This window comes from Halochromatium glycolicum (assembly GCF_016584085.1).
Taxonomy (GTDB): Bacteria; Pseudomonadota; Gammaproteobacteria; order Chromatiales; family Chromatiaceae; genus Lamprobacter; species Lamprobacter glycolicus.
The window spans coordinates 112,775-197,990 of sequence record NZ_NRSJ01000004.1; the positions used below are offsets into that span (position 1 = coordinate 112,775).

An 85,216-nucleotide genomic window follows, 5' to 3' on the forward strand; every position below is an offset into this window, starting at 1 on the left:
CCGATGTTGACGATGCGCCCGAAGCCGCGCTCGCGCATCCCCTCGATCACAGTGCGGGCGCAGTTGAAGCAGGAGCCGAGGTTGGTGTCGATGACCTGCTGCCATTGATCTGGTCGCATCTTATGCAGGGTGCCGTCGCGGGTGATGCCGGCGTTATTGACGAGGATATCGACTGGTCCGACATCCTGTTCAATGCGTGCGATGCCGTCGGTGACCGCATCGAAGTCGGCAACGTCGAACTTGTAGGCCGGTATGCCAGTGCGAGCGCTGAACGCGGTCGCGGCCTGATCATTGCCAGCGTAGTTTGCGGCAACTTGGTAGCCCGCCGCCTTGAGGGCGACGCAGATCGCCTCCCCGATGCCGCGTGTACCGCCGGTGACCAATGCTGTTCGTGCCATCTGTTTTTCTCCCTTGGTGGGATCGGGCTGACTGCAGCGGCAGCGCTGCCCGATTGGAGCCGAGGCCGGTAATCGAGACGTTCCAGGGCATGGTACCGCACCAAGCGGGCAGTTGGGCGACGACGCCGCGGCGGTGGGCAGCTAGAATGGGGCGAGAACATAACGACAGGCCTGGAGGAGTGGCTGCTTTGAGAGACCGTGCATTTGCGATCGTCGTGACGCTCGTCGTCTGGAGTTTGGCCGGGGCGCTGTTCGGCGGCCTGTTCATCGCGCTCTATGAGGTGTTGGTGCTGCTCGGCTTGAGTGGTTGGCAGCCACTCTTGGCCGGGGCTGTCGCTGCCGCGATGACGACTGCGGCGTTCTACAGTGCGATGCCGCTCGCATTGGTGGGGGCAATGGCGGGGGTGCTGGCTTCGATTGGGTATTTGGTCACTGCCGGCAATGATATCGACCTGGCGACGATCACGCTGGTTGCGGCCGGTATCGGCATTGCGGCCGGTGCCTTCTTCGCCTGGATCGGCCGCAAGAACGCGCGGCCATTGGCCGAGACGCTGACCGGCATGCTCGCGGGGCTGGGTGCCGGGATCGTGCTGCTGGTAGTGATGGCGCTCACATCGGTGCCGATCGGCCCGTTTGTGATGGCGGCCGGCGTCGTCGCGCTGGTCGGAACCCTGTTCCAGTTCAATGAGCATTGGATCGTGCAGGCCTGTCATGGCTGGCTGCCGGACAGCATTGCGGCCCCGTTGGTAGCAGGTCTGATCGCCGCGGTGATCGGTGCTGCGGTCTGGCTGATGGCTGGGATGACGACGCCGATGGTCTTCAGCAGCGAACGCTCCGCGATCGATCAAGTCCTCGGCGAGGTTCCCAATGGTGCCCTGGGCGGGATGCTCGGCGGTGCCGTTACCGGGCTGATTCTGGAATTATTGGGCTTTAGGCTGGAAGAGCATGACTTCGTCTGAGCCTTCCGTCAGGCCCGAATCCGGCCGATCGGCAGCGGCCGGATGGGTGAGAGTAGCGATGCCGATTCGAAAGCGAAGCAATGCAAGAGACCGATCTTAAACCGGCGAACAAGGAAGCGGTCGAGCGGGCGATCGAGATCGCGATCCGAGTTGGACTGATCGCGGCGATGATCCTGTTGTGCGTCTGGGTCATGCGCCCGTTCCTGGTCCCGATCCTCTGGGGCATCATCATCGCGGTCGCAGCCTGGCCTGGTTATAGCCTGCTGCTCGGCCTGTTGAAGGGGCGCCGACTCCTGACCTCATCATTGTTCACGCTGCTGGCGCTGATCCTGCTGATCTTGCCGGTGCTGATGCTGAGCGGTACGGTGGTCGAGGGTGTGAGCTCGATCCATGATGCCGTCCATCAGGGCGAGCTCAATGTGCCCCCGGCGCCTGACCTCAGTGCAATCCCGGTCGTGGGCCCAGAGGTCGAGACGTTCTGGAGCACGGCCTCCGAGAATCTCGAGGAAGCGCTGGAATCGATCCGGCCGCAGCTACAGATGATCGGTACGCGTCTGTTGAGCTTTGCGGCGAACGCCGGTGCCGGCATCCTGCATCTGCTGATCGCGATCGTGATCGCTGCGATCCTGTTGGCCAAGAGCGAGGGTGCCGATCGGGTCGCCTCGGCATTGGCTCAACGCCTCGCCGGCGATCAGGGGAGACGCTTCGCTGTCCTCGCCGAGTCGGTCGTGCGCAGCGTCTCACGCGGCATTCTCGGTATCGCGTTGATCCAGGCGTTGCTCGGCGGGCTCGGAATGCTGGTGGCGGGCGTGCCGGCGGCCGGGCTCTGGGCCATACTGATCATGATCCTCGCGACGATCCAGATCGGCGCCTTCCCTGTGCTGCTGGTTGCGGCGGGCTACCTGTTCTATACCGGTGATCTGACCACGGCGATCCTGTTCGCGATCTGGTCGGCAATCGTGGCCTCGCTCGATAATGTCCTGAAGCCACTACTGCTTGGCCGCGGTGTCCCGGTGCCAATGGCGGTGATCTTTATCGGTGCCATCGGCGGGCTGCTGAATGCCGGCATCATCGGCCTGTTCATCGGGCCGGTGATCCTTGCGCTTGGCTATGAGCTGTTTCTGGCTTGGCTGCATGCACCGCGCGTTGCGACCGCTGTCGATGAGCAGCGGCCGGTGGCGGAGTCGTCGTCGCAGTCATAAGGGCATCAACTGGACCCCCGTCGGTCGGTGCGAGCCGCTGCGGCCGGCACATCGCTCATCGGCAATGCACGAGGTATCGCCGATGAGCGCTTGGCGGCAGTTGGCGTTTCGGTCTAGACCAGCACGCCGGGTGAGAAGCTGTAGCTGTCGATGATGTTGACGTAGTTGGCGCGCTCGAATTCGGCCGGCTCCGGCACGGCGAGCGCGCTGACGCGCCCGCGCATATCGGCGATCGATTCGAAGCTCTGCTCCTCCATCCATTGGGTGATGCCGTCGAGGATACGGGTGACCTGCGGCGCCCCGTTCTTGAGCAGCGTACTGCACAGATGCACGGCGTCGGTCCCGGCGAGCAGCAGCTTGATCGCGTCCTCGGCGGTGTGGATGCCGCCGGTGGCGCCGAGCGAGAGGCCGTCGATGCGGCCGTAGAGGATCGCGATCCAGCGCATCGCCAGCAGCGCCTCGGCCGAGGTCGACGGATGCAGACTGGGCTGCAGACGCAGGCTGTCGATGTTGATGTCGGGCTGATAGAAGCGGTTGAACAGCGAGACGCCGTCGGCGCCGGCGCCAGCCATGCGGCGCACCATATTGCCGACCGAGCTGAAGCTCGGCGAGAGCTTCATGTTGATCGGGATGCTGATCTGTCCTTTCAGCATCCGAAGCACCTCGAGATAACGCTCCTCGACCTGGTTGCCGTCTTGGTCGATGTCGGCGGCGATATAGTAGACGTTGAGCTCCAGCGCATCGGCACCGGCCTGCTCGAGCTCCTTGGCATGCTCGATCCAGCCGCCTGGGGTGACGCCGTTGAGGCTGGCGATGATCGGGATGTCGAGCGCCTCCTTGAGCTGGCGCAGGTTCTCGAGGTAGTTGTCGAGGCCGGTGCTGAAGTCGTTCCAATCAGGAATGATGCTCTCGCCGATCTCGGCGAAGCCGGTATCCTGCTGATGCAGGAAGCGGTTCATCGTCTCGGTCTCGTTGGTGACCGCCTCTTCGAACAGCGAATACATGATCAGCGCCGAGGCACCGTGATCCTCGAGCTCCTTCGCCTGCGAGACGCTCTTCGACAGCGGCGAGGCCGATGGGACGATCGGGTTCTTCAGATCAAAGCCCAGGTACTTGGTGGTAAGGTCCATCGTTGACTCCGGAAGCGTTAGTGCCGGGCGCAGATCGGGTCGGCAGGGGCCGCCCAAGGTCCGGCACGGGGACGTGCGGTGCCGGACCCCCTGTTGCGGGGTCCGGTCGACGATGCGGCGCTAGCCTTCGGGCTTCTCGGCCGGCTTTTCCGCCTTCTGCCAGGCCAGATGCGCGAGCTGCTCGTAGAGCGAGAACTTGCTCTCGACATGCTTCTGCGCGAGCTTCAGGAAACGCTCGGCCGCATCCGGATGGGTGCGGTTGAGCACGCTGAAGCGCGTCTCGCTGGCGAGGTAGTCGCGGTATGGCACGCTCGGCGGCTTGCAGTCGATGTGCAGCGGGTTCTCGCCGTTCTCGATCTTGCGCGGATCATAGCGGAACAGCGGCCAGTGGCCGGAGTTGACCGCCATGTCCTGCTGGCGCAGGTTGTTCGACATGTCGACACCGTGCGCGATGCAGGGCGAGTAGCAGATCAGCACCGACGGACCGGGGTAGGACTCGGCCTCGAGGAAGGCGCGAATGGTCTGCACGTCCTTGGCGCCGAAGGCGATCTGGGCGACATAGACGTTCTCGTAGGCCATCGCCATCATCGCCAGGTCCTTCTTGAAGGTCGGCTTGCCGCCGGCGGCAAACTTGGCGACCGCCCCCATCGGCGTCGCCTTCGAGGTCTGCCCGCCGGTGTTGGAGTAGACCTCGGTGTCGAGCACCAGCAGGTTGACGTCGCGCCCGGTCGAGAGGACGTGGTCGACGCCGCCGTAGCCGATGTCGTAGGCCCAGCCGTCACCGCCGACGATCCAGACGCTGCGCTTGACCAGGTTCTCGCAGATGCTGAGCAGGATCTTGGCCTGCGAGCTGTCCATCCCGCGGAGCTTGTCCTGCAACGCGGCGACCCGCTGGCGTTGCTCGAAGATGCCGGCCTCGGTGCTCTGATCGGCGTTGAGCAGCCCGTCCGCCAGGTCGGTGCCGATCTTGTCGGCCAGCAGCGCGACGTACTCGCGTGCCTGCTCGGTCTGCTTATCGACCGCCATGCGCAATCCCAGGCCGAACTCGGCCGTGTCCTCGAACAGCGAGTTGTTCCAGGTCGGGCCGCGTCCCTCAGGGTCGGTAGTGTAGGGTGTGGTCGGCAGGTTGCCGCCGTAGATCGACGAGCAGCCGGTGGCGTTGCCCATCAGCATGCGGTCGCCGAACAGCTGGGTGGCGAGCTTGATGTAGGGCGTCTCACCGCAGCCGACGCAGGCACCGGAGAACTCGAACAGCGGCTGCAACATCATCGCGTGCTTGATCTTGCTGGCGTCGAGCTTGGTGCGGTCGTATTCCGGCAGCGATAGGAAGAAGTCCCAGCGCGGCACCTCGATGTCGTGGCGCTCCTCGGCCGGGCGCATGTTCAGGGCCTTGCGACTCGGGTCCTTGCGGTCGCGGATCGGGCAGACCTCGACACAGAGGCCACAGCCGGTGCAGTCGTCAGGTGCGACCTGATAGCTGACGCGGTAGCCTTCGGGGAAGTCCTTGCCCTTGAGCTTAGCGCTCTGGAAGCCTTCCGGGGCCTGCGCGAGCGCCTCCTCAGGGAAGACCTTGGCACGGATCGCCGCGTGCGGACAGACCATCGGGCACTTGCCGCACTGGGTGCAGAGGTCCTCTTCCCACTCCGGCAGCTCGAGCGCGATGTTGCGCTTCTCATAACGGGTGGTGCCGGTGGGCCAGGTGCCATCGGCGGGCATCAGGCTGACCGGCAGGCTGTTGCCACGACCCTCGATCAGCGTTGCGGTGACGCGCTTGACGAAGTCAGGCGCATCATCCGGCACCACCGCCGGACGCTCGAAGCTACTGCTGACGGCGCCTGGGACCTGGACCTCATGCAGGCCTTCGAGCGTGGCATCGATCGCGGCGTAGTTGCGATCGAGCAGGCGCTGGCCCTTCTTGCCATAGGTCTTCTTGACTGCATCTTTGATCTTCGCGATTGCTTCATCCCGCGGCAGGATGCCGGAGATCGCGAAGAAGCAGGTCTGCATGATGGTGTTGATGCGCCGGCCCATCCCGGTCTTCTCGGCGATGTCATAGGCATCGACGACGAAGAATTTGAGCCCCTTGTCGATGATCTGCTGCTGCATCGACTTCGGCAGGTCATCCCAGACCTTGTCCGGCGGCGTCGGCGAGTTGAGCAGGAAGGTGCCGCCGGCCTTGGCCTTAGCGAGCATCTCGTAACGGGTCAGGAAGGTCGGCTGATGGCAGGCGACGAAGCTGGCCTCATTGTCGCCGATCAGATAGGTGCTCTTGATTGGCTTGGGTCCGAAGCGCAGGTGCGAGACGGTGACCGCGCCGGCCTTCTTCGAGTCGTACTCGAAATAGCCCTGACCGAAGTTCGGTGTCTCCTCGGAGATGATCTTGATCGAGTTCTTGTTCGCCGAGACGGTGCCATCGGAACCGAGGCCGTAGAACACGCACTCGGTGACGCCGTCGCCGCCGGCGCTGAACGCCGGGTCCCATTCGAGGCTCGAATGGCTGACATCGTCGATGATACCGACCGTGAACTTGTTCTTCGGCTTGTCCTTGCTGAGCTCGTCGAAGACCGCCTTGGCCATCGCCGGCGTGAACTCCTTCGACGACAGCCCATAGCGGCCGCCGACGACACGCGGCATCGTTGCCATATTGCCCTCGGCAACGGCCTCGGCCAGCGCGGTGACCACGTCCAGGTAGAGCGGCTCGCCATTGGCGCCGGGCTCCTTGCAACGATCGAGCACGCCGACGGTCTTGACCGTGACCGGCAGCGCCTCGAGCAGATGGGCGGTGCTGAAGGGGCGGAATAGCCGGACCTTGATCAGGCCGACCTTCGCGCCTTCGGCGACCAGCGCCTCGACCGCCTCTTCGGCGGCGCCAATGCTCGAGCCCATCAGCAGGATCACCTGCTCGGCGTCCTCGGCGCCGACATACTCGAACAGCTTGTACTGGCGCCCGGTCAGCTCGGCGAGCTGGTCCATCCGCTTCTGGACGATCTCTGGCACCGCGGCATAGTACGGGTTGACCGTCTCGCGGCCCTGGAAGTAGACGTCCGGGTTCTGGCTGGTGCCGCGGATGATCGGATGGTCCGGGTTCATCGCCCGCTCGCGATGCGCCTTGACCAGGTCTTCGTCGATCATCGTGCGGATCTGCTCGTGCGAGAGCTTCCCGATCTTGTTGACCTCGTGCGAGCTGCGGAAGCCGTCGAAGAAGTGCAGGAAGGGCACCCGCGATTCCAGCGTCGAGGCCTGCGCGATCAACGCGAAGTCCATGACCTCCTGCACCGAGCCGGAGCAGAACATCGCGTAGCCGGTCGCGCGGCAGGCCATCACGTCGGAGTGATCACCGAAGATCGACAGGCCCTGGGCCGCCAACGAGCGCGCCGATACATGGAACACCGCCGGGGTCAGCTCGCCGGCGATCTTGTACATGTTCGGGATCATCAGCAGCAGACCCTGCGAGGCGGTGAAGGTGGTCGACAAGGACCCCGCCTGGAGCGCGCCATGGATGGTTCCGGCGGCGCCGGCCTCACTCTGCATCTCGATGACACTGGGGATCGTGCCCCACAGATTCTTGACCCCCAGCGAGGACCATTCATCGGCCCATTCGCCCATGTTGGAAGAGGGCGTGATGGGGTAGATGGCGATGACCTCGTTGGTCAAATGTGCGACATACGCGGCGGCTTCGTTGCCGTCGACGGTGACCATGTGCTGTTGCGACATCGTGTTACCAGGTTGGCTGGGTGATGGGCGATCCGGCCGAAGCGAGCGAGCGGGAGCCCGCAAGACGACCACAGGGAAGTGGGTCTTGACGGGCCGGATACTGGAGTTCGTCAGGACTATAACGAGATTCTGCCAGCCGTCGGCTGATCTGGGTCCAAGAACGTCGAAAATTTGGGGCCGAGGATGATCCGGGTCAGGAAAATGGCCCGGTCTGGTGGCGTATCGCTGTGGACAAGTTCCGACCCCTTCGGTATGACTCAAATCTCATTATTGACCAATACCTTGCCAATGCGGGCATCGCGGCGCCGAGCCATGCGTCGGCAACGAGGCAGCTATAATCAGCCGATGTCCAACACGCTGACACCGGCCCATGCGATCGCGATGCGGCAGATGACCGATGCCGATCTGGCTGCGGTGCTGAGCGCCGAACGTGCGTCCCATCTGGCCCCTTGGAGCGAGGCCATCTTTCGGGACTGCCTGCGGGCGGGTTATTGCTGCCTCGTGGCCGAGCGGGCCGGCGAGGCGATCGGACATGCAGTGATGTCGGTCGCGGCCGGCGAGTGCCACGTGCTGAACCTCTGCGTCGTGCCGCAGGCACAGGGCCGCGGGCTCGGACGCCGCCTGTTGCGGCGATTGCTTGCGCTGGCTCGACGGCGCGATGTCGACACCGCCTTCCTCGAGGTCCGTGCCTCGAATCGACGGGCGATTGCGCTTTACCGCAGCGAGGGCTTCGATGAGATCGGGCTGCGCAAGGACTACTATCCAGGGGTGGATCGGAAGGACGGGGGCCGAGAGGATGCGCTGATGATGGCGCGGGCGTTGTGATACCAGCATTCAGGTGCGCGCTTCACCTTCATCCGACTCAGGGATCGCTGGGCACTGAGCGTCTCGCTGCGTCGAGCGCGATCGGGTGGCTCAGAGGATCGCTTAGCCGTTCGCTGGCGGCTCAGCCGCCTCGAGCAACCGGACGGCCCGCTCGTATTCTTCGGGGTTCAGGTACTGGATGACGACGCCGCCATCCGGGTCGCGCGCGATGTCCAAGCCTTGCTCGGGATAGAGCCAGTGCACGACACCGGTCTCTTCAGGGAACTTGCGCGCCGGCTCGCCGAAGCGGCCGACGATATCCTCGGGACGCAGGCTCTTCCAGGGCAGATAGGTCAGGGAGCGGATCGGCATCCCGGCGAGCACGGCGGCGTCCTCGGGATCGAGCTTGACCTTGCGGCTGCCGCTGGCGAGCTTGCTCGCGCGCAGGCCCCGATCGTACATCTCGGCGAGCCTTGCCTGCGGAACCGCGAGTGTGGCCACCCAATCGGCCTTCAGGTTGCTCAGCAGGACGTTGTCGAAATAGGCCTCGACCGCGAAGGCATCATCGGCACCGTCATCATGGGTCTCGGCGAACAGGCTGAGCTTGCCTTCATCGCCGAGCAGGGCGCGGAGGTCGCTCAATGAGCTCTCACCGATTGTCAATCCGAAGACCTGGACCTGGCCTTCGGCGCTGCGCGAGACATCCCAGGGATAGAGTCGGATGCCGGCGCGCTCATCAGGGAAGGCGGTCAGCAGCAACCAGATGCCGATGAAGGCGAGCAGCGCTCCGGTGAGTACCGACAGCAGGATCTTGCGGTCCATCACTTCATCAGTTAATGAGTGCGGCGACGACCCGTCGGCCCTCGCCGGCGAGGATGTTGTAGGTGCGGCAGGCTGCGCCCGTGTCCATGATCTCGATACCGATCCCGCGCTCGAGCAGCACCGCATAGACGGCTGGGTCGGGGAAGCGCTGGCGTGCTCCGGTGCCCAGCACCACGATCTGCGGTGCGAGCTCGGCGATGGCCTCAAGATGCGCCGGCGCCAGCTCATCGAGATCCGCCGGACCCCAGTCCGCCATGATGCGACCTGCGGTGACGGCGACCGTGCCGTTGTAGTGTTGGCCCTCGATGCGCACGCGTCCTGGCTCATAGGCCTCGATCAACGGGCCGGCATCGGTTTCGAACTCGGAGACTTTCATCCTGCCGACAGTAACCGAGACGGCCATGCGCAACAACCCGTTGCCATGGCGGGGCTTAACCGAGCACTGGGGTGCTCGGCCCGACCGCCGGGGCGGCGGGGCGCAGCTCGTCGCCGCTATCGAAGGTCTCGTGCATGAACTCGAGCGCCCGCTCCTTGGTGCGGATGAAGTGGTTCTCGTTCAACAGATGGAACATCCTGCCCCGGCGCAGGGTGTCGTAGACCTGCGCCTTCAGGCTGGTGAAGTAGATCTCGACCCCGTTATCGCGGAAGGTTGCGATCACGTCGCGCAGCCGCTCTTCGCCGGTGACGTCGACATCATTGATGCCGCTGCCATCGACGAGCACGGCGCGGGCCTGCGGGTTCTTGGCGCGCGCCTCGAGCAGCACGTCCTCGAAGCGCGAGGCGTTGACGAAATTGAGCGAGCCGTCGAAGCGCACGATGATGTAGTTCTGCCCGATGGGCTCGACGTCGTTCATGCTGACCCCGGCGAGCCGGCCCTCGGCATCCATGCCCAGGATATCGGTGCGCGGCTTCATCGTGCGCACCAGGAACAGGATGATCGCGAGGCCGGCCCCAAGCAGGATGCCATTGGCGAGCTGTGGGGCCATTGCCAAGGTCGCGAAGAAGGTGATCACGCCGACCACCGCCTCCTGCCGCTCGATCTGCCAGGCCCGCAGCAGCGAGCGCACATTGATCAGCCCGAACACCGCCATCATCACGATCACCGCCAGCACCGCCTGCGGCAGGTGGTAGAGCAATGGGGTCAGGAACAGCAGCACGATCATCACCGCGATCGCGCTGAAGATCGCGAACAGGCCGGTCTTGGCGCCGTTCTTCGCGGCCACCGCCGAGCGCGAGAACGAGCCGCTGACGGTATAGGAGCTGAAGAAGCTGCCAACGATATTGGCCAGTCCCTGACCAACCAGCTCCTTGCTGGTGTCGACCCGCTCGCGCGTCTGCGCGGCGATCGCCTTCGAGATCGAGGTCGCCTCCATGAAACCGATCAGTGCCATCACCAGTGCCGAGGGCAGCAGCGTCCAGAAGAAGTCCATGCGCAGCTCGGGGGCCTTGAAGCTCGGTAGGCCCGCCGGGATGCTGCCAACGACGGCGCCGCCGCCCATCATCTTGACCTGATCACCATCGACGCCGGCGACCCGCCATGTGCGGCCGTCGGCCTCAAGGCCCGCCGGCACGGTGCCGTGGCGATAGAACAGATCCCGGCCGTCATCACCGATCACATGCTCGAAACGGAGGCCGTGCAGGGCCACCTGCCGTTCGTTGTTGGCGAGCTTGCGCTGGGACAGCTCGCGATTGAGCACCCGCAGGTCGGCCTCGAGCAATGCCAGGTCGGCGAAGCTTGAGTCGTTCTTCTCTGCGGCCAGGGTCCGAATGTCCTGATTGATCCGGGCTGTGGTCACTCCGAGCGAATCGATCGCGCGCTGGGTCGAGGCATAGCCTGTGGCAAGCTCGCGGGCCTCGGCGTCCTGAATCGCCGCGAGCGGGACCTCCTGGTTGCGCTCGAAGCCGATGGCCCAACTGACCACCGTCGTCAGTAACACGGCGAGGAGCACGCCCGGAATCTTGGGGATGACCCGCCGCGCGCCGATGATGATCGCGAAGGTCGCGATCGCGAACAGCAGGGTCGGCAGGTGGGTCTCAGGCAGCTGTTCGACGACGGTCCAGAGGTCGAGCACGAAATTGTCGGTGCGCGGAAAGGGGACGTTCAGGATCTTGCTCAGCTGCGAGAGGCCGATGATCAGCGCCGCGGCGTTGGTGAAGCCGACGATGACCGGGCTCGAGAGGAAGTTGACCAGGATGCCCATCCTGAGCAGGCCGAGCAGCAGGCGCAGCACGCCGACCATCAGCGCCAGCATCACCGAGAGGGCGATAAAGTCCTCACTGCCGAGTGCGGCCAACGGCAAGACTGCGGCCGCCGACATCAGCGACAGCATCGCGACCGGTCCGGTATGGAGCTGCGGCAGCGAGCCCCAGAGCGATGCGACGATCACCGGCATGAACGAGGCATAGAGCCCGTAGACGACCGGCAGGCCGGCCAACTGCGCATAGGCCATGCTCTGCGGCACCAGGACCAGCGCGACGGTGATGCCGGCGATCAGGTCGCTGCGCAGGGTTGCGCCCGACATCGGGAACCAGCGGAGGAACGGCAAGAGCGTGGTCAGCGGATTCGAGCGCATGATGGACCCTCGGTGGCACGGAGCTCGGCGCAGAATTCCAACATTTTAGCCAAGTGAATCGGACGGCCGCATCGATGTTTCTACGCTTTCGCATTGACGAAAGTTTATGAACGAGCGAATGAGCAAAAAAAAGCCGCTCGCGCAACAGCGGAGCGGCCCATTCGAAAGGAGGAGTGGATGGTTCCAGTACTTAGCTTACCGATCCGACTCCCGCCAGGCGTTGATAAACCACAATGCGCATCACTGCGAGAGGCCGAGCTCGTTCCAGAGCTTCAGCGTGGGGCCGGACTGGTTCATCGTGTAGAAGTGCAGCCCCGGGGCGCCGTCTTCCAACAACTGCTGGCAGAGCTCGAGCACGACGTCATGGCCGAAGGCCTTGAGTGAGTCCTTGTCGTCGCCGAAGGCCTCGAGCCGCTTCCTGATCCAGCGCGGGATCTCGGCGCCACAGGCGTCGGAGAAGCGGGCGAGCTGGTTGTAGTTCGTGATCGGCATGACGCCTGGGATGATCGGCACATCGATCTGCATGCGCTCGCATTCGTCGACGAAGTACCGATAGGCCTCGGCACTGTAGAAGTACTGGGTGATGGCGGTGTCGGCGCCGGCCTCGACCTTGCGCTTGAAGTTCTCCAGATCGGCCTGTGCGGAGGGCGCCTGCGGATGGAACTCAGGGTAGGCGGCAACCTCGATCGTGAAGCGGTCGCCGTACTCCTCGCGCAGGAAGGCGACGAGCTCGTTGGCGTAGCGGAAGGTGCCGATGCCAGTGCGGCCCATGCCGGAGGGCATGTCACCGCGCAGCGCGACCAGGCGCGTGATCCCTTGCTCGATATAATGGCCGACGATGTCGCGCATCTCGGCCTTCTCGGTGCCGATGCAGGCGAGGTGAGGGGCGGTCTCGATGCCTTGCTCGCGCAGCCAGCCGACGGTGGCGAAGGTGCGCTCGCGGGTCGAGCCACCGGCGCCGTAGGTGCAGGAGAAATAGCGCGGTCCGACGCTGTTGAGCCGTTCGACAGCGAGCTTGAGCTTGTCCATGCCCTCGGCGGTCTTGGGCGGAAAAAGCTCGAAGCTCAACACCCGTTCATTCTGAGATTGATGGGTCATCTCGATCACCGTGGTTGGGCGGGCACGGGGCGCGCCACGCGGCACCGGCAATGGCCGGCGCGGCGGCGCGCCTCCGTGCGCGCGTGGGTGAGAGCCGGGTGGCGCTTAGTAGCGATAGTGATCGGACTTGTACGGCCCCTCGACCGTGACACCGATGTAGGCGGCCTGTTCCGGCGAGAGCGGGGTCAGCTTGGCGCCGACCTTCGCCAGATGCAGCCGCGCCACCTCTTCGTCGAGATGCTTGGGCAGGATATGCACCCCGAGCGGGTACTCCTCCGGCTTGTTGAACATCTCCATCTGGGCGACGACCTGGTTGGTGAACGAGTTCGACATCACGAAGCTCGGGTGACCGGTCGCGCAGCCGAGGTTCACCAGCCGGCCGCGGGCCAGCAGGGTGATGCGATGGCCGTCCGGGAAGATGATCTGATCGACCTGCGGCTTGATCTCGATCCACTCGTACTTGTTCAGCGAGCTCACCTGGATCTCGTTGTCGAAGTGGCCGATGTTGCAGACGATGGCCTGGTTCTTCATCCGCGCCATGTGGTCATGGGTGATGACGTCCTTGTTGCCGGTGGCGGTGACGAAGATGTCGACCTGATCGATGACATCGTCGAGCTGGACCACGCGGTAGCCTTCCATCGCCGCCTGCAGGGCGCAGATCGGGTCGATCTCGGTAACCCAGACGTTGGCGCCGAGGCCCCGCAGCGATTCGGCCGAGCCCTTGCCGACGTCGCCATAGCCGCAGACGACCGCGACCTTGCCGGCGATCATCACGTCGGTGGCGCGCTTGATCGCGTCGACCAGCGACTCGCGGCAGCCGTAGAGGTTGTCGAACTTGGACTTGGTGACCGAGTCGTTGACGTTCATCGCCGGGAACAGCAGGGTGCCCTTCTTGAACATCTCGTAGAGCCGATGCACGCCGGTGGTGGTCTCCTCGGTGACCGCCTTGATGTCCTGGGCGATCTTGTGCCAATGCTCACGGTCCTTCTCGAAGGTGCGCCCGAGCACGCCGAGTACGGCGGTGAATTCCTCGTCGTCGTCGGCGGTCGGCTTCGGCACCGCGCCAGCCTTCTCGAACTCGACGCCCTTATGCACCAGCAGGGTGGCGTCGCCGCCGTCGTCGAGGATCATGTTCGGACCCTTGCCGTCGGGCCAGTTCAGCACCTGCTCGGTGCACCACCAGTACTCTTCCAGGGTCTCGCCCTTCCAGGCGTAGACCGGGATGCCGCGCGCGGCGATCGCGGCGGCGGCATGATCCTGGGTCGAGAAGATGTTGCACGAGGCCCAGCGGATCTCGGCGCCGAGCTCGACCAGGGTCTCGATCAGGACCGCGGTCTGGATGGTCATGTGGAGGCTGCCGGTGATGCGCGCGCCCTTGAGCGGCTTTGATGAGCCGTACTTCTCGCGCAGGGCCATCAGGCCGGGCATCTCGGTCTCGGCGATATCGAGCTCTTTGCGGCCAAAATCGGCCAGGGAGATGTCGGCAACCTTATAGTCGTTGAACTCACTCATGGTATTCAGCTCCTGAGTATCGTGAGTGAGCGCCGTTGATCGGAGGCATCCCCTTCGCGAGCCTGGCAGGACGGGGTTCGCCCTGTTGCAGCGCTCCTCGCGCGGGATGGGGGAGCGTCTTTAGATGCCGGCGGCGTCTTTCAGCTGCGCGGCCTTGTCGGTGCGCTCCCAGGTCAGGCCGGGCAGCTCGCGGCCGAAGTGGCCGTAGGCGGCGGTCTGGCGGTAGATCGGACGCACCAGGTTGAGCATCTTGATCAGCGCGTAGGGGCGCAGGTCGAAGTGGTCGCGCACCAGGCTGGCGATGCGGTCCTCGTCGATCTTGGCGGTGCCGAAGGTCTCGATCGAGATCGAGGTCGGCTCGGCGACGCCGATGGCGTAGGAGATCTGCACCTCGCAGCGATCGGCGAGACCGGCGGCGACGATGTTCTTGGCGACGTAGCGGCCGGCGTAGGCGGCCGAGCGGTCGACCTTGGACGGGTCCTTACCGGAGAAGGCGCCGCCACCGTGACGGGCCATGCCGCCGTAGGTGTCGACGATGATCTTGCGTCCGGTCAGGCCGCAGTCGCCGACCGGGCCGCCGATCACGAAGCTGCCGGTCGGGTTGATGTGGAACTTGGTGTCCTTGTGGATCCACTCGGCCGGCAGCACCGGCTTGATGATGTGCTCCATCACCGCTTCCTGCAGCTGCTTGTGGTCGATGTCCGGATCGTGCTGGGTCGACAGAACAACGGCATCGACCGCGGTGGCGAAGCCGTTCTCGTAGCGCATCGTGACCTGGCTCTTGGCGTCCGGGCGCAGCCACTCGAGCACCTTCTCCTTGCGCATCTCGGACTGGCGCTCGACCAGGCGATGGGCGTAGGTGATCGGCGCCGGCATCAGTACGTCGGTCTCGTTGGTCGCGTAGCCGAACATCAGGCCCTGGTCGCCGGCGCCCTGCTCCTCGGGGCTGCTGCGGTCGACGCCCTGGGCGATGTCGGTCGACTGCTTGCCGACCAGCGACATGACCGCGCAGGTGTTGCCGTCGAAGCCGACATCGGAGCTGTCGTAGCCGATGTCGTTGACCACGCCGCGCACCAGACTGTCGAAATCGACCCAGTGATCGGTCGTGATCTCGCCGGAGACGATGACCGCGCCGGTCTTGACCATGGTCTCGCAGGCGACGCGCGCATGCTCCGGGTTGTTGTCGTGGGCCAGGATGTCGTCGAGGACGGCATCGGAGATCTGGTCGGCGACCTTGTCGGGATGGCCTTCGGAGACCGACTCCGAAGTGAAGATGAAGTCTTTGGACATGGTTATGAGGTCTCTCGTTGAGTCCGCGGCGAGCAGCAGCGAACGCCGCACTCAGCGGGCGCGGACGGTTAATCTGGATGACGAGAACAACCCAGTCTAAACGATTGCTCCGGCCGTTTACAGGGTCGGGCAGGCCATTGGGGGCCCTATCAGGGCTTTGCCTGCACCCATAAAAATTAACCAAAACAAAATCTTAAAGGAAATAATAACGGGCACGAAAAGTTTTGTGAAGCCGGCTGAATGGGGCGGTTTCTCAGCGCTGCTCGACCCCGGGCGCCCCGCTTGGGTTACCATGACGCCGATCTTAAACCCAAGTGCTTAGGAGGGTCTTTACGTCATGGTTTCATTGGAAACGCCGGTCTGCGATTTTGGCCTGAAGGCGCCGGATTTTTCGCTTCCTGGTGTCGATGGGCGGACCTGGAGCCGGGATGATTGCGCCGGCCCGAATGGGCTGCTGGTGATGTTCATTTGCAATCATTGCCCGTACGTCAAGGCCGTCCGTGAGCGCATCGTGCGTGATGCCCGTGAGCTGATGAGACTGGGTGTCGGCAGTGTTGCGATCATGTCGAACGACCCAGCCGACTACCCGGAGGATTCATTCGAGAACATGAAGGCCGTCGCGCTCGAGCACGATTTTCCATTCCCCTATCTGATGGACGAGACGCAGGCTGTCGCCAAGGCATTCGGTGCGATCTGCACGCCGGACTTCTTCGGTTACAACCAGGCGCTCGAATTGCAATATCGCGGCCGGCTCGATGAGAGCCGCAAGGAGACGGCGCCACCCGAGGTGCGACGCGATCTGTTCGAGGCGATGAAGCAGGTCGCGGAAACGGGCCAAGGCCCGCAGCACCAGATCCCAAGCATCGGTTGCTCGATCAAATGGCGGGAGGCATAGACGGCCCGCGCCAGCTCAGGGCTGTGGCGGTTGGCCAGTCTAGCGCGGCTGGGCAAGGTGCTGGGAGGGCTGGCGAAGCGGGCGGCACACGCAGGACTTGCGGAAATCAGTTAAGTAATTCTTAATATTGGGATCTGATAACAGGTCGCCGTCATGATCGCGGGCGCTTTCTTGGCTTCGACTCCGGATTTCGGCGAGAATATCGGGCTTTGTGCTCGCCGCTGATACGCAAAGCCTTGGCAAAGCAGGACCTTGTTTCAATCGTCGGCTCTCGCGCTCGGGGCCTGTCGCCCCTCGACGGCGACCCTCCAGGGCGCCGTCGCGCAGACGCGTCTGCCGCCGTGGCCTCTCCGGCCGAGGCGCGCTGGCAGCCGACCACGAACAGATTCCGTCATCCGACAATTCAACTCAGGAGGGGCAGATGTCCTCACGCAGAGAACTCGCCAACGCGATCCGTGCGCTCAGCATGGACGCGGTCCAGAAGGCCAAGTCCGGGCACCCGGGCGCACCGATGGGCATGGCCGATATCGCCGAGGTGCTGTGGAACGACTACATGCAGCACAATCCGCAGAATCCGGAGTGGCCAGACCGAGACCGCTTCGTCCTCTCCAACGGTCATGGCTCGATGCTGCTCTATTCGCTCCTGCATCTCACTGGCTATGATCTGAGCATCGAGGACATCAAACAGTTCCGTCAGCTGCACTCGAAGACGCCTGGTCACCCCGAGTACGGCTACGCCCCGGGCATCGAGACTACGACCGGTCCGCTCGGGCAGGGTATCAGCAACGGCGTCGGCATGGCGCTGGCCGAGAAGACGCTCGCGGCGCAGTTCAACAAGCCCGGCCACGAGATCGTCGACCACTATACCTATGTCTTCCTCGGCGACGGCTGCCTGATGGAAGGTATCTCGCACGAGGCCTGCTCATTGGCCGGCGCGCTCGGGCTCGGCAAGCTGATCGCGTTCTATGACGATAACAACATCTCGATCGACGGCGAGGTGCGCGGCCACGGTGATGTCCCGGCCTGGTTCCTCGACGACACCCCGAAGCGCTTCGAGTCCTATCACTGGCACGTGATCCCGAAGGTCGACGGCCATGACCCCGAGGCGGTCAAGGCAGCGATCGAAGAGGCCCGTGCCGTCACCGACAAGCCGACGCTGATCTGTTGCCAGACCATCATCGGCTTCGGCTCACCGAACAAGCAGGGCAAGGAGGAGTGCCACGGCGCCCCGCTCGGCGACGACGAGATCGCACTGACCCGCGAGGCGCTGGGCTGGACCCACCCGGCATTCGAGGTGCCCGATGTGATCTACGCGGGCTGGGACGCGAAGGAGCGGGGTGCCGCCGCCGAGTCAGCCTGGGGCGAGCGATTCGCCGCCTACAAGGCCGCGTTCCCGGCCGAGGCCGCCGAATTCGAGCGCCGCATGGCTGGCGGGCTGCCCGAGGACTTCGACGCCAAGGCCTGGGAGTTCATCAAATCGGTCGATGAGAAGGGCGAGAAGGTCGCGACCCGCAAGGCCTCGCAACAGGCCCTGAACGGTTTCGGCCCGATGCTGCCGGAGCTGCTCGGCGGCTCGGCCGACCTCGCCGGCTCGAACCTGACCCTCTGGTCCGGCGCCAAGGGGATCGGTCCGAACGATGCCAGCGGGAACTACATCTACTACGGCGTGCGCGAGTTCGGCATGTCGGCAGTCATGAACGGGCTGACGCTGCACGGCGGCTTCAAGCCCTATGGCGCGACCTTCCTGATGTTTATGGAGTACGCCCGCAACGCGGTGCGCATGGCCTCGCTGATGAAGATCAACCCGATCTTCGTCTACACCCACGATTCGATCGGCCTCGGCGAGGACGGCCCGACCCACCAGCCGGTGGAGCAGGTCTCGATCCTGCGCCTGACCCCGCGCATGTCGACCTGGCGTCCCTGCGACTCGGTCGAGAGCGCGGTGGCCTGGAAGCTCGCGCTCGAGCGCACTAGCGGGCCGACCGCGCTCGTGTTCTCGCGCCAGGGTGCGCCGCACATGAGCCGAACCGATGAGCAGATGCGCGCGATCGAGAAGGGCGCCTATGTGCTGCGTGACTGCGACGGGACCCCGGAGGCGATCATCATCGGCACCGGCACTGAGGTCGAGCTCGCGGTCCAGGCCGCCGAGCAGCTCAGCGCCGAGGGACGCAAGGTGCGCGTCGTCTCGATGCCGTCGATGGACACCTTCGACGCCCAGGACGAGGCCTATAGGGAATCGGTGCTGCCAGACGCGGTCAAGGCCCGGGTCGCGGTCGAGGCCGGCGTCTCGAACCTGTGGCCGAAGTATATCGGCATGCACGGCAAGGTCGTCGGGGTCGATCGTTTCGGCGAGTCGGCGCCCGCGGCGGCCGTCTACAAGGAGTTCGGCATCACCGCCGATGCCGTCACCGAGGCCGTCAAGGGCCTGCTCTAGGCTGCCTTGACGCTGCTTTGACGCTGTTTTGACGCTGTTTTGACGCTGGGCCGCGCGTTGCGAGAGCCGGTTTCCTGATCCGCAACGCGCGCCATCACCCCCTTTCCATCGCTCGTTAACGAGGAGTAACCCATGACCCTGAAAGTTGGCATCAACGGCTTCGGCCGCATCGGCCGCATGACCTTCCGCGCGATCGCCAAGGACTTCCCGGAGATGCAGGTCGTCGGCATCAACGACCTGCTCGACCCTGAGTACCTCGCGTACATGCTCAAGTACGACTCGGTGCACGGCAACTTCGCCGGCGATGTGTCGATTGACGGCAACACCATGATCGTCGATGGCAATAAGATTCGGCTGACCGCCGAGAAGGACCCCTCCAAGCTGGCCTGGGGCGACATCGGCGCCGACCTGGTGCTCGAGTGCACCGGCTTCTTCCTGACCACCGAGAGCTGCCAGGCGCACATCGACGCCGGCGCCAAGAAGGTCGTGCAGAGCGCGCCGTCGAAGGACAGCACGCCGATGTTCGTCTACGGCGTTAACCACAACACCTATGACGGCCAGGCCATCATCTCGGCCGCCAGCTGCACCACCAACTGCCTGGCGCCGGTGACCAAGGTCCTGAACGACAACTGGGGCGTCAAGCGCGGCCTGATGACCACGGTCCATGCTGCGACCGCGACCCAGAAGACCGTTGACGGCCCGTCGATGAAGGACTGGCGCGGCGGCCGCGGCATCCTCGAGAACATCATCCCGTCCTCGACCGGCGCCGCCAAGGCCGTCGGCAAGGTGCTGCCCGAGCTCAACGGCAAGCTGACCGGCATGGCCTTCCGTGTGCCGACCTCGGACGTCTCGGTGGTCGATCTGACCTGCGAGCTCGAGAAGGACACCGACTACCAGGCGATCTGCGCGGCGATGAAGAGCGCCTCGGAGTCCGGTGATCTGGCCGGCGTGCTCGCCTACACCGACGAGAAGGTGGTCTCGACCGACTTCCGCGGTTGCGGTACACCGTCGATCTTCGATGCCGGCGCCGGCATCATGCTCGACAGCACCTTCGTCAAGGTCGTTGCTTGGTACGACAACGAGTACGGCTACACCTGCAACTTCCTGCGTATGGCGCAGCACGTCGCGAAATAGGCCGGTTGGCTGGGGCGCGCCCGCGTGCCCTAGCTGGCGTGCCCCAGCCGCGGTCAGCCTATTCCATGTTCCAATCCGTCACGCGATGGCACGGTTTTGAATCATGAACTGGCAAGAGGTGTGTGAGCACCCGAGCTTGCAAGACTTGCCCTTCAAGATCGAGACGAACGAAAAGGGCGAGATCGTCATGAATGCGGTCAAGGTGATCCATTCGCTCTACCAGGGCGAGATCGAGTACCGATTGCGTTCGCTCCTCAAGGATGGAAAGACCTTGCCCGAATGCGCGATCAAGACTCGCAAAGGGACGCGGGTGGCTGATGTCGCTTGGGCGACCCTCGATCGCGTCAAGGCGATAAGGGATGAGGTTGAATGCTCGATCGCGCCGGAGATCTGCATCGAAGTGCGCTCGGCCAGCAATACCGATGACGAGCTAGAAGAGAAGCGCACCCTCTATTTCGAAAGTGGCGCCTGTGAGGTCTGGTTGTGCCTAGACGGTGCAATGCGCTTTTTCGATGCACGCGGCAGGTTGGAGCACTCTGCATTAGCGCCGGACTTTCCAGCCTTCATCGCGCTCGATACATGAGAGGGTCGAACGAGGCTTCAGGCAAGGCCCACCTTGGTCCTGAGTCCTTTTTTTGATCATCACAATCACCCAATGAGGAACCCCCCATGTCCTTCACCAAGCTCACCGATCTCGATCTCGCCGGCAAACGTGTCCTGATCCGCTCCGATCTGAACGTTCCGGTCAAGGGCGGCAAGGTCACCTCGGATGCCCGGATCAAGGCGTCCATGGCCACCTTCGAGCACTGCCTGAAGGCCGGCGCCAAGGTGATGGTGATGTCGCATCTCGGCCGTCCCGAGGAGGGGGTCTATTCGGAAGAGGACTCGCTGGCCCCGGTCGCCGCCGACCTCGGCGCCAAGATGGGTCGCGAGGTCCGACTGGTGAAGGACTATCTGGAGACCGCCCCTGAGGTGGCCGATGGCGAGCTGGTGCTGCTCGAGAACGTCCGCTTCAACAAGGGCGAGAAGAAGGACAACGAGGACCTGGCCAAGCAATATGCCGCGCTCTGCGACATCTATGTGATGGACGCCTTCGGCACCGCCCACCGCGCCCAGGCCTCGACCCACGGCGCTGGCAAGTTTGCGCCGACCGCCTGTGCCGGGCTGCTGCTCGCCGAGGAGTTGGATGCACTAAAGAAGGCGCTGGCCGAGCCCAAACGGCCGATGGTCGCGATCGTCGGCGGCTCCAAGGTCTCGACCAAGCTGACCGTGCTCGAGGCGCTCTCGACCAAGGTCGACCAACTCGTCGTCGGCGGCGGCATCGCCAACACCTTCATCAAGGCCGCCGGCCACAACGTCGGCAAGTCGCTCTGCGAGGACGACCTGGTCGCGACCGCGAAGGGGCTGATGGACAAGGCCGAGGCCGCCGGCGCGACCATCCCGATCGCGACCGATGTGGTCGTCGGCAAGCAGTTCGACGAGAACGAGCCGGCCGTGCAGAAGAAGGTCGACGAGGTCGCCGATGACGACATGATCTTCGACATCGGCCCCGAGAGCGCCAATGCGCTGGCCGAGATCATCAAGAAGGCCGGCACCGTGGTCTGGAACGGCCCGGTCGGCGTGTTCGAGTTCGACCAGTTCGGCGAGGGCACCAAGACCGTCTCGATGGCGATCGCCGAGACCGATGCCTTCACGCTCGCCGGCGGCGGCGACACCATCGCGGCGATCCAGAAGTACGACATCTACGACCGGGTCTCCTACATCTCGACCGCGGGCGGGGCCTTCCTCGAGTACCTCGAGGGCAAGACCTTGCCCGCCGTCGCGATGCTCGAGGCCCGCGCGCAGGCCTGAGCCACACCCCCTTGGCGAGCGTGCGGGCGCGATCCTGTGCGCATCGCCAGCCCGGGCCATCTTCCCTCAACCTCTACTCTCCAAAGCCGTCATGCCGAGACGTACCAAGATCGTCGCCACCTTCGGGCCCGCCACCGATGGCCCCGGTGTGCTGGAGGCCATGATGGATGCCGGGCTCAATGTGGTCCGGCTCAATATGTCCCACGACTCGCACGAGCGCCAGCGCGAGCGGGTTCGGCAGGTACGCGAGATGGCCAAGGCCAAGGGGCACCCCCTCGGCGTGCTGATCGATCTGCAGGGGCCGAAGATCCGGATCGGCCGCTTCAGCGAGGGCGCGGTGGAGCTTGCCGAAGGGGTGTCCTTTGCGATCGACGCCGATTGCCCGATGGATGCCGGCGACAGCACCCGGGTCGGCACGACGCTGCCCAGCATGGTCGAAGATGTCGCGCCGGGCGACATCCTGCTGCTCGACGATGGCGCGATCGAGCTGCGCGTCGAATCGGTGACGGGGCCTCGCATCGACTGCACCGTGCTGCTCGGCGGGCGCCTGTCGAACAGCAAGGGCATCAACAAGAAGGGCGGCGGCCTCTCGGCGCCGGCGCTGACCGATAAGGACAAGGCCGACATCGCCTTCGCGGCCGAGGTCGAGGCCGATTATGTCGCGGTCTCGTTCGTCTGCAATGGCAACGATGTCCGGCTCGCGCGGGAGCTGCTCGAAGCCGCCGGCGGCACGGGCGGCATCGTCGCCAAGATCGAGCGGGCCGAGGCACTGCGGGCGCTCGAGGACATCATCGACGCCTCGGACGCGGTGATGGTCGCGCGCGGGGACCTCGGCGTCGAGATCGGTGACGCCGAGCTGCCGGCGGTCCAGAAGCGCCTGATCAGCCTGGCGCGCGAGCGCAACTGCGTCGTGATCACCGCGACCCAGATGATGCAGTCGATGATCGAGAACCCGATCCCGACCCGGGCCGAGGTCTTCGATGTCGCCAACGCGGTGCTCGACGGCACCGATGCGGTGATGCTCTCGGCCGAGACCTCGGTCGGCAAGAATCCGCCCAAGGTGGTCGAGTCGATGTCGCGCATCTGTGCCGAGGCCGAGAAGGAGCGGCTGGTGCAGCGCTCCGGGCATCGCATCGACGCCGTCTTCGGCCGCGTCGATGAGGCCATCGCGATGGCGACCATGTACACCGCCAATCACCTGGGCGTGAAGGCGATCGCGGCGCTGACCGAGTCCGGCTCCACGGTCAAGTGGATGTCGCGGATCAGCTCCGGCATCCCGATCTACGCGATGACCCGACAGGTTCCAACCCGTCGAAAAGTAACCCTTTTCCGCGGTGTCTATCCAGTAAGATTCGATGTCGCGAGCACCAATATCCACGAGGTCAACAAGGAGGTCATCGAGGAGCTGCTGCGCCATGGCACGGTCCAGGAAGGCGATCTGGTGCTGATCACCAAGGGCGATCGCAGCGGGGTCGAAGGACAGACCAACATCATGAAAATCATGCGCGTCGGTGAGCATCGGCTACTGACCGGCGATTGATCGAACAGCCCACGAGCTCGGAACGTCCCGTTTAACCCTTCAACGACAGAGGAGAACCGCAATGGCTCTTATTTCGCTTCGCCAATTGCTGGATCACGCCGCTGAGCATCAGTACGGCGTCCCAGCCTTCAACGTCAACAATCTCGAGCAGATGCGCGCCATCATGGAGGCCGCTGACGAGACCGACTCACCGGTGATCTGCCAGGCCTCGGCCGGTGCCCGTAAGTACGCCGGCGCGCCCTTCCTGCGCCATCTGATCCTGGCCGCGATCGAGGAATGGCCGCATATCCCGGTCGTGATGCATCAGGACCACGGCGCCTCGCCAGCGGTCTGCCAACGCTCGATCCAACTCGGCTTCAGCTCGGTGATGATGGACGGCTCGCTCGGCGAGGACATGAAGACGCCGATGGACTACGAGTACAACGCCAACGTGACCCGCCAGGTCGTCGACATGGCCCACGCCTGCGGCGTCTCGGTCGAGGGCGAGCTGGGCTGCCTCGGCTCGCTCGAGTCCGGTATGGCCGGCGAGGAAGACGGCTCGGGCGCCGAGGGCAAGCTATCGCACGATCAGCTGCTGACCGATCCGGAAGAGGCCGCCAAGTTCGTCAAGGATACCCAGGTCGACGCGCTGGCGATCGCGATCGGCACCAGCCACGGCGCCTACAAGTTCACCCGGCCACCGACGGGCGACATCCTCGCGATCCAGCGCATCCGCGAGATCCACGCCCGCATCCCGGATACCCACCTGGTGATGCATGGCTCCTCGTCGGTGCCGCAGGAGTGGCTGAAGATCATCGACGAGTTCGGCGGCGATATGGGCGAGACCTATGGTGTCCCGGTCGAGGAGATCGCCGAGGGCATCAAGAACGGTGTCCGCAAGGTCAACATCGATACCGACCTGCGCATGGCCTCCACCGGCGCCATCCGCAAGCATCTGGCCGAGAACCCGAAGAACTTCGACCCCCGCAAGTACCTGCAGGCCTCGACCAAGGCGATGAAGGAGATCTGCAAGGCCCGCTACGAGGCCTTCGGCACCGCCGGCAATGCGAGCAAGATCAAGGTCCTGTCGCTCGAGGCGATGACCGATCGCTATGCCAAGGGCGAGCTCGACCCGAAGGTCAACTGAGCCCGCGTTGGGCCATCGCCAGTCGCTGTGGTGACCCGCAGCGACAGAGCTGAAGAGGGGCGCTCAGGCGCCCCTCTTTTTCTGTCCTCAATCGAACGCCCGCAACCGAACGCCCACACGGGCACCCGCAACCGAACCCCTGCAACCGAACCCCGCAATCGGGCACCCTCAATCGACCATGAGGAAACGCTCGAGGGTTTGAGGCTCCGAGAGGTCGCCGTAGAGGACCTCGGCGCCCTCGCCATCGCTGATCCGCAGCAGCGCCGGCGTCGCGAAGATGCCGTAGGCAAAGGTCTGGGCCGGGTCCTGAACCAGGTCGATCTCTTGAGTCATCTCCGGGTCCTGTCCGAACCGGCGCAATGCCTCGGCGAGGTTGGCCCGCGCCCGGCGTGAGCGCGGTGCATCGCCGGTCGTGAACAGGATCAGTTGCGGCCGCTTCCCGCTCTCGACGCTGGCAGCCTCGATCGCGCTCGGGGTCGTCATCGGTGATTGCCCTCGCTCCGCTCGCGCACGCCCTGCGCAGGCGTGTCCTCGCTCATGGGGGCAGCCGCCTGGCGTCGCCGGACCACGTCTCGCTGCTGCTGCTCGGAGAGCGTCTCGCGCGCCCGCTGTTCTTCCTGCTGCGCCTGCAGCTCGATGCGCAGCCGCGCTGCCTCGGCCTCGGCCGTCTCGATGCGCCGTTCCAGATCCTGCCGGCGTTGAGTGTCTTCGAGCGCCCTCAAGCGCCGATTCAGGGCCTCTTCGCTCTCCTTCTGCAGCCGTGCAGTGCCCATCAGCACCTCGGTGCCATACTCGTAGACATCGGCCAGATCCAGGCCGCCGTCGGCCAGGATCAGTTCCCGGACCTGATTCGAGTGCGCCGTTCCGCGTGATTTGACGACCGAGAGCGAGCGGTTGCGCTCGCCGCCGACGACATTGAAGCCCAGCGTCAGCCAGGTGTCGGCCAGCGTCGAGACATGGCTGAGGGTCGCCTCGCTGCCCGGGTCGTCATCGCTGTTGAGCGATGTCAGCACCGTTGTGATGCCGCTTGCCCGGGTCTTGCTCAAGAGGCGCTCGATCGCGATCTTCGCATCGTCTGGCCCGGCCGCCTTGAACAGCGCCGATATCGGGTCGATGATCAGGCAGGCCGGTTCCAACTCCTCGATGCCGCGAACCAGCGCATGGTAATGGGTCTCGAGCAGACTGCTCCAGGCCTCGCGCGTGACGAAGCGCAGCAGGCCGGCCTCGATCGGTGCGCCGAGCTCGATACCGACCGAGGCCAGATTGCGGATCACCGGCGCCTGGATCTCATCGAAACTGAGGTAGAGCACGCGCTCGCCGCGCGCAGTCGCAGCGGCGGCAAAGCTGCCGCAGAGCGTGGTCTTGGCCGTGCCGGGTTGGCCCGAGATCAGGATCGTCGAGGCACGGTAGAGCCCGCCGTCGAGGACCTCATCGAGCCGGCCGATTCCGGTGCTGAGCCGTTCCTGGCTGGCTCGCTCTACTCGGATCGTGCTGCTGTCCTCTTCGGTGTAGGGGAAGTGCACCCCATCGGTGTCGATCAGCATCGGGACCTCATCGGCGGTATGGTCACTGCCGCGATACTTCGCGATCCGAAAGCGGCGGGCGAGCCGGCTTTCGATGAGGGTCGTCGAGAGCAGCATGACGCTCGGCAACAGGAACTCGACACCCTCGAGGTGCTTGGGAGCGAGCGCGTTCTGATCGAGCTTGCCGGTCAAGAGCAGCGTCAGCCCGCGTTCCTCGGACCAGTCACTGACCCGGTGCACCTGCTCGATCGCGACGAACGGGTCGCGATGTCGATAGAGCAGCTGGTCGATGCCATCGAGAATGAGCCACTCGGCTCGGGTACGCTGAACGCAATGCTCGATCCCGGCCAGTAGCCCGCCGAGGTCGAACTCCCCCGAGACCTGAGCACCCTGGCTCGGCCGGGCATCGATCAGCTCGAAGCCCGGGTGCTCGGCCAGGCGCTGTCCCCAGCTGAACGAGGCCGCGTCGCGCAGGACCTGAGCGCGCGATTCCTCGAACGAGACGAACACAGCGGCCTCATCGCGCGCGAGCGCCTGGGCGATGATCTGCAACGTCAAGACGGTCTTGCCGGATGCCGGGCGGCCGAGCACCAATGTCCCGCCGGCAGCCGGCAGGCCGCCGTGGGTCATCCAGTCGAGGCCGGTGATACCGGTTGGGCGTTTGGTGATGGCCTGATCGGGTTCCGTCATGCGTCTCGCTCTGCGGTTCGGTGGGATTCGGTTCGGGAGTCTGCGCGAGCCGCGGTGGCGCCGGCACCGAGCGGCAGCTGGCAGCCTTGTTCAAGAAGCCAGCGGAAATCCTCGGTCTCGAGCGGCATGCTGAACAGATAGCCTTGCCCCAGCTCGTAGCCCATGTCCAGCAGGGCCTGACGGACCGGCTCCGATTCGATCCCTTCGGCGATCAGATCGGCCCCCAATGCATCCCCGACGCCCTTGACCGTCTGCAGCACTCGGCGACTGTAGTGGTCATCGAGCGCGCTCGCGACGAAAAAGCGGTCCACCTTGATCTCATCGAATGGATAGCGCTGCAGATAGGCAAGCGACGAATAGCCGGTGCCGAAGTCGTCGAGGGACAGCCGAACGCCGAGCGCCCGCAGTGCGTTCAGCTCTTGCAGCAGCGAGGTCGAGGCGCCCTCGAACACGCTCTCGGTGATCTCGAGCGTCAGCGCGCCCGGGTCGATCCGGTAGGTCTCGATCGCGGTGCGGACCGCGCCAGGGAAATCGGTGAGGCGAAACTGGATCAGCGAGACATTGACCGCGATGCCGACGACCTCGAGTCCAGCCTGCTGCCATTCGCTTAGGCGCCGGCAGGCCTCATGCAGCGCCCATTCGCCGATCGGGCCGATCTGCTGGCTTTGCTCGGCGATCGGGATAAAGAGACCGGGCGGTTGCAGTCCGCGCTGCGGATGGTTCCAGCGCAACAAGGCCTCGCCCGAAACCAATTGGCCGTCGACGAGCCGGACCTTGGGCTGGAAATGGAGCTCGAACTGCCGCTCGTCGAGGGCGGTCCGCAGGTCCCGGCTCAGCTCGAGGCGTTCATGGACCTGCTGATCGAGCTCGGCATTGTAGGCGATTGGCGGCGCGATCCCGTGGGCGCGGTGCTGGAACAGCGCGAGCTCGGCCTGGTGCAGCCGTTCCTCGGCCGGGACCGCGGTATCGGTGACCACCGTGTAGCCAAGATCGATCGCGATCTCGATGCCGATCTCGGGTCTGAGAAATCGGTGTTCCGAGATCCGCTTGAGCGCCTGAACAGGCTCGTGTGGATCAGCGCCGGGCGCCACCGGCAGCAGCACACTGAACTCGTCGCCGGCGATCCGTCCGACCAGACCATTGCTGCCGGCCACACGCTCGAGCCAACGCGCGACCTCGATCAGCAACTGGTCGCCTGCCTCGAACCCGTAGGCATCGTTGACGTCGCGCAGGTCCTTGATGTCGAACATCGCCAGCACCGCAGGCGAGCCGTCCTGGTTGGCGTCAAGGTACTCGTTCAGGGCCTTCGTAAAGCCGGTTCGGGTCAGCAGATCGGTCAGTCGGTCACGGTTGATGAGCTGGCTCAGCTGCAGCTCGGCCAGCTTGCGCTCGGTGATGTCGACATGCATCACCACGGCGCCTTGGCCTTGGTCCGTCGCGCCGAGCGCATCTTCACGCTTGAGCCGATTCGCGGTCACGCGGAACCAGCGCTGCTCGTCGGGCGAGTGACAGGGATACTCGAGCGCGAAGGTGTGCTGGTCGCCGGCGAGCAGATCACGAAGCCCTTGCGCGATCGGTGCCGCTTCGCTCGACCGGTCGCCGGTGGCGCGGTCGCAGAGCTCGATGTAATTGGTACCGATGCCCGAGAGCGCGTCGTGCAGGCCGTTCTCTTCGCCGAATCGGCGCCACTGGTCATTCACATCGATGATGCGTCCCTGTCGATCCAGTAGCGCGATGTGGGCCGGCAGTGAATCGATCAGCGCCCGCCTGGTCTCGACCAGCTCGGCCAGTTGGTCGCGTGAGCGCCGCAGCGCCGACTTCTGCGATTGCAGGCTGCGCACCATTCGGTGCCGTTCGCTGACGTCCTGGAAATAGACCGCCAGGCCATCGGAAGACGGATAGGCGCGGATCTCGAACCAGGTGCTAAACGGGCGATAGTATTCCTCGAAGCTCGTCGTCTCCTGCGTGAGCATCGCCTGCCGGTAGGCGCGCTCGATCCGGGTGCCAATCGCCTCTGGGAAGCACTGCCAGAAGTCCTGCCCCAGCAACTGCTCACGGGGATGCTGGAGCAGCCGCGCCGCCTCCTGGTTCAAGTAGGTGAAGCGCCAATCGCGGTCCAGCGTAAAGAAGCCGTCGGTGATGCTCTCGAGTGTCTTCTGCAGCCGCTCGGCCAGCGCTTCTGCCTCATGCTCGGCCGACTTCAGCGCCGAGATATCCTGGAACGCGCCCTGTACGGAGCTGATCCGGCCATCGGCGTCGAGGACGGCCTCACCGGTGGCGCGGACCCACACAGGCTCCCCGTCGGCGTTGATGATCCTCAGGGCCTCGTCATAGGCGATGCCCTGCTCACGGCACTGGGTGAAGACGCATCGGATACGGTCCTGGTCCTCAGGGGCATAGAAGGCGATGGCTTCGTCGACGCTGGGCGAATAACCCTCCGGCATGCCGTGGATCGCGGTTACGGCGGCAGACCATTCGACCCGATTGGTCGCGAAGTCGACACGCCAACCGCCGAAACGCGCGATCCGGCCGGCGATATCGAGCAGGTGGGCCTGCTCGCGGACCTGTCGCTCAGCCTGCTTGAGCTCGGAGATGTCGGTGATGACGGCAACCACCTGGCGCCGCCCATCGCTGCTTGGCGTGATCGGAAAGTAGCGCACCAGCAGTTCGCGCTCGCGCCCATCGGCCCCGCGCCGTCGCGTCTCGTAGCGCTCGGGCTGACCGGATAGACAGCGATCCAACCGCGGTTTGGCCTCGGCGTCGAAGTAGGGCTCGCCAAGCAGTTCCCAGATGTAGGCGCCTTCGACCTTGCTGCGCTCACGGCCGAACGCCCGCGCGTAGGCGTCGTTGACCAGCAGGTATCGGTAGTGCTCATCAGCGATCGCCATCAGGTCTTCGCTGCCCTCGACGAGCTGGCAATATTGGAGCAGGCGCTGCCGACTCACCTCCTGTTGATCCAGCATCCGGTTCAGGGTCTTGGCGAGCACCGCGGTCTCGTCCCGACCGGATACCTGCGCGCGGGCGTTGCCATCACCGGCACCGATTCGCGCGACGGTCTGGGTAAGCCGGCGGATCGGCGTCGCGATCCGCCAGTAGATCAGTCCGAAGGCGGCTATGCAGAGCAACCCGAACAGCAACGCGGCGATCACGAGCCGAACCGCGGCCGCCTGAGCGCGGTTGGCCAGCGCCGCGCGGCGCTCGCGCAGCACGTCGTCCAGTGCCGTGTCGAGTGCGATGCCGTGCTGTGCGATCTGGCTTAGCAGGATGCGGCTTTGGTCGGAGACCGGTGCCGGCCTGATGGTCAGGGCCTCGGCACCATCGCCCGCGCTGCCCGCCCCGGCCGAGGAGCCGGCCGAGGAGCCGTTCGTGATGATGAAGAGATTGGTGATCAGCAGCTCTACCAGCCGTGCCGCCTTCAGCGCGTCCGGGTGGGTGTCGCCGAGCCCCTCGAGCTGAGCCCTGATCGCGTCGGCCTCGGTCCGGACGCTGCCGGCCAACTCGGCACCTGCGCCTTGCAGCACAAGGTTGTCGGTGGCGACCGAGAGCTGATCGATCCGCTCGCGCAGCGAGAACAGCTCGCTGATGTCGGCCTGGATGGATCGGACCTGATCCGCAGCGTTCAGGGTCAACGCCAGCAGCAGGAGCACCCCCAACGCCGAACCGATGATGCTGGCAATGGACAGATGCAGCAGCTTCATCGCTCAGGCGCGCGGCGCGGCGGTATCGGCCGCTGCGACGGGATGCCGACGGCGCTCGGAAACTGCTGGCGTAACGGGCCGGCGGCGATCAGCGCGAGCACGGACAGTTGCCGAGGGCGTGGCGGATCGCCCTGCCCAAGGCGCCAGCCTGCCGGCGGGTCTGTCTGCTGCGCTGCCGGCTGATGACTCTGCTGCCGGTCTTGCTGCCGGTCCTGCTCCTGACCCTGCTGCCGGTCCTGCTGCCGGTCCTGCTGCCGGTCCTGCTGCCGGTCTTGCTGCCGGTCTTGCTGCCGGTCTTGCTGCCGGATCATCCGCTCGGCCCAGTGCAGTTGCCCCTGCAGGGCGGCGATCAGTGACCAGTCGAGGCTGAGGTCATAATCGAGTGCATTCCAATTCCGGCTCAGCTCATCGAGCGGTGCATCGAAGCGCTCGGCAAAGCGCGCAAGCGAGGCGCGACCCTGCCGCTCGATCCGGTCGATCGCATCCCGGTAGGCCCTCAGCAGGGCGGAGCAGACCTCGGCCCGTGCCTCGGCGGTCTCGCGCCGGGTCACGAGTACCCAACGGGCGGTATAGAAACGACTGATCGAGAACTGGCCAAGCCTTGGACCCAGCTGCCCACGCAGCCGGGCGATATCGGGCTCCCAGATCACCGCCGCGTCGATGTGCCCGGCGCGCAACAGCGCCGGGATCGCGTCGATCGGATCATGCCGCACCGCCAGATCGCCTGGTTCCAGGCCATGCATGGTCCGGAACACCCACCAGAGGAATTCGGCATTGGTCCCTTGTGGCAATGCGAGGCGCCGGCCCCTCAGGTCGGCCGGCGTCTCGATCCCTTGGTCAGTCCGGAATACGACCTGATTGAGCGAGGTCGAGTGGAGCATCGAGGCCAGGATCACCGGGTCATCGGTTGCGCCCGGGTTGGGATCATTGAGCAGGTCGAGCACCAACGGTGTCAGGGCCATCAACGCAAAGTCGGTCTCGCCGGCGCGCAGCTTGGCGAGATTGTCCCTTCCGGACCCGGTGAACGCGACCTCAACGGCGATCCCATGGCGCTCGAACAGGCGCTGCTCGGCGGCGATCAGCGTCGGCAGGTCGCCGAGGTACTCGACACCGGCGAGCCGCAACGGAGTCTGTATTAAGCCCGACGAGGGTGGTGCTGCTGGCGCCAAGCCGGTGACGACGGCCATCAGTCCTAGCGCGAGCGACAACCAGCGACCCCGAGAGATCGAACAAAGCGGTGGTCTCGGTAAACCAGGGCATCTGAGCCAGAGGATAGGCATAGGACATGAAGTATCGTTGACTTTGCTGGATCATCCAAGGCGAAATGAGAGATCATCGAGATGATAGGCCGATGCTTCGTTGCGGCCGTTGGCGCACAGCAAGCGTGTTGGCGGAAGGTTGAGGGTAAGATGACGAAGGCGGTGGTATTGCTGAGCGGCGGGCTGGATTCGGCCACCGTGTTGGCGATCTCTCGGGCATCGGGCTTCGAGCCCTATGCACTCTCGTTCCGTTATGGTCAGCGTCACGGGGCGGAGCTGGAGGCCGCGGCCCGGGTTGCTGCTGCGCTCGGGGCGCTCGAGCACCGGATCAGCGAGATCGATCTGGGCCAGTTCGGCGGCTCGGCACTCACGGCTGCGGAGATCGCGGTGCCCAAGGATCGCAGTGCCGAGGCGATCGGAGAGGGGATACCGGTGACCTACGTCCCGGCCCGCAACACGGTGTTCCTGTCGCTTGCGCTGGCCTGGGCCGAGGTGATCGGTGCGAGCGATCTGTTCATCGGCGTCAACGCGCTGGATTACTCCGGTTATCCGGACTGCCGGCCCGAGTACATCGCCGCGTTCGAGCAGATGGCCAATCTCGCGACTGCTGCCGGGGTCTCGGGGCGCCAACGCCTGAGGCTCCACGCACCGCTGATCGACCTGAGCAAGGCGCAGATCATCCGTCGCGGCCACGCGCTCGGCGTCGACTATGGGCTTACCAGCAGCTGCTATGATCCAGGGCCTGAGGGCCGCCCCTGCGGCCACTGCGATGCCTGTTTGCTGCGCGCGAAGGGGTTCGCCGAGGCCGGGCTCGCCGATCCGTTACTGCAGCGGTTTGAGGACCATCCCTGATGTCGGAGCGTCTGTTCCATCTGGCTGAGGCGCCGTTTCAAGCCGCGCGGCGGATTGCGGCGCTGGCACCCGGGCACCGCGCCGGTCGTCTGCACGGACACAGCTTCAGCGCCCGCGCGCTGGCCGAGCTGCCTCCAGGCTGGGGCGGTTTCGACGGTGCCGAGACCGAGGCGCTCGATGTGCTTCTGAAGCGGGTGATCGACCCGCTCGATTACGCGGACCTCAATGCCCATCTGCCGCTGCCAACCGATGCCAGCCTCGCGGTCTGGCTGCGGACAAGACTCGGCAACGCGCTGCAGGCACCGGCTGCGATCGCACAGGTCGGTATCCAGAGCACCGCCGACCAGGGAGTCGAGCTCGTTGACGGCGAAGCGCCCGGTGACGATCAGCGGGTCTATTGGTGGCGGCGGTTCGAGCTCGAGGCCGCACATCGTCTGGTGAATGTCCCGGCCGATCATCCCTGCGGCCGGATGCATGGCCATGGCTTCGCGGTGCGCTTGCTGGTAGCGCTCGACCGTTCGAGCGATCAGGGTCCGATCGATGACGCGGCGAGCGGCCAGATCGGAGAGAGCGGCGCGCTCGGTGATGCCCAGCTGGACGCGCTCTGGGCGCCATTGCATGAGCGGCTCGATCATCGGTGCCTGAATGATGTGCCCGGGTTGGAGAATCCGACCAGCGAACGCTTGGCGCATTGGCTCTGGGAGCGGCTCAAGCCGCAGCTGCCTGCACTTGCGCAGGTCAGTGTCTACGAAACGGCGACCGCCGGTTGCCACTATGACGGTCAGACCTACCGTATCTGGAAGGAGATGCGGTTCGAGTCGGCGCTGCGCCTGCGCAACGCGCCGGACGGCGACGCACGGCGGCGCCTGCACGGGCATAGCTATCGGCTACGGCTGCATCTGACCGCGCCGTTGGACGAGGTCTTGGGCTGGACGGTCGACTACGGCGATGTCAAGCGGCTGTTCAAACCGGTCTACGACGAGCTCGATCATCATGAGCTCAATGAGCTGGAACAGCTCTCGGACCCGAGCGCCGCCAACCTGGCGTTGTGGATTCGGGAGCAGGTCGTTGGGTCGTTGCCGCAGGTCGATCGGCTCGAATTGACCGAGCGCAAGGGTCGCGGCGTGCTGCTGAGCTGGGATGCTGTCGCGCCTTCTAACGGCAAGCCACGACTTCCGCTTTGATTTGAACCCGAACCCCTGCTCCCGAGTCAGACGGTGATGGCTCGCTATCAGCTCAAAGAGGCGTTCTACACCCTGCAGGGGGAGGGTGCGCGCAGCGGGCGCGCGGCGGTGTTCTGTCGGTTCGCCGGCTGCAATCTGTGGTCCGGGCGTGAGCGCGATCGGGCGTCAGCGGTCTGCACCTTTTGCGATACCGACTTCCGCGGCACCGATGGGGTTGGCGGCGGGCGCTTCCTGAGCGCCGAGACCTTGGCCGACCATCTGGAAGAGCTCTGGGAGGCAGGGGCTGACTCCGGCTCGGCCTCGGGCTCCAGCTCAGATTCGGCCTCGGGCTCAGGTGTTGTCGTGGGCTCCGGCCTCGATTCGGACTCAGTTCCTGGCTTCGACTCGCGTTCCGGCGCCGGCTCGCGCTCAAGTACCGGTTACCGCTATCTCGTCTGCACCGGCGGCGAGCCGCTCTTGCAGCTGGACAGCGCAGCGATCGAGGCGCTGCATCGGCGCGGCTTCGAGATCGCGGTCGAGACCAATGGCACGCGACCGGCGCCGCCGGGTATTGATTGGGTCTGCGTCAGTCCGAAAGGGCGGGCGCCGCTGGTGCTGACGAGCGGTGACGAGCTCAAGCTGGTCTTCCCGCAGCCGGAGGCGCCGCCGGAGCGCTACAGCGGGCTTGCCTTCGATCAGTTCTTCCTCCAGCCGATGGACGGACCCGAGCTGGCGGCGAATACCGAGCAGGCGCTGGCCTACTGCCGTGCTTACCCGCAGTGGCGGCTGAGCCTGCAATTGCACAAGCTCCTTGGTATCCCCTAGCTGACTCGCGTTGACGCGGCTTGTGCGGAGGCGCCGCAAGCCGGCCCCGACGTCTTCGACGCCCTATCGAAATGCCCGCCTAGCCTACATAAGCTGCTGAATTGTCGAGCCGCAGAGGGCGTTCTGTTAGGATCTCTTCGCTGCCAGTCAGCCAGATGCCTCAGCTACCGCCGCTAAGGGTCCGGGTCCGCTGTTCGGTTGCGGCCAGGCCGGAGCCGCCGAGCTTGCCGGCCTTCGCCAACGCGGTTCTGAGCGGGTCACCGGTCCCGGCCGGGACGAGCACGCGATGCGGGCCGCTCGGCAGGGTCTTGCCGCGCTTGAGGCCCGGGTTCAGCTCGCGGAGCTGAGCGAACGGGACGCCGCAGGCCTTTGCTGCCTCGGCGAGGTCGATCTGGCCGCTGGCCTCAACGACCTCGAGCCGCGGTTGATCCGCGATCGGCGGCATGTCCAGCCCATGGGCCGTGTGCTCGCGCACCAGCCGTGCGATCGCGAGCAGCTTCGGCACATAGTGCTCGGTCTCGCTTGGGAGGTCGAGCGACCAGAAGTCGATAGGCTTGCCGGCTGCCCGGTTGGCACGCTGGGCGGCGCGGACGCGGGCCGGGCCGGCGTTGTAGCCGGCTAGCGCCAGCGCCCAGTCGCCATCGAGCTCGCGGTGCAGTTCGCGCAGGTAGGCGATGGCGCCGCGGGTGGAGGCTAGGATGTCGTTACGACCGTCGTACCAGCTATTCTGCTTGAGACCCATCTGGGTGCCGGTATAGGGCATGAACTGCCACATCCCGGTCGCGCTCTTCGGTGAGACGGCGCGCGGGTTGTAGCGGCTCTCAACCTCGGGTAGGAGGGCGAGCTCGGTCGGGAGCCCATGACGCTCAAGCTCCTCGACGATCAAATGCAGGTAGGGCCGCGCCCGGCGGGTCAGATCCGTGAGATAATCCGAATCTCGTTTCAGTGCGCTCAGCGCGCGATCGACGCGCGGATGAGACCTTACCCCAAGGCGCGCTCCATCGCGGACGCGGTCCCACAGGTCGCCGCCCGATCGGGCGCCTGCTGTCGAACCGTAGCGGCTTCCAGAGCCGGCGAAATACACCCGCTGCGTTTGACCGTGCTCTCGCCCGATCACCCGGATATCGACAGCGGGCCGCACATAACCATATTCACGGGCCGACACCGAGAAGGGCTGGTTGCTGGCTGTGATCTGAGGGTCGGATGAGGTCGCACAGCCGCTCAGGGAAGCGACGAGACCGATCAGGGGGTAGGCAAGGAGCAGGGATTGCCGGGCAATTGGCATAATGAGGTCGCAGCGGCTGGTTTCGCAGAAGAGACGCTTTGTTCTTGTTTTGACGCGCTTGACAGACAAAATATACGGGAAATCCCGCATCGATGCCAGTCGTTGGACGCGGGTGGTGCTGTTCGGGGCTCGGGCCGGTGCGCTTGGGGTGCTGGTGAGATTGTCCGGATTGAGGCGGAGTGCCGCATGAGGCCCTGCGACTGGGAGGATCATGATCCGCTCGAGGTGCTCGGCAAATGGTACAAGACGCCGGTCGGGCGGCAGGTGGCCCAAGCCGAGACCGCTTGTGTCGAGCGGATGATCGAGAACTCGTTCGGCTACTTCCTGGTCCAGATCGGCTGCGCTGCTCAGTTCGCGGATCTGCTGGAGCATAGCCGCATCCGCACCCGGGTCACGCTGGGCGATCATGCCCATGCCGGCTGGCGCGGCTCGCCGGTCGCCGCGCAAGCGCATCAGCTTCCATTGGCCGCATCGAGCGTCGATGCGATGCTGCTTCCGCATACGCTCGACTTCGCTCTGCAGCCGCAGCATGTGCTGCGCGAGGCCGAGCGGGTGCTGATCCCGGAGGGCCGCATCCTGATCGTCGGCTTCAATCCATTCAGCACCTGGGGGCTGATGCGGGGTCTGCTGCGCAATCGTCGCGTCCCTTGGTGCGGCAACCAGTTGACGGCCTCACGGCTAGGCGACTGGCTTGCTGTGCTCGGGTTTCAGCTGGAGATGCGGGAATGGCTGGTGTTCCGGCCGCCGCTGCGCTCGGCCTATAGTCATCGGCTCGATTGGCTGGAGAAGACCGGCTCCGATTGGTGGCCGGTACTCGGCGGTGCCTATGTGGTCCGCGCGGTCAAGCGCGTCACCCTGTCGACGCCGCTGCGCCCACGCTGGAAGGCGCGCGCCCCGTTCCTGCCCGGCGGGGCGGTCAAGCCCACCGCGCGCGAGGGGAACCATGCGCGATCCTGATGCGAGCCGGTCGCCGGCGCCTTCGCGCGTGCGTCCGGTCGAGGTCTTTACCGACGGGGCCTGCCGCGGCAATCCAGGCCCCGGGGGCTGGGGCGCCTTGTTGCGCTATGGCGAGCACCAGAAGGAGCTCTATGGTGGTGAACGGCAGACGACCAACAACCGAATGGAGCTGATGGCGGTGATCCAGGCCTTGGAGGCCTTGACCCGGCCGAGCGAGGTGCTGCTCACGGTGGATTCCCGCTATGTGCAGGACGGCGTCGAGCGTTGGATGGCCCGTTGGAAGCGCAACGGGTGGATGACCAAGCAAGGGACGCCGGTCAAGAACCGGGACCTCTGGGAACGGCTCGATCGGGCGCTCGGGGGACATCGGGTGCAATGGCGCTGGGTGCGCGGTCACAGCGGTCATCCAGAGAACGAGCGTGCCGATCAGCTCGCGAATCAGGGCATCCCCAACCGCCGTTGACGAGCCACTGTTGGAGAGGATCGAAGCGATGCGACAACTGGTACTGGATACCGAAACGACTGGACTCGAACCGACCGAGGGGCACCGGATCATCGAGATCGGCTGTGTCGAACTGGTCGAGCGCCAGCTGACCAAGGCCAACTTCCACCGCTATCTGCAGCCGGAGCGCGAGATCGACGCCGGCGCGGTCGCCGTGCACGGCATCTCGAACGCCTTTCTCGCGGATAAGCCGCGCTTCGCCGAGATCGCCGAGGAGCTGATTGACTACCTCCGCGGCGCCGAGCTGGTGATTCACAACGCCGCGTTCGATGTCGGCTTCCTGAACCACGAGCTGCGGCAATGGCGCGCCGATGCGCCGCGTATCGAAGACCTCTGTACGGTGGTCGATACATTGCTGCTCGCGCGTGAGCGGCATCCCGGTCAGCGCAACAGCCTGGATGCGCTCTGTCGACGCTATGAGGTCGACAACACGAAGCGTGACCTGCACGGGGCTTTGCTTGACGCCGAGATCCTGGCCGATGTCTACCTGGCGATGACCGGTGGTCAGGTCAGCCTGGCGTTTGGCGGCGAGTCTGCTGATGGCCTCTCCGGGCGCAGCAGCGGGCACGGCGGACTGCCGCTCCGGCGGATCGACAGCAACCGGCCACCGCTGCCGGTGATTCGCGCCAGCTCGGCGGAGCTGACGGCCCACGCCGAGCGGTTGCGCGCGATCGACAAGGCGAGCGATGGCGGCTGCGTTTGGCCGGCTTAATTCAGCTGTTGACTGGGATCGAGAAGGTCCAAAAGTTCACGATGAAATGGGTCAGGATGCTCGCCAGATAGCCTAGGGCGATGAATTTGGTCCATTTCAGGTGTTCGAAGAAGGTATAGAGCCCCTTCGCCTGGCCCATCAGCGCGACACCGGCTGCCGATCCGATCGAGAGCATGCTGCCGCCGACCCCCGCGGTCAGGGTTGCGAGCAGCCACTGCCCCTGCGACATGTCCGGATTCATCGTCAACACCGCGAACATCACCGGGATGTTGTCGACCAGCGCCGAGAGGACGCCGACCAGGGCATTGGCGATGCTCGGCCCGAGCACACCGTAGGCGCCGTGCGAGACCAGCTCCAGATAGCCGATGAACCCGAGGCCGCCGACACAGAGGATGACGCCGTAGAAGAAGAGCAGGGTATCCCACTCGGCCCTGGCGACCTTGTTGAAGATATCGAACGGCATCGAGTCCTCGACACTGCCGACCTTGACAGTCGACAGCTCACGGGTGACTTGCAGGTAATAGCCGAAGAACTTGAGGTAGGCGAGCCCGGTCATCATCCCGAGCACCGGCGGCAGATGGAAGAAGTTGTGGACGCTGACGGCGGTGGCGATGGTCAGCAGGAACAACAGCACGATCCGCTTGGCACCGCGCTTCATGCCGACGTTGTCCTCGTGCGGCGGCGGCGTCCCTTCCGGGACCGCCTTACCCATGAAGTAGGCCGGCACGAGATAGTTGACGAGCGATGGGATGAACAGCAGGAAGAAGGTCTGGAACTCGATGATCCCTTTCTGCCAGACCATCAGCGTCGTGATATCGCCGAACGGGCTGAAGGCGCCGCCAGCATTGGCTGCGACGACGATGTTGATGCAGCCCAGCACCACGAAGCGCCTGTTGTCCACGCCCACGGCCATCACCACGGCGCACATCAGCAGCGCGGTGGTCAGGTTGTCGGCGACCGGCGAGATGAAGAAGGCCAGGAAGCCGGTCAGCCAGAACAATGTGCGGTAGCTGAAACCGCTGCGGACCAGCCAGGAGCGCAGCGCCTCGAAGACCCGCCGTTCCTCCATCGCATTGATATAGGTCATCGCCGCGAGCAGGAAGAGGAACAGTTCGGCGAACTCCTGGATGTTGTGCCGCACCGCCGCCTCGACGGTGTGGTAATCGCCATGATGGGCCGTGTAGTAGTAGGCGATGAAGATCCAGATCAGGCCGGCCGCGAGCACCACCGGTTTCGACTTGCGCAGGTGGGTGAACTCCTCGGCCATCACGAGCGCATAGGCGATCACGAAGATGATGATGGAGGTGAAGCCGACCCAGCTCGTGGTCAGATCGAGCCGCTGCATCGTCTCGGATGCGAAGACGATACTGGGAGCGAGCGAAAGCAGGGTTAGGGCCAGCGTGCGGACAGCCAGATGATGCATGGGAGGTCCTTACGGGCGGGTCTGAGGAAGGTTTAGCGCGTTCTCGCAAGATCGACCGCAACAGGACATGGGTCTTACGGGTCTTGCGGGCCACTCAGTTCGCGTTCGTGCGGCGGGCTAAGGATGCCCGGCGACCAGGTATTTGACAAGCGCGCGACGATTCAGCGTCCGTTGAGTGATCGTTCACGGGCGCCCTGGGCGGCTGAACTTGAGCGCGCAGATGCAACCCTGGCTCTCGGCGCAGCGCGCGATCGATTCGACCGCATCGAGGCGGCGGTTCACTCACGAGGTCGCGCAGCCAGACCTCCCGTCCAGCGACCTTGACCGGCGCTAGTTGGAGCGTTGCTGGTGGGTGTTGGACGGGGGTGAGCCGGCCATCATCTCCAGTGCAGGCAGGTCCAGTACCTCGACATGCTTCCGGTCGACCCGCAGGAGGCCGTCCTCCTGGAAGCGTGTGAACAACCGGCTGACGGTCTCGACCGCGAGGCCGAGGTAGCTGCCGATCTCATGGCGAGACATGCTGAGATAGAAATCGGTCGGGGAGAGTCCGCGCCTGCTGAGCCGCGACGACATGCTGGTCAGGAAGGCGGCCAAACGCTCCTCGGCATTCTTCTTCCCGAGCAGCAGCAGCATATCGGCGTCCTGACCGATCTCCTTGCTGAGCAGCCGGTACATCTGATGCTGCAGCGACGGGATCGATGCCGCAAGCTCCTCGAACCGTTGGAATGGCACCTCGCAGATGGCCGAGGTCTCGAGCACCTTCGCCGAGCAGGCATGACAGGACTTGTCGATCGCGTCGAGCCCGATGATCTCGCCGGGGAGGTGGAAACCAAGCACCTGCTCGCCACCTTCTTCGCTTGGTGCGTAGGTCTTGACCGAGCCGGTCTTGACGACGTAGAGGGACCGGAAACGCTCGCCTCCTCGGAACAGGTGGTCTCCCCGGTGCAGCGGCCGCGATCGCTTGATGATCGCGTCGAGCCGCTCGACGTCTTCGGGAGAGAGTCCCATCGGCAGGCAGAGCTGCGAGAGCGAGCAGTTCTTGCAGGCCACTCGGATGGTGTCAAACGAAATAACTTTTCGCTGAGTCAAGGCAAAAATCCCGGTTGAGGTTTCGCTCTATTCTGCAACTCAGATTGACATGCATCAAGCGTCAATCCAGTTTACATACACGCGCACTACGCAATGGAATCAGCGACGAAGCCCGAGCCATTGGTGCAGACACTCGCAGCCGGCGATCGCGCGCTGCTGATCGGGCCAGGCCGGACTGCTCGGACCGCGCTGGCAAGGGCCGCAAGGATGAGTCGGGTCGGCCGCGCACGGGCGCCTAAGAGACGCGCCCGATGGCGAGCCGGGGATTGCGCGAAAATCGACAACCCCGAACGCAAAAAGCCGCGCCGAGGCGCGGCTTCAAGGCAACGGTGAAGGGCCGTTGACTACTTCGATTCCTCAGCCGCGGGGGCAGCCGGTGCGGCCGGTGCGCCATAGGGCATCGCGCCGTACGGGGCACCATAGGGGGCGCCGTAAGGTGCGCCGTAGCCGTAGCCCGGATAGCCGTAACCATAACCGTACGGATGGCCGTAACCATAACCATAGCCGCGGCCATAGCCATAGCCGCGTCCGCGCCCGTAGCCGCGACCACCGCCGCTCATGCTCATGTTGAAGTCGCCGTAGCCGTCACCGAACATGTCGCTGAACATGTCGCCCATGCCGTCGCCCCAACCGCTGCCGTAGCCTGGGCCGCCCCAGCCGGGCCCCCACCAAGCCTGTGCAGTGCCCATCGCGAAAGCGGCACTGGAAGCGATGGCGGCGATGCCTACGACTTTTGCAAACTTGTTCATGCCTGGATGCTCCAAGAGGTGGTGAATCAATCCCGTCGCGACATCACGCGGTCTGCTTTTGCTCTGAATACCGCGTCGAGCGGCGACGGTGGTCCGCAGATCACGAACGCGGCGGAGTATACGTGCCCGTTTGGGCCTTGTGAAGTGCGCGGGCCATCGGCGCTGGGCACTGTCCGCGGACAGCCGCCAATTGAGAGGTTGGGGCCGATTTGCTAACGTGACCGCGGTATCCTATCTGGACCCTAGCCGTCTGCCTCTGCGCTCATGTCCAAGCTCATCTTCGTAACCGGCGGCGTTGTCTCGTCGCTCGGCAAAGGTATTGCGTCCGCCTCCCTCGCCGCGCTGCTCGAAGCGCGCGGCCTGAAGGTGACGATGATCAAGCTCGACCCCTACATCAATGTCGATCCGGGCACGATGAGCCCGTTTCAACATGGTGAGGTCTACGTGACCGACGATGGTGCCGAGACCGATCTCGACCTCGGGCACTACGAGCGCTTCCTGCGTACCCGGATGGGCCGAAACAACAATTTCACGACCGGCCAGATCTACGAGAGCGTGATCCGCAAGGAGCGTCGCGGCGATTATCTTGGCCGCACGGTGCAGGTGATCCCGCACATCACCGACGAGATCAAGCACGCGATCCGCCTCGGCGCCGATGAGGCCGACGTCGCCATCGTCGAGATCGGCGGCACCGTCGGCGACATCGAATCGCTGCCGTTCCTCGAAGCGATCCGGCAGATGCGGGTCGAGGTCGGCGTCGAGAACGCGCTCTTCATGCACCTGACCCTGGTTCCCTATATCCCGGCCGCCGGCGAGATCAAGACCAAGCCGACCCAACACTCGGTCAAGGAGCTGCGCTCGATCGGTATCCAGCCGGATATACTACTCTGTCGGGCCGAGCAGGACTTGCCGGATGACGAGCGCCGCAAGATCGCGCTGTTCACGAATGTGCCCGAGCGGGCCGTGATCTCGGCGGCCGATGCCGACCATATCTACCGCATCCCGATGCTGCTGCACGCGCAGGAGCTCGATTCGCTCGTGGTCCGACAGTTCGGGCTCGAGGTCCCGGAGGCCGATCTGTCCGAGTGGAACCGGGTGCTCGAGGGGCTCGAGCACCCGCGTGAATCGGTCACGGTCGGCATGGTCGGCAAGTACATGGGTCTGACCGAGGCCTACAAGTCGCTCTCGGAGGCGCTGACCCATGCCGGTGTGCATACCGGCACCCGGGTCCAGATCCGCTATCTCGATTCCGAGGACATCGAGACGAACGGGGTGCGATCGCTCGACGGCTTGGACGCCGTGCTGGTCCCGGGCGGCTTTGGTGAGCGCGGGATCGAGGGCAAGATCGCAGCGGTCAATTACGCCCGCACCAAGCGTGTGCCGTACCTCGGCATCTGCCTCGGGATGCAGGTCGCAGTGATCGAGTACGCCCGCAACGTCGCGCGGCTGGAAGGCGCCCATAGCACCGAATTCGAGCAGGACACGCCGCATCCGGTGATCGCGCTGATCACCGAATGGCAGACCGAACAGGGCCGACGGGAGACGCGCAGCGCCGACTCCGACAAGGGCGGTACGATGCGCCTCGGCGGCCAGAACTGCCGGCTGGAGCCGGGCAGCCTGGCGCGCGCGACCTATGGTCGGCCGCAGGTGCGCGAGCGCCACCGGCACCGCTACGAGTTCAACAACCGTTACTGCGATGCGATGAAGGACGCCGGGATGCGCTTCTCGGGCTGGTCGTTGGACTCGAAGCTGGTCGAGATCGTCGAGATCCCGGATCACCCCTGGTTCGTCGGCTGTCAGTTCCATCCGGAGTTCACCTCGACGCCCCGGGATGGGCATGCCCTGTTTCGCGGTTTTATCGAGGCCGCGCTCAGGCACCATCGCAGCCGCCAACCGGTGGTAACGGCCGATGCTCAGCGCAGTGAAGACCTCGAGGCATCGGCCTGATGGAGCTCTGTGGCTTCGAGGTCGGCCTCGACCGGCCGCTGTTCCTGATCGCCGGGCCCTGCGTGATCGAGAGCGAGACCCTGGCCCAGGAGACCGCCGGCCGGCTCAAGGCACTCAGCGAAGCGCTCGCGATCCCGTTCATCTTCAAATCCTCGTTCGACAAGGCCAACCGCTCGTCGATCGACGGCTTTCGCGGCTTAGGGCTCGAGGCCGGCCTCGAGATCCTCGAGGGCGTCCGCGAGCGGATTGGTGTGCCGATCCTCACCGATGTGCACGAGGATACGCCGCTCGACGAGGTGGCCGCGGTCGTCGATGTCTTGCAGACACCGGCGTTCCTGTGCCGGCAGACCAATTTCATCCTCGCGGTCGCCTCTCAAGGCCGGCCGGTCAACATCAAGAAGGGCCAGTTCCTCGCACCCTGGGACATGCAGCGGGTGGTCGAGAAGGCCCAGTCGACCGGCAATCAGCAGGTCATGGTCTGCGAGCGCGGCGTGAGCTTCGGCTACAACAATCTGGTCTCCGACATGCGCGCGCTCGCGGTGATGCGCGCGACCGGCTGTCCGGTGGTGTTCGACGCCACCCATTCAGTGCAGTTGCCGGGCGGACAGGGCCACAGCTCGGGCGGCCAGCGCGAGTTCGTGCCGGTGCTGGCGCGCGCCGCTGTCGCGGCCGGCGTCGCCGGGGTCTTCATGGAGACCCATCCCGACCCCGCCGTGGCCAAGAGCGACGGCCCCAACGCCTGGCCGCTGGAGCGCATGGGCGAGCTGCTTGAGACGCTGGTCGAGCTGGACCGGCTGGTCAAGACGAGCGGCTTCCCTGAGGAGCACAGACGCTAGCCACTACTGAGGACGTTGTTCCGATACCGAATGCACGCCCCTGCTGCGGCCGCTGACGTGGGCGCCGGGTCGAGCGTCATCCAGATCCAATCTGCTACCTCGTTGTATTCCTGCACGAAAGAGGTCTGAATCATGTCCGAAATCGTTGATGTCCGTGCCCGTGAGATCCTGGATTCGCGCGGCAACCCGACCGTCGAGGTCGATGTGGTCACCGCCGACGGCGCGCTCGGCCGGGCGGCGGTGCCGTCCGGGGCCTCGACCGGCTCGCGCGAGGCGCTCGAGCTGCGCGACGGCGACAAGTCGCGCTATCTCGGCAAGGGCGTGCTGACCGCCTGCGCCAACGTCAACGGCGAGCTGCGCGAGGCGGTGACCGGCCTCGAGGTGACCGAGCAGGAGGCGCTCGATCGGCGCATGATCGAGCTCGACGGCACCGACAACAAGGCGCGGCTCGGCGCCAACGCAATCCTCGGCGTCTCGATGGCCGCCGCGCATGCGGCCGCGCAGGAGAATGCGATGCCGCTTTATCAGTCGCTCGGCAGCGGCGAGTATCGGCTGCCGGTGCCGATGATGAACATCATCAATGGCGGCGAGCACGCCGATAACAGCGTCGACTTCCAGGAGTTCATGATCCTGCCGGTCGGGGCGCCGAGCCTGCGCGAGGCGGTGCGCTGGGGCGCCGAGGTCTTCCATGCGCTGAAGGCGGTGCTGAACGGGCGCGGGCTGGCGACCGCGGTCGGCGACGAGGGCGGCTTCGCGCCCGACCTGCCCTCGAACGAGGCTGCGATCGAGGTGATCCTCGAGGCGATCGAGAAGGCCGGCTATAAGGCCGGGCAGGACATCTACCTCGGGATGGACGTGGCCAGCTCCGAGTTCTACGAGAACGGCCAGTACCACCTGAAGGGCGAGGGCCGCACGCTGGATGCGGCCGGCCTGACCGATCTGCTGCTGAATTGGGTCGGGCAGTACCCGATCATCAGTATCGAGGATGGCCTGGCCGAAGGCGACTGGGAGGGCTGGAAGGACCATACCGAGCGCCTCGGCGGCAAGGTGCAACTAGTCGGCGACGACCTGTTCGTGACCAACACCCAGATCCTGCAGGAAGGCATCGACAAGGGCATCGCCAACTCGATCCTGATCAAGGTGAATCAGATCGGCTCGCTGACTGAGACCCTGGAGGCGATCCGGATGGCGCAGGATGCCGGTTACACGGCCGTCGTCTCGCACCGCTCCGGCGAGACCGAGGACACCACCATCGCCGATCTCGTCGTCGCCGCCGCGACCGGTCAGATCAAGACCGGCTCGCTCTCGCGCACCGACCGGGTGGCCAAGTACAACCAGCTGATGCGGATCGAGGATCAGCTGGGCGGGGCGGCGGTCTATGCCGGAAAGGGTGCGTTCAAGCAGCCGCTATAGCCGCTTCTCACAGACGGGTCGGGGCCGGTCTGGCCCCGGTCCTGAAACCAAGGCGGAGGCATTGCCCTGATGCGCTGGCTCGTCGTGATCCTGGTGGTCTTGCTCGGCTTTCTCCAGTTCCGGCTCTGGGTCGGGGAGGGCAGCCTCGCCGAGCTGCATGATCTGCGCACGCGCATCGCCGAGACCGAAGACGAGCTCGCTCACCTCCAGACCCGCAATCATGCCCTAGCTGCCGAGGTCGAGGACCTCAAGACGGGGCTCGATGCGATCGAGGAGCGGGCCCGCAGCCAGCTCGGCATGATCCAGTCCGGCGAGGTCTTTCTGCAGGTGGTCGAGAAACCCTTGCCGGAGCAGGACCGATGAGTGCCGAGAACGGAGGCCGGGCTGGGTCTGGGTCTGGAGCTGGGTCTGGGGCTGGGGCGGGATCGGGCCCTGGGGACGAGATCGGCGCTGGGGCCAGCTCGGGCCGGGACCCGCGGCATTGGGCCGTGGTACCGGCCGCGGGCGCCGGTCGTCGTTTCGGCGGTCCCGTTCCGAAGCAGTATCTTGAGCTCTGCGGCCGTTGCGTGATCGAGCACAGCCTGGCCACATTGCTCGAGCACCCGGCAATCGACGGTTGCGTCCTGGCCTTGAGCGCCGAGGACGAGTGGTGGGCTGAGACGGTCTATGCGTCCCATCCTGCCGTGCAGCGGGTTGCGGGTGGCACCGAACGCTCCGATTCGGTCGCCAACGCATTGGAGGCATTGAGCGAGTATGCTGACGAGCACGACTGGGTGCTGGTCCATGATGCGGCACGTCCCTGTTTGACACGGTTTGATCTGGACCGGTTGATCGCTGCCCTCGGCGACGGGTCAGCTGGCGCCTTGCTCGCGGTACAGGTGCACGACACGGTCAAGGTCGCCGATGCCGCGTCCGGTGATCGCGTGCTGCGGACCGTCCCTCGGGAACAGCTCTGGCGCGCCTATACGCCGCAGGCGTTTCCGCTTGGCACCCTTCGCCGCGCGCTGGCGCGGGCACGCGATCAGGGCAGCGCGATCACCGACGATGCGAGCGCGATCGAGCAATTGGGGCTGCGCCCGTTGCTGGTCTCGGGCCGCTCCGATAACCTGAAGATCACGCGGCCTGAGGATCTGCCTCTGGCGCAGTTCTTCCTTGAGCAGCAGCAGGAGCAGGGGTTGCGATGAGCCTGAGCGTCGTCGAAGACAGGACCATCCAGGGGCTGTGCCGGGCCGGCACAGAAGGACGTCGATGCTGATCGGTCAAGGCATCGATGCCCATCGTTTCGCGCCCGACCGGCGGCTGGTGCTCGCTGGCGTCGAGATCCCGCATACACAGGGTCTGGCGGCCCATTCGGATGGCGACGTCGTGCTCCATGCGCTCTGCGATGCGCTGCTTGGCGCCGCCGGACTGGGTGACATCGGTCATCACTTTCCGGATACCGATGCCGCGTTCAAGGATATCGACAGCCGTCTCCTGCTGCGTCGGGTGATGAACGCACTCACCGAGCGCGGCCTGAGCGTCCACAACGCCGATGTCACCATCGCCGCTCAGGTACCGAAGCTGGCGCCTCATATCCAGGCGATGCGAGATTGCATCGCGGCCGATATCCAGTGTGCTCGGGTCAACGTCAAGGCGACGACGACCGAGCGCATGGGCTTTACCGGTCGAGGCGAGGGGATCGCGGCGTTCGCGGCGGTGTTGCTGGACGAGCCGAGCCCAGGGGGCGGATCATGAGTGAGCCCATGCGGTCGATGGTGCCATTCAACGGCACCACGCCGGACGCCTGGCGACCCTGGCGTTCCTTCGTCGAGTTGCCCTACGCCTTCGGAGATCCGCCGCTGCGCGCCTGGCTGCGCAGCCAGCCCGATGACTTCATCGTGGATGAACAGCTCGCGTTCGGTCCGGATGGCGACGGTGAGCATGCGTTGCTGCGGGTGCGCAAGACCTCGGCCAACACGGAATGGGCGGCACGGCGGATCGCGGCGCTCGCTGGCGTCTCGGTCAAGGCGGTCGGCTATGCCGGACTCAAGGACCGTCACGCGGTGACCACCCAATGGTTCTCGGTCCACCTCGGGCGCTCGCCGGAGCCGCGTTGGCGATTGCTGGCCGAGGATGGTCTCGAGGTGCTGGAGCAATCCCGGCATCGGCGTAAGCTCAAGCGCGGCAATCTGGCCGGAAACCGGTTCGTCATTCGTCTGCGCGGGGTCGAAGGGGATCTCGATGCCGCTGCGAAACGACTGGATATGCTCGCTGCGCAAGGGGCACCGAACTATTTTGGTGCGCAGCGGTTCGGGCGCAACGAGGGCAATCTGCTGCGCGCCCAGGCGTTGTTCGCCGGGGCGGCGCCGCGCGCGACACGCCACCAACGCGGGCTCTGGATCTCGGCCGCGCGCTCGCAGCTCTTCAACGAGGCCCTCGCACGGCGCGTCGAGCGCGGCGAGTGGCTGCGGGCGCTGGTTGGCGACCGGCTGCAGCTGCGCGGCAGCCATTCGCATTTCTTGGTTGAGGAGGTCGATGCCCGGATCGAGTCGCGTCTGGTCGCCGGTGACCTGAGCCCGACCGGACCGCTCTTCGGTGCCGGTGAGCCCTTGACGCAGGATGCGGTGCAGGCGCTCGAGCAAGAGGTTGCTTCCGCCTACCCGGATTGGATCGACGGGCTCAGCGAGACCGGCCTGAAGCAGGAGAGACGGCCGCTGCGCTTGGACATCGAGTCGCTGACGCTGGAATGGACCGCCGAGAATGATGTGATCCTGCGTTTCATCCTGCCGGCTGGAGGCTATGCGACCGCGGCTATCCGCGAGCTCTGCACCTGCCGGGAGCGCCCACCTCAGCACGAGGGTGACGGGCCCTCAGCCGGACGACCTGCATTAGCCGTCGAGGTCTGATCGGTCCGCGATCAACAGGATCTCGACACGCCGGTTCGCGCGGCGGCCCGCTGCAGTTCGGTTATCGGCGATCGGCTCCTGCTCGCCGCGCCCCTCGATCCTGATCCGCTCCGCGCTGGTGCCAAGCGATACCAGGACCTCCTTGACCGCCTCGGCGCGCTGCTCGGAGAGCGCGCGATTGGCCTCGGCGGGACCGGTGTTATCGGTGTGGCCGCGCAGCTCGACGCGCACCTCGGGATGCGTTGCCAGGAATTGGTTCACCTCGCGGAGCGCGCTCGGCTCCTGATTCGCGAGTGTTGCCGAACCGGTCTCGAAGCGCAGTGCCTGCTCACCGAGCGTGACAAGCATGCCGTCGTCGGTGAAGCGGGCGCCCAATGCGGCATAGGCCGGCCAGCGCTCGCCAAGCACGGTTGCTTGGCTCGGACCACTCTCGCTCTGGCCCCTCGCTGCGCTTCCCGCGTCCAAGCCAGTGTTCGCGGTCGCGAGTCTGGCCTTGGCGCGGGCGATCTGCTCCGTGAGCTTGGCGTTTTCGGCCGCGAGCGCCGCCTGCTGTGCCTTGAGCTCCAGGTCTTTGTTGAGGTACTGAGCGGCCGCCTGCGCCTGCTCCAGCCGCGCGGCGCGGGCTTGTGCAGACGTCTTGGCCTGCTCCAGCTCGGCGGCGCGGGCCTCGGTCTCAGCTTGCGCTTGCTCCAACTGCGCAATCCGGGCGGTGGCGTCGGCGAGCTGGCCCTCGAGATCGGTGTTCTCGGCCTCGAGCGCAGCACGCTCCTCAGCGGCGAGCAGGGTGGTGCGCGCAACGGCCTCAGCGCCGGCCTCGCGCGTCTGCTCGACTGCACGGACGGCGAACAGTCCCGCGCCGAAGAGCGCGACCAGCAGGCTGATCACCGCAGTGATGCGCAGTTGAGTCTCCGGTGCATCGATCGCGGGGGTCGGGTCGTCGCCGCCGGGGAGGGCGGCGGTCGCGAGCTCGTCGGCCGACCCCGGGGTTGGGGTCGCTTGGTCGCTCACTGGTGTCGAGTTGGTCATCATGCCGGTCAGGCCTCCATCACTGTTCTGGCACGCAGATGCGGCGCTGCAGGACCGCGGTGACGGTCGAGACGAGCAGCAGCAGCACGATGCCGCTCAGCATCATCAGCAGTCCGATTGCGAGGTCCCGATGCAAGACGGTACCGGTGCGCTCGTACATCACCATCATCGCGATGCTCACGGCGGCGAGCGGGAACGAATAGGCCCACCAGGAGAGATAGAAGCGCAGCCGCAGAAACCGGGGCGCCTGCACCAGCAGCAGCAATGTCAGGAACAGCGCAGCGAAATAGAGCGCATGGGCAAAGACGTCGAGCTCGTCGACCAGGCGGCTGTAGGCAATGAAGCCGACAGCAGGCGGTGCGATCAAGATGAACAGGGTCGGCATCAGCCGTGCCTCGAGCGGGTGATGGAAGAGCACCCGGTAGAAGACGCTAATCATCAGCACCGACCACAGCAAGAATCCGGCACTGAAATAGAACCAGGACAGATCGACGAATCCCAACGGCACCCCGGCGATCGGGACCAGTACGTTGCCGACCGCCGGGATGAACCAGGACGGGTTCAGGTGATGGACCTGGAACCTTGTGCCGTGCATCCAGTCGCCGACGATGTAGAGGGTTAACGCGAGCTGAGTGGCAGCGCCGACGGCCCACAGCACGAGGCTGAGCTGAGGCCGCGATGACAGTAATGCGATCGAGAGCAGCAACAGACTGATCGATAGGGTCGGAAAGAAGTTGAGCCGCACCGGATGGCGTAGCTCTTCCAGCACCGCGTCGCGGTGCAAGACGAGCTTGGCGCCATAGAGCAGCGCGATCAGCACGAAGACGGCAGCGGTGAAGGCGAGCAGCCAGGGCACGAGGCCGAGCTCGAGCTGCAAGATCTGTTGCGCCTTCTCCCAACTGATGGTCAGGCCAGCCAGCCCCATCACCATCGCGAAGAAGGACGCCGGGAAATGACGCAGCCGCAGCGCGGATTGCATCGTCGACATGGGTGCCTCCGGACAAGAACGGGCGACCCGGACGCGGAGTCGGGCGCGAGATAGCCGGAGTGTAGGCAAACCGCGCTCAGCGGCGCATTGATCGATGTCGGAGTGGCTTGGTCGGATTTGCCGCACGGCGCCGGTGCGGCAGCCGAGGACCCATCAGGGTCAGCCGCTATCGCCCTGGTAGTACTTCGCGATCTCGGTCTCGGAGAGACGGATCAGGGCGTCGCGCGGGAAGGCACTCATCAGCTCCCAGGCCAGGTTCAGCGTGGCCTCGATGCTGCGGTCCTCGGACTCGCCCTGGCCGACGAAGCGCTGGTCGAAGTCATCGGCGAACTTCAGGTAGCGCCGGTCGCGCTCGGAGAGCTCGTCGGCGCCGATGATGCTGGCGAGGTTGCGGGTCTCGAGCGCGCGCGCATAGAGCGCATAGAGCTGCGCCGCGACCTTGGGATGGTCCTCGCGGGTGTCGTCCTTACCGATGCCGTCCTTCATCAGTCGCGACAGGCTCGGCGAGATGTGTACCGGCGGGTAGATGCCCTGGTTCTGCAGTTCGCGCGAGAGCACGATCTGCCCCTCGGTGATATAGCCGGTCAGGTCCGGGATCGGATGGGTGATGTCATCGGACGGCATCGAGACCACCGGCATCATCGTGATCGAGCCGTGGCGCTCGTGGATACGGCCGCAGCGCTCGTAGATCTCGGCCAGGTCCGAGTAGAGATAGCCCGGATAGCCCTTGCGCGCCGGGACATCGCCCTTGGCGGTCGCGACCTCGCGCAGCGCCTCGGCGTAGTAGGTCATGTCGGTCATCACCACCAGCACATGGCGGTCGAGATCATAGGCCAGGTACTCGGCCGCCGTCAGCGCGGTGCGGGGCAGGGTCAGGCGCTCGACCGGCGGGTCATCGGCCAGGTTGACGAACATCACCACGTTGCGCAGCACGCCGGAGCTCGCGAACTCGTCGCGGAAGAACTTGGCGTCGGCGTAGCTCACGCCCATCGCCGCGAACACGATCGAGAAGCTCGAGTCCTCGTCCTTGAGCTTGGCCTGGCGCACGATCTGGGCCGCGAGCCGGTTGTGAGGCAGCCCGGAGCCCGAGAAGATCGGCAATTTTTGGCCGCGCACCAATGAGTTCAGCCCGTCGATCGTCGAGATGCCGGTCTGGATGAACTCGCGCGGATAGCTGCGCGCGGCCGGGTTGATCGCCGAGCCACCGACTGGGCGCCGGATGTGGGAGAGGATCGGCGGACGGCCGTCACGCGGCTCACCGAGGCCGTTCAGCTCGCGACCGAGGATCTCGGGCGAGAGGGCGATCTCGACCGGCTCGTCGAGGAAACGGACCCAGACCGCCTCGAGGTCGAGGTCATCGGTGCCCTCGAACACCAGGATCATCACCTCCTCATTGGATGCGCGGATGACCTGGCCGTCACGGGTGCCGCCACGGCCGTCCGAGATGCGCACGCGGTCGCCGAACGCGACACCCGGTGTGTCGCGGACCAGGATCAGCCCGCCGCGGACCTCGCTGGCGGTTCGGTATTCTTTGATGCTCATGGCAGGAAGGACAAGCTGCTAGGGGCTGGATTCCGGGAAGACGCGGCGCGCTCAGTCATCGGTATGCTGCTTCGCGTACTCGAGCCGGATCGACTCGAAGGCCTCGTCGATCTCGCGCGCGAGGTCGTTGATGCGCGCGACCTGTTCACTGGTGTACATCGATTTGCAGCGGCGCGCCTTGGCCAGCTGCGGCAGGTCCTGCAGATGGCTGACCGGAACGCCAATCTCGATCAGGGTCATGCCCTTGTCATAGGTCGAGAGGGCGAGATCGAGCAGGGCGAACTGTTTCTGCGGCGAACAGAAGGTGTCGACCTCATCGAGCGCGCTCTGCTGCAGCACACCTTCCTTGATCAGCGAGGCGCCCTCGAGCTGCCAGCGCTGGGCATCGGAGAGCGCCTCGGGGCCGACCAGATTGACGATGCGCGAGAGCTCGGCGTCGCGGGCGAGCAAGGCCAGGGCCTCGGTACGGCGTCCCTCCCAATGCCGATCGACCTCCTTGTGCCACCATTCGGCGGCGGCATGCACGTGGCCGGAGAAGCTGGTGACCCAGTCGATGCTCGGGTAATGGCGGGCGTCGGCGAGCTCCTTCGAGAGCGCCCAGAAGGTCTCGATGATGTCCTTGGTGTGGCTGGTCACCGGCTCCGAGAAGTCACCGCCCGGCGGCGAGACGGCACCGATCAGGGTCACCGAGCCGGCGCCGGCGTTGTAGGTCTCGACGCGGCCGGCGCGCTCGTAGACCGCGGCCAGACGCGACGCCAGGTAGGCCGGATAGCCTTCCTCGACCGGCATCTGGCCGAGGCGGCCGGAGACCTCGCGCAGCGCCTCGGCCCAGCGGCTGGTCGAGTCGGCCAGCATCACCACGTCGTAGCCCATGTCGCGGTAGTACTCGGCCATGGTCAGGCCGACGTAGACCGAGGCCTCGCGCGCGACCACCGGCATGTTCGAGGTGTTGGCGACCAGCAGCGTCTTCTCCATCAGCTTGCGGCCGGTATAGGGGTCCTCGAGCTGCGGGAAGCTCTCGAGCACGTCGACCAGCTCGTTGCCGCGCTCGCCGCAGCCGACGTAGATCACGATATCGGCGTTCGACCAGCGCGCGATCTGCTGCTGCACGACCGTCTTACCGGCGCCGAATGGGCCGGGCACTGCACCCTTACCGCCCTTGAGCTGCGGGAAGAAGCTGTCGATCACCCGTTGGCCGGTGATCAACGGCGAGATGCCATCGTCGCGCTGGCGATACGGGCGCGGCTTGCGGACCGGCCAACGATGGAACAGCGTCAGGTGCAGGCTGTGCCCGTGCGCATCGCGCAGATGAGCGATGCTGTCCTCGACCCGGTACTCGCCGCCGGGCGCGAGCTCGGTCAGCTCGCCCTGATGATCCGGCGGCACCAGGATCCTGTGCTGGATGGTCTCGGTCTCTTGCACGGTGCCGAGCACGGTTCCGGGACCGATCGACTGCCCCGGTGCAAGCTCGGGGTTGGGCTCGAATTCCCAGCGCTTCTCTCGGTCCAGGCCCGGCAGCGCGAGCCCACGGCGGATGTAGTCGCCCGATTCCAGCGCAATCTTCTCCAGCGGTCGTTGGATGCCGTCGAAGATCTCACCGAGCAGGCCGGGGCCGAGCTCGACCGAGAGCGGCCACCCCAAGCCTTCCGCCGGCTCGCCGGGCCGAACACCATCGGTGCTCTCGTAGGTCTGAACGACCGCCTCGCGCCCGGCCAGCGAGATGACCTCGCCGACCAGCCCGAGCTCGCCGATCCTGACCTGCTCGCCGCTGCGGATGCCGGGCAGATCGATGGTGACGATGGGCCCGTTGATCTCGCGGACGAAGCCCTTGTTCTGTTGCTCGCTCATCTCGCTCAGCCCCCGAAGATGCTGCCGGTGTCGAAGCCGCTCGGGACCAGCCGCTCCAGGATGACTTGCTGCAACCGGCTGCGCAGCCGTGCCAGCCGTCCTTCGAAGGTATTGTCGACCCGGATCTTTCCGTCGCTGCTCTCGATCATTACACCGCCAAGCGTCTCGATCGGGTTCTCGTCCAGGTTGGCCTGGGTGTCGGCCGGCAGGGTCTCGGCGACCCTGTCCCACTGCTTGGTGAGCAGCTTGAGGTCGGCGCTGTTGGCGCGCAGGATCACCTGCGAGCGTTCCATCTCGGTCAGCGCGGTCTGAATGAAGCCCTGCAGTGTCTTCAGGTAGGCGGTGCTGTCCTTGCGGTGGGCCTCCATCTGCTCGGCCAGCCGCGACTCGACATCGCGCACCAGATTCCAGCGCACCAGGTCCAGATGGCTTTGCAGCTTCAGCTCCTCGGCCTGCACCTGCTGGCGGTAGGCGCGATCGCCGAGGGTCTTGGCGATCGCCTCCTCACGCTGCTCGCGCAGGCGCAACTTCTCGGCGGCATCGCGGAGGATGTTGTCGCGCGAGCGCTGGGCGCGCTCGCGGTACTCGCTGGCCAGGCGCTCGGCCCGGGCCAGAATGGCATTCTCGAGCTCGTCTGCTTGGGTCACGTCGAGTCCTTGGTAGCGGTCGGTTGCATCAGGTTGGCACTCCCGAACATGCTGGCGAGCCGTTCCGCGACCTCGCTGCTGAGGACCGGCGGAGCGGACAGCGGCGGCACTGCGATGACGACGATCCGCCCGCCCTCTCGGCGCACCCGCTTGAGGTGGTCCACGTCCATGCTCATCACTGCGTCATCGACGATCACGAAGGCCTTGTCGCGCGCGGCGCGCAGCTCGCGGAACACGCGATCGACCTCGGACGCGGGCGGATTCGGATAGGTCTCGAAGCCGATCACGCTGAAGCCCTCGGCGAGGCTCTCATCGCCGAGGAACAGCATCCGGGTCGGCGGCGGCTCCGCTTGCGGCGCATTCGGCGTATTCGGGACGCCAGACGCCGGCGCGCTCGGATTCGGCTCGCTCATCCCAGATCAGATCCGGTTCAGCAGCAGGATCGAGACGACCAGTCCATAGATCGCGATGCCTTCGGCAAGCCCGAGATAGATCAGCGTGCGCCCGAGATTCTCCGGCTTTTCGGTGATAGCTGCCAGTGACGCAGCGCCGATGGGGCCGACAGCGATGCCGGCACCGATCGTGGACAGGGCGGTCGGGATACCGGCACCGATGATCGCGAGACCCATTCCGGTGCTGACCTCGAGCACCTCGATCGTCTCGACGCTCTCCTGGGCGAAGACCTGATCGATGCCCAGTACCAAGAGTCCGAGCTGGGCGCCGATGAAGACCAGGAGCTGGGTGCCCATCGCCGGCTTGGCCCAGCGCGGCAGTCGCAGGGGCGCGCCGGCGGGGCGCATCTCCAAGGCGACGCCGGTCACGACGAGGCCAAGGATGGCGAAGGACATCAGTGCAACGAGCCAGTACATGGATGGGTACCTCAGTGTTCGGTCAAGGGTCTGTCAGGGAGTCGATCGGGGTGCAGCAGGCGCCGGCGGAACGCGTCCTATCAGGCCGCGCGGCGCCGCAGCCGCAGCGGCGAGAATTCATGGCCATCACCGGAGAAATAGCGGGAAAAGCCCTCGTAGTATTGCAGACGCATCACCTGGATCATCACGATACCGCCCTCGAGGACCAGCACGAACAGGTTGCCCAGGATCACGGTGATCAGATGACCTGCCGGGCCCATCATGCTGGCGAGTGTCAGCACTGCGAGCGACAGCGCAGCATGATTCAGGCTGAACGCGGCAACACGCAGGAACGAGAGGGTATTGGAGATGTAGCCAACGACGGTTTCGAGGGTCTCGATGAAGACGACCAAGACCTTCTCGCTGAACGGTGCCTCCAGGTGACGCCAGGCATGGACCGCCAACGCCGCGAGCGAGAGCAGGATCAGCAGCAACGGGCCGTTGCCGAATTCGCCGCTTCCTGCGAGGCCCAGCCCTCCGAAGACCATCGCCAGGTAGAAGATCAGATTGACCAGGCCATGATGGCCGAACAGCGCCGCGGCGATGTCCTTGACGACCAGGCGGTTGTAGATCGCCAGCAGGCACGCGACCGCAATGAAGACGACGCCGTAGCCGAGCGCGATCTTCAGCATCAGGATCGGGTGGTGGATCGGGCTGGTCCAGAGTGCCGGCAGCACCTCCTCGTAACCGAAGATGCTGCCGTAGAGGAACCCGAACAGGACCGATGATAGGCCGGCCATCACACCGAACAGATAGAAGCGCCCCAGCTTCTCGCGGAATGCCCAGGCGAGTCCGGCGATCGTCGCGCCCTGACCGACGTCGCCGAACATGGAGCCGAACATCAGTAGAAAGGTCACCGCGAACAGCGGGGTCGGATCGACCTCGCCGTATTGCGGGATACCGTATTGCTTGACCAACATCGTGAACGGTGCGAGCAGCCGGTGCTTGATCGGAACCGAGGGCACCAGCGGTCGCTCGTTCGCAGTCGGCGCACGCTGTTCGAGCTCAAAGGGCAGCGCCAGACTGCCGCGCAGGCGCGCCTCGAGCTCGGAGACGGCGCGCGCCGGTACCCAGCCGGCGAGCGCGGCGAGATGGCCTGCGCTGCGGATCGACGGGTCCAGCGTCACGAAGGGCTCAGCGAGCAACAGTGCGCGCTGTGCCTCGAGCAGGCGGTCGTGATGCGTCTGCTCCCAATCGGCCAGCTCGCGTCGCAGCCCGGCCCGCTCTGCCTCCAGCTGCTCGCGCTGAGTGGCGAGCTCACCCCGCTTGTGGGCCGGATCAGCGTCCTCGAGCGCAGCCGGGATCGGCAGCGGCTGAAAGCTGGCGGAGCTCAGCACCGAGGCGAGCTGACCTTCCTTCTCGCCGCGTGGTCCGACGATGACGACATGGGTGCTGTCGCCGCGCTCGAGGTAGGTGAACAGGAGGTGGTCGGCGAGACTGACCGCACCTTGGAGCCGTCGAACGTTCTCGCGCGGCACCACGCCGACATAGAAGTCGAGAAAGCGGGTCTTGTTTCGCAGTGCCCCCAAGTCGATATGGAGGTTACTGAAATTCTCGAGCGAGGCCTGCTGCTCGCGCACGAACCGATCCTGCTCGTCGATGCGCCGAAACGCCTCCTCGAAGCGTGAGGCCTCGGCCCAGCGCTCCCCGAGTTGCTCATTGACTGCGCGCAGCTCATCGTGCCCGACCACCCGGACCTTCTCGATGGGCGGGGTGTCGTCGATCGGTACCACCTTGGCGATCTTCTCGAGCCGTGAGCGTGCCTGCTGGTAGAGATCGCGGTAATCGCGCCCTGGGATGCCGCTGAGCATCTGTGCCTCGGGGGCGCGGGTATCGGGATGGAAGCTCTCGGTCTCGGCCAGTGTCAGCGATGCCTGCGGGAGATCATCGGTGATCACGAGCAGCCGAACATGCTTCATCGGCAGCGGCCGGAGCCGAAATTCGGCCTGGGCGGCCTCTGCCCGCAATCGCTGGGCGAGCTGCGGCATCTCGGCGATCATGGGACCGAGCCGGGAGCGCGCCGCACTCGCGGCTTGCCCAAGACGCTGAGCCAGCGGGCGGAGGCGCGTTGTCGCCGCTTCGCGCAGCCTGATCAGCCGTGGCTCCGCCTGCTCGAGCAGTGGAGCCAGCTGCGTGCGGACCTTGGTCCCGGCCTGCCGCAGACGCCGAGCCAGCGGCCGGAGATGGGTCGTCGAGAGTTGGCGCAGCATGGTTCGGATGTTCCGCAAGGGGTCGTTCCGGCTCGGGTAATGGGCTCGGCTCAGGCCGCGTCGGCCAGCGAGTCGGCAGGGCAGTTCGGCTCGCTCACCTCGACCGCGATCTCGATCAGCTCTCGCGGCAGGCCGAGCAGCTGCCCCTGGACGATCGAGAACAGGGCCAGCACCCCGTGCTCACGCAGGATCAGATAGGCCAGGGCGCGCGCGACACCAGATTGTCCGTTGGCCAGGGTGCGACGGGCCTCGTCGGTCACATGACCACCGAGGCGGCGCTGGACCTCCATCAGGCTGGTGCTGCCGGCGAGCCTGCTCGTCAGCGGCTCGGGCAGTGCCGCGAGGATCTCGTCGAAGGTCTCCAGATTGACCAGTCTCAGCAAACGGTCCCGGTGTAGCAAGCGCACCGACGGCACCAATTGATAGTAGGTCTCACTCGGCGAGAGCCCGTAGGAGAACCGGAACCGCAAGAGCCATAGGAGTCCGACCCGATCGAGCACGGCGCCGAGCAGCTGCTTCAGCTCGTTTCCATCCTGGTTGGAGACCTGCAGCAGCCGTCTGACCATCTCGCCGTAGTAGCGCTGGTCGAGCGCCGCCTCGAGCGCGAAGGGCTCGCGCTTCTGCTCGAAGACCTCGCGCCCTTGGCGTGCGATCAGGCTGTAGGGCCCCTGTTCGAGCTTGCGGAGCAGCTCGAGCACCCCTTCGGCCCGGAACAGCTCCTGCTGCGGCAGGCGAACGTGCGCCGGCAGCTCATAGAGATTGGCGCTGATCTCGCTTTGGTCCAACTCGTAGAGCTGACCGCGTAGCAGCGTCTTGAGATTGAATAGCGCGTATTTCCGACCCCAAGCCAGCACCAGGCCTGCCTCGGTTGCGTTCATCGGGCGGATCAGCACCCGCAGCTCGTCGAGCAGGGTGTTGATCAGCGCCTGTTTGACGGCGCGGCTCTTGGTGCGCCGATCGAGCTGCTCGTCGAGCAACGCCTCCAAGCCGAAGCGCTCGGCGAGATCGGGCAAGCTGAGCTCGCACAGGGCCGCGATCTGATCCGATGTCAGCAGCCGTTCGGACATCGCGCTGACCCGGGTATTGAGATAGGGCTGGGGGGCCAAGGTCATCGGTCGTGGCCTTTACGGCGAATGAGCACGGCGAATGATTGCGGCATCAATCAGGGTACAGGGGCAAATCAGTCGATGCGACCGGGGTTCGGTCGCAGACGCGATCGATCATCGCGTTGGATCGAGCAGCAGCGCGAAGGCCGCCTCGAGGGCCTCGTTCTCTCGCTTCTCGGCGGTTTCACGGAGCTGAACATGGCGCTCGTCGTAACGACGCTTGAGCTCCGCGACGGTCTGCTCGGCGCGTTCTTCCGCCTTGTTGATGAAGCTCCGATGCAGGTCCGGCACGCGCGCGGTGAAGTGCTCATCCTGGGTGCGGGCGTCGCGCATCGCCGCCTGAATGATGCGCTCCTGCTCCTGCTCCGCCTCCTGCGCGATCTTCTCGGCCCGCATCTCGGCATCGAGCAGTCGTTTCAGCGTGTCGTCCATCAGGGGTATCAGATCGCAGCTAGGGTTCAACAGAAAGACGCATGCCCGACGCGACCGGACAGTCGCGACCGGGGAGGCGCGACCGGACAGGCGCGACCGGACATCAGCCCCCGCGCCCGCTCGGACGTCATCGACGCCTGCCTGCGGTGCCAAGGGCTCAGGTGCGGCGCAGAGTACTTCAAAAGCACCATCAACGTGATCCTGGAGGCGACGGTTGCTTGCGTTGGATCAGATTGAGGCTCCATGTTCCCATGGAGCAGCGGCAACTGCCAACCACTGGCCCCACGGAGCGGTCTCGGTGACGCCTGCCTTGAACCGGTCAGCGACGGCGTCCGGTGAGCCGGTTCGTCGGGAGCATCTGTCGAGCGAGCGCAGAGCGTATTGCTCCGGCCGGCCTTGCAGCCGAACCGGACGACGAAGCGCATGGCGAGCGCTGGGGCGTATCATTGGGCCACAAGCGCCCGCCCATTGCAGTGCGCGCTGAACCGCAGCGTGCCGCCCTTGTGCGACGTCATGCCTGCTCGCCTCCAACGGTTCGGCCGGCCCGCCAGCGGCGCGATCGGACAATGATCGGACAATGCCCCGGCCACTGAAGGACCGGTGCAGACCGGCCCGGCGGCACGGCCGATGAGATGACCAGAAGCCCCAAAACGCCAGAAGCCCCAAAACGAGATTCCCGATGCCTGTTCCCCAACCACCTGAGCCACCCCGGCCGATGCGCTCACGACCCGGCATCGGTGCACGTATCCTCGGTGCGCTGCTGCTGTTCTGGAGTGTCGGACTCGTGTCCTGCCAGTCGTTATTCTTCCTATGACCACGCGCGGACCCGATACAAACCTTCAAGAGCTGCTGAACCGGCTTGGCGTGACCGGTCCGGCCGCCCAATGGCTGCGGGAGCGGGGGCAGGCGCTCACGCCGGCTGGAGCAACGGCGCGCCCACCGCGTCGGGTGCGGCCGGTGCAGGCGCTCCTGCTTTGGATCGTCTCGGCACCACTGTTACTTGCGGCCGTGATCGCGCTCGCCTGGGGCCGGTTCGACGGCTTCGTCGCTGATGCGCTGGCCTGGGGGTTGATTGCGCTCTCTGCAGTGCTCACCCGGCGCGCCTCGCTCGCCTCCGTGCCGCCACCGGAGAATCGACGGTTCCGCCGCTTTGGCCGCACCTGGCGGTTGCCGCTCCGGAATCTAGCGGCAGGCCTGTTGGCGCTCGGAACCGGCACCGCAGCGGTGCTGGGGATCGGTTATCCGCTGGCGATCGGCCTCGGCTTCGGCGCGGTCGCGCTGCTTGGCTATCATCTGACCTATGGCCTCGAGCCGTTCTGGGTCGGGGAGTCGCCGCCAGCGCAAGACAAGGAGTCACGGGCGGTACTCGAGGCCCTCGCCGAGGCCGAGGATCGGCTGATCAACATTGAGCGCGCCGCCGACGCGATCCACAACCGCGAGCTCAGCACGCGGCTGGCGCGCATCGCCGAGCTCGGGCGCGGCATCCTGGCGCAGATCGCCGAGCGCCCGTCCGATCTGCGCCGTGCCCGCCGGTTCCTGACCGTCTTCCTTGAAGGCGCGGAGCAGGTCTCGGATGGCTATGCGCGCACCCATCGCTACGCCGATTCGGCCGAGCTGGAGCAGAACTTCCGGACCGCCCTGATCACGATCGAGGAGCAGTTCGCGCGCCAGCGCGAGCGGCTGCGCGAGGCCGACGTGCTCGATCTCGATGTGCAGATCGAAGTGCTGAAGAAGCAGCTCGATCAAGAGGGGATTCGTTAGGCGGTATGAGCTTTGACAGAAATCGCCTTAGCCCCGGCAGCGCCCCGGCGCCGAAGCACTGACTCGACTAGGCCGACGACGCAGGTGATTGCGGCCTCGTTATCACCGCCAACCCCCAGCCGGTATAGCATAGGCGATTGGCTTGACCGATGATCCGGTCGCCCAGCGCCGTACCAAGAGGAGCAGCGATGACCATGAGCGAGAAGCCCACCACGAGGCCAGAACAGACACCAGCGGCCAACGAACGGTCGGCAGCATCCGTTGGTACGCCTGCGACCAGCCCCGCTGCTGCCGCCGGCCAGGAGGTCGTCGCGCTGGCCGACGCCCCACCGGCCGAGCAGGCCGAGATCAAGGGCCTGTTGGCCGAGCTGGATCTGACCGACAGCAGCTCGATCATGCACTTCGGGGCCAAGGCGCAGCAGCAGCTGACAGCGGTCTCGGATCAGATGCTCGAGGGCGTGCGCAACAAGGACACCGGCGCCGCCGGCCAGACCCTGAGCGAGATGGTCGGCACCTTGCGCGGGTTCAATGTCGAGGCGATGGACCCGAACGCGAAACCCGGCTTCTTCAAGCGGCTGTTCGGCGCCGGCAAGCCGATCCTGCGCTTCTTACAGGAGTACGAGGAGGTGCGTGACCACATCGACCGCATCACCATCGACCTCGAACGCCACAAGACCCGGCTGCTGACCGATGTGACCGCGCTCGACCGGCTCTATGACGCCAATCTCGACTACTTCCGCGAGCTCGAGCATTACATCGCCGCCGGCCAGGCGAAGCTGGAGGAGCTCGACAACGAGGCCATCCCGCGACTCGCGGCCAAGGTCGAGCAGGCCGAGGACATGGTCGAGGCGCAGAACCTGCGCGACCTGCGCACCGCGCGCGACGACCTCGAGCGGCGTGTCCATGATCTGCGCCTGACCCGGCAGGTGGCGATGCAGGCGCTGCCGAGCATCCGGCTGGTGCAGGAGAACGACAAGGGCCTGATCAACAAGATCAATTCGACCCTGGTCAACACCGTGCCGCTGTGGCGCCAGCAGCTCGCGCAGGCGGTCACCATCTACCGTTCGGGCCGTGCCGCCGAGACGGTCAAGGCCGCGACCGATCTGACCAATGATCTGCTCAAGGCCAATGCGGCCAACCTGAAGACCGCGAATGCCGAGGCGCGGCGTCAGATCGAGCGCGGCGTGTTCGACATCGAGACGGTCAAGGAGGCCAATCGGACCCTGATCGAGACCATCGAGGAGAGCCTGCAGATCGCCGATGAGGGCAAGCGCGCCCGCGCCGCCGCCGGCGCCGAGCTAGAGCAGATGGAGACCGAGCTGCGCAAGACCCTGGCCGCCGCCAGCGCGCCGCCGCGGGGGTGATGGCGCCTGAGCCGATGCCGATCGATCAGCGCTTGCCGAGCCCTGCTCGGCGTTCAGTCCCCAGCGGGCGCCCAGCCCGCCGATGCTGCCTGCGGTCGTGCTTCTTGGCCATGGCGAGCAGCGCCTCGTTCATCCGCCGCAGCTCGGCCTGATTCTCCTCCCACTTGCGATCCTGTTCCGCTTCGCTCCGCAAGCTCCGCCCTTTAGGGCGGGGTAGTTGATAGATGGCGGAGGGGTCGTCAGGATGCGAGTTTGCGGGCATGAGCCAATCACCCGGCGCTGGAGGTGGCGGGCAGGCCCTTGACCACGCGCTCCCAGTCGATCTCCGCACCGGGACAAGCCCGGCAACCGGAGCGGCCCTGTAGCTCGGAGACCAGCGGACGTCCGTAGACACCGTTTTCCAGGCGATAGATGATCACCACGCGGTCGACGGGGTGCACCAGCCAGTATTCCTTGACGCCGTGGCGCTCGTAGAGCGCGAGCTTGCGCACCTGATCATGAGCGGCGGTGCTCGGCGACAGGACCTCGATGAGCCAATCGGGCGCTCCACGACAGCCCCTAGCATCGAGCTTGGACGGGTCGCAGACCACGCTGATGTCTGGTTGGATCACCGTGGCGATGTCTGCGTCCGCTTCATCCCCCTGCGGGAGCCGGACATCGAACGGGGCGATGTTGACCTCGCAGCCGCTTCCGTCCAGCACGCCGGCGATCTCACGCGCCAGCTCGAAGGTGAGCCGTTGGTGCTGTCTGCTCGGCGCGGGCGCCATCGTATAGGCTACGCCGTCGATCAGCTCGTAGCGTTGATCCTCGGGCCAGTCACAATATTCGCCGTAGGTATGCCGGTGCGGGTCGCGCAACGCGAGAGACATGGTGCCGAAGCTCCAGCAATGGTTGGCACATCAGTATCGACGAGCGCGCGCCGCGCGACAACCGGCTGTCCGGCTTGTTGTTTCCCCGATCCCTGAACGCGGGTAGGTGCCGGCCTCGCCAACGGACGCCCCCCGACTCAAGCCGCCAACCCGCGCTCGCGCAGCGTTTTGATCTGATCGCGCAGCGCGGCAGCGCGCTCGAACTCCAGCTCCTTGGCGGCGCGGTACATCTCCTTCTCGAGCGCCTTGACCTTCTTCGCCATCTGCGCTGGGCTCAGGTCCGCGTACTCGGCCATCTCGTCGGCGACCTTGGCATAGTCGCGCGCCTTCATCGGCGCGCCCGGCGCGTGCGCCTCCATGATGTCGGCGACTGCCTTCTTGATCGTCTGCGGGGTGATCCCGTGCGCCTCGTTGTGGGCGATCTGCTTGGCGCGACGGCGCTCGGTCTCGTCGATCGCGCGCCGCATCGAGCCGGTGATCTCGTCGGCATAGAGGATGGCCTTGCCGTGGGCATTGCGCGCGGCGCGGCCGATGGTCTGGATCAGCGAGCCCTCGGAACGCAGGAACCCCTCCTTGTCGGCGTCGAGGATCGCGACTAGCGAGACCTCGGGCATATCCAGCCCCTCGCGCAGCAGGTTGATGCCGACCAGCACGTCGAACTCGCCGAGTCTTAAATCCCGAATGATCTCGACCCGCTCGACGGTGTCGATGTCCGAGTGCAGATAGCGCACCCGGATGCCGTGCTCACCGAGATAATCGGTCAGGTCCTCGGCCATGCGCTTGGTCAGCGTGGTCGCGAGCACGCGCTCGTTGCGCGCCGTGCAGACCCGGATCTCGGAGAGCAGGTCGTCGACCTGAGTTCTGGCCGGGCGTACTTCAACCTCGGGGTCGACCAGGCCGGTGGGGCGCACCACCTGCTCGACTACGGCGCCCGAGTGCTCGATCTCGTACTGGCGCGGGGTCGCCGAGACGTAGATGGTCTGCGGCCGGCGTGCCTCGAACTCCTCAAAGCGCAGCGGCCTGTTGTCGAGCGCCGAAGGCAGCCGGAAGCCGTAGTCGACCAGGTTCTCCTTGCGCGAGCGGTCGCCGCGGAACATGCCGCCGAGCTGCGGCACGGTGACATGGCTCTCGTCGATGCAGATCAGCGCATCCTTGGGCAGATAGTCGAACAGGGTCGGCGGCGGCTCGCCGGGGCCGCGGCCGGAGAGATAACGGCTGTAGTTCTCGATCCCGGAGCAGTAGCCGACCTCGACCATCATCTCCAGGTCGAAGATGGTGCGCTGCTCGAGCCGTTGCGCCTCAACCAGCTTGTCGTGATCGCGCAGCCAGTTCAGTCGTTCCTTGAGCTCGACCTTGATCTGCTCGACCGCGTTCAGGATCACCTCGCGCGGGGTCGCATAGTGGGTCTTCGGGAACACCGTGTAGCGCGGCACCCGGCGCTTCGATTCGCCGGTCAGTGGGTCGAACAGCGACAGGTTCTCGATCTCGTCGTCGAACAACTCGACGCGCACCGCCTCGTCGTCCGACTCGGCCGGGTAGATATCGATCACATCGCCGCGCACCCGATAGGAGCCGCGCGCGAGCTCGATCTCGTTGCGCCGATACTGCAGCGCTGCGAGCCGGCGCAGGATCGCGCGCTGGTCGATCAGGTCGCCGCGTGAGAGGTGCAGCACCATCTTCAGATAGGCCTCTGGGTCACCGAGGCCGTAGATGCTGGAGACGGTCGCGACCAGGATGACATCCGGGCGCTCGAGCAGGGCCTTGGTCGCCGACAGGCGCATCTGCTCGATGTGCTCGTTGATCGAGGCGTCCTTCTCGATGTAGGTGTCCGAGGCCGGCACATAGGCCTCGGGCTGGTAGTAATCGTAGTAGGAGACGAAATACTCGACCGCGTTGTGCGGGAAGAACTCGCGCATCTCGCCGTAGAGCTGTGCCGCCAGCGTCTTGTTCGGCGCCAGCACCAGGGTCGGGCGCTGCACCCGTTCAACGACGTTGGCGATGGTGAAGGTCTTGCCCGAACCGGTGACGCCTAACAGTGTCATTCCGGCCTCGCCGTCGTTCAGCCCTTCGGTCAGACGGCGGATCGCCTCTGGCTGATCACCGGCGGGCTGGAAATCGCAGACGAGCTCGAAGGGACGGGACATAGCGGGATGATCCAGGGTGGCATCGAGGTGGGTGAAGATGGGCGGCTCGAGGCGGGCAGGACCCCCTACCGGCTTCGACTGAAGCCGAGGCATCTCGCTCGCAGCAAGGGTCTTGACCGGGTTGGAACGCGCGCGTCGCGTGCGCCGTTTCGATTCGCTATGATCGGGCGCCAGTTGCCGAATGCCAACTTTGTCTATCAGCAGCGTTAGGGTGGTCCGCAAATAGCCCGAGTAGCGCCGGCTAGCCGGCGGCAAGAATCACTTGGCTGCCCTTGCATCCAAGGTTCAATTGCTTGCGGACAGACCCTTAGCTCGAGACCCCTGGCCTGACTAGGGCGCTGCTGTTGCCTTGATCTGCCTTTATCTACTGCGCTACCCCGAGATTCATCAGCGATGACCACCAAGCTCTCCAATCGTGTCCAAGCCGTCAAGCCATCGGCCACCCTTGCCATCACAGCACGCGCCAAGGAGCTGCGTGCAGCGGGGAAGGACGTGATTGGTTTGGGGGCAGGGGAGCCGGATTTCGACACGCCCGATCACATCAAGCAGGCCGCCATCGACGCCATCAAAGCCGGCTTCACCAAGTACACGGCGGTTGACGGCACGATCGAGCTCAAGCATGCCATCATCGCCAAGTTCCAGCGCGACAACGGGCTCGACTATGCGCCGGAGCAGATCCTGGTCTCCTGCGGCGGCAAGCAGAGCTTCTACAATCTGGCGCAGGCGGTGCTGGACCCGGGCGACGAGGTCGTGATCCCGGCGCCGTACTGGGTGTCGTATCCGGACATGGTGCTGCTCGCCAGCGCCGCGCCGGTGCTGGTGCAGGCCGGGGCCGAGCAGCGGTTCAAGATCACGCCGAACCAGCTGCGCGGTGCGATGACCGACAAGACCAAGCTGGTCGTGATCAATAGCCCGTCGAACCCGACCGGAATGGCCTACAGCCGCGATGAGCTCGAAGCCCTTGGCGACGTGCTGCGCGACTTCCCGCGCGCGCTGATCGCCACCGACGATATGTACGAGCATATCCTGTGGCCGGATCGCGGCGCCTTCGTCAACATCGTGATGGCCTGCCCGGATCTGCTGCCGCGTACCATGGTGCTCAACGGCGTCTCCAAGGCCTACTCGATGACCGGCTGGCGCATCGGCTACGCCGGCGGACCGGAGGCGGTGATCAAGGCGATGAAGAAGGTGCAGTCGCAGAGCACCTCGAACCCGACCTCGATCGCGCAGGTGGCCGCCCAAGCGGCACTCGAGGGGCCGCAGGAGTGCATCGGCGAGATGCTCTCGGCGTTCAAGGAGCGCCACGACCTTGTGGTCGAGCGATTGAACGCCATCCAGGGCATCGAATGCCTGCCGACCGACGGCACCTTCTACGTCTTCCCGAAGGTACAAGGTCTGATCGACGCGCTAGATGGCGTGCGGACCGATCTCGAGCTTGCCGAGCAGCTGATCGAACAGGCCGGTGTCGCGCTCGTCCCCGGCTCCGCGTTCGGCGCGCCCGGCTACGCGCGGATCTCGATCGCCACCAGCCGGGAGAACCTCGAGAACGCGCTCGACCGCCTGGCCCGTGTCGCGGGCTGATTGACGCCTGTTGTCGGCCGACCGGCTCACCAAGCGGAAGTCACCGAAGAGGCGTTTTGCCGCTTGACGACTTAACGAGGGAAAGGTAGTATACGCGGCTCGATCAATTCCCCGATAGCTCAGCTGGTAGAGCAACTGACTGTTAATCAGTGGGTCACTGGTTCGAGTCCAGTTCGGGGAGCCAATTCAAGCACTTAGCTAGCCTCCTTTGTCGGTTCGGGTCGGGCGTGACTTAAACGTGATTTGGAACGGTCGAGGTGAGCGACGGCAGTCCGGAGGTTCTCCGGTGCTAGGTGCGCATAGCGCTCGGTCATCGCGAGCGTGCAGTGGCCCAGGACATCGCGGACCTCGGCCATTGGGACGCCAGCCTGAACCAGCCAGGCGGCGCAGGTGTGGCGCAGGTCGTGTTTTTGGTGGGATCCTAGGTGGGACTTGAGGCAGGCGCTGGCTTTGTATTTTTTCTCGCACGGGTCGTGCTGACAGTGGTCGGCAAGCCACCCGATTTGCCACTGAACACTCCGCGAGCTTCCGTGCACCTGCCCTAGATCAACCCTCTTGGGCAAAGGTCTCGGCTTAGCATCGGATGCTATGATGACACAAGGACGCGCAAGGCTAAGGTGTAGTCGCGTCCGCGCATTCGGAGATGCGTGATGGAGCTGACACAACGCCACCTTTGGACGCGCTGAGCCAGGGCTCATGACCCGCGTTGCCTTTCTGTTCGTTCCTGCAACCCCATTACTGCGGCTGTTGCGCGCCATGCTTTCTGACGGCGACAGGACCTGGTCGCCACTCCCCCCGCCCAGCGGAAGCGGCTCCTGGCCAGGCGCTGTCGTAGCCGCTCATGGCTAACCCATGCTCAAGCTCGAAGCCCTGAAGAAGGACGCCCAGGTCCGCGGCATTCTGCCTGACGACATTGTCCGCATCGCCCAGGTCGAGCCGGTCGGCGAGCATGCCGTCACCGTCATCTACAAGGACAGCCAGGGCAACCTCGGCGGGCAGATGCTGATTCGCACCGACGAGGCGCGTCTGGAACGGGCCCAAGCCGGTCGCCCCTGGGCCTTCGATGCCGATGGCGCGGACTTCAAGCTCGCTCTTGAAGCCTACCGCATCAGCCAAGCGGCGCTGTTCGACCCAATGATGGCGGTGCACAGCGCCAACGTCGAACCGCTGCCCCATCAGATCGCCGCCGTCTACGAGGCCATGCTGCCCAAGCAGCCGCTGCGCTTCGTCCTCGCCGATGACCCCGGCGCCGGCAAGACCATCATGGCTGGCCTGCTGATGCGCGAGCTGCTGATGCGCGCCGATGCCCGGCGCATCCTGATCGTCTCTCCCGGCGGGCTCACCGAGCAATGGCAGGACGAGTTGCTCGAGAAGTTCGACCTGCGCTTTGAGATCTTCAGTCGCGAGAAGCAAGAGCAGAGCGCGGCCGGCAATTATTTCGAGGAGCAAGACCGACTCATCTGCCGGCTCGATCAGCTGTCCCGCAACACAGACTTCCAGGACAAGCTCTGCAACACCGAATGGGACCTGATCATCGTCGACGAGGCGCACAAGCTCTCGGCGACGTACTCCGGCAACAAGGTCAGCGAGACCAAACGCTTCAAGTTTGGGAAGCAGCTCAGCGCCATCGCGCGCCACTTGCTGCTGATGACCGCCACGCCCCACAACGGCAAGGAAGCCGACTTCCAAATCTGGCTCTCGCTGCTGGACGGGGATCGTTTCTACGGCAAGTTCCGCGAAGGCACGCACAAGGTCGACGTCTCCGACATGATGCGCCGCATGGTCAAGGAGGAGCTGCTCAAGTTCGACGGCACCCCGCTGTTCCCCGAGCGTCGCGCCTACACCGCCAATTACGAGCTGTCCTCGCTTGAGGCCTCCCTCTACGAACAGGTCACCACCTACGTGCGTGAGGAGATGAATCGCGCCGACAAACTCGACGGCAAGAAGCGCAACACCATCGGCTTCGCGCTCACCCAGCTGCAGCGTCGGCTCGCCTCCAGCCCCGAGGCCATCTACCAGTCCCTCAAGCGCCGTCGCAAACGGCTCGACGCACGGCTAGAAGAGACCAAGCTCATTGCCAAAGGCCAGGCCGTGCAGGCTGGAAAGGGCGCAGCAAACGGGCAAGGCCACCAGGTCGCTGAGACCCTCGGCGAGTACAGCGTCAAAAAAAAGAAGCTCGAACTCCCCGAGGACTTCGACGAGCTGGACGAGGAACTCAGCGCCGAAGATTACGAGCGCTTTGCCGAGCAGGTGGTGGATCAGGCCACCGCCGCCGAGACCATCCCCGAGCTCGAGGCCGAGATACTGATCCTCAGCGACCTCGAGCGCCAAGCCAAGCAGCTGGTCGAGTCCGGCAACGACAAGAAGTGCGAACAACTCTCCAGCCTGCTGCAAGACCAGCCGGAGCTGTTCACCGCCGATGGCCGCCCCTACAACGAGCTGATCGCCTCCTGGAGCGCCATCGTCGCCGCCTCCTACGAAACCGGCTCGCGGGGTGAGCAGATTGGTTTGGGGCTGTGAGGTCATCCGATGCGAATCGCCTCGATCCGACTCAAGAACTTCAAGAATTTTCGCGATGCCTGCATCGACGATATCCCGCGCTTGTGCGTCATCGTCGGGGCCAACGGCTCGGGGAAATCGACCCTGTTCGATGTCTTCGGCTTTCTCAAGGATTGCCTGACCTTCAATGTCCGTCAGGCGCTGCAGGCACGGGGCGGTTTTAATGAGGTCATCAGTCGCAACGTCGATCCGCACGAATCGATCGAGATCGAGCTGCGTTTTCGGATGGAGATTGCCGGTATCGAGCGTCTCGTGACCTATTTTCTTGAGATTGGGCTTGATGAGCGTAAACCCGTGGTGAGACGCGAGATCCTGAGGTATAAGCGCGGACGCTATGGGTCGCCTTTTCATTTTATTGATTTTGCCAATGGGTCAGGGTCTGCAGTCACCAATGAGGAGGATTTCGACAAGCAGGATGATGCCCTAGAACGCGAAATGCAGACCGTTTCTAGAGATGCCCTTGCAATCAAGGGATTAGGACAGTTCGAGCGCTTCAAGGCCGCGAATTCCCTGCGTCAATTGCTAGAGAATTGGCATGTCTCCGATTTCCATATCAACCTCGCTAGAGGCAGCAAGGATGTTATCGGCGAGTCGAATCACCTCTCGGTTACTGGCGATAATCTTCAGCTCGTTGCCCGCAATCTTTTCGAGAATGCTCCGGATGTTTTCCGCAAGATCGTTTCGGTTATGCAGCATCGAGTTCCTGGTGTCAGCGACGTCGAGCCGATATTGACAGAAGACGGTCGTTTGGTTCTGCGCTTTCAGGATGAGAGTTCTACCGACCCGTTTATTGATCGGTATGTCAGTGACGGCACGATCAAGATGTTCGCTTATCTGGTCTTGCTGTATGACCCTGATCCGCATCCACTGCTCTGCGTCGAGGAGCCCGAAAACCAGTTGTATCCCACCTTGCTGTGGGAGCTCGCTGAAGAATTTCGCGCCTATGCTGAACAGGGTGGACAGGTCTTCGTTTCCACGCATTCGCCAGATTTTCTGAACGCTACACAGCTCGATGAAGTGTATTGGCTGATCAGGGAGCAGGGATCGACCAAGATCAAGCGTGCACGCGATGATGAACAGATTGCCGCCTTCATGGCCGAGGGGGATCAGATGGGCTATCTCTGGAAGGAGGGATTCTTTCGGGGGGCTGGACCACAATGACACATTTGGTCTTCTTCCTTGAAGAGCCGTCAGCGAAAGAGCTGTTGCAAGGGATTTTACCCAAGGTGCTGCCGGAGCCGTGTACGACCCAGTTCGTCGTCTTCGAAGGCAAGCAGGATCTGGAGAAACGCCTACCCATTCGGCTCAGGGCCTGGCTGGAATCCAGAAAGTCAGTTCATCGTCATGCGTGATCAAGATTCCGGCGACTGCAAGGCGATCAAGTCCAGACTGGTTGCGACCTGTTGCGCAGCGGGGCAGCCCAGTGCCCTGGTGCGGATCGCCTGTCGTGAGCTAGAGAGCTTCTATCTCGGCGATCTGGCAGCGGTGGGTCGCGCGATTGGTCCGCGGAACCTGGCCAAGCAGGATCGCAGCGCGAAGTATCGCGAACCGGATCGCCTGCCCAACGCGGCCCAGGAACTGAAGCGGCTTGCGCCGACCTACCAAAAAGTCGCCGGATCGCGTGCGATTGGTCGTGAGCTGAACCCATCGACCAATCGGTCTCGTAGCTTCAATGTGCTAATCACCGGAATTCAATGTCTTGCAGGAGCTGAACGATGAGCCTCAAACCCTGGCGTGAGATCGTCCGCCCGCGCAAGGAAGATCAGCGGTGGACGATAAGCGTCAAACGATGATCAAGCAATTGTTATGGCCTGAGAGTCGGGTCGACCATCTCGCAAGGCATGGCGTTGACCCTGATGAGTTTGAAGAAGTCTGCTTTGGGAGATCGATGGTCCTCAAAGCAAAATCTGAAGGCGATAACCCGGTCTATCATGTCCTCGGCGAGACCCTTGGTGGTCGGCATTTGCTCTGCATCGTCATCAGCTTTCCCGACGGAATGGGCTATCCAGTTACGGCGCGGACGATGACTGACCGAGAGAGAAAACGCTACCAACAGTGGAAAACGCGATGAAACACCTACTCAACACCGATTCAATCTCGGAGCTTGCTGAATTTTGGCAAGCCCATGACCTGACTGATTTCGAAGACGAGCTTGAAGAAGTCACCACCCCCGTGTTTCAACAAGCAGACCGATTTCAAGTGCGTCTTTCCAGCCGCGATGCCCGCGCGCTGCGATCCAAGGCGCGCCAAGCTCAGCTCTCGGAGGGAGAGCTCCTCTCTCAATGGGTGCACGAACGTCTCGGTGAAGTATGAGCCTCAAACCCCGGCGCGAGATCGCCCGCCCACACAAGGATGTCCTGCACGGCACCTTCAAGCAGTCCGAGTTCGCCGCTGACATCTCCCAGGTCGCCAAGGGCACCGCGCCGCCCGAGTACCAAGACGCCGAGGCCTTCTTCGCCCGCACCTTCATCACCGAGGGCATGCGCCTGCTGCTGATCTCGGTCGCCCAGCGCCTCGCCGGGCAAGGCGGCGATCCGGTGATCCAGCTACAGACCGCCTTCGGTGGCGGTAAGACCCACACCATGCTCGGGGTCTAACACCTGGCCTCCCGGCAGGTCGGCACCGAGGCGCTGACCGGCATCCCGCCGATCCTCGATGAGGCCGGTATCACAAACTTGCCGAAGGCCCGCGTCGCGATCCTCGACGGCATCGCCCTGGCGCCCAGTCAGCAGCTGGTCAAAGACAATGGCCAAAAGGTCACCACCCTCTGGGGCGAGCTGGCCTGGCAACTGCTCGGCGAGGGCGGCGGCGCGGGGATCGCGGTGCATAGCAGCTCGGCCGTGGGTCCGGCCCCGGCTCCGCTACGCTCCGCCGGGGCCGGACCCACGGCCGAGCAAGGGCAGCGTCAAGACGCTGCATGTGACCTAACCGGCACAGCTTAAACTCGGGAGAAAATTGTCCTGGACATGGGGTCCACTTCACGAGGACATCCTTGACCCGGATTCGCAGGCCCCGGATGCAGGGCCGTCCGCCGCAGATCTCGGGGTCGATCGTGATGCGGTGCAATTCATTTCGCAGACGCAGGCGGCTTCAAACAGCCCTTCGGCATAGCGCGGGGTGGCGAAGCCCGAGGTCCAGTCGCTGACCGCATGCGGGCAGTCGCTGCCGAGCAGCGCTGAGTAGTCGACGAGCAGGATGTTCGTGCCGGCATCCCAGTTACAGTGCAGCGCCTTGCGGTGCTCAGCGAAGTCTCTGCGGTCTTGCCGTCGTTCCGACAGCCAGGCTTGTAGCGGTGCTTTGAGGGCGTTCGGTCTACTCACCCCTGATCGCTGGCCGAGCAGGGACCGCGGAACTGTTCCGGCACATTGGTAGGGCAGGCGCCGCAGTCCTCATTGCCCGGCACCGCAAAGTCGATCTTGCGTGGATAGGGCAGGCCGAGCCCGTCCATCAGCGCGACGAAGTCCTCTTTCGGGCGGCCCTGACCGAGGCGCGGATTGCGCGCCTTCTCCTGGGCGATGCTCGAGACACAGCGCTGCTCGTAATCGTGGCCGGGATAGACCAGGGTCTCGTCCGGGAGCGAGAACAGCTTGTTGTGGATGCTGTGGTAGAGCGTCGCGGCATCGCCGGATTGAAAGTCGGTGCGACCACAGGCCTCGATCAACAGCGCATCACCGGTGAACAGCAGCTTCTGCACCGGGGTATCGATCAGGTAGGCATGGTGATGATCGGTGTGGCCAGGGGTGAACAGCGGATGCAGGCTTACCGAGCCGACCACGAAGGCCTCGCCCTCCTGCACGCCGAGATCGGCACAGGGTAGGTCGAGCATCTTCGGATAGGCGGTCTGGCAGCCTGAGCGCTGTTTCAGCCGCCGCGCGCCGGTGAGATGATCGGCATGCACATGGGTTTCCAGCGTTGCCATCAGCGTCAGCCCGAGGTCCTTGAGCACCTGCAGATCACGCTCGACGGTATCGATGACGGGATCGATCAGGATCGCCTGGCGGCTGTGCTCACAGGCGATCAAATAGGTATAGGTGGAGGAATCGGACTCGAACAGCTGCTTGAAGATCATGCGGGAGCGACCTCTGAATCGGGGGCTGTCATTATCGTGGCTGGGTAAGATGCATTTCCAGTATACGGCGGAGAAGAAATGGGATTTGCCATCCCGACCGCGTTGTCGTGTCAGGGCTATCGGCTTTCGGATGCACTGATCGTTCTGATCAAGCTGCTCGGGGCCTGTATCTGCTTTGGCTCGGTGCTTCAATGCGACTCAAGCGCAGCGATCCGCCTCATCCGCCCGATCAGCCGAAGTCGCGCTCATCGCTCTCCTGATCGCGCTGAGCCGGTGCCGGGTGCTCGGCATCGACGGCAACGTGATCGAGATCGATGTGTTCGCCGATACCCCGGTGCTCGATATCAAGCCCTGAACCGGCGAGGGCAGGGCGCCTGCGAGGGCAGGGCGCCTGCTGTTGCGGCGTTCAATGGGGTCAATCGGCAAGCGCATCGCTTAGCCGATGCCAGGCGCGGTGGTACTTGGCGACCCGCTCCAGGTCCGCATCACTCAGCACCGGCAGGCGCAGCACCTGCAGGTTGTCCTCGATGTCGGCCCGCTTTACGCGGGCGGCGAGGGGATTACCGAGCACCCGCTCGATGAACGCCGGATAGCCCTCACCATCGCGCCTGCTCAGGGTCTCGACCGCATCGGCCACCTTCGCCGGAATTCCCGCCTCGATCAGGCGGGCGCGGTCCCAGTCCCCATCCTCGATCACATCGTGCAGCAGCGCGACCGCCCGTTCCTCGTCGGTGTGCATCGCGGCCATCAGCCGAAGCGGATGCAGGATGTACGGTCGGCCGGCCTTGTCCGTCTGGCCAGCATGGGTGCCCAGTGCGATCTGCAGGGCGGTTTCGAGCAGGTGCATTGGCGCGGCCTCCGGTGATCCTGAGTGCGTGGCTCGCAGTAGCACGGTCTTGGTTTCACTGCGTCACGATGCGCTCCCGGTGCTGATTGGTCGGCGTATCGCCTTAATCCGCGCATCCACTGATTGACGCATCGCCCGGGCGGCTGACAAGGGTTCGAGCGCCCAGGCTCCCGAACAGCGCCTCAGGCGCTGAGCACCCCGATAGTATCGCTGCATTTCCGAGATCTGGAAGGGCTCTATCAGGCGGAGGCCGCTGCCCGCATGGGCGTCTCGCGCACCACGCTCGCGCGCATTCTGACACGGGCGCGCCGCACTGTGACTGCGGCACTCATCGGTGGCGAACGACTGCTGCTCGACACCGACGCAGCGACCGCCGACCCTGAGCCCGACCACGCTATCCAGTCACCCTAACCCCTGACCTCGAGGAGCAGTCCTGATGCCATCGAATTGCGAAACCTTCTTTGACCACCGGCGCTTTGCGCTTGTCGGCCGCTCGGCGGCCAAGCCGTTTCCGCTGCTGAGCTATCGTGGCCTCAAGCGACGCGGTAAGACCGTCTACGCGGTTGATCCCAGCGCCCAGGAGATCGACGGCGATCCGGCTTATCCGGATCTGACGGCCCTGCCGGAAGCGGTCGAGGCCCTGATCATCGAGGTGCCGAAGCAGGAGACGCACGATTGGGTCGCTGCCGCGGCCCAGGCGGGCATCCAGGATGTCTGGGTGCACATGGCCCACGACACCCCGGAGGCCATCGCCCTCGCCGAGGAGTCCGGGATCAACCTGCGCACCGGTACCTGTGCCGTCATGTACGTCACCCGTGGCCTGAGCTATCACAGCATCCACAAGGCGATCATGAAGATGGCCGGGAAGTACTGAAACAGGCCGTTCGGACGCAGGTCTCAACGGATCGATGATGAGCGCCGCGCCTGCTAACGCGTCCCCAGAGGCTAGCCGGCCGGCGTGACACGCAAGACCCCGGTGACCACCCCGACGATCTGCACGCCCTCGGCCGGAAACTGCGGCGGTACCATCCCGGCGTTGGCCCCCTGCAGCCGCACACCGTCACTGTCGCGATTCGCCGGTAGGCCAGCGCGGGCAGGAGGCCGGCGCTGTCGGTGCAGGAGCCGCGAGGCGGGAGCCGAGTCCGCGTAGCGCTGCCGAGCGTCAGCGAGGGTCAGGGCGTAGCCTCCAGGGAGGGGCGCTTCTGCGGCCTGATGCGCGCCGACAGCCAGCGAGCGGCAAAACGGTAGGCTGCGATCTGCTGGCGAGTGAGCGGCTGAATGGCAACCGCTCCCGACAAGTGCAGCTGCGTCGTCAGTTGCGCGTGCTCTGCACGGCGACTCGTCACGAGCAAAGGCAGCAAGCCGTGCGACAGATGAAACGTAGTCTGATGCGATCTCGGTGGGTCGCGTGCTGGAGTGCCAGGTGGTGCGCAGATACTCGACGGCACCTTGGGTGAAGGCTGTGTAGCGCGAGCGCATTAGCGCCTCAGCGGTTGGTGGCACTGTAGTGCCAGCCAGGAACGGCTCGCAACAGTCGGCAAGGGTGTGTCCAGAGCCGCAGGGGCAAGGCATCGACAAGGCTCAGGCCCTCTTGGTGGCGACGCATGAACCGGTTTTGGCAGGCGTCGAGTCAGCGATGATTGGGAGCTTCGCGCAGACGCCCGATCGGCACAAGCTCAACCTGAGCGCCGGCAGCTGAACAGCTGCGGGTCGAACACTTCATTGACCGTCTGGGCTCGGCAGTGGGAAGCTCAAGCGCATGACCAACCCAAGGACCTGATTGACAGGGTGCTAACCGATTCAAGCGCGACGGATCAAGATGGGACATCTGCTACATGACAAGTCGGCCCTGGTGCCGCTGATCGACCGGCTCAACCGCTATCCGGTAGGCCTCGTCGATAGTCCGCGTCTGCGCCAGATTCTGGCCCTGCTGTTCGATCCGCGCGAGGCCGAGGTGGCGGCTCGGTTTCCGCTGACCGAGGCCACGCAGACCGAGCTGGCGGCGCGCACCGGGCTGCCGCCGGCTGAGCTGGACGGGATTCTGGAATCGATGGCGAACAAGGGCCTGGTGATGGACCTGCCCGTCGGTGACGAAACCTACTACCTCCTGGTGCCGGGGCTGATCGGGTTCTTCGAGTTCAGCTTCATGCGCGCCCGCGGCGATCTGCCCCAGGCCGAGCTGGCCCGGCTGATGTCGGAGTACCTGCGCGAGCAGGGCAAGGACGGCCAGGCCGGCGAGTTCTTCGGCAGCCGCTGGCCGTTGACCCGGGCATTGGTCTACGAAGACCAGATCCCGGTGCAATCGCGCGTCACGCGCTGGGAGGATTCCCGTCAGATCATTCGCGATGCCGACTTCCATGCGGTGACGATGTGCTTCTGCCGGCACAAGAAGGCGCACGAGGGCAAGACCTGCCAGCAGGGCGCCCCGGTCGAGGACATCTGCATGGTGCTTGGCGAGGGCGCGCGCTTCCTGGTGCGGCGCGGGATGGCCGAACCGCGCAGTGCCGATGACATGCTGGCGATCCTCGACCGGGCGCGGGCGCTCGGACTGACCCACATTACCGACAACATCCGCGAGCAGCCCTCGTTCCTGTGCAACTGCTGTCGCTGCTGCTGCGAGCTGCTGGCCGGCGTGCAGATGGGATTCAACGAGGGCATCGCCAAGACGCCCTTCGTCGCCGAGATCGATCCCGAGCGCTGCGACTACTGCGGCGCCTGTCTGCGCGCCTGCAACGCCAAGTGCATCGGGCTGGATGCTGGTGCGCGGGCGTTGCCGAGGGATCAGCGCTGGGCGGTGGTGGACCCCGCGGTCTGCCTTGGCTGCGGTGCCTGCCTGCAGGTCTGCGAGCAATCGGCCTTAGCCATGGTACCGCGCGCGAAGCGCCCGCGCCCGCCACGGGATCGCAATGCGCTGTTTGCGCGCATCCTCTGGGACAAGGGGCGGTTGATGCCATACATCGCCGAGGGGCTGCAGCGGGGGCTGGGGCGCCTGCGCCGTCGGCCCTGAATCGTGGTGTTCGGGCGCGATGGCGAAGGGACGCTTGGGCAGTGGCGCCGGCTCGCGCCGGGTCTAGCGCGCACGTGTCTGGCGCAGGACGGCGGTGACGACGCCGATCAGCTGCACGGCCTCGGCCGGAACGCGCAGCGGCCGCAGCGCGGCATGGGCGGGCTGCAGGCGCACCGTGGCGCCTTCGTGGTAGAGGCGCTTGAGGGTGGCAGCCTCATTGTCGATCAGGGCGACGACGATCTCGCCGTTGGCGGCGCTGGCTTGCGGGGCGATCAGGATCAGGTCGCCGTCCTCGATCTGATCCTCGGTCATCGAGTCGCCGCGCACCCGCAGCGCGAACTGCGCGCGCTCGGCCAGGCGCTCGGGCACCTGCACCCAGTCTGGGTCCTCGATCGCTTCGAGCGGTTGTCCGGCACTGACGCGGCCCAGCAGCGGCAGCGCAGCCATCGGCTCGGTGCATGGGTCGATCAGTTCTGGGGCGCTATCGAGCCGGGTCGCGCGGCGGTGCTGGATCAGCAGGTGCGACTCAGGCATCGGCGTCTCTGCAACCCGTCGCTGGGTGAGAAGATGAGTCCGCTCTCGAGCTGCTGGGCGACGGGCGCGATGTTGCCGGCCTCGACCTCGGTGCGCGGGATGGTCAGGATCATCAGCGCGACCTTCGCGGGCGAGAGGCGCGCGCGGGGGTAGCGGATCGTGGGACGGGGCTCGGAATCGTCGGAAGCAGCCATCGTTGCAGGATAGCAGCCGGCGGTCTCGCTAGCCGGGTGGCGGATGCGTGGCGCGGTCGCTGATCCGCCTTAACGCCGCCCGGCAGACCGGCCGGTAGAACGGCGCCCAGCCGGGAATCAGGAAGCTGACGCGACAGCGCTCAGGCCCGAGTGCGTCGACCCGGTGGCCGGTCGCCGGCACGCCGCCGACGCGCCACGCCCAGGCGCGATCGGGCTCCCAGCCGGTGATCTCGAACGCCAGCCAGAGGCCGGCGGCGGTCTGTACGCGCCCGCGCAGGCCCGGGCCGATGAGGCGCTGTGGGCTGTCGACGGCGCGCACGCTCGGCCCCCAGTGGGGCCATTCGCGGGTATCGATCAACAGCCGCCAGACCACAGCGGCCGGGGCCGCGATGTCGCGGGCTTCGACGTGCATGATTCCCCCTGGCATTGTGCCGTTGCAAGATGCCGCGCATGATCTAGACCTGATGGGTATCCGACGCAGCGTCAAGTCGGAGCCATTCGCCCACCGGAGCTGATCCTATGCATACCAGCGACGTCCTGATCCATATCGATGACAGCCTCGACGACGCAGCGCTCACCGGCCTGTTACGCGAGACCGGCGAGCATCCCGGCGTGATCGGCGCCTGTGTCAATGAACGCGCTCGGCATCTGATGGTGGTGGATTTCGATGCCGAGGCAACCAAGCCGAGCACCATTCTGCATAGCCTGCGCCAACGTGGCATCGGGTCCGAGCTGATCGGGCTCTGAGCGCAGGCGCCCTCTGCGCACCTCCCCAGCGCGCGGCACTGGCCGCGCTGTCGCGCACCGGCCAGTTTATCGCGCCCCGAAACAGGCACCCTGCATCCCCATCCTCCTAGGTCACGACGATTTCCCCGGGCGGCGCGATCGACACATCACCGTTGCCGGGCCGCAGGCCGACGCGTTCTCGGCCGCGAGCACGCCGCCGGTCGCGGGCCGGCATTGGCACGACGCCGGATGAGCCGCAGGCGTATGCCGCAATCGCTGCGGTGATATTGGCGGTGACGGCTCTGGGGCACGATAAGGTTCGATCTGCAAGCGATCAGTCCGGGGCGCGACTCCGCACGCACTGGGCTGTATCCAGGGTGACGATGACCCGTTCCTCGCGAAACGCCCGCGCCATGATGGCCTCAGCGCCAGGGTCCGCATCGGAGTCACCGATCCAAAAAACGTCATGGCCTCTGGCCTTCAGGATCGACGCCGCCCCGCCCCAGACACGGGTATCCAACAGCAGTTTCGCGCCACGGCATCAACCATTAGAGGCTCGACGCGCTCGTGCTCGACCAGCCGGTGCGCATAACCGTTCCGACCACACCTCCGCCTGCGCCAACACCGTCTGCACGGCGGCGGCCTGCAGGTCCGGCGGATAGCCGTACTTGTTGAGGATGCGTTTGACCAGCACGCGCATCTTGGCGCGGGCGCTTTCGCGGTGCGCCCAGTCGACGGTGACGTTGCCCTGGAGCTTGACCAGCAGCTCGTGGGCGATGACATTGAGCTCGTCGCGGCCCATGACCTCGACGGCGCTTTCGTTCTCGGCGAGGGCGTCGTAGAAGGCGAGCTCGTCCTGGCTGAGTCCTTCTTCTTCGCCGCGGGCCTGGGCGGCGCGCAGGTCCTTGGCCAGGTCGATCAGCTCCTGCAGGACCTCGACGGTGCTGATGGCGTGGGTGTGATAGCGAGCGATGGCGTCTTCGAGTTGCTCGGAGAAGCGGCGGCTTTCGGTGACGTTGCTGCGGCTGCGCGAGCGCACTTGGTCGTTGAGCAGTTTGCGCAGGGCCTCGAGGGCGAGGTTCTTCTGTTCGGTCTGGGCGATCTCGGCGAGGAACTCGTCGGAGAGGATGGCGATGTCGGGACGGGTGACGCCGGCGGCGGCGAGGATGTCGACGATCTCGGTGGAGACGACCGAGCGGTCGATGAGCTGGGCGACGGCGACGTCGCGCTCGGCGCTGCTGCGCCCGCCGCCGCTCTGTGATTTGACCAGCGCGGCGCGGATGGCCTGGAAGAAGCCGACCTCGTCGCGGATGGCCTGGGCGTCGTCAGTGGCGGCGGTGAGCGCAGCAGATGCGCCGGCTCATGCAGACGATCATGGCCTTGCCGTCGAGGGGCTCGAGGCGGCGCTCGAAGTGCTCGAGGATATCGGCGGCGACGCGGTTGATACGGTCCTCAGCGCCGACCAGGGCCTCGATGCGCGACCATTTGCGCTTGAGGGTCTCCTCGACCTGGTCGTCGTCGGCGTCGTCGGTCAGCGCGTCGAGCTCGGCGTCGATGACCGGCTTCTGTTCCTCGGGCAGTTCGATGCGCGCGAGGCGGCTCTCGTAGAAGATCGGCACCGTGGCGCCGTCCTCGACCGCGCGGCTGATGTCGTAGATGTCGATATAGTGGCCGAACAGCGCCGGGGTGTTGACGTCCTCGGCCTCGATCGGGGTGCCGGTGAAGCCGATGAAGGAGGCGTTGGGAAGGGCATCGCGCAGGTGCTTGGCGAAGCCGTAGCCGACGGCGCTGGTCTTGCTGTCGACCTTGGCCTGGAGCCCGTATTGGCTGCGGTGGGCCTCGTCGGCGATGACGACGATGTTGCGCCGGTCGCTGAGCGGCGCGAGTTGGCCCTGGCTGCCATCGGGGTCGGGTTCGGGAGTGGCCTCGGGCGCGAACTTTGGATAGTGGTGAAGATCACGCCGCCCGAGGCGCGCTGCAGGGCGGCGCGCAGATCGGCGCGGCTGTCGGCCTGCTGTGGGGTCTGGCGGATCAGGTCCCGGCACATCGCGAAGGTGGCGAAGAGCTGATCGTCGAGGTCGTTGCGGTCGGTGATGACGACGATGGTCGGGTTGGCCATCGCCGGGTGGCGTACCAGTTGGCTGACGTAGAAGGCCATCAGCAGGCTCTTGCCTGAGCCCTGGGCGGAAATCCGCCCGCATCGTAGAGGATCGCGGTCACAGCCCCGCCTCGAGATTGCGCCCAGCGCCGCGCAATCCAACAGCTCCGAGCATCGGCCCAATCGGACTCATGCCCGCAGTTCGTCGAGCTGTTCGTCGTTCGATGTCGGCTTCGGTGAGGAAGGTCATGGCTCTTCGGCGGTTGTCTCGGGCTGCCAATCGGTGGCGTCCAGGGCCTTGATCCGTTCGCGGAAGACGGCACGCAGGCGCTCGAGCCGCAGCTGTAGCCACTCGAACAACGCGGGCCACTGGTCCCGGTCTTGGATGTCGGCGGTCTTGGCGATGAACACTCGGCAGGCCTTCACATCGTCTTGGCTGTACCAGTTGAGCGGTTCGCCAAACGCCTGCTCGATCGCTGTCCGGTCGGCGTGGAGCAGCTGAAAATAGGCTTTCGCGTGGGTATCAGCGATCTTGAGCTCGGCGCGGACCTCGCCTTGTTCGTAGCTCTGGATCTCGCTGCTGTAGCTTGCGCAGATGGCCTCGAGGCCGAAGCCCGTGCGCCCGATCCCCATCGACATCCAATGCTGCGGCGAGGGCTTGATGGTCTTCACGGGCGACTCGGCCGCCTTCATGTGCTCAGCAAACCCGGTCCAGAAATCGAGCTGGAGCTGTTTGGTGGCGCTCATCGCGGCCTCGGCGATGCCCTTTGCCGCATCGGTCACCGAGCGCGCCCAATCGTTGGGCTTGGAGACGACGTTGAACTTGGGCGCGGCCAGGGAATCGCCGATGCGCCACAGCTCGACTTCCAGGCCGAAGAAGTTGAAGGTCTCGTCGGTGATGTCGTTCAGCCAGTCGAGCGCAGCGCGGTGCTCATCGGTGAACTTGGCCGAGATCCAGATGATGGGTGACCGCGTTCAGTCCGGCGGCGTAGGTCAGCAGCTGGCCGAGGTGGGTGTGGTCGGTACGTTCGAGCTGGTTCTCGATCAGCACCCAGTGCCCATCGGCGGTGTCCTTGCAGAGGATGTCCGCTCGGAACGGGCCGACGTCCTTCTCTTGCGCCTCCACGGCAAGCTCGAGTCCGATGGCTTCGCTGAGCAGCTCGATGTTCTCCTCGATCGCCAGCCAGGGCGTGAAGTCGCCGGACTCCGATTGCCAGAAGTCGCGCAGGTCGACCTTCTCAAGGCGCCCGAGTTGCTGTGTACTCATGCAACGGTCTCCGTGGCCTTGTGGGTGTCGCGCTGGCCTATGCTGACCTCAACACGGGCGGTGCCTGATGGCGTTCGGCCTCAGTCAGACGCCGCATCGCCCAGGGCCTTGCTGAGCAAGTCGAGTCCACGTTCGCTCTGCCCTTGTCCGCGTGCGGCGCGGGCGCGAAAACGTGCCTCGGCGTCGGCTTCGGCCACCAGGTGATTGGCCATGGCGTCAATCAAGGCGTCGATGCTTTGGCCGCGGCCTTGGGCGATCTCGTTGAGGCGGCGGTAGGTGTCGTCGGGTAGCGTCACGGTGAGCGAAGTCATACGGTCAGCTCCTGGAGGCATTCCTCGGGACTGCGCAGGGTCACTGCGGGAAAGCGCAGCTCCATGCGCGCGAAGTCGTGACGGTTGCGGGTGATGATGGTCTGGGCACGCCCGGCCACTGCCAGTTCCACCAGATGGTTGTCGCCTTCATCGGCGAGATTGGGCCGCCAACCGAAATAGACCGGCGTCCACACGCAGTGGGACAGAAAGATATCGAGCAATTCCTCGCGCTCGCTGGCATCGAGGCGCGCGCGGGCAAACAGGGGCTCGCGGCTGAGGATGTCCTCGTATTCGGCCAGCAGGGTCGAGCCCATCAAGGGCAAGAGCTGACCGCGCAAGCAGGCGGCGATGACGGCATTGGCCGCGCCATCGGTGAGCAGCGCGCCGAGAAAGACGTTGGTATCGATCACGACGCGTGCTGCCCGCTCGCTCATAGCACCGCCTCGACCTCGCGCTCGGCGTCGCGCAAGCGGATCTTGCCGGACATCAGCTTGGGGAGGAGGAGATCGCGGGTTTGTGCGAGAGTGCGGGATTCTTCTTGAAGATGTTGCATCTTCGCGAATATCGGGTCTGCAGTTGTCGAGTACGTGAGACTCAGCTCAAGACCTGGAAAAACTGATTTATAGGCTAATAGTGGCTTCTGAGAGATATTTTGTTGAGCTGCTCCTATGGCGATATTTTGCAAATCACCACGAGCTTCTCGCAGTGCCTGAAACAGAAAAGGAACCCCAATTTCATCTTTTGCTTGTAATGCACAGCACGCTTGATTAGCTGATGAAGGCGCTGTCAAAATCCCCATCCTACCAACAGTCGGACTGGCATAAATCGCAAATAGTATTGTTCCCGCAGGCCATAGTTTCCCTCCAATTTTCCTGAGTCCGGCTTCGGTGATTTTTTCTTCTGCAGCAATCAAAAACTGATCTGATAACTCTCCAGTCTTAAACCAATCTACAGTTCCTTCTAACCAAAAACTTTCGTTTCTTCGGGCAGACGTTCCTCCGTTCTGTACACTGGCAGCAAGCTTGCCAATCTCGCATAAACTCCACCACACCGGCTTATCCTCATCATCCAGCGCGCCGGGGAACAGCGCCCAAAGCTCCGGAGCGAGATAGGGCGCGCCGCCTTCGGCTTTGGTACGGGTGGAGCCGAAGTCCACGAACCAGTCCTTGAACAGCGCCCGCGCCAGGGCTTCCAGCGTCTCGTTGGTCTGGCGGTTGAGTTCGATTTTGTCGCCGAGGGCGCGAAGTAGGGTTGCGATTGCGTCCTGCTCGGTTCGTTGCGGGACATCAATTTCAACTGGATAAATATCGTTTCTATTAAGTGATGGTTGAGCGCTACCCGAATTAAAACTGGCCAGATCTAGAGTCTTCAGAAAATTGTATACGAAGCTTGGATTGTTTCCATGGAAATCAGTAACGTATAAACATGTATTCAGTGGCCAATAGTCACAATCAATATATGAGACTACTCCTATTGACGCACCACTTCTGCCAACGGTAACGCCCGGACTACGAGCTGATGAAACCGAATGCGATCCGGTTATGCCAAATGAACCCATGGCGGGAACATCCCCGGGATTACGTGCGGGCTCGGGCAAGTCGTGCCCTCTTTGCAAGGAAGCAAAGTCGCCTAAGGTTGTCGTTATCCAATCATCCACCAGCGACGACACTATTTAACCTCTCCTAAATCACTAGATTCAACACCAACCGATCACGCATATGCCAACCGCCGCCCTTTCGGCTCAGGCACAGGATCGCCAAACTCAATGGCGGTATCAATCCACAACTGCCCCGCCTCGATGAGATTCGCTAACGCTGATTGATAGGTATCGCCGTGCGCCATGCAACCGGGTAACTCGGGAATCTCGCCGACAAAGGCTTGATCTTCTTCGCTCCAGAAAATGATCATTTCGTACTTGAACATTAGCGAATCTCCGTCAAGCGATAGCGCAACAAAATACCGCGTACCTGCCCCATTTGGTAGGGCTTCGCGTGGCCGGCATCTTCTTGCAGGTTGATCTTTTCCTCGACGCCGGCCTTACGAAAAATCCGATGGCTGCCGCGTTGGCGATGCTCAAAGCCCAGCCGTTCCAACAGCTTGCGCAGCTCATCAAAACCGATATTCGTGTCTGATCGACCTTGGAGGATTTTCTCCAGTAGCTTTTCGTGTTTACCCACGGCCAACCCCTAGAGTGATCACCCATCCAATTTCTCTCGAATCAATTTCTCTCGAATCACCGCGCCCAATTTCTCCCCATCCGCCAACTGCGTCTCCAACGTCGTCCGCAGCACTGCGAATCGCTTCACAGAACGGTCAGACATGCGCCTCACGCAGACGATCCAATCACCACGTCCCGCGACGGCCAGCACGAGTGCGGGGCGATACTTGCGCTCGGTCAAATCCGAGAACGGAAACGGCAGAATGACTACTTGTCCGGCTGCAATTGCGCCCATGCGTCGTCCTCCTGTGACTTGAGCCAGGCTTCCGCCAAGGCGGGCTCAGCAAGCAAAGCAGGTTCGATGTTGTCCTCACTCGGCGTCAGGAGTGTCAACAAGGCACGACCCGGGGGGCAACCGGTCGAGTGGCTCGACCGGATGGACCTGGCCGTTCGCGTCGATCTCAACTTCGATGGTTTGCAACATGCTCAAATCCTCCAATACTCACTTCGACCCGCGACGGGCCGACTGTCGGTCTCGACCTCATATCGGGTCAATGGGCAATCACGGCATCCAACCTCTCGCCCTCCGGGAACTGCCTTTCCTTGCGCCAGGCAAAGCCTGGAAGAGGGGGATGATCGCGAAATGATTTGAGTGATCGGAAACCTCTTATTGTGACCCGCCGGGTGAAAGTCCCGAACCGGAAAGGACTGGCCATCCACCGGAACCGAG

General features: G+C 64.8%; 85 protein-coding genes, 1 tRNA gene, 3 pseudogenes and 1 riboswitch (1 of these 90 only partly in view). Of the genes and pseudogenes, 41 read left to right on the top strand and 48 right to left on the bottom strand.

What is annotated here, in order from left to right:
• Nucleotides 1–398, bottom strand: partial view of an acetoacetyl-CoA reductase gene (phbB, locus tag CKO40_RS03680; RefSeq protein ID WP_200344844.1) — the 5' portion only. 325 nt of this gene lie to the left of the window's left edge; 398 of the gene's 723 nt are visible here — the first part of the coding sequence; it begins with the start codon at nucleotides 396–398; its stop codon lies beyond the left edge, outside the window.
• Between the two features lie 188 nt (nucleotides 399–586).
• On the opposite strand from phbB, the gene CKO40_RS03685 reads away from it, so the two are divergent.
• Nucleotides 587–1,357, top strand: coding sequence for a spermidine synthase (locus CKO40_RS03685; protein ID WP_242476789.1), 771 nt, complete (start codon nucleotides 587–589; stop codon nucleotides 1,355–1,357).
• Between the two features lie 80 nt (nucleotides 1,358–1,437).
• Nucleotides 1,438–2,559, top strand: a complete 1,122-nt coding sequence (locus CKO40_RS03690; RefSeq protein WP_200344846.1) for an AI-2E family transporter — start codon at nucleotides 1,438–1,440, stop codon at nucleotides 2,557–2,559.
• 113 nt (nucleotides 2,560–2,672) lie between these two features.
• Here CKO40_RS03690 and CKO40_RS03695 read toward each other — a convergent pair whose 3' ends face one another.
• Nucleotides 2,673–3,689, bottom strand: a complete 1,017-nt coding sequence (locus CKO40_RS03695) for a dihydroorotate dehydrogenase-like protein (protein ID WP_200344847.1) — start codon at nucleotides 3,687–3,689, stop codon at nucleotides 2,673–2,675.
• 120 nt (nucleotides 3,690–3,809) lie between these two features.
• On the bottom strand, nucleotides 3,810–7,403 hold the full coding sequence (gene nifJ / locus CKO40_RS03700; protein ID WP_200344848.1) for a pyruvate:ferredoxin (flavodoxin) oxidoreductase: 3,594 nt from the start codon (nucleotides 7,401–7,403) through the stop codon (nucleotides 3,810–3,812).
• A gap of 345 nt (nucleotides 7,404–7,748) precedes the next feature.
• On the opposite strand from nifJ, the gene rimI reads away from it, so the two are divergent.
• Complete coding sequence (gene rimI, locus CKO40_RS03705) at nucleotides 7,749–8,228, top strand: ribosomal protein S18-alanine N-acetyltransferase (RefSeq protein WP_200344849.1); 480 nt, start codon at nucleotides 7,749–7,751, stop codon at nucleotides 8,226–8,228.
• 102 nt (nucleotides 8,229–8,330) lie between these two features.
• On the opposite strand, the gene CKO40_RS03710 is transcribed toward rimI, so the two are convergent.
• The 6 genes from CKO40_RS03710 to metK all read right to left on the bottom strand — a co-directional run bounded on the left by CKO40_RS03710 (nucleotide 8,331) and on the right by metK (nucleotide 15,502).
• Nucleotides 8,331–9,029, bottom strand: coding sequence for a hypothetical protein (locus CKO40_RS03710; protein WP_200344850.1), 699 nt, complete (start codon nucleotides 9,027–9,029; stop codon nucleotides 8,331–8,333).
• A gap of 7 nt (nucleotides 9,030–9,036) precedes the next feature.
• Nucleotides 9,037–9,405, bottom strand: a complete 369-nt coding sequence (locus CKO40_RS03715) for an Mth938-like domain-containing protein (RefSeq protein ID WP_200344851.1) — start codon at nucleotides 9,403–9,405, stop codon at nucleotides 9,037–9,039.
• Nucleotides 9,406–9,460: 55 nt separating this feature from the next.
• On the bottom strand, nucleotides 9,461–11,602 hold the full coding sequence (locus CKO40_RS03720; protein ID WP_200344852.1) for a SulP family inorganic anion transporter: 2,142 nt from the start codon (nucleotides 11,600–11,602) through the stop codon (nucleotides 9,461–9,463).
• A gap of 240 nt (nucleotides 11,603–11,842) precedes the next feature.
• Complete coding sequence (metF, locus tag CKO40_RS03725; RefSeq protein WP_200344853.1) at nucleotides 11,843–12,700, bottom strand: methylenetetrahydrofolate reductase [NAD(P)H]; 858 nt, start codon at nucleotides 12,698–12,700, stop codon at nucleotides 11,843–11,845.
• A gap of 105 nt (nucleotides 12,701–12,805) precedes the next feature.
• Nucleotides 12,806–14,212: an adenosylhomocysteinase gene (gene ahcY, locus CKO40_RS03730; protein WP_200344854.1), complete on the bottom strand. Its 1,407-nt coding sequence runs from the start codon at nucleotides 14,210–14,212 to the stop codon at nucleotides 12,806–12,808.
• 20 nt (nucleotides 14,213–14,232) lie between these two features.
• Nucleotides 14,233–14,317, bottom strand: a riboswitch (S-adenosyl-L-homocysteine riboswitch).
• Nucleotides 14,318–14,332: 15 nt separating this feature from the next.
• Nucleotides 14,333–15,502: a methionine adenosyltransferase gene (metK, locus tag CKO40_RS03735; RefSeq protein WP_200344855.1), complete on the bottom strand. Its 1,170-nt coding sequence runs from the start codon at nucleotides 15,500–15,502 to the stop codon at nucleotides 14,333–14,335.
• A 337-nt stretch (nucleotides 15,503–15,839) separates the two neighbouring features.
• Between metK and CKO40_RS03740 the strand changes: the two genes are divergently transcribed.
• The 7 genes from CKO40_RS03740 to fba all read left to right on the top strand — a co-directional run bounded on the left by CKO40_RS03740 (nucleotide 15,840) and on the right by fba (nucleotide 24,482).
• The gene (locus tag CKO40_RS03740; RefSeq protein WP_200344856.1) at nucleotides 15,840–16,397 is read left to right on the top strand and encodes a thioredoxin family protein; all 558 of its coding nucleotides are present in this window, start codon (nucleotides 15,840–15,842) and stop codon (nucleotides 16,395–16,397) included.
• A 421-nt stretch (nucleotides 16,398–16,818) separates the two neighbouring features.
• Nucleotides 16,819–18,831: a transketolase gene (gene tkt, locus CKO40_RS03745; RefSeq protein ID WP_200344857.1), complete on the top strand. Its 2,013-nt coding sequence runs from the start codon at nucleotides 16,819–16,821 to the stop codon at nucleotides 18,829–18,831.
• 132 nt (nucleotides 18,832–18,963) lie between these two features.
• Nucleotides 18,964–19,965, top strand: a complete 1,002-nt coding sequence (gene gap, locus CKO40_RS03750; protein ID WP_200344858.1) for a type I glyceraldehyde-3-phosphate dehydrogenase — start codon at nucleotides 18,964–18,966, stop codon at nucleotides 19,963–19,965.
• A gap of 103 nt (nucleotides 19,966–20,068) precedes the next feature.
• Nucleotides 20,069–20,548, top strand: a complete 480-nt coding sequence (locus CKO40_RS03755) for a Uma2 family endonuclease (RefSeq protein ID WP_200344859.1) — start codon at nucleotides 20,069–20,071, stop codon at nucleotides 20,546–20,548.
• An 86-nt stretch (nucleotides 20,549–20,634) separates the two neighbouring features.
• Nucleotides 20,635–21,816, top strand: a complete 1,182-nt coding sequence (locus CKO40_RS03760) for a phosphoglycerate kinase (RefSeq protein ID WP_200344860.1) — start codon at nucleotides 20,635–20,637, stop codon at nucleotides 21,814–21,816.
• A 91-nt stretch (nucleotides 21,817–21,907) separates the two neighbouring features.
• Nucleotides 21,908–23,356, top strand: coding sequence for a pyruvate kinase (gene pyk, locus CKO40_RS03765; protein WP_200344861.1), 1,449 nt, complete (start codon nucleotides 21,908–21,910; stop codon nucleotides 23,354–23,356).
• 61 nt (nucleotides 23,357–23,417) lie between these two features.
• Nucleotides 23,418–24,482: a class II fructose-bisphosphate aldolase gene (fba, locus tag CKO40_RS03770; protein ID WP_200344862.1), complete on the top strand. Its 1,065-nt coding sequence runs from the start codon at nucleotides 23,418–23,420 to the stop codon at nucleotides 24,480–24,482.
• Nucleotides 24,483–24,650: 168 nt separating this feature from the next.
• Here the strand turns inward: fba and CKO40_RS03775 are convergent, their stop codons facing one another.
• Genes CKO40_RS03775 through CKO40_RS03790 form a run of 4 tightly spaced genes read right to left on the bottom strand, consistent with a single transcriptional unit; the run spans nucleotide 24,651 to nucleotide 31,580 of the window.
• On the bottom strand, nucleotides 24,651–24,965 hold the full coding sequence (locus CKO40_RS03775) for a thioredoxin domain-containing protein (protein WP_200344863.1): 315 nt from the start codon (nucleotides 24,963–24,965) through the stop codon (nucleotides 24,651–24,653).
• Nucleotides 24,962–26,695, bottom strand: a complete 1,734-nt coding sequence (locus CKO40_RS03780; protein WP_200344864.1) for a DUF7125 family protein — start codon at nucleotides 26,693–26,695, stop codon at nucleotides 24,962–24,964. Before CKO40_RS03780 ends, CKO40_RS03775 begins: the two co-directional genes overlap by 4 nt.
• The gene (locus CKO40_RS03785) at nucleotides 26,692–30,393 is read right to left on the bottom strand and encodes an EAL domain-containing protein (RefSeq protein ID WP_200344865.1); all 3,702 of its coding nucleotides are present in this window, start codon (nucleotides 30,391–30,393) and stop codon (nucleotides 26,692–26,694) included. Before CKO40_RS03785 ends, CKO40_RS03780 begins: the two co-directional genes overlap by 4 nt.
• On the bottom strand, nucleotides 30,390–31,580 hold the full coding sequence (locus tag CKO40_RS03790) for an ABC transporter substrate-binding protein (RefSeq protein WP_200344866.1): 1,191 nt from the start codon (nucleotides 31,578–31,580) through the stop codon (nucleotides 30,390–30,392). Before CKO40_RS03790 ends, CKO40_RS03785 begins: the two co-directional genes overlap by 4 nt.
• A gap of 222 nt (nucleotides 31,581–31,802) precedes the next feature.
• Between CKO40_RS03790 and queC the strand changes: the two genes are divergently transcribed.
• Genes queC through CKO40_RS24130 form a run of 3 tightly spaced genes read left to right on the top strand, consistent with a single transcriptional unit; the run spans nucleotide 31,803 to nucleotide 34,492 of the window.
• Nucleotides 31,803–32,504 (top strand): 7-cyano-7-deazaguanine synthase QueC, encoded by a 702-nt coding sequence (gene queC, locus CKO40_RS03795; RefSeq protein WP_200344867.1) that lies wholly within the window; start codon nucleotides 31,803–31,805, stop codon nucleotides 32,502–32,504.
• Nucleotides 32,504–33,688: a 6-pyruvoyl trahydropterin synthase family protein gene (locus tag CKO40_RS25585; protein ID WP_200344868.1), complete on the top strand. Its 1,185-nt coding sequence runs from the start codon at nucleotides 32,504–32,506 to the stop codon at nucleotides 33,686–33,688. Before queC ends, CKO40_RS25585 begins: the two co-directional genes overlap by 1 nt.
• A 36-nt stretch (nucleotides 33,689–33,724) precedes the next feature.
• Entirely contained in the window at nucleotides 33,725–34,492 is a 768-nt protein-coding gene (locus CKO40_RS24130) for a radical SAM family protein (RefSeq protein WP_242476791.1), read from the top strand.
• Nucleotides 34,493–34,652: 160 nt separating this feature from the next.
• On the opposite strand, the gene CKO40_RS03815 is transcribed toward CKO40_RS24130, so the two are convergent.
• Nucleotides 34,653–35,657, bottom strand: coding sequence for a transglycosylase SLT domain-containing protein (locus CKO40_RS03815; RefSeq protein WP_200344869.1), 1,005 nt, complete (start codon nucleotides 35,655–35,657; stop codon nucleotides 34,653–34,655).
• 306 nt (nucleotides 35,658–35,963) lie between these two features.
• On the opposite strand from CKO40_RS03815, the gene CKO40_RS03820 reads away from it, so the two are divergent.
• Genes CKO40_RS03820 through dnaQ form a run of 3 tightly spaced genes read left to right on the top strand, consistent with a single transcriptional unit; the run spans nucleotide 35,964 to nucleotide 37,948 of the window.
• The gene (locus tag CKO40_RS03820) at nucleotides 35,964–36,734 is read left to right on the top strand and encodes a class I SAM-dependent methyltransferase (RefSeq protein ID WP_200344870.1); all 771 of its coding nucleotides are present in this window, start codon (nucleotides 35,964–35,966) and stop codon (nucleotides 36,732–36,734) included.
• Nucleotides 36,721–37,197, top strand: coding sequence for a ribonuclease HI (rnhA, locus tag CKO40_RS03825; RefSeq protein WP_200344871.1), 477 nt, complete (start codon nucleotides 36,721–36,723; stop codon nucleotides 37,195–37,197). Before CKO40_RS03820 ends, rnhA begins: the two co-directional genes overlap by 14 nt.
• A 28-nt stretch (nucleotides 37,198–37,225) precedes the next feature.
• Nucleotides 37,226–37,948, top strand: a complete 723-nt coding sequence (dnaQ, locus tag CKO40_RS03830) for a DNA polymerase III subunit epsilon (RefSeq protein WP_200344872.1) — start codon at nucleotides 37,226–37,228, stop codon at nucleotides 37,946–37,948.
• Nucleotide 37,949: 1 nt separating this feature from the next.
• Here dnaQ and nhaD read toward each other — a convergent pair whose 3' ends face one another.
• The 3 genes from nhaD to CKO40_RS03845 all read right to left on the bottom strand — a co-directional run bounded on the left by nhaD (nucleotide 37,950) and on the right by CKO40_RS03845 (nucleotide 41,209).
• Nucleotides 37,950–39,371, bottom strand: a complete 1,422-nt coding sequence (gene nhaD, locus CKO40_RS03835) for a sodium:proton antiporter NhaD (RefSeq protein WP_200344873.1) — start codon at nucleotides 39,369–39,371, stop codon at nucleotides 37,950–37,952.
• 330 nt (nucleotides 39,372–39,701) lie between these two features.
• Nucleotides 39,702–40,460: a fumarate/nitrate reduction transcriptional regulator Fnr gene (gene fnr, locus CKO40_RS03840; protein WP_200344874.1), complete on the bottom strand. Its 759-nt coding sequence runs from the start codon at nucleotides 40,458–40,460 to the stop codon at nucleotides 39,702–39,704.
• A gap of 344 nt (nucleotides 40,461–40,804) precedes the next feature.
• Nucleotides 40,805–41,209 (bottom strand): sulfur globule family protein, encoded by a 405-nt coding sequence (locus tag CKO40_RS03845; RefSeq protein ID WP_200344875.1) that lies wholly within the window; start codon nucleotides 41,207–41,209, stop codon nucleotides 40,805–40,807.
• Between the two features lie 264 nt (nucleotides 41,210–41,473).
• On the opposite strand from CKO40_RS03845, the gene CKO40_RS03850 reads away from it, so the two are divergent.
• The 7 genes from CKO40_RS03850 to truD all read left to right on the top strand — a co-directional run bounded on the left by CKO40_RS03850 (nucleotide 41,474) and on the right by truD (nucleotide 48,290).
• Entirely contained in the window at nucleotides 41,474–43,156 is a 1,683-nt protein-coding gene (locus CKO40_RS03850; protein WP_200344876.1) for a CTP synthase, read from the top strand.
• Entirely contained in the window at nucleotides 43,156–43,992 is an 837-nt protein-coding gene (gene kdsA / locus CKO40_RS03855) for a 3-deoxy-8-phosphooctulonate synthase (protein WP_200344877.1), read from the top strand. The genes CKO40_RS03850 and kdsA overlap by 1 nt, the downstream gene beginning before the upstream one ends.
• Nucleotides 43,993–44,124: 132 nt before the next feature.
• Complete coding sequence (gene eno, locus CKO40_RS03860; RefSeq protein ID WP_200344878.1) at nucleotides 44,125–45,405, top strand: phosphopyruvate hydratase; 1,281 nt, start codon at nucleotides 44,125–44,127, stop codon at nucleotides 45,403–45,405.
• Nucleotides 45,406–45,474: 69 nt separating this feature from the next.
• Nucleotides 45,475–45,768, top strand: a complete 294-nt coding sequence (ftsB, locus tag CKO40_RS03865) for a cell division protein FtsB (RefSeq protein WP_200344879.1) — start codon at nucleotides 45,475–45,477, stop codon at nucleotides 45,766–45,768.
• A gap of 80 nt (nucleotides 45,769–45,848) precedes the next feature.
• The gene (ispD, locus tag CKO40_RS03870) at nucleotides 45,849–46,589 is read left to right on the top strand and encodes a 2-C-methyl-D-erythritol 4-phosphate cytidylyltransferase (protein ID WP_338074114.1); all 741 of its coding nucleotides are present in this window, start codon (nucleotides 45,849–45,851) and stop codon (nucleotides 46,587–46,589) included.
• 64 nt (nucleotides 46,590–46,653) lie between these two features.
• Nucleotides 46,654–47,139, top strand: coding sequence for a 2-C-methyl-D-erythritol 2,4-cyclodiphosphate synthase (ispF, locus tag CKO40_RS03875; RefSeq protein WP_200344880.1), 486 nt, complete (start codon nucleotides 46,654–46,656; stop codon nucleotides 47,137–47,139).
• A complete protein-coding gene (truD, locus tag CKO40_RS03880) occupies nucleotides 47,136–48,290 on the top strand; it encodes a tRNA pseudouridine(13) synthase TruD (protein ID WP_242476796.1) in 1,155 nt (384 codons plus the stop codon). The genes ispF and truD overlap by 4 nt, the downstream gene beginning before the upstream one ends.
• Here truD and CKO40_RS03885 read toward each other — a convergent pair.
• The 10 genes from CKO40_RS03885 to CKO40_RS03930 form a co-directional block, all read right to left on the bottom strand.
• Nucleotides 48,273–49,316, bottom strand: coding sequence for an OmpA family protein (locus CKO40_RS03885; RefSeq protein WP_207173370.1), 1,044 nt, complete (start codon nucleotides 49,314–49,316; stop codon nucleotides 48,273–48,275). The two genes, truD and CKO40_RS03885, sit on opposite strands and share 18 nt — an antisense overlap.
• A 19-nt stretch (nucleotides 49,317–49,335) precedes the next feature.
• A complete protein-coding gene (locus CKO40_RS03890; protein WP_200344882.1) occupies nucleotides 49,336–50,304 on the bottom strand; it encodes an SLAC1 anion channel family protein in 969 nt (322 codons plus the stop codon).
• A gap of 159 nt (nucleotides 50,305–50,463) precedes the next feature.
• Nucleotides 50,464–51,846: a V-type ATP synthase subunit B gene (locus tag CKO40_RS03895; RefSeq protein WP_200344883.1), complete on the bottom strand. Its 1,383-nt coding sequence runs from the start codon at nucleotides 51,844–51,846 to the stop codon at nucleotides 50,464–50,466.
• 51 nt (nucleotides 51,847–51,897) lie between these two features.
• On the bottom strand, nucleotides 51,898–53,694 hold the full coding sequence (locus CKO40_RS03900) for a V-type ATP synthase subunit A (RefSeq protein WP_200344884.1): 1,797 nt from the start codon (nucleotides 53,692–53,694) through the stop codon (nucleotides 51,898–51,900).
• A 5-nt stretch (nucleotides 53,695–53,699) separates the two neighbouring features.
• Nucleotides 53,700–54,341, bottom strand: a complete 642-nt coding sequence (locus tag CKO40_RS03905; RefSeq protein WP_200344885.1) for a V-type ATP synthase subunit E family protein — start codon at nucleotides 54,339–54,341, stop codon at nucleotides 53,700–53,702.
• The gene (locus CKO40_RS03910) at nucleotides 54,338–54,754 is read right to left on the bottom strand and encodes a V-type ATP synthase subunit F (RefSeq protein ID WP_200344886.1); all 417 of its coding nucleotides are present in this window, start codon (nucleotides 54,752–54,754) and stop codon (nucleotides 54,338–54,340) included. Before CKO40_RS03910 ends, CKO40_RS03905 begins: the two co-directional genes overlap by 4 nt.
• A gap of 6 nt (nucleotides 54,755–54,760) precedes the next feature.
• Nucleotides 54,761–55,210 carry an ATP synthase subunit C gene (locus CKO40_RS03915; protein ID WP_200344887.1) on the bottom strand — a complete coding sequence of 150 codons (450 nt, stop codon included), beginning with the start codon at nucleotides 55,208–55,210 and terminating at the stop codon, nucleotides 54,761–54,763.
• 80 nt (nucleotides 55,211–55,290) lie between these two features.
• Nucleotides 55,291–57,168, bottom strand: coding sequence for a V-type ATP synthase subunit I (locus CKO40_RS03920; protein ID WP_200344926.1), 1,878 nt, complete (start codon nucleotides 57,166–57,168; stop codon nucleotides 55,291–55,293).
• Between the two features lie 341 nt (nucleotides 57,169–57,509).
• A complete protein-coding gene (locus CKO40_RS03925) occupies nucleotides 57,510–58,571 on the bottom strand; it encodes a V0D/AC39 family V-type ATPase subunit (protein WP_200344888.1) in 1,062 nt (353 codons plus the stop codon).
• A gap of 108 nt (nucleotides 58,572–58,679) precedes the next feature.
• Nucleotides 58,680–58,997: an ATPase gene (locus CKO40_RS03930; RefSeq protein WP_200344889.1), complete on the bottom strand. Its 318-nt coding sequence runs from the start codon at nucleotides 58,995–58,997 to the stop codon at nucleotides 58,680–58,682.
• A gap of 679 nt (nucleotides 58,998–59,676) precedes the next feature.
• On the opposite strand from CKO40_RS03930, the gene CKO40_RS24815 reads away from it, so the two are divergent.
• The 3 genes from CKO40_RS24815 (at nucleotide 59,677) to CKO40_RS03940 (ending at nucleotide 62,122) form a co-directional block, all read left to right on the top strand.
• Nucleotides 59,677–59,811: a hypothetical protein gene (locus CKO40_RS24815; RefSeq protein ID WP_276570774.1), complete on the top strand. Its 135-nt coding sequence runs from the start codon at nucleotides 59,677–59,679 to the stop codon at nucleotides 59,809–59,811.
• On the top strand, nucleotides 59,808–60,758 hold the full coding sequence (locus CKO40_RS03935; RefSeq protein WP_207173372.1) for a 5-bromo-4-chloroindolyl phosphate hydrolysis family protein: 951 nt from the start codon (nucleotides 59,808–59,810) through the stop codon (nucleotides 60,756–60,758). The genes CKO40_RS24815 and CKO40_RS03935 overlap by 4 nt, the downstream gene beginning before the upstream one ends.
• A 194-nt stretch (nucleotides 60,759–60,952) precedes the next feature.
• A complete protein-coding gene (locus CKO40_RS03940; RefSeq protein ID WP_200344890.1) occupies nucleotides 60,953–62,122 on the top strand; it encodes a toxic anion resistance protein in 1,170 nt (389 codons plus the stop codon).
• A 25-nt stretch (nucleotides 62,123–62,147) separates the two neighbouring features.
• Here the strand turns inward: CKO40_RS03940 and CKO40_RS03945 are convergent, their stop codons facing one another.
• The 3 genes from CKO40_RS03945 to uvrB form a co-directional block, all read right to left on the bottom strand.
• Complete coding sequence (locus tag CKO40_RS03945) at nucleotides 62,148–62,315, bottom strand: hypothetical protein (RefSeq protein WP_200344891.1); 168 nt, start codon at nucleotides 62,313–62,315, stop codon at nucleotides 62,148–62,150.
• 76 nt (nucleotides 62,316–62,391) lie between these two features.
• Nucleotides 62,392–62,991 carry a Uma2 family endonuclease gene (locus CKO40_RS03950; RefSeq protein ID WP_200344892.1) on the bottom strand — a complete coding sequence of 200 codons (600 nt, stop codon included), beginning with the start codon at nucleotides 62,989–62,991 and terminating at the stop codon, nucleotides 62,392–62,394.
• 137 nt (nucleotides 62,992–63,128) lie between these two features.
• The gene (gene uvrB / locus CKO40_RS03955) at nucleotides 63,129–65,135 is read right to left on the bottom strand and encodes an excinuclease ABC subunit UvrB (RefSeq protein WP_200344893.1); all 2,007 of its coding nucleotides are present in this window, start codon (nucleotides 65,133–65,135) and stop codon (nucleotides 63,129–63,131) included.
• A 393-nt stretch (nucleotides 65,136–65,528) separates the two neighbouring features.
• Here uvrB and CKO40_RS03960 point away from each other — a divergent pair, with 393 nt between their 5' ends.
• Together CKO40_RS03960 and CKO40_RS03965 are read left to right on the top strand one after the other, a co-directional pair.
• Nucleotides 65,529–66,716 carry a pyridoxal phosphate-dependent aminotransferase gene (locus CKO40_RS03960; RefSeq protein WP_200344894.1) on the top strand — a complete coding sequence of 396 codons (1,188 nt, stop codon included), beginning with the start codon at nucleotides 65,529–65,531 and terminating at the stop codon, nucleotides 66,714–66,716.
• A 108-nt stretch (nucleotides 66,717–66,824) separates the two neighbouring features.
• Nucleotides 66,825–66,900 (top strand) — tRNA-Asn (locus tag CKO40_RS03965).
• Nucleotides 66,901–66,910: 10 nt separating this feature from the next.
• Here the strand turns inward: CKO40_RS03965 and CKO40_RS24820 are convergent.
• Nucleotides 66,911–67,474, bottom strand: a complete 564-nt coding sequence (locus CKO40_RS24820) for a tyrosine-type recombinase/integrase (RefSeq protein WP_338074112.1) — start codon at nucleotides 67,472–67,474, stop codon at nucleotides 66,911–66,913.
• A gap of 94 nt (nucleotides 67,475–67,568) precedes the next feature.
• Between CKO40_RS24820 and CKO40_RS03975 the strand changes: the two genes are divergently transcribed.
• From CKO40_RS03975 to CKO40_RS24140, 8 genes are all read left to right on the top strand, one after another.
• Nucleotides 67,569–69,236, top strand: coding sequence for an SNF2-related protein (locus tag CKO40_RS03975; RefSeq protein WP_200344895.1), 1,668 nt, complete (start codon nucleotides 67,569–67,571; stop codon nucleotides 69,234–69,236).
• Between the two features lie 9 nt (nucleotides 69,237–69,245).
• Entirely contained in the window at nucleotides 69,246–70,436 is a 1,191-nt protein-coding gene (locus tag CKO40_RS03980) for an AAA family ATPase (protein ID WP_200344896.1), read from the top strand.
• Nucleotides 70,433–70,627, top strand: coding sequence for a hypothetical protein (locus tag CKO40_RS03985; protein WP_200344897.1), 195 nt, complete (start codon nucleotides 70,433–70,435; stop codon nucleotides 70,625–70,627). The genes CKO40_RS03980 and CKO40_RS03985 overlap by 4 nt, the downstream gene beginning before the upstream one ends.
• Nucleotides 70,620–70,994, top strand: a complete 375-nt coding sequence (locus CKO40_RS03990; protein ID WP_200344898.1) for a DUF4276 family protein — start codon at nucleotides 70,620–70,622, stop codon at nucleotides 70,992–70,994. The genes CKO40_RS03985 and CKO40_RS03990 overlap by 8 nt, the downstream gene beginning before the upstream one ends.
• Before the next feature lie 49 nt (nucleotides 70,995–71,043).
• Nucleotides 71,044–71,346 carry a BrnT family toxin gene (locus CKO40_RS03995; RefSeq protein WP_200344899.1) on the top strand — a complete coding sequence of 101 codons (303 nt, stop codon included), beginning with the start codon at nucleotides 71,044–71,046 and terminating at the stop codon, nucleotides 71,344–71,346.
• The gene (locus CKO40_RS04000; RefSeq protein ID WP_200344900.1) at nucleotides 71,343–71,588 is read left to right on the top strand and encodes a CopG family antitoxin; all 246 of its coding nucleotides are present in this window, start codon (nucleotides 71,343–71,345) and stop codon (nucleotides 71,586–71,588) included. Before CKO40_RS03995 ends, CKO40_RS04000 begins: the two co-directional genes overlap by 4 nt.
• Nucleotides 71,585–71,872 (top strand): hypothetical protein, encoded by a 288-nt coding sequence (locus CKO40_RS24135; RefSeq protein ID WP_242476801.1) that lies wholly within the window; start codon nucleotides 71,585–71,587, stop codon nucleotides 71,870–71,872. The genes CKO40_RS04000 and CKO40_RS24135 overlap by 4 nt, the downstream gene beginning before the upstream one ends.
• 78 nt (nucleotides 71,873–71,950) lie before the next feature.
• Nucleotides 71,951–72,217 (top strand): hypothetical protein, encoded by a 267-nt coding sequence (locus CKO40_RS24140; RefSeq protein WP_242476802.1) that lies wholly within the window; start codon nucleotides 71,951–71,953, stop codon nucleotides 72,215–72,217.
• Between the two features lie 40 nt (nucleotides 72,218–72,257).
• Here the strand turns inward: CKO40_RS24140 and CKO40_RS25105 are convergent.
• A pseudogene (locus CKO40_RS25105) lies at nucleotides 72,258–72,353 on the bottom strand (DUF433 domain-containing protein); the annotation flags it as partial.
• 238 nt (nucleotides 72,354–72,591) lie between these two features.
• Nucleotides 72,592–73,344, bottom strand: a complete 753-nt coding sequence (locus CKO40_RS04015; RefSeq protein ID WP_200344901.1) for an MBL fold metallo-hydrolase — start codon at nucleotides 73,342–73,344, stop codon at nucleotides 72,592–72,594.
• Nucleotides 73,345–73,519: 175 nt separating this feature from the next.
• On the opposite strand from CKO40_RS04015, the gene CKO40_RS24145 reads away from it, so the two are divergent.
• Nucleotides 73,520–73,699 carry an SAM-dependent methyltransferase gene (locus CKO40_RS24145; protein WP_242476803.1) on the top strand — a complete coding sequence of 60 codons (180 nt, stop codon included), beginning with the start codon at nucleotides 73,520–73,522 and terminating at the stop codon, nucleotides 73,697–73,699.
• A gap of 60 nt (nucleotides 73,700–73,759) precedes the next feature.
• Here the strand turns inward: CKO40_RS24145 and CKO40_RS04025 are convergent, their stop codons facing one another.
• The gene (locus CKO40_RS04025; RefSeq protein WP_200344902.1) at nucleotides 73,760–74,191 is read right to left on the bottom strand and encodes an HD domain-containing protein; all 432 of its coding nucleotides are present in this window, start codon (nucleotides 74,189–74,191) and stop codon (nucleotides 73,760–73,762) included.
• A 210-nt stretch (nucleotides 74,192–74,401) separates the two neighbouring features.
• Between CKO40_RS04025 and CKO40_RS04030 the strand changes: the two genes are divergently transcribed.
• Together CKO40_RS04030 and CKO40_RS04035 are read left to right on the top strand one after the other, a co-directional pair.
• A complete protein-coding gene (locus CKO40_RS04030) occupies nucleotides 74,402–74,602 on the top strand; it encodes a DUF134 domain-containing protein (protein WP_276570778.1) in 201 nt (66 codons plus the stop codon).
• Between the two features lie 25 nt (nucleotides 74,603–74,627).
• The gene (locus tag CKO40_RS04035; RefSeq protein ID WP_200344903.1) at nucleotides 74,628–75,065 is read left to right on the top strand and encodes a CoA-binding protein; all 438 of its coding nucleotides are present in this window, start codon (nucleotides 74,628–74,630) and stop codon (nucleotides 75,063–75,065) included.
• A gap of 515 nt (nucleotides 75,066–75,580) precedes the next feature.
• Here the strand turns inward: CKO40_RS04035 and CKO40_RS24830 are convergent.
• Nucleotides 75,581–75,763, bottom strand: a pseudogene (locus tag CKO40_RS24830) (YchJ family protein); the annotation flags it as partial.
• A 247-nt stretch (nucleotides 75,764–76,010) separates the two neighbouring features.
• On the opposite strand from CKO40_RS24830, the gene CKO40_RS04045 reads away from it, so the two are divergent.
• Nucleotides 76,011–77,198 carry a 4Fe-4S dicluster domain-containing protein gene (locus tag CKO40_RS04045; RefSeq protein WP_200344904.1) on the top strand — a complete coding sequence of 396 codons (1,188 nt, stop codon included), beginning with the start codon at nucleotides 76,011–76,013 and terminating at the stop codon, nucleotides 77,196–77,198.
• 63 nt (nucleotides 77,199–77,261) lie between these two features.
• Here CKO40_RS04045 and CKO40_RS04050 read toward each other — a convergent pair whose 3' ends face one another.
• The 3 genes from CKO40_RS04050 to CKO40_RS04060 are packed head-to-tail and all read right to left on the bottom strand — an operon-like array spanning nucleotide 77,262 to nucleotide 78,338.
• A complete protein-coding gene (locus tag CKO40_RS04050; protein ID WP_200344905.1) occupies nucleotides 77,262–77,732 on the bottom strand; it encodes a LexA family protein in 471 nt (156 codons plus the stop codon).
• Nucleotides 77,711–77,926: a hypothetical protein gene (locus CKO40_RS04055; protein ID WP_200344906.1), complete on the bottom strand. Its 216-nt coding sequence runs from the start codon at nucleotides 77,924–77,926 to the stop codon at nucleotides 77,711–77,713. Before CKO40_RS04055 ends, CKO40_RS04050 begins: the two co-directional genes overlap by 22 nt.
• A 28-nt stretch (nucleotides 77,927–77,954) precedes the next feature.
• Nucleotides 77,955–78,338 carry an SRPBCC family protein gene (locus tag CKO40_RS04060; RefSeq protein ID WP_200344907.1) on the bottom strand — a complete coding sequence of 128 codons (384 nt, stop codon included), beginning with the start codon at nucleotides 78,336–78,338 and terminating at the stop codon, nucleotides 77,955–77,957.
• A 107-nt stretch (nucleotides 78,339–78,445) separates the two neighbouring features.
• Between CKO40_RS04060 and CKO40_RS04065 the strand changes: the two genes are divergently transcribed.
• A complete protein-coding gene (locus CKO40_RS04065; protein WP_200344908.1) occupies nucleotides 78,446–78,673 on the top strand; it encodes a hypothetical protein in 228 nt (75 codons plus the stop codon).
• Between the two features lie 313 nt (nucleotides 78,674–78,986).
• Here CKO40_RS04065 and CKO40_RS04070 read toward each other — a convergent pair whose 3' ends face one another.
• From CKO40_RS04070 to CKO40_RS24165, 10 genes and pseudogenes are all read right to left on the bottom strand, one after another.
• A complete protein-coding gene (locus tag CKO40_RS04070) occupies nucleotides 78,987–79,172 on the bottom strand; it encodes a hypothetical protein (RefSeq protein WP_200344909.1) in 186 nt (61 codons plus the stop codon).
• A gap of 21 nt (nucleotides 79,173–79,193) precedes the next feature.
• A pseudogene (locus CKO40_RS25260) lies at nucleotides 79,194–80,909 on the bottom strand (type I restriction endonuclease subunit R); the annotation flags it as partial.
• 87 nt (nucleotides 80,910–80,996) lie between these two features.
• Nucleotides 80,997–81,533: a DUF4268 domain-containing protein gene (locus tag CKO40_RS04080; RefSeq protein ID WP_200344910.1), complete on the bottom strand. Its 537-nt coding sequence runs from the start codon at nucleotides 81,531–81,533 to the stop codon at nucleotides 80,997–80,999.
• Nucleotides 81,534–81,681: 148 nt separating this feature from the next.
• On the bottom strand, nucleotides 81,682–82,017 hold the full coding sequence (locus CKO40_RS04085) for a PDDEXK family nuclease (RefSeq protein ID WP_200344911.1): 336 nt from the start codon (nucleotides 82,015–82,017) through the stop codon (nucleotides 81,682–81,684).
• 80 nt (nucleotides 82,018–82,097) lie between these two features.
• Nucleotides 82,098–82,328, bottom strand: coding sequence for a ribbon-helix-helix domain-containing protein (locus CKO40_RS04090; protein WP_200344912.1), 231 nt, complete (start codon nucleotides 82,326–82,328; stop codon nucleotides 82,098–82,100).
• Complete coding sequence (locus tag CKO40_RS04095; protein WP_200344913.1) at nucleotides 82,325–82,762, bottom strand: putative toxin-antitoxin system toxin component, PIN family; 438 nt, start codon at nucleotides 82,760–82,762, stop codon at nucleotides 82,325–82,327. The genes CKO40_RS04090 and CKO40_RS04095 overlap by 4 nt, the downstream gene beginning before the upstream one ends.
• Entirely contained in the window at nucleotides 82,759–83,997 is a 1,239-nt protein-coding gene (locus CKO40_RS04100; RefSeq protein ID WP_200344914.1) for a restriction endonuclease subunit S, read from the bottom strand. Before CKO40_RS04100 ends, CKO40_RS04095 begins: the two co-directional genes overlap by 4 nt.
• Nucleotides 83,998–84,038: 41 nt before the next feature.
• Nucleotides 84,039–84,251 (bottom strand): type II toxin-antitoxin system HicB family antitoxin, encoded by a 213-nt coding sequence (locus CKO40_RS04105; protein WP_200344915.1) that lies wholly within the window; start codon nucleotides 84,249–84,251, stop codon nucleotides 84,039–84,041.
• Nucleotides 84,251–84,505, bottom strand: coding sequence for a type II toxin-antitoxin system HicA family toxin (locus tag CKO40_RS04110; protein WP_200344916.1), 255 nt, complete (start codon nucleotides 84,503–84,505; stop codon nucleotides 84,251–84,253). The genes CKO40_RS04105 and CKO40_RS04110 overlap by 1 nt, the downstream gene beginning before the upstream one ends.
• 18 nt (nucleotides 84,506–84,523) lie before the next feature.
• Nucleotides 84,524–84,781 (bottom strand): hypothetical protein, encoded by a 258-nt coding sequence (locus tag CKO40_RS24165; RefSeq protein ID WP_242476805.1) that lies wholly within the window; start codon nucleotides 84,779–84,781, stop codon nucleotides 84,524–84,526.
• Between the last annotated feature and the right edge of the window lie 435 nt (nucleotides 84,782–85,216).

What these genes read in the sequence shown, in the direction of transcription:
- CKO40_RS03690 (WP_200344846.1), top strand. Translation starts at nt 1,438, where the DNA reads ATGCAAGAGACCGATCTTAAACCGGCGAACAAGGAAGCGGTCGAGCGG.
- CKO40_RS03695 (WP_200344847.1), bottom strand. Translation starts at nt 3,689, where the DNA reads ATGGACCTTACCACCAAGTACCTGGGCTTTGATCTGAAGAACCCGATC.
- nifJ (WP_200344848.1), bottom strand. Translation starts at nt 7,403, where the DNA reads ATGTCGCAACAGCACATGGTCACCGTCGACGGCAACGAAGCCGCCGCG.
- rimI (WP_200344849.1), top strand. Translation starts at nt 7,749, where the DNA reads ATGTCCAACACGCTGACACCGGCCCATGCGATCGCGATGCGGCAGATG.
- CKO40_RS03710 (WP_200344850.1), bottom strand. Translation starts at nt 9,029, where the DNA reads ATGGACCGCAAGATCCTGCTGTCGGTACTCACCGGAGCGCTGCTCGCC.
- CKO40_RS03715 (WP_200344851.1), bottom strand. Translation starts at nt 9,405, where the DNA reads ATGAAAGTCTCCGAGTTCGAAACCGATGCCGGCCCGTTGATCGAGGCC.
- CKO40_RS03720 (WP_200344852.1), bottom strand. Translation starts at nt 11,602, where the DNA reads ATGCGCTCGAATCCGCTGACCACGCTCTTGCCGTTCCTCCGCTGGTTC.
- metF (WP_200344853.1), bottom strand. Translation starts at nt 12,700, where the DNA reads ATGACCCATCAATCTCAGAATGAACGGGTGTTGAGCTTCGAGCTTTTT.
- ahcY (WP_200344854.1), bottom strand. Translation starts at nt 14,212, where the DNA reads ATGAGTGAGTTCAACGACTATAAGGTTGCCGACATCTCCCTGGCCGAT.
- metK (WP_200344855.1), bottom strand. Translation starts at nt 15,502, where the DNA reads ATGTCCAAAGACTTCATCTTCACTTCGGAGTCGGTCTCCGAAGGCCAT.
- CKO40_RS03740 (WP_200344856.1), top strand. Translation starts at nt 15,840, where the DNA reads ATGGTTTCATTGGAAACGCCGGTCTGCGATTTTGGCCTGAAGGCGCCG.
- tkt (WP_200344857.1), top strand. Translation starts at nt 16,819, where the DNA reads ATGTCCTCACGCAGAGAACTCGCCAACGCGATCCGTGCGCTCAGCATG.
- gap (WP_200344858.1), top strand. Translation starts at nt 18,964, where the DNA reads ATGACCCTGAAAGTTGGCATCAACGGCTTCGGCCGCATCGGCCGCATG.
- CKO40_RS03755 (WP_200344859.1), top strand. Translation starts at nt 20,069, where the DNA reads ATGAACTGGCAAGAGGTGTGTGAGCACCCGAGCTTGCAAGACTTGCCC.
- CKO40_RS03760 (WP_200344860.1), top strand. Translation starts at nt 20,635, where the DNA reads ATGTCCTTCACCAAGCTCACCGATCTCGATCTCGCCGGCAAACGTGTC.
- pyk (WP_200344861.1), top strand. Translation starts at nt 21,908, where the DNA reads ATGCCGAGACGTACCAAGATCGTCGCCACCTTCGGGCCCGCCACCGAT.
- fba (WP_200344862.1), top strand. Translation starts at nt 23,418, where the DNA reads ATGGCTCTTATTTCGCTTCGCCAATTGCTGGATCACGCCGCTGAGCAT.
- CKO40_RS03775 (WP_200344863.1), bottom strand. Translation starts at nt 24,965, where the DNA reads ATGACGACCCCGAGCGCGATCGAGGCTGCCAGCGTCGAGAGCGGGAAG.
- CKO40_RS03780 (WP_200344864.1), bottom strand. Translation starts at nt 26,695, where the DNA reads ATGACGGAACCCGATCAGGCCATCACCAAACGCCCAACCGGTATCACC.
- CKO40_RS03785 (WP_200344865.1), bottom strand. Translation starts at nt 30,393, where the DNA reads ATGAAGCTGCTGCATCTGTCCATTGCCAGCATCATCGGTTCGGCGTTG.
- CKO40_RS03790 (WP_200344866.1), bottom strand. Translation starts at nt 31,580, where the DNA reads ATGGCCGTCGTCACCGGCTTGGCGCCAGCAGCACCACCCTCGTCGGGC.
- queC (WP_200344867.1), top strand. Translation starts at nt 31,803, where the DNA reads ATGACGAAGGCGGTGGTATTGCTGAGCGGCGGGCTGGATTCGGCCACC.
- CKO40_RS25585 (WP_200344868.1), top strand. Translation starts at nt 32,504, where the DNA reads ATGTCGGAGCGTCTGTTCCATCTGGCTGAGGCGCCGTTTCAAGCCGCG.
- CKO40_RS24130 (WP_242476791.1), top strand. Translation starts at nt 33,725, where the DNA reads ATGGCTCGCTATCAGCTCAAAGAGGCGTTCTACACCCTGCAGGGGGAG.
- CKO40_RS03820 (WP_200344870.1), top strand. Translation starts at nt 35,964, where the DNA reads ATGAGGCCCTGCGACTGGGAGGATCATGATCCGCTCGAGGTGCTCGGC.
- rnhA (WP_200344871.1), top strand. Translation starts at nt 36,721, where the DNA reads ATGCGCGATCCTGATGCGAGCCGGTCGCCGGCGCCTTCGCGCGTGCGT.
- dnaQ (WP_200344872.1), top strand. Translation starts at nt 37,226, where the DNA reads ATGCGACAACTGGTACTGGATACCGAAACGACTGGACTCGAACCGACC.
- nhaD (WP_200344873.1), bottom strand. Translation starts at nt 39,371, where the DNA reads ATGCATCATCTGGCTGTCCGCACGCTGGCCCTAACCCTGCTTTCGCTC.
- CKO40_RS03845 (WP_200344875.1), bottom strand. Translation starts at nt 41,209, where the DNA reads ATGAACAAGTTTGCAAAAGTCGTAGGCATCGCCGCCATCGCTTCCAGT.
- CKO40_RS03850 (WP_200344876.1), top strand. Translation starts at nt 41,474, where the DNA reads ATGTCCAAGCTCATCTTCGTAACCGGCGGCGTTGTCTCGTCGCTCGGC.
- kdsA (WP_200344877.1), top strand. Translation starts at nt 43,156, where the DNA reads ATGGAGCTCTGTGGCTTCGAGGTCGGCCTCGACCGGCCGCTGTTCCTG.
- eno (WP_200344878.1), top strand. Translation starts at nt 44,125, where the DNA reads ATGTCCGAAATCGTTGATGTCCGTGCCCGTGAGATCCTGGATTCGCGC.
- ftsB (WP_200344879.1), top strand. Translation starts at nt 45,475, where the DNA reads ATGCGCTGGCTCGTCGTGATCCTGGTGGTCTTGCTCGGCTTTCTCCAG.
- ispF (WP_200344880.1), top strand. Translation starts at nt 46,654, where the DNA reads ATGCTGATCGGTCAAGGCATCGATGCCCATCGTTTCGCGCCCGACCGG.
- truD (WP_242476796.1), top strand. Translation starts at nt 47,136, where the DNA reads ATGAGTGAGCCCATGCGGTCGATGGTGCCATTCAACGGCACCACGCCG.
- CKO40_RS03885 (WP_207173370.1), bottom strand. Translation starts at nt 49,316, where the DNA reads ATGACCAACTCGACACCAGTGAGCGACCAAGCGACCCCAACCCCGGGG.
- CKO40_RS03890 (WP_200344882.1), bottom strand. Translation starts at nt 50,304, where the DNA reads ATGTCGACGATGCAATCCGCGCTGCGGCTGCGTCATTTCCCGGCGTCC.
- CKO40_RS03895 (WP_200344883.1), bottom strand. Translation starts at nt 51,846, where the DNA reads ATGAGCATCAAAGAATACCGAACCGCCAGCGAGGTCCGCGGCGGGCTG.
- CKO40_RS03900 (WP_200344884.1), bottom strand. Translation starts at nt 53,694, where the DNA reads ATGAGCGAGCAACAGAACAAGGGCTTCGTCCGCGAGATCAACGGGCCC.
- CKO40_RS03910 (WP_200344886.1), bottom strand. Translation starts at nt 54,754, where the DNA reads ATGAGCGAGCCGAATCCGAGCGCGCCGGCGTCTGGCGTCCCGAATACG.
- CKO40_RS03915 (WP_200344887.1), bottom strand. Translation starts at nt 55,210, where the DNA reads ATGTACTGGCTCGTTGCACTGATGTCCTTCGCCATCCTTGGCCTCGTC.
- CKO40_RS03920 (WP_200344926.1), bottom strand. Translation starts at nt 57,168, where the DNA reads ATGAAGCATGTTCGGCTGCTCGTGATCACCGATGATCTCCCGCAGGCA.
- CKO40_RS03925 (WP_200344888.1), bottom strand. Translation starts at nt 58,571, where the DNA reads ATGACCTTGGCCCCCCAGCCCTATCTCAATACCCGGGTCAGCGCGATG.
- CKO40_RS03930 (WP_200344889.1), bottom strand. Translation starts at nt 58,997, where the DNA reads ATGGACGACACGCTGAAACGACTGCTCGATGCCGAGATGCGGGCCGAG.
- CKO40_RS24815 (WP_276570774.1), top strand. Translation starts at nt 59,677, where the DNA reads ATGCCTGTTCCCCAACCACCTGAGCCACCCCGGCCGATGCGCTCACGA.
- CKO40_RS03935 (WP_207173372.1), top strand. Translation starts at nt 59,808, where the DNA reads ATGACCACGCGCGGACCCGATACAAACCTTCAAGAGCTGCTGAACCGG.
- CKO40_RS03940 (WP_200344890.1), top strand. Translation starts at nt 60,953, where the DNA reads ATGAGCGAGAAGCCCACCACGAGGCCAGAACAGACACCAGCGGCCAAC.
- CKO40_RS03950 (WP_200344892.1), bottom strand. Translation starts at nt 62,991, where the DNA reads ATGTCTCTCGCGTTGCGCGACCCGCACCGGCATACCTACGGCGAATAT.
- uvrB (WP_200344893.1), bottom strand. Translation starts at nt 65,135, where the DNA reads ATGTCCCGTCCCTTCGAGCTCGTCTGCGATTTCCAGCCCGCCGGTGAT.
- CKO40_RS03960 (WP_200344894.1), top strand. Translation starts at nt 65,529, where the DNA reads ATGACCACCAAGCTCTCCAATCGTGTCCAAGCCGTCAAGCCATCGGCC.
- CKO40_RS24820 (WP_338074112.1), bottom strand. Translation starts at nt 67,474, where the DNA reads ATGGCGCGCAACAGCCGCAGTAATGGGGTTGCAGGAACGAACAGAAAG.
- CKO40_RS03975 (WP_200344895.1), top strand. Translation starts at nt 67,569, where the DNA reads ATGCTCAAGCTCGAAGCCCTGAAGAAGGACGCCCAGGTCCGCGGCATT.
- CKO40_RS03980 (WP_200344896.1), top strand. Translation starts at nt 69,246, where the DNA reads ATGCGAATCGCCTCGATCCGACTCAAGAACTTCAAGAATTTTCGCGAT.
- CKO40_RS03985 (WP_200344897.1), top strand. Translation starts at nt 70,433, where the DNA reads ATGACACATTTGGTCTTCTTCCTTGAAGAGCCGTCAGCGAAAGAGCTG.
- CKO40_RS03990 (WP_200344898.1), top strand. Translation starts at nt 70,620, where the DNA reads ATGCGTGATCAAGATTCCGGCGACTGCAAGGCGATCAAGTCCAGACTG.
- CKO40_RS04000 (WP_200344900.1), top strand. Translation starts at nt 71,343, where the DNA reads ATGAAACACCTACTCAACACCGATTCAATCTCGGAGCTTGCTGAATTT.
- CKO40_RS24135 (WP_242476801.1), top strand. Translation starts at nt 71,585, where the DNA reads ATGAGCCTCAAACCCCGGCGCGAGATCGCCCGCCCACACAAGGATGTC.
- CKO40_RS04015 (WP_200344901.1), bottom strand. Translation starts at nt 73,344, where the DNA reads ATGATCTTCAAGCAGCTGTTCGAGTCCGATTCCTCCACCTATACCTAT.
- CKO40_RS04025 (WP_200344902.1), bottom strand. Translation starts at nt 74,191, where the DNA reads ATGCACCTGCTCGAAACCGCCCTGCAGATCGCACTGGGCACCCATGCT.
- CKO40_RS04035 (WP_200344903.1), top strand. Translation starts at nt 74,628, where the DNA reads ATGCCATCGAATTGCGAAACCTTCTTTGACCACCGGCGCTTTGCGCTT.
- CKO40_RS04045 (WP_200344904.1), top strand. Translation starts at nt 76,011, where the DNA reads ATGGGACATCTGCTACATGACAAGTCGGCCCTGGTGCCGCTGATCGAC.
- CKO40_RS04050 (WP_200344905.1), bottom strand. Translation starts at nt 77,732, where the DNA reads ATGCCTGAGTCGCACCTGCTGATCCAGCACCGCCGCGCGACCCGGCTC.
- CKO40_RS04055 (WP_200344906.1), bottom strand. Translation starts at nt 77,926, where the DNA reads ATGGCTGCTTCCGACGATTCCGAGCCCCGTCCCACGATCCGCTACCCC.
- CKO40_RS04060 (WP_200344907.1), bottom strand. Translation starts at nt 78,338, where the DNA reads ATGCACGTCGAAGCCCGCGACATCGCGGCCCCGGCCGCTGTGGTCTGG.
- CKO40_RS04065 (WP_200344908.1), top strand. Translation starts at nt 78,446, where the DNA reads ATGCATACCAGCGACGTCCTGATCCATATCGATGACAGCCTCGACGAC.
- CKO40_RS04085 (WP_200344911.1), bottom strand. Translation starts at nt 82,017, where the DNA reads ATGAGTACACAGCAACTCGGGCGCCTTGAGAAGGTCGACCTGCGCGAC.
- CKO40_RS04090 (WP_200344912.1), bottom strand. Translation starts at nt 82,328, where the DNA reads ATGACTTCGCTCACCGTGACGCTACCCGACGACACCTACCGCCGCCTC.
- CKO40_RS04095 (WP_200344913.1), bottom strand. Translation starts at nt 82,762, where the DNA reads ATGAGCGAGCGGGCAGCACGCGTCGTGATCGATACCAACGTCTTTCTC.
- CKO40_RS04105 (WP_200344915.1), bottom strand. Translation starts at nt 84,251, where the DNA reads ATGTTCAAGTACGAAATGATCATTTTCTGGAGCGAAGAAGATCAAGCC.
- CKO40_RS24165 (WP_242476805.1), bottom strand. Translation starts at nt 84,781, where the DNA reads ATGGGCGCAATTGCAGCCGGACAAGTAGTCATTCTGCCGTTTCCGTTC.